This is a genomic window from Microcoleus pseudofavosus SVA1_A4 (assembly GCF_036700565.1).
Classification (GTDB): Bacteria; Cyanobacteriota; Cyanobacteriia; order Cyanobacteriales; family Microcoleaceae; genus Microcoleus.
Genome location: NZ_JAUBPE010000010.1, coordinates 6419 through 121761 on the forward strand (window position 1 = coordinate 6419; position 115343 = coordinate 121761).

Annotated in this window: 93 protein-coding genes and 1 pseudogene (1 of these 94 cut by a window edge); 45 read left to right on the forward strand and 49 right to left on the reverse strand. The window is 46.9% G+C overall.

The features are described 5' to 3' along the window. Positions 1 to 214: 214 nt before the first annotated feature. The gene (locus QUA02_RS06365; protein ID WP_333026120.1) at positions 215 to 1003 is read right to left on the reverse strand and encodes an SDR family oxidoreductase; all 789 of its coding nucleotides are present in this window, start codon (positions 1001 to 1003) and stop codon (positions 215 to 217) included. Between the two features lie 220 nt (positions 1004 to 1223). Next, on the reverse strand, positions 1224 to 2150 hold the full coding sequence (locus QUA02_RS06370; RefSeq protein ID WP_333026121.1) for a nuclear transport factor 2 family protein: 927 nt from the start codon (positions 2148 to 2150) through the stop codon (positions 1224 to 1226). A gap of 3 nt (positions 2151 to 2153) precedes the next feature. On the opposite strand from QUA02_RS06370, the gene QUA02_RS06375 reads away from it, so the two are divergent. Beyond that, positions 2154 to 2294, forward strand: coding sequence for a hypothetical protein (locus QUA02_RS06375; RefSeq protein ID WP_333026122.1), 141 nt, complete (start codon positions 2154 to 2156; stop codon positions 2292 to 2294). A 68-nt stretch (positions 2295 to 2362) separates the two neighbouring features. Then, positions 2363 to 3427, forward strand: coding sequence for an undecaprenyldiphospho-muramoylpentapeptide beta-N-acetylglucosaminyltransferase (gene murG, locus QUA02_RS06380; RefSeq protein ID WP_333026123.1), 1065 nt, complete (start codon positions 2363 to 2365; stop codon positions 3425 to 3427). A 38-nt stretch (positions 3428 to 3465) separates the two neighbouring features. On the opposite strand, the gene QUA02_RS06385 is transcribed toward murG, so the two are convergent. From QUA02_RS06385 to QUA02_RS06410, 6 genes are all read right to left on the reverse strand, one after another. After that, positions 3466 to 3879 (reverse strand): hypothetical protein, encoded by a 414-nt coding sequence (locus QUA02_RS06385; RefSeq protein ID WP_333026124.1) that lies wholly within the window; start codon positions 3877 to 3879, stop codon positions 3466 to 3468. Continuing rightward, positions 3863 to 4312, reverse strand: coding sequence for a Panacea domain-containing protein (locus QUA02_RS06390; protein ID WP_333026125.1), 450 nt, complete (start codon positions 4310 to 4312; stop codon positions 3863 to 3865). Before QUA02_RS06390 ends, QUA02_RS06385 begins: the two co-directional genes overlap by 17 nt. A 149-nt stretch (positions 4313 to 4461) precedes the next feature. Then, complete coding sequence (ureG, locus tag QUA02_RS06395; RefSeq protein WP_333026126.1) at positions 4462 to 5058, reverse strand: urease accessory protein UreG; 597 nt, start codon at positions 5056 to 5058, stop codon at positions 4462 to 4464. Between the two features lie 44 nt (positions 5059 to 5102). Beyond that, a complete protein-coding gene (locus QUA02_RS06400; RefSeq protein WP_333026127.1) occupies positions 5103 to 5837 on the reverse strand; it encodes an urease accessory protein UreF in 735 nt (244 codons plus the stop codon). Between the two features lie 152 nt (positions 5838 to 5989). Then, positions 5990 to 6427 (reverse strand): urease accessory protein UreE, encoded by a 438-nt coding sequence (gene ureE, locus QUA02_RS06405; protein WP_333026128.1) that lies wholly within the window; start codon positions 6425 to 6427, stop codon positions 5990 to 5992. Positions 6428 to 6687: 260 nt separating this feature from the next. Beyond that, positions 6688 to 7179, reverse strand: a complete 492-nt coding sequence (locus QUA02_RS06410) for a DUF4168 domain-containing protein (RefSeq protein ID WP_333026129.1) — start codon at positions 7177 to 7179, stop codon at positions 6688 to 6690. On the opposite strand from QUA02_RS06410, the gene QUA02_RS06415 reads away from it, so the two are divergent. Continuing rightward, entirely contained in the window at positions 7178 to 7354 is a 177-nt protein-coding gene (locus QUA02_RS06415; protein ID WP_333026131.1) for a hypothetical protein, read from the forward strand. The genes QUA02_RS06410 and QUA02_RS06415 overlap by 2 nt on opposite strands. A gap of 158 nt (positions 7355 to 7512) precedes the next feature. On the opposite strand, the gene QUA02_RS06420 is transcribed toward QUA02_RS06415, so the two are convergent. Beyond that, positions 7513 to 7662 (reverse strand): hypothetical protein, encoded by a 150-nt coding sequence (locus QUA02_RS06420; RefSeq protein ID WP_333026133.1) that lies wholly within the window; start codon positions 7660 to 7662, stop codon positions 7513 to 7515. A gap of 335 nt (positions 7663 to 7997) precedes the next feature. On the opposite strand from QUA02_RS06420, the gene QUA02_RS06425 reads away from it, so the two are divergent. Together QUA02_RS06425 and QUA02_RS06430 are read left to right on the forward strand one after the other, a co-directional pair. Further along, positions 7998 to 8423, forward strand: coding sequence for a DoxX family protein (locus tag QUA02_RS06425; RefSeq protein WP_333026134.1), 426 nt, complete (start codon positions 7998 to 8000; stop codon positions 8421 to 8423). Next, positions 8420 to 8935 carry a DUF4385 domain-containing protein gene (locus QUA02_RS06430; protein WP_333026136.1) on the forward strand — a complete coding sequence of 172 codons (516 nt, stop codon included), beginning with the start codon at positions 8420 to 8422 and terminating at the stop codon, positions 8933 to 8935. Before QUA02_RS06425 ends, QUA02_RS06430 begins: the two co-directional genes overlap by 4 nt. Positions 8936 to 9157: 222 nt before the next feature. On the opposite strand, the gene QUA02_RS06435 is transcribed toward QUA02_RS06430, so the two are convergent. The 3 genes from QUA02_RS06435 to QUA02_RS06445 form a co-directional block, all read right to left on the reverse strand. Further along, positions 9158 to 9625 (reverse strand): regulatory protein RecX, encoded by a 468-nt coding sequence (locus tag QUA02_RS06435; protein WP_333026138.1) that lies wholly within the window; start codon positions 9623 to 9625, stop codon positions 9158 to 9160. 90 nt (positions 9626 to 9715) lie between these two features. Next, a complete protein-coding gene (locus tag QUA02_RS06440; protein WP_333026139.1) occupies positions 9716 to 10129 on the reverse strand; it encodes an AbrB/MazE/SpoVT family DNA-binding domain-containing protein in 414 nt (137 codons plus the stop codon). Between the two features lie 91 nt (positions 10130 to 10220). Beyond that, positions 10221 to 10406: a hypothetical protein gene (locus QUA02_RS06445; RefSeq protein ID WP_333026141.1), complete on the reverse strand. Its 186-nt coding sequence runs from the start codon at positions 10404 to 10406 to the stop codon at positions 10221 to 10223. 679 nt (positions 10407 to 11085) lie between these two features. Between QUA02_RS06445 and QUA02_RS06450 the strand changes: the two genes are divergently transcribed. After that, the gene (locus QUA02_RS06450; protein ID WP_333026142.1) at positions 11086 to 11340 is read left to right on the forward strand and encodes a hypothetical protein; all 255 of its coding nucleotides are present in this window, start codon (positions 11086 to 11088) and stop codon (positions 11338 to 11340) included. 734 nt (positions 11341 to 12074) lie between these two features. Here QUA02_RS06450 and QUA02_RS06455 read toward each other — a convergent pair. Together QUA02_RS06455 and QUA02_RS06460 are read right to left on the reverse strand one after the other, a co-directional pair. Further along, entirely contained in the window at positions 12075 to 13772 is a 1698-nt protein-coding gene (locus QUA02_RS06455) for a CHAT domain-containing protein (protein WP_333026143.1), read from the reverse strand. A 4-nt stretch (positions 13773 to 13776) separates the two neighbouring features. After that, on the reverse strand, positions 13777 to 14031 hold the full coding sequence (locus QUA02_RS06460) for a hypothetical protein (protein WP_333026145.1): 255 nt from the start codon (positions 14029 to 14031) through the stop codon (positions 13777 to 13779). 1403 nt (positions 14032 to 15434) lie between these two features. On the opposite strand from QUA02_RS06460, the gene QUA02_RS06465 reads away from it, so the two are divergent. Then, positions 15435 to 21008, forward strand: coding sequence for a calcium-binding protein (locus QUA02_RS06465; RefSeq protein ID WP_333026146.1), 5574 nt, complete (start codon positions 15435 to 15437; stop codon positions 21006 to 21008). Between the two features lie 119 nt (positions 21009 to 21127). Here QUA02_RS06465 and phnE read toward each other — a convergent pair whose 3' ends face one another. The 3 genes from phnE to QUA02_RS06480 all read right to left on the reverse strand — a co-directional run bounded on the left by phnE (position 21128) and on the right by QUA02_RS06480 (position 23929). Then, positions 21128 to 21922, reverse strand: coding sequence for a phosphonate ABC transporter, permease protein PhnE (gene phnE, locus QUA02_RS06470; protein WP_333026147.1), 795 nt, complete (start codon positions 21920 to 21922; stop codon positions 21128 to 21130). A 90-nt stretch (positions 21923 to 22012) separates the two neighbouring features. Further along, on the reverse strand, positions 22013 to 22753 hold the full coding sequence (locus tag QUA02_RS06475; RefSeq protein WP_333026148.1) for a phosphonate ABC transporter ATP-binding protein: 741 nt from the start codon (positions 22751 to 22753) through the stop codon (positions 22013 to 22015). Positions 22754 to 22933: 180 nt separating this feature from the next. After that, positions 22934 to 23929, reverse strand: coding sequence for a phosphate/phosphite/phosphonate ABC transporter substrate-binding protein (locus tag QUA02_RS06480; protein ID WP_333026150.1), 996 nt, complete (start codon positions 23927 to 23929; stop codon positions 22934 to 22936). A 222-nt stretch (positions 23930 to 24151) separates the two neighbouring features. On the opposite strand from QUA02_RS06480, the gene QUA02_RS06485 reads away from it, so the two are divergent. After that, positions 24152 to 25138: a threo-3-hydroxy-L-aspartate ammonia-lyase gene (locus QUA02_RS06485; protein ID WP_333026152.1), complete on the forward strand. Its 987-nt coding sequence runs from the start codon at positions 24152 to 24154 to the stop codon at positions 25136 to 25138. A 439-nt stretch (positions 25139 to 25577) separates the two neighbouring features. After that, a complete protein-coding gene (locus QUA02_RS06490) occupies positions 25578 to 25883 on the forward strand; it encodes a small RNA NsiR4-regulated ssr1528 family protein (protein ID WP_333026153.1) in 306 nt (101 codons plus the stop codon). Between the two features lie 451 nt (positions 25884 to 26334). Here the strand turns inward: QUA02_RS06490 and QUA02_RS06495 are convergent, their stop codons facing one another. Together QUA02_RS06495 and QUA02_RS06500 are read right to left on the reverse strand one after the other, a co-directional pair. Beyond that, the gene (locus tag QUA02_RS06495) at positions 26335 to 27246 is read right to left on the reverse strand and encodes an NAD(P)H-dependent glycerol-3-phosphate dehydrogenase (protein WP_333026155.1); all 912 of its coding nucleotides are present in this window, start codon (positions 27244 to 27246) and stop codon (positions 26335 to 26337) included. 156 nt (positions 27247 to 27402) lie between these two features. Further along, the gene (locus QUA02_RS06500) at positions 27403 to 27831 is read right to left on the reverse strand and encodes an NUDIX domain-containing protein (protein WP_333026246.1); all 429 of its coding nucleotides are present in this window, start codon (positions 27829 to 27831) and stop codon (positions 27403 to 27405) included. Positions 27832 to 28023: 192 nt separating this feature from the next. Between QUA02_RS06500 and QUA02_RS06505 the strand changes: the two genes are divergently transcribed. Then, on the forward strand, positions 28024 to 28944 hold the full coding sequence (locus QUA02_RS06505; protein ID WP_333026156.1) for an alpha/beta hydrolase: 921 nt from the start codon (positions 28024 to 28026) through the stop codon (positions 28942 to 28944). Positions 28945 to 28955: 11 nt separating this feature from the next. Further along, positions 28956 to 30635: a phosphatidylglycerol lysyltransferase domain-containing protein gene (locus tag QUA02_RS06510; protein WP_333026157.1), complete on the forward strand. Its 1680-nt coding sequence runs from the start codon at positions 28956 to 28958 to the stop codon at positions 30633 to 30635. Positions 30636 to 30827: 192 nt separating this feature from the next. Here QUA02_RS06510 and QUA02_RS06515 read toward each other — a convergent pair whose 3' ends face one another. The 13 genes from QUA02_RS06515 to QUA02_RS06575 form a co-directional block, all read right to left on the reverse strand. Next, on the reverse strand, positions 30828 to 32054 hold the full coding sequence (locus QUA02_RS06515; RefSeq protein ID WP_333026159.1) for a glycosyltransferase family 4 protein: 1227 nt from the start codon (positions 32052 to 32054) through the stop codon (positions 30828 to 30830). A gap of 24 nt (positions 32055 to 32078) precedes the next feature. After that, positions 32079 to 33641 (reverse strand): MFS transporter, encoded by a 1563-nt coding sequence (locus tag QUA02_RS06520; protein WP_333026160.1) that lies wholly within the window; start codon positions 33639 to 33641, stop codon positions 32079 to 32081. Between the two features lie 231 nt (positions 33642 to 33872). Next, a complete protein-coding gene (gene recO, locus QUA02_RS06525; RefSeq protein ID WP_333026162.1) occupies positions 33873 to 34748 on the reverse strand; it encodes a DNA repair protein RecO in 876 nt (291 codons plus the stop codon). Between the two features lie 204 nt (positions 34749 to 34952). After that, positions 34953 to 35060 (reverse strand): four helix bundle protein, encoded by a 108-nt coding sequence (locus tag QUA02_RS06530; protein ID WP_333026164.1) that lies wholly within the window; start codon positions 35058 to 35060, stop codon positions 34953 to 34955. A gap of 227 nt (positions 35061 to 35287) precedes the next feature. Continuing rightward, on the reverse strand, positions 35288 to 35965 hold the full coding sequence (gene deoC / locus QUA02_RS06535; RefSeq protein ID WP_333026166.1) for a deoxyribose-phosphate aldolase: 678 nt from the start codon (positions 35963 to 35965) through the stop codon (positions 35288 to 35290). A 291-nt stretch (positions 35966 to 36256) separates the two neighbouring features. Continuing rightward, complete coding sequence (locus tag QUA02_RS06540; protein WP_333026168.1) at positions 36257 to 37303, reverse strand: chemotaxis response regulator protein-glutamate methylesterase; 1047 nt, start codon at positions 37301 to 37303, stop codon at positions 36257 to 36259. A 94-nt stretch (positions 37304 to 37397) separates the two neighbouring features. Beyond that, positions 37398 to 39641 (reverse strand): hybrid sensor histidine kinase/response regulator, encoded by a 2244-nt coding sequence (locus QUA02_RS06545; RefSeq protein WP_333026169.1) that lies wholly within the window; start codon positions 39639 to 39641, stop codon positions 37398 to 37400. Positions 39642 to 39643: 2 nt separating this feature from the next. Then, positions 39644 to 40042: a chemotaxis protein CheW gene (locus QUA02_RS33570; protein ID WP_445305148.1), complete on the reverse strand. Its 399-nt coding sequence runs from the start codon at positions 40040 to 40042 to the stop codon at positions 39644 to 39646. 370 nt (positions 40043 to 40412) lie between these two features. Continuing rightward, entirely contained in the window at positions 40413 to 42119 is a 1707-nt protein-coding gene (locus QUA02_RS06555) for a methyl-accepting chemotaxis protein (protein ID WP_333026171.1), read from the reverse strand. A 15-nt stretch (positions 42120 to 42134) separates the two neighbouring features. After that, the gene (locus QUA02_RS06560; protein ID WP_333026172.1) at positions 42135 to 43430 is read right to left on the reverse strand and encodes a CheR family methyltransferase; all 1296 of its coding nucleotides are present in this window, start codon (positions 43428 to 43430) and stop codon (positions 42135 to 42137) included. 8 nt (positions 43431 to 43438) lie between these two features. Then, positions 43439 to 45046: a methyl-accepting chemotaxis protein gene (locus QUA02_RS06565; RefSeq protein WP_333026173.1), complete on the reverse strand. Its 1608-nt coding sequence runs from the start codon at positions 45044 to 45046 to the stop codon at positions 43439 to 43441. A 113-nt stretch (positions 45047 to 45159) separates the two neighbouring features. Continuing rightward, positions 45160 to 45618, reverse strand: a complete 459-nt coding sequence (locus tag QUA02_RS06570; RefSeq protein WP_333026175.1) for a chemotaxis protein CheW — start codon at positions 45616 to 45618, stop codon at positions 45160 to 45162. 131 nt (positions 45619 to 45749) lie between these two features. Further along, positions 45750 to 46802, reverse strand: coding sequence for a ligand-gated ion channel (locus QUA02_RS06575; protein ID WP_333026176.1), 1053 nt, complete (start codon positions 46800 to 46802; stop codon positions 45750 to 45752). 532 nt (positions 46803 to 47334) lie between these two features. On the opposite strand from QUA02_RS06575, the gene QUA02_RS06580 reads away from it, so the two are divergent. Both QUA02_RS06580 and QUA02_RS06585 read left to right on the forward strand, forming a co-directional pair. After that, positions 47335 to 47697, forward strand: coding sequence for a hypothetical protein (locus QUA02_RS06580; RefSeq protein WP_333026177.1), 363 nt, complete (start codon positions 47335 to 47337; stop codon positions 47695 to 47697). A gap of 327 nt (positions 47698 to 48024) precedes the next feature. Further along, positions 48025 to 49047 (forward strand): tetratricopeptide repeat protein, encoded by a 1023-nt coding sequence (locus tag QUA02_RS06585; protein WP_333026179.1) that lies wholly within the window; start codon positions 48025 to 48027, stop codon positions 49045 to 49047. Between the two features lie 268 nt (positions 49048 to 49315). On the opposite strand, the gene QUA02_RS06590 is transcribed toward QUA02_RS06585, so the two are convergent. The 3 genes from QUA02_RS06590 to QUA02_RS06600 form a co-directional block, all read right to left on the reverse strand. After that, positions 49316 to 50065, reverse strand: coding sequence for a hypothetical protein (locus QUA02_RS06590; RefSeq protein ID WP_333026181.1), 750 nt, complete (start codon positions 50063 to 50065; stop codon positions 49316 to 49318). A gap of 553 nt (positions 50066 to 50618) precedes the next feature. After that, positions 50619 to 51341 carry a pyridoxine 5'-phosphate synthase gene (locus tag QUA02_RS06595; protein ID WP_333026182.1) on the reverse strand — a complete coding sequence of 241 codons (723 nt, stop codon included), beginning with the start codon at positions 51339 to 51341 and terminating at the stop codon, positions 50619 to 50621. Between the two features lie 379 nt (positions 51342 to 51720). Continuing rightward, entirely contained in the window at positions 51721 to 52509 is a 789-nt protein-coding gene (locus tag QUA02_RS06600) for a nucleotidyltransferase domain-containing protein (protein WP_333026183.1), read from the reverse strand. 273 nt (positions 52510 to 52782) lie between these two features. On the opposite strand from QUA02_RS06600, the gene QUA02_RS06605 reads away from it, so the two are divergent. The 7 genes from QUA02_RS06605 to QUA02_RS06635 all read left to right on the forward strand — a co-directional run bounded on the left by QUA02_RS06605 (position 52783) and on the right by QUA02_RS06635 (position 61393). After that, on the forward strand, positions 52783 to 53643 hold the full coding sequence (locus QUA02_RS06605; protein ID WP_333026185.1) for a Tab2/Atab2 family RNA-binding protein: 861 nt from the start codon (positions 52783 to 52785) through the stop codon (positions 53641 to 53643). 388 nt (positions 53644 to 54031) lie between these two features. Further along, on the forward strand, positions 54032 to 55327 hold the full coding sequence (locus QUA02_RS06610; RefSeq protein ID WP_333026187.1) for a TldD/PmbA family protein: 1296 nt from the start codon (positions 54032 to 54034) through the stop codon (positions 55325 to 55327). A 219-nt stretch (positions 55328 to 55546) separates the two neighbouring features. After that, positions 55547 to 56503: a GDSL-type esterase/lipase family protein gene (locus QUA02_RS06615; RefSeq protein ID WP_333026188.1), complete on the forward strand. Its 957-nt coding sequence runs from the start codon at positions 55547 to 55549 to the stop codon at positions 56501 to 56503. 142 nt (positions 56504 to 56645) lie between these two features. After that, on the forward strand, positions 56646 to 56849 hold the full coding sequence (locus tag QUA02_RS06620; RefSeq protein ID WP_333026189.1) for a hypothetical protein: 204 nt from the start codon (positions 56646 to 56648) through the stop codon (positions 56847 to 56849). 169 nt (positions 56850 to 57018) lie between these two features. Next, the gene (locus QUA02_RS06625) at positions 57019 to 59832 is read left to right on the forward strand and encodes a chloride channel protein (protein ID WP_333026190.1); all 2814 of its coding nucleotides are present in this window, start codon (positions 57019 to 57021) and stop codon (positions 59830 to 59832) included. 194 nt (positions 59833 to 60026) lie between these two features. Then, positions 60027 to 61148, forward strand: a complete 1122-nt coding sequence (locus QUA02_RS06630; protein ID WP_333026191.1) for a glycosyltransferase family 4 protein — start codon at positions 60027 to 60029, stop codon at positions 61146 to 61148. Between the two features lie 11 nt (positions 61149 to 61159). After that, the gene (locus QUA02_RS06635; protein ID WP_333026192.1) at positions 61160 to 61393 is read left to right on the forward strand and encodes a hypothetical protein; all 234 of its coding nucleotides are present in this window, start codon (positions 61160 to 61162) and stop codon (positions 61391 to 61393) included. A gap of 246 nt (positions 61394 to 61639) precedes the next feature. Here QUA02_RS06635 and QUA02_RS06640 read toward each other — a convergent pair whose 3' ends face one another. Then, positions 61640 to 62575: an exopolyphosphatase gene (locus QUA02_RS06640; protein ID WP_333026193.1), complete on the reverse strand. Its 936-nt coding sequence runs from the start codon at positions 62573 to 62575 to the stop codon at positions 61640 to 61642. Positions 62576 to 62641: 66 nt separating this feature from the next. Here QUA02_RS06640 and bioF point away from each other — a divergent pair, with 66 nt between their 5' ends. The 6 genes from bioF (at position 62642) to QUA02_RS06670 (ending at position 71943) form a co-directional block, all read left to right on the forward strand. Continuing rightward, positions 62642 to 63814, forward strand: coding sequence for an 8-amino-7-oxononanoate synthase (gene bioF / locus QUA02_RS06645; protein WP_333026195.1), 1173 nt, complete (start codon positions 62642 to 62644; stop codon positions 63812 to 63814). A 429-nt stretch (positions 63815 to 64243) separates the two neighbouring features. Next, positions 64244 to 64393, forward strand: coding sequence for an arginine synthesis PII-interacting regulator PirA (gene pirA, locus QUA02_RS06650; RefSeq protein ID WP_333026196.1), 150 nt, complete (start codon positions 64244 to 64246; stop codon positions 64391 to 64393). A 1273-nt stretch (positions 64394 to 65666) separates the two neighbouring features. Next, the gene (locus tag QUA02_RS06655; protein ID WP_333026197.1) at positions 65667 to 68579 is read left to right on the forward strand and encodes an ATP-binding protein; all 2913 of its coding nucleotides are present in this window, start codon (positions 65667 to 65669) and stop codon (positions 68577 to 68579) included. Between the two features lie 22 nt (positions 68580 to 68601). Continuing rightward, positions 68602 to 68973, forward strand: a complete 372-nt coding sequence (locus QUA02_RS06660; RefSeq protein ID WP_333026198.1) for a response regulator — start codon at positions 68602 to 68604, stop codon at positions 68971 to 68973. Between the two features lie 86 nt (positions 68974 to 69059). Beyond that, positions 69060 to 70397 carry a sensor histidine kinase gene (locus tag QUA02_RS06665; RefSeq protein ID WP_333026199.1) on the forward strand — a complete coding sequence of 446 codons (1338 nt, stop codon included), beginning with the start codon at positions 69060 to 69062 and terminating at the stop codon, positions 70395 to 70397. 181 nt (positions 70398 to 70578) lie between these two features. Continuing rightward, positions 70579 to 71943 carry a sensor histidine kinase gene (locus QUA02_RS06670; protein WP_333026200.1) on the forward strand — a complete coding sequence of 455 codons (1365 nt, stop codon included), beginning with the start codon at positions 70579 to 70581 and terminating at the stop codon, positions 71941 to 71943. A 250-nt stretch (positions 71944 to 72193) separates the two neighbouring features. On the opposite strand, the gene QUA02_RS06675 is transcribed toward QUA02_RS06670, so the two are convergent. Further along, on the reverse strand, positions 72194 to 73561 hold the full coding sequence (locus QUA02_RS06675; RefSeq protein WP_333026201.1) for a TldD/PmbA family protein: 1368 nt from the start codon (positions 73559 to 73561) through the stop codon (positions 72194 to 72196). 12 nt (positions 73562 to 73573) lie between these two features. Here QUA02_RS06675 and QUA02_RS06680 point away from each other — a divergent pair, with 12 nt between their 5' ends. The 5 genes from QUA02_RS06680 (at position 73574) to QUA02_RS06700 (ending at position 83521) form a co-directional block, all read left to right on the forward strand. Then, positions 73574 to 73726 (forward strand): hypothetical protein, encoded by a 153-nt coding sequence (locus QUA02_RS06680; protein WP_333026203.1) that lies wholly within the window; start codon positions 73574 to 73576, stop codon positions 73724 to 73726. Between the two features lie 191 nt (positions 73727 to 73917). Next, positions 73918 to 78195 carry a PAS domain S-box protein gene (locus tag QUA02_RS06685; protein ID WP_333026204.1) on the forward strand — a complete coding sequence of 1426 codons (4278 nt, stop codon included), beginning with the start codon at positions 73918 to 73920 and terminating at the stop codon, positions 78193 to 78195. Between the two features lie 220 nt (positions 78196 to 78415). Continuing rightward, entirely contained in the window at positions 78416 to 79273 is an 858-nt protein-coding gene (locus QUA02_RS06690; protein WP_333026206.1) for a DUF1361 domain-containing protein, read from the forward strand. 209 nt (positions 79274 to 79482) lie between these two features. Next, positions 79483 to 81456 (forward strand): ABC transporter ATP-binding protein/permease, encoded by a 1974-nt coding sequence (locus QUA02_RS06695; protein ID WP_333026208.1) that lies wholly within the window; start codon positions 79483 to 79485, stop codon positions 81454 to 81456. 442 nt (positions 81457 to 81898) lie between these two features. After that, positions 81899 to 83521 (forward strand): helix-turn-helix transcriptional regulator, encoded by a 1623-nt coding sequence (locus QUA02_RS06700; protein ID WP_333026209.1) that lies wholly within the window; start codon positions 81899 to 81901, stop codon positions 83519 to 83521. A 67-nt stretch (positions 83522 to 83588) separates the two neighbouring features. On the opposite strand, the gene QUA02_RS06705 is transcribed toward QUA02_RS06700, so the two are convergent. Both QUA02_RS06705 and QUA02_RS06710 read right to left on the reverse strand, forming a co-directional pair. Next, positions 83589 to 85319, reverse strand: coding sequence for an NAD(P)H-quinone oxidoreductase subunit 4 (locus QUA02_RS06705; RefSeq protein WP_333026211.1), 1731 nt, complete (start codon positions 85317 to 85319; stop codon positions 83589 to 83591). Between the two features lie 383 nt (positions 85320 to 85702). After that, positions 85703 to 86632: an ADP-ribosylglycohydrolase family protein gene (locus QUA02_RS06710; RefSeq protein WP_333026212.1), complete on the reverse strand. Its 930-nt coding sequence runs from the start codon at positions 86630 to 86632 to the stop codon at positions 85703 to 85705. 156 nt (positions 86633 to 86788) lie between these two features. Here QUA02_RS06710 and minC point away from each other — a divergent pair, with 156 nt between their 5' ends. The 3 genes from minC (at position 86789) to minE (ending at position 89204) form a co-directional block, all read left to right on the forward strand. Then, complete coding sequence (gene minC, locus QUA02_RS06715) at positions 86789 to 87598, forward strand: septum site-determining protein MinC (protein WP_333026213.1); 810 nt, start codon at positions 86789 to 86791, stop codon at positions 87596 to 87598. Positions 87599 to 87797: 199 nt separating this feature from the next. Next, a complete protein-coding gene (gene minD / locus QUA02_RS06720) occupies positions 87798 to 88604 on the forward strand; it encodes a septum site-determining protein MinD (RefSeq protein ID WP_333026215.1) in 807 nt (268 codons plus the stop codon). Positions 88605 to 88820: 216 nt separating this feature from the next. Continuing rightward, positions 88821 to 89204 carry a cell division topological specificity factor MinE gene (gene minE / locus QUA02_RS06725; RefSeq protein ID WP_445305147.1) on the forward strand — a complete coding sequence of 128 codons (384 nt, stop codon included), beginning with the start codon at positions 88821 to 88823 and terminating at the stop codon, positions 89202 to 89204. A gap of 218 nt (positions 89205 to 89422) precedes the next feature. On the opposite strand, the gene QUA02_RS06730 is transcribed toward minE, so the two are convergent. Further along, positions 89423 to 90592, reverse strand: coding sequence for a DUF58 domain-containing protein (locus QUA02_RS06730; RefSeq protein WP_333026216.1), 1170 nt, complete (start codon positions 90590 to 90592; stop codon positions 89423 to 89425). 275 nt (positions 90593 to 90867) lie between these two features. Between QUA02_RS06730 and QUA02_RS06735 the strand changes: the two genes are divergently transcribed. The 4 genes from QUA02_RS06735 (at position 90868) to QUA02_RS06750 (ending at position 97775) form a co-directional block, all read left to right on the forward strand. Continuing rightward, positions 90868 to 92148, forward strand: a complete 1281-nt coding sequence (locus tag QUA02_RS06735; protein WP_333026218.1) for a type IV pilus twitching motility protein PilT — start codon at positions 90868 to 90870, stop codon at positions 92146 to 92148. Between the two features lie 578 nt (positions 92149 to 92726). Next, positions 92727 to 94358 carry a polysaccharide biosynthesis protein gene (locus QUA02_RS06740; RefSeq protein ID WP_333026220.1) on the forward strand — a complete coding sequence of 544 codons (1632 nt, stop codon included), beginning with the start codon at positions 92727 to 92729 and terminating at the stop codon, positions 94356 to 94358. Positions 94359 to 94795: 437 nt separating this feature from the next. Further along, positions 94796 to 96001 carry a glycosyltransferase family 2 protein gene (locus QUA02_RS06745; RefSeq protein WP_333026222.1) on the forward strand — a complete coding sequence of 402 codons (1206 nt, stop codon included), beginning with the start codon at positions 94796 to 94798 and terminating at the stop codon, positions 95999 to 96001. 241 nt (positions 96002 to 96242) lie between these two features. Continuing rightward, positions 96243 to 97775 carry a PIN-like domain-containing protein gene (locus tag QUA02_RS06750; RefSeq protein WP_333026223.1) on the forward strand — a complete coding sequence of 511 codons (1533 nt, stop codon included), beginning with the start codon at positions 96243 to 96245 and terminating at the stop codon, positions 97773 to 97775. Positions 97776 to 97870: 95 nt separating this feature from the next. On the opposite strand, the pseudogene QUA02_RS06755 reads toward QUA02_RS06750, so the two are convergent. The 5 genes and pseudogenes from QUA02_RS06755 to QUA02_RS06775 form a co-directional block, all read right to left on the reverse strand. Then, positions 97871 to 98097: pseudogene (locus tag QUA02_RS06755) on the reverse strand (DUF433 domain-containing protein). A gap of 582 nt (positions 98098 to 98679) precedes the next feature. Next, positions 98680 to 99234 (reverse strand): NYN domain-containing protein, encoded by a 555-nt coding sequence (locus tag QUA02_RS06760; protein ID WP_333026225.1) that lies wholly within the window; start codon positions 99232 to 99234, stop codon positions 98680 to 98682. Positions 99235 to 99430: 196 nt separating this feature from the next. Then, complete coding sequence (murI, locus tag QUA02_RS06765; protein WP_333026227.1) at positions 99431 to 100270, reverse strand: glutamate racemase; 840 nt, start codon at positions 100268 to 100270, stop codon at positions 99431 to 99433. 167 nt (positions 100271 to 100437) lie between these two features. Further along, on the reverse strand, positions 100438 to 102228 hold the full coding sequence (locus QUA02_RS06770; protein WP_333026229.1) for an N-acetylmuramoyl-L-alanine amidase: 1791 nt from the start codon (positions 102226 to 102228) through the stop codon (positions 100438 to 100440). 1236 nt (positions 102229 to 103464) lie between these two features. Then, positions 103465 to 104487 carry an alpha/beta fold hydrolase gene (locus tag QUA02_RS06775; RefSeq protein ID WP_333026230.1) on the reverse strand — a complete coding sequence of 341 codons (1023 nt, stop codon included), beginning with the start codon at positions 104485 to 104487 and terminating at the stop codon, positions 103465 to 103467. Between the two features lie 417 nt (positions 104488 to 104904). Here QUA02_RS06775 and infC point away from each other — a divergent pair, with 417 nt between their 5' ends. The 3 genes from infC (at position 104905) to QUA02_RS06790 (ending at position 109223) form a co-directional block, all read left to right on the forward strand. Further along, positions 104905 to 105441 carry a translation initiation factor IF-3 gene (gene infC, locus QUA02_RS06780; protein WP_332984014.1) on the forward strand — a complete coding sequence of 179 codons (537 nt, stop codon included), beginning with the start codon at positions 104905 to 104907 and terminating at the stop codon, positions 105439 to 105441. A 104-nt stretch (positions 105442 to 105545) separates the two neighbouring features. Then, entirely contained in the window at positions 105546 to 108590 is a 3045-nt protein-coding gene (locus QUA02_RS06785; RefSeq protein ID WP_333026231.1) for a HEAT repeat domain-containing protein, read from the forward strand. A 156-nt stretch (positions 108591 to 108746) separates the two neighbouring features. Continuing rightward, entirely contained in the window at positions 108747 to 109223 is a 477-nt protein-coding gene (locus QUA02_RS06790; protein WP_333026232.1) for a Crp/Fnr family transcriptional regulator, read from the forward strand. Positions 109224 to 109682: 459 nt separating this feature from the next. On the opposite strand, the gene QUA02_RS06795 is transcribed toward QUA02_RS06790, so the two are convergent. Further along, a complete protein-coding gene (locus tag QUA02_RS06795) occupies positions 109683 to 110027 on the reverse strand; it encodes a DUF4870 domain-containing protein (RefSeq protein ID WP_265239581.1) in 345 nt (114 codons plus the stop codon). 102 nt (positions 110028 to 110129) lie between these two features. On the opposite strand from QUA02_RS06795, the gene prfC reads away from it, so the two are divergent. Beyond that, positions 110130 to 111758 (forward strand): peptide chain release factor 3, encoded by a 1629-nt coding sequence (prfC, locus tag QUA02_RS06800; protein ID WP_333026233.1) that lies wholly within the window; start codon positions 110130 to 110132, stop codon positions 111756 to 111758. Between the two features lie 88 nt (positions 111759 to 111846). Here the strand turns inward: prfC and QUA02_RS06805 are convergent, their stop codons facing one another. Beyond that, a complete protein-coding gene (locus tag QUA02_RS06805; protein WP_333026234.1) occupies positions 111847 to 112173 on the reverse strand; it encodes a type II toxin-antitoxin system RelE family toxin in 327 nt (108 codons plus the stop codon). Continuing rightward, a complete protein-coding gene (locus QUA02_RS06810; RefSeq protein WP_015177371.1) occupies positions 112170 to 112433 on the reverse strand; it encodes a type II toxin-antitoxin system Phd/YefM family antitoxin in 264 nt (87 codons plus the stop codon). Before QUA02_RS06810 ends, QUA02_RS06805 begins: the two co-directional genes overlap by 4 nt. 390 nt (positions 112434 to 112823) lie before the next feature. On the opposite strand from QUA02_RS06810, the gene QUA02_RS06815 reads away from it, so the two are divergent. The 3 genes from QUA02_RS06815 (at position 112824) to QUA02_RS06825 (ending at position 114142) form a co-directional block, all read left to right on the forward strand. Beyond that, positions 112824 to 113093, forward strand: coding sequence for a hypothetical protein (locus QUA02_RS06815; protein WP_333026235.1), 270 nt, complete (start codon positions 112824 to 112826; stop codon positions 113091 to 113093). 378 nt (positions 113094 to 113471) lie between these two features. Further along, on the forward strand, positions 113472 to 113696 hold the full coding sequence (locus QUA02_RS06820) for a hypothetical protein (protein ID WP_333026237.1): 225 nt from the start codon (positions 113472 to 113474) through the stop codon (positions 113694 to 113696). Next, positions 113696 to 114142 carry a hypothetical protein gene (locus tag QUA02_RS06825; protein WP_333026239.1) on the forward strand — a complete coding sequence of 149 codons (447 nt, stop codon included), beginning with the start codon at positions 113696 to 113698 and terminating at the stop codon, positions 114140 to 114142. The genes QUA02_RS06820 and QUA02_RS06825 overlap by 1 nt, the downstream gene beginning before the upstream one ends. Positions 114143 to 114487: 345 nt before the next feature. Here QUA02_RS06825 and QUA02_RS06830 read toward each other — a convergent pair whose 3' ends face one another. Beyond that, positions 114488 to 115343: the final stretch of a tetratricopeptide repeat protein gene (locus QUA02_RS06830; protein ID WP_333026240.1), read on the reverse strand. The gene runs 2099 nt beyond the window's last position; the window shows 856 of its 2955 coding nt (coding positions 2100-2955); its start codon lies off the right edge, out of view; its stop codon occupies positions 114488 to 114490.

Here is a 115343-nt window from a genome sequence, read left to right on the forward strand (position 1 = left end):
TGGTCGGGAGTTAATTAATCAGGGTGCATCTACCACTTAAGCTTCCTGAGAATTCGAGCGCAATCCGGACACTTACCTCAAACTTTTTCAACATCACCAAATCGCCCAATAAAAAACCCGGCCAAAATTGGTCGGGAGTTAATTAATCAGGGTGCATCTACCACTTAAGCTTCCTGAGAATTCGAGCGCAATCCGGACACTTACCACTAAAAACTCAAAACTCTTTTCGGTGAACCAGAGTTGCACTAGCTTGGTCCGTGGGAACCAGCAAGACTTCGCTAATATTGACGTGGGGCGATCGCGTCGCACAAAAATACACGACATCGGCTACATCGTCGGCAGTCAGCGGTGTCAATCCTTGATAGACATTTTTTGCTTTTTCTGAATCGCCGTGAAACCGGACATTGCTAAATTCAGTTTCCACCAAACCCGGCTCTATTTCCGTCACCCGCACTGGCGTTCCTAAAAGGTCTTGTTTCAACCCTTCGGAAATAGCTCTCACTGCTGCTTTGGAAGCGCAATAAACATTACCTTTCGGATAAGCTTGGCGGCCTGCTATTGAGCCGATATTCACTACGTGGCCGCGGCCTCGGCTTACCATTCCCGGCACTATGTAGCGAGTCATGTACAGCAAGCCTTTAACATTGGTATCAATCATTTCTTCCCAATCTTGAAAGTTGCCTTCGTGCAGTTTGTCTAAACCGCGGCTCAATCCCGCATTGTTAATGAGAATATCGATCGCTTTCCAGGCATCGGGAAGCGCAGTTATCGCCGATTCGACTTGCGGGCGATCGCGCACGTCCAATTCTAGCAAATAAATCTCGTTCGCCGAGGCGATCGATTTTGTTTCTACAAGTTCGTTTGCCAGTCGATCGAGCTTTTCAAGGCGGCGGGCTGCTAAAATTAGTTTTGCTCCACCTTTGGCGAATATCTTGGCGCAGGCTGCTCCGATACCGCTACTCGCACCTGTAATGAAAACAATTTGATTTTGGAGAGAAATCATTTTTAATAAGAAGAAAGATGTATTAACCGCAGAGGGCGCAGAGGGCGCAGAGAGGAAGGAAGAGGAAAAAACTTAGTTTTTAGTTGGTATAAAATCAAGTCTGGTCACTTAACAATAATTCTTGTAGGGGCAGGTTTACCGGGTTCTCTCATTTGTATTAGAGATTTTACTTAACCCGCCACTACAAAAATTACTCACATAACTAATAACACCTATTTTATTACTTGACCACCCGCAATCGCACACTAACCATTGCAATTCCGCCTTGTCGCATCAAAACTGCTGAAACCCACCGATTCTCAGGGGTAGCCGGAGCTTTACCTACTTTAAAAATTCCCCCAGAATTTAGCAACTCCAGCTCGACTTGTGACGGATTAAAAAATGTTTTTTCGGTAATGGGTTCCTCCAAAACAGTCCCTATTAAAATATCATCGCCGATCGGCTCTCGAACAATGGCATCAAAATGGTACTCTTCGCCCACCTTAACTTGCTCCGGCACATTCACTTGAATTGTGGGAGGATTTTCGCCAGAAGTAAGCTGAGTTTGTTCTGCTAAAATCTCTTGATTAACTATTTTTTCACCTTCAAAGCGCTGCTGAGAACGGATGGTAGCTTTGAGAGTTAATTCTCTGCCATCCTGTTTGTGAGTGCCGGCAATTGTAGTTACGGTTTCAGCGACAATGGCGCTACCTTCGGTGTTCCAAGATTTGATCTCGGTGCGGTAATTTAAACTCGGATATCGATCCCAGAGTTGGGTGAGGGCTTTTGCCATGCTTTGCCTGTTTAAGCCGTCAGAATGAGTGAAATTCGGGCTGTAAAATGCCATGACTGCTTTGACATCGCGCCGGTTGGCCGCTGCGTCAATTTCTGTTAGCACTTTTGTGAGTGGGGCAGGCGCATTTGCAGGGGTTTGGGCGCTCGTTTGGGGAGTCGCCCCGATCGCACCAATAGCTCTGACAGCAGTCGGATGCAGCACGCCAACACTTACCACTGTTAAACATAACAACATTTGAGCGATCGACTGCCCGCAGTTAAAGCCAAAAACGATCGCCCGTTGGCGCAGCCCTCGAAGAGGATCGGCTTTTTCGTCCCGACGGCTGCAAAAATACTGAGATACACTTGGCACTAAATTCAAAAAATTACGCATTAGATGATAATTTGGTTATTTGTCAGGAGTCGCGGCGCAGGCAACTGTTCGCCTGCAACGAAAACTGACAACGGAAGGAGGGACACGGCACAATCTAATTTTAGATGGCTGATTGAAAATTGGCTGAAACTGCCGGAACAATAAGCATAATAATCTAAAACCTCTAATCTAAAATCGATCGACCTGTGGAACTTGTAAAAGAGACAAATACCTTGACAAAAGCCCCTATCCGGTTGTTGATTGCAGCTAGCGGTACAGGAGGACATTTATTTCCCGCGATCGCCACCGCTGGGCAGTTGAACGACTGTCAGATCGAATGGCTGGGAGTCCCAGACCGCATGGAGACGCAATTAGTTCCAGCCCTTTACCCCCTCCACACGATCGCCGTTGAAGGCTTTCAGCAGCGATTTGGACTCGGTACAGTGCGAATTTTGGGCGGACTCGCCGGCTCGATCCTTCAGGTGCGGAAGCTGCTCAAAGCGGGAAATTTTCAGGGAGTTTTTACTACTGGCGGTTACATCGCAGCACCTGCAATTCTGGCGGCCCGCTCTTTGGGTTTGCCGGTGATTCTCCACGAATCTAATGCAATTCCGGGGAAGGTGACGCGCTGGTTTAGTCCTTTGTGCACTGCTGTGGCGATCGGATTTGCAGCAGCAGCCGAGCATTTACCCCGCGCGAAAACGGTGGTTGCGGGTACTCCGGTGCGATCGCAATTCCTGACTCGCCAACCTCTAAATTTGCCAATTCCTGACAGCGTACCTGTAATGGTAGTCATGGGCGGCTCTCAAGGTGCTGTCGCAGTCAATCAGTTAGTGCGCGAGTGTGCTCCGGCTTGGTTTGATGCGGGTGCTTGGGTGGTTCACCTCACCGGAAATAATGACCCGGATGCTGAGAGTTTGAAACACGAGCAATATTTGTCAATGCCATTTTACGACAATGTGGCGAGCTTGTTGCAGCGAGCAAATTTAGCCATTAGTCGATCGGGCGCGAGTGCTCTAACAGAATTAGCAGTGACTGGAGTACCTTCTATTTTAATTCCTTTTCCTCACGCCGCTGACGACCACCAAAGATTTAATGCGGAAGTATTTGCTAAAGCCGGCGCCGCTGTGGTATTCCGTCAAAGCGAACTAACAGCAGATGTCTTGCAAAGCAAAGTATTGTATTTGTTAAGAGATTCGGAATATTTGGAAAAAATGTCTAAAGCTGCTGCTCAATTAGCGGTGAGAGACAGTACAGAACGTTTGGCAAATTTGGTCAGGGAATTGCTGGTGCGGTAGCGAAAATTGGACACGGCCACTAATTTAACGAGTTCTTTTTAATGAGGGTAAAGCGTAAAACCCCTGTCCAACCAAATAACATAAAACACAGCCCCATCCCGATAACCAACCATCGGAGCCTTCCCGCAAAACCGAAAAGCAATAAAATTTACATCATCCTTAAGATGGCTGGGAATAGGTGTTCTAATGGAACTTCGGGCTATCTTCTCGTAGCCCAATCCGTGACGGGGACAAGCATTAATCTCACTCCAGGTAAGCTGATTTAATTTGTAGAGCGTATCTGCAAAAGCAGCCTTTTCATCTTTTGTGCATTGAGAAAGAGAGTAATCTTTATTCATGTATCGCAAAGAAAATAGAGGTGACTCCTGCTCTGGCGGTAAATCAACAATTTCTCTAGGTGAAATCCTTTTCCCTTTTTCTTGGCGTTGATTTGCCTTAAGATGCTTCTTCACAATTGAGTTGAGTCTTGAAGTATTTTTTCAGGGATTGATGAGTAATTTTTCCGCTATTTTGAGCAGCAAGTTTCCAGGGATATTCTTCGTGTGTCATGTTCCTTAACTTCCATGCAGCAAACTGCCCAAACACAGAGTAAACTTCATCAAGCAGGCTCTTATTTTTTTCGTCGTAAATCGAAAAGTTTATATATTCTGGACATGGAATTGCACCAGTACCATACTTTTTATAGTGACGGTACAAATCAGGAACAACGGGCCCGTGAGTCCATGCTTCTATGGCTTCAGGAAATAGCGGTTCATCGTACAAAGCTAAATGAAAGCCTTGAGCATAGTAAACCAATTTCTGAAGCTTGAGATTAGATATCAGATCGCCAGCATCTTCACTTGCCTGAGCCAAAAAGTATTCGGCTGCATCATAACAACTCAGCATAACTTACTTGGTAGTCATTAAACGGCAAAACTAGAACGAGATTTTTTTGACACTCCCGCGACTCAAGCAGACTATATTTGTCTGGAGACGTTTTCACGGGGAATTGCGAGCCGTGTCACTTTATTTACATTATACTATATTTTCTCAATCTATGCCATATTCAATTTAACAAAATTAACTACCGATTCTAATCCTTCTTTGGTCTTCAAGTTAGTAAAAACAAATGGTTTATCGTTTCGCATTTTTTTAGCGTCTCGTTCCATCACTCCTAAATCGGCTCCCACAAAAGGCGCGAGGTCTATTTTATTAATTACTAATAAATCAGATTTAGTAATTCCCGGCCCGCCTTTGCGCGGAATTTTATCGCCCGCAGCGACATCGATCACGTAAATTGTTAAATCTACTAACTCGGGGCTAAATGTTGCCGCCAAATTGTCGCCGCCGCTTTCGACAAATACTAAATCTAAATCCGTGAATTTGTGTTCTAACTCTTCTATAGCTACTAAGTTAATCGAAGCATCTTCGCGGATGGCTGTGTGGGGACAGCCTCCCGTTTCTACGCCCAAAATTCGATCGCTCTCTAAAGCTTGACTCCGAACCAAAAACTGGGCATCTTCCTGAGTATAGATATCATTAGTAACAACCGCAATCTGGTATTGCTGCCGCAGCGATTTGCACAAAGCATCAAGTAAAGCAGTTTTCCCCGAACCAACCGGCCCAGCAATTCCTACACGAAAAGCACCCATAGCAATTTTAGATTTTAGATTTTAGATTTTAGATTGTCTGATTTTCAACTGCGAAACAACCGAGTGTACTGAGTTTCGTGCGCCATGCTAGCTAGGCCTAATCCCCAACTGCAACTCCCAAGGTCATCATCTTCTAATTGTAAAACTTCTTGTGCCGTGCAGCTAATTTGCGATTGCAAATCTAACAGCAACTGCTGACCGACTGTTTGACCGAGGGGAATCAGTTTCACGCCCGCACTCGCCAAATTGGCAGCCCAACTGTACAAATATCCTAAAACGGCGGCTTCCTCTTCAATCTGCCAGTTGGCGGCGGCAATGCCAAAGCCGATCGCAAAATTGCACGGATTGCCGCCAAATTCCACCAAATCTTTTACACTTGTTGTTAACCCAGAAGCCACGGGCGATTCCCTGCGGGATAGCTTCGCTTCACGCAAATCCAGCAGCAACCTGACTAAAGTCCGCCCCATTTGCCAACTTTGCAAGCGCAACTCTTCTGTTTCCTTAGCAGCAGTCGCCCAAGCATTCCAGTAATTCAAAGCGGTCAAATCCCCAATCTGGGCTGCCCTCAAAGCCCGTACCACCACAGCGGCTTCTACTCGAACAGCCCCGAATTGCAGCGAATTTTCTAACCAATTCCTCAAAGCAATCTCGCTGTCGATCGCACCGGTTTCTACCAGGCTTTCGATTCCCTCAGAATAACTATAAGCTCCCACTGGTGCAAAAGCTAGCTGCAACAAACATAAAAGTTGATTGTTGACTGTTGACTGTTGACTGTTCACTGTTGACTGTTGACTGTTCACTGTTGACTGTTGACTGTTGACCGTTGACAGGAAAGCTGTTGACTGTTGACAGGAAAGCTGTTGTTACCAATTCCCTCTTTGACCCATGCCCAATGCCCAATGCCCAATGCCCAATGCCCAATGCCCAATTCCTAATGACTGTGACCGTAAGCACCCATGTCCGGCTGAAACGGTACAATTTCTGCTATTACTTCCAAACCCATTTTTTCCAGCATTCTCTGCAAAACAGAGTCGGGAGAAAGCCTTAAATAATTATCGGCAATTTCTAAAGCTACGTGGCGGTTTCCTAAATGATAAGCCGCCCGCATCAGCAGCAGCGGAGTCGATGCCCGCGCTGTCAGAACCGATTCGGGTTTTGCACTTACCAGTACCAAACAGCTACCGTCTTCCGACTGCAATAAATCTCGATCGCGCAGTACCGTACCTCTGGGCAAATTCAGGTGCAGCCTTTCCCCCGTCTCCGTCTCGAACTGGTGGCGGCTGCGAGTGCGATCGTCGGCTGTCATCGGTAAAATAAAGCTGACAACTGCATCGGGATTTGCAGGTAAATGTTTTGTGAATGTTAGCATTTTTATATTCTATTCCTCAGAGGAATTCACTTCACATCTAGTTTTTGAGGAATATCTTTTTTATCTCTAATTGGGATTTACAGCGAGTTGCAAAACATTCATCTCTCTGAACCGCTCCCGTTCTGGCTTTCTTACCAAATTTCTGTTATTTTGTCAAGCATTTTTTTACAGACGATCGCCATTTTTTCAAACATTTTTGCATACCGTCTAGTCACTCGAACAATCGAACGGGAGAGGAAGAAAGACTCAAACCCTCAAGCTTATTGATTGCCCGCTTGTTGCAGCCGCAGCAGCTCGGCTTGAATTCGCGCTTTTACAGCCGGATCGGCTTGCTGGAGCAAAGTGAGCTGGTTGAAGCGACTAACTGTCAAGCCATTAGTTTCGATAATTTTTTTAGCTTGTTGGCAGTAATTTACCACAATACCGCGAACATTTCCAGACAGCCGGTTGATTTGCTGAGTTTCGTTGCACACTACTCTGGGCACCGAGCCTCCTGCTAAGCCTTTAATTTCTTGAGAGGCTCCCAGCCGTTTGGGTTCTATTGCTAAGACGGAGCGAGCGTAGCTAGTAATTTCCTCGTTGCTAATCTCTTGAGCTTGGGCGGAGGCTCCGAAAACGAGGCCTGGGGATTGTCCGTACAAACCGGGCGCCCATCCGCTAGCCAAAGCTGCTGCGGAAATGATGCCTGCAAACAGCGATTGCCGCAGCATCCGGTTAAATCCAAATTTAGAGGTGTTGAGTGAGGTGTTCATGGTCGTCGGTGATTGCTTGCGTGTAGATAAAAATGACACAGTGCTTGGAGGCTCAATCTTTTTGAATAATGTGGTGGCTAAAAAGTTCCTGCCTAGGAGTGACAATCTTGAATTCCAGCAGGATGGTTTGGAAGTTGCTACGGCGATCGACTTTTTAGCATATTCGATCATTTGATCCATTGTAACATCTTTGCAAAGTTGACAAAACACAAAATTTAGACGGTAATTTTAATTACAGATCGTTCCCGAATTGCCTCTACAAATAATTCTCAAAGCGAAAATATTAAATAATTCTAAACGTTCTTGACAAATTACTCGCATTAATTAGTCGAATTAAGGTGCGATCGCCTGCAAGGCAAGGTCAAATTTAGCAGCAATCGCACTCATCAATTCCCTGGATGATTTAATGTTAAGCTGCGACGTATTTGTCGATCGAGAAAATCCCACTGGTTTGGCTGCTGACCGGGCCCGATCCGGAACCAAAAATCAGGTTTCACTACCCGAAGATAGAGGCAGCAGCAGGGAACTAGACCTTAAAATCTTGGTATCAAAACGCGCGCTATCTGTTTTCGGCAATCACCTGCTGCCTTCGATTCGAGACCTTGCTTCCTCAAGTTTGGGGCTGCGAAAACTTGTCGGGGACTTACCCCGAAAGCAGGTTTTTCTACGAATGAAAATCGTTACAGCCACCAGCAAGAGTAGACAAGCCCCGAAGGCTTGGATTTTTGTGTCTCAGTTTTCTTGTCATTTCGATCGCAGATAGCGAATTTTTGCAAGCATTTTCGCAGCAAGTTAACAATTATTAATTACCGATTGCCATGAAAAGTCAAAAAGAAATTTGGCGAGTTATCCTCGCAGTAGCTATCAGTATTGTAGGCGTGCTGCACTTTGCAGTACCCGTACCTTTTATCAGAATCGTGCCGCCCCAGCTTCCTTACCCGGAAGCCTTGGTTTATATCAGCGGTTTTTTCGAGATTTTGGGCGGAATTGGGCTGTTAGTACCTCCTGTCAGCAGGGCGGCGGCGTGGGGATTAATTGCCTTGTTTATTGCCGTGTTTCCAGCTAATATCAATCAAGCCGTCAACAACATTCCGATAGAAGGGATTCCCCACAACCAATTACTGTATTGGTTCAGGCTGCCTTTTCAAGCTGTCTTGATTGCTTGGGCCTGGGTTTATACCCAACCAGACGAAGGTAAACCGCGGGCTTCTATAGTTCCAGATAGAACAGAAAACGCCCGATGAAGCAGTTCGACTACCATGCGGATTTTAAGAACATCGACTTTCGAGAGCACCCGGAACTTTATCGGGTGGGGAAAGGAGAACAGGGAGTGCTGTTGGTGGAACCCTACAAAGGAGAAATTCTGCCTTTCTGGAGATTTAAGACTCCAGAAATTGCGAGGGAGTCCAGCAGCAAAATTTACTCTTTGTTTTTAGAGTATCTCGATCGCGAAGATTTTGTGGGAGCCGACATGGCTCGCAAGTTCTTGCAGATGGGGTATACTCGATCGCGTCGCTACGCCAACCACAAAAGCGGTCGAAAATACCAGCAGAACCCTCAAAAGCTGAAGTCTGTTGCAGAGCAAAGCGCTGCTCGAAAAGATATTTTGCCGCTACAAGCAGATCCGGTGAAAGCAGAATCCGCCGCCATTTTTCAAGAGAAATGGATGCTGGCCAAAATCAACGACAAATATCTCCAGCTTTTAGCCAGACACCGGCAGATGTACGAATCTTATTCAGTCAAGTCTGAGGATTGATATCGTTTCCGGTAGCATCGGAATTATTAGCCAAAATTAGGACACGGCAATGCCGTGTCCCTACAATATTATTGTCGGTAGGGACACTCCAAGAGCCGTGTCCTCTATATGATTCCGGTGCAACCGGAATTGATATGACATACTCACAATTTAGCCCCCAGACAGCAGTGCGGTTGTGCTTGACTATCTGGGGGCCGTATCGATCGCAGGTTGTCCTATAACTTACTCATCTTCTTCTTCCGTCTGCCACTGCCGCCAAATTTCAAAGGCATTAAAGCCCCTGTATTGCAGGTAATTCAAGACTTTGCCCTTGGTTTTCGGATCTGCTTTACCCCAAGTATCGATCTTGTATTTCCGCATGATTTTGGCTTTTAATTCTGCCAGTTTTTCTGCTTCGGAGTCCTGATTTTCGGCAATTTCTTCTTCCCAGACTTGCTCGAACAAATCGCTGGTAATTCCTTTTTGCAGGCACTTGCGCTTGATGGCGGACTTCCCGTATTTGCCTGCAGCAGAGGCGATCGAGTTTGCCACCAAGCGAGTGTCGGACTGATAGCCCCGGTCTTGAATTTGCGCGATCGCCTCCAATATTTCATCATTGCCAAAACCTTTCTCTTGCCCCTTTTTGCGAAGTTCAGAGGCACTGTAGTCTTTGCGGGACAAGAGAAAATAGAAATAGTCAAGACAGCTCATCAGTTAAATCGAAGGGTAGCGCGCAAATACTCGTGTAGCGAATGCCAAATCCAGTCGCCTTGCTATCGGCTGACTGCATCGCGATCGCCTCTATTCTTCTGTATCCTCCTCTTCATCATCCACTTCTTCTACATCCGGTCTGTCAACATCGATCTGAATCAAGCGAATGTGCTTGTATCCGAGTTTAATTTCAAACTCGTCTCCCGGCTTTAATCCCATTTCTTGGGTATAATTCGCCCCGATCACGATCGAGCCATTCTTGTGAACGCTAGCTCGATAACTCGCTTCTCGCCCGCGTCCGTCTGCTTTCGACTTCTCTAGCTCAATGCCCTTAGCAGCTAACACTGCATCGTAAAACTCAGCCAGATTAATCCGCGTTTCTCCACTTTTGCTGACCGTGAAGTAGCCGCAAAGCTTTGCAAGTTCTCTGCGCGGCAAATCGCTGCCTTTGATTTTTTGAAGCAGACCTTTTCCTGTTAAGGGTGCTGTAGCTGTTTCTGCCATTGACCGTACCTCGCTTATTGGACTTTACTTATATCAATTACAACACATTAGATTAACTTTGTTTCACTGTCAATACTAAGAATTCTGAATATTAAAATTCTGGATAAATTTCTGCGGCCTCAAGACCGGGGGTGCAAGTAAGGATGCTCGAAGGGCGATCTATTTGCCGCTCGATGCCCAAATGCTTGCCTAAGCCTTGCAAGCGATCGCGCGGGGAATTATTGTCGCAAATTAAATGCTTTACTTTTTTACAGTAAAGTCTGTTCCCTGCATTCACAAATCCCCGATCGTGTCTGCGGTCAAGGTAAAAATAAGACAGCCATGAATCGAAATACCTAGAGCGCGACCGCTGCAAATCTGCCGAAAGCAGTTACCGGCGCGGGGTTAACTTTTACCTCAACAAGGGGAGGCAGCACTTGTTCAAAGGTGCCGCTGCCAGCTACTTGCACGCACCAGTTTACAAAAAGAATCCAATTGCAGGCCCGTGCTCCAAACCCTTATGGAATAAGTCATTCCCAATTATTCAAGTCTTTAATCTAAAATCAAAAATCTAAAATGGTATAAACCCTGTTTTTCGGGCTGCCAATCCCCTCAAAACGCCAAATACCGAGGAGCAATCTTCTATTAAGGTGTTTGGCATATAACTTGCACAGAACGCAGTCCGGGGAAGGCAATCCGGTAAAAATTGAAGCAAATTTCACCTGTTCGTTGAACTGGTTTTAGCTTAAACCAGGCTCAATGGGCGCGGCGGCACAAACATCGCCCAGCCACATTGAGGGAAATAGTTTCAATGGGGCGAGATTGCTTCGCCACTCTTGACCAAGAATTTCAAAGGTGGTACCCGCCACGTGATTTATCCGTGGAATCAATCCAAAATCTAAAATCTCAAATCCTCAAGCTCCCGAATTTATCCGTGGGGCCAATCCAAAATCCTTGCATCTCAAATCTAAAATCGAATGACGCTTCGCCGCTTTCTCAGGTGCGACGGGGCGATCGGGAAAATCTTCCTCCTCATATCAAATCCGGTAGCATCGGAATTAATGTTACCCACAGTCAGGACACGGCGCCGTGTCCGACCTATCATGTCGAAGAGTGCAACCGGAATTGATATCATGCCCAAATCCAGAGAATTCGACGTTCTTTCCACAGGGGAATTGAAAAAGAGCGAGTTAAAAGCGCAACAGCTTAAATGTTGGATGCACTACAAATGAGCAGCGGTTCCCGGCATGGAGTTTCGGTGGAAATGACTGGTTTCCACTCGTTGCCGAACAACTGCCAGACTCTCAAAATTTATGCGCAAGCTGTAGGGGCAGGCCAAACTCACAGCCGCTTCCACAATTACTTATTGTGAAATATAGCAACCGCTCTGGCGGTCAAGACGTTCTTAATTGTTCAGGACTTACGCCTCATAAACCCGGTTTCTGCGAGAAATCTTGTTTTAATAGCGAAGTATCTAGGAAGAAACCGGGTTTGCGACCCGCGTGCGTCTAGGACTATTGTTGTCACTCTTGCTTTTATTGTCTGGTGCCGAATGACGAATGCTCCGGCTGTCGAATGACGAATGCTCGATCGAGCAGTCCCGGACTTATATCGTTTCCGGTTGCATTGGAATTATATATTTCGATCGACCAGAGTGCGAGCGACCACAGCGAAATTTTTCGGTAGTTCGCTGTGGACGCTCGCACTCTTATAATTCCGATGCTACGGGATTTGATATTACTCTCTCGACGATAAACCCGATTTCTTTCTAGACGCTGGGTTGCCCAGCTTCTGATTTTGGGTAGAAACCGGGTTGATGAGCGTAAGTCCGAAATGCGATCGAGCAGCATACTATTATTAATAACTTTTCCTGCAGCCGATCGCGAAAAAAGCCAGCGACAACCGCAGCTCGTTTGGAGCCAGGGCAAGCAGCCCCAAACTCAGCAGTGCGATCGGATCTCGCTTTTTAGTGCTGCTGTTGCAGGTAATTTTGCGACAGGGGAGTCCGTACCGTCGGCAGTAACTCTTCCGGTTTCGTGCCTCGCGGGTGCCAATGCCGCCACCCAAAAAAGCCCGCACTCAAAGCAAGGGGCAACAAGCAAAGCGTCAGGGCAAAACATTTTTTCAATCCCGGATTTTTTAACGGTTTCTCAGCCGGTTTAGTGGCGCGAGTTGCTTGGATAACCGAAGACTCAGAATTAGGAATAGAGGAGGGCTTCGCCGTCTCTGAGTTCGGTGAATGAGCAGCAAAGGGCCGATCGTTCTGGTGAACCCAATCCCTGCGATCTTTTAATTGGTCGGGAAAATATTCCCAGACTTCCGCGTCAGAACTGTCTGACTCATCCGGTCGATTGGCTGGCATTGGCGGGTATTGGGCGATCGCCGAAAGCGAAGACGGCGCCTTCCATTCTGTACCCGCGACCGCCGGCTGCGTTCCCGACGCGATTATTTGCACCAGAGACCCGGATGCAGCGCTTTGGGCCCCGGCTCCGGTCAGATAGCCGTCAAAGTCCGGGTGCTGGTAGAGAATGGGCAAAGCCCAGTATAACTGGTGAGAACCGTAGGCAGAAATTAGTCCGGCCCTGGCCCGGCTCAGGCTGAGATCGACTGGATAGCCTTGATTGAGGTTGCGGTAAAACAGCCGCGTGAGAGTTAAGGCTACATCGTCGGGGATGCTTTCTGCCATTGCCAGCACTGCCGGAATGCCCCGCTTGACTAGAGCTTCGGTTAAGTTGCGTTCCGGGCTGTCGTCCGCGAGATCGGAGGGGTCGCCGTAGGCTCCGCGGCAGGAGTTGAAAACGGCCATCTGAATGCCGTTGTTGACGAGCAATCCGGCTAAGTCGTCGCCGCTCAAGGTTTCGGTTAAGCCGGTGCGGCTGCTGACTAGGTAGAGTTCGCCGCCTCTGGAACCTAAGTTGCTGTGGCCTGCGTAGTGCAGGACTTGGTAGTGTCCTTGTTCTAGGGCTTGGGTAAGCTGTTCTCGATCGGGCTGTTCGAGAATAGTCAGTTGAATTTCCGAGTGGGGGCTGTTTTTGAGGGGGTTAACGGTGCGGTTTTGGAGTTCTTGTTGCAGGTGGAGCACTTCTCGCTTGAGCTGCAAGCTGTCCCGATCGCTCGGAGAGGCGATCGCCATTAAAATTTTTAGCGGCCCGCTACAGGGCAGTACCCGAGTTTGTTTGAACAAACTTGTACCTGGTTGGTAGCGGGAAAACACGACATCGGTGCCGGTGGCCAAAGGGCGATCGCCCGCGTGCAGAACTTCCCACGGCAGCCGCGGCAAGCGCCGGCCTTTGAGTCCTAGCCGTAGTTGCAGCACTTCTCGGCGGTGCTGGGCGATGCCTTGAGCGCAAGTCCAGCTATCGCGCAAGTTTCCTTCAAACAGCCCGCTGTATAGTTGCTGCCCGAGGGCTACTAAATTCGGCGCTGAGTTTTTTTCCGATCGCGAGAGTCCGCGACCGCCAGCACCGATTCCCTGTACTGCTTTTCCTTGGAGCAAGCCCACGAGCGGATCGTTCATCAGTTGAGCCGACAGTGCAAGCCATTCGTCGATCGGCCAGCGGACTTGTTGTTCTGCTAAGGGTACACCGGGTGCAACCCTTTCTGTCCGCACTAGATATTCGTCGTCCCCAACTGGGGTAACAGAGAGTTTAAATTCCTGGCTCACCGATTTAGCGCCCTCCCGCCTTAATTCTGAATTTGCCTGCGTTTTTGCCACTAGCAATAACGATCGACAAACTGATTTTTACTCTTTCAATCAAAGTTTCTGAATGCGCTTCCCCCGATCGGGCGAGTGCTGGACTCAAATATATTTGTTCAAACACTTTTAGGGTATAAAACTTGTACTTTAATAACAGTTTATTAGTTTTGATTGCCCTGTGGCTCGGTGAAAGCCAAATTTTCTCCAATTTTGCTATCTTTAACATTTTGCACCTCTACCGCAGACCCCTGTACATTTATCGCGAACTTGAGTTGAGCATTGCTGAGTAAAGTTAAATTGGAGGCACTTTACCAGGCGGATCTCTAGTTCTTATTAAAATTACTTCGGCTCTCGCCAACCGGTTTCAGGGCAATATGGGAGGCAAAGTTGAGTAAAATTTTTTGGGCGGCGATCGGTCGATCTGTCCTAACCGCTTATCCTCTACCACCAGCCCCCCATCAGAAATCTTGATTTTGTGTCAATTAATTAATTGGTCAGCCCTCCGCTCTCATCCGTAAGCCCTCCGCCCTCATCTATAAGCCCTCACCGGCGATCGGTAATCGATAGTTTACCGTTGATAATTGCTAATCGCTCATTGCTAATTTACCGCTTCCCTGTTATGGGATTTTTTTTTATTTAACTGCCTTAAGAGAGTTAAAATTCAACAGGAAAAAAAAGTTAATGAGCCAATAATTCTCTACAATACAACGGCAATAAAATAATTTTATTCCTCTCAAGAAACAAGCATTTTTATCATCGAGACGACTAAGCCTCATCAAGCCAGTTTCTCGGAGAAATATTGGGGAAAAGCAACCCGACACCTACAAAGCAACCGGGTTTCTCAGGCCGGCCCTGCGTCATTCCCCCTCCAAATGCCGATCGAGCTTGCAACTGCAACCAAAAACAACTCCTGCGTTTATTACTGTTTGTTTCGGAATTTTACAATCTGTCTTGAGATAGATAAAGTTTTGCATATTTGTTAGTAAAAAGCTGAAAAAAAAACTTTTTGCTCAGTTCGCTAGGATTGAGATCAAATTGTCCGAGAGAAAATTAAAACCAATATTTTCCCGGGCGAACTATCTAAATTTCTAATTAATCATCGGGAACTAAAATTAGGAAGGTGCAGTCGTTTATTAAATAAATTCAAATCCTAAGTCAGGGAAGGATTTGTCTGAACTGGGAGTATTAGAAAACTTCAATGCACCCAGGCTCGATCGCGGAAAAAGCAAGGGAAAAATTTAGGGGAGAAAGGTTTTGGGGAGTTGTCAGTGGCGAGTTTAAATTCTGATAGTTCACTGTAGAAATTACGTAAAAAAACTACACTTCGGCGCACTTCGGCGCAGCTTACTGTAGAAATTACGCAGAACATCAAAAGCGCTAGGCGCTTCGGCGCAGCACTTACGGTGTGGGTGGCGGTTCAATTATTTTTACTGCGCAATTGCAGAATAGAAAACTCGCAACTGCTAGAAATAACCGCCTTGCAGTTTAAAGAGCATCTATAACAGAAAGGTGGGGACACCAGCTCCTCTAACAGGAGAAAGTATGAAGTTGATTTTTTTTCTTCTGCTGCCTCCTGTTTGCTGATAAATTGATTCTAAGAAGCTTACCAGTTGTTGGGAAATATCAAAGATGGAAGAAGAAGAAATGTTGTTAGGAAATGTATCGGGAACACTTTTTCCCGATCGAGATGAAACGAAAATTCCTGACATGACAAAAACCAGCTCATCTACCGTGCCAAATATGCCGAATTCTAATGCAGATTTAACAAGTGCTTCGCCTCTTGCCCTCGATGACGGCGCACCAGAGTTCCCGCTTTCGGCCAGCGATCTCGATCGCCTCGCGGCTTTGAGCAACACCACCGCTAAAAATTTCGACAGCGGGTTAGCCAAGTTAATTGACGAAGCGATCGCAGAAAACACCGGCAGCAGCAGTAACGGCAAAGTGGCAAATCAGTTTAACGGCGCATCCGAAAAAGGTGCTGAGGATAGCAGCACAATTGCTGAATTTAACGGCGTACCCGAAGAAAGTGGGGGCGACAAAAAAGATGATGACAGCGGCAGTGCTCTCCAGACGATCGAAGGCAGCGATGACGATGACTTAATTATGGCCACCAGCGCTGACAACAAGTCGATATTCGGCAAAAAAGGCGATGACAAAATCAAAGTAAAGCGCGGCAAAAATAAAATCTACGGAGGTAAAGGTGATGACGATTGCCAGGGCGGCGATGACGAAGATGAAATAAAGGGCGATCGCGGCAAAGACAAGTGCGACGGCGGCAAAGGCGACGACAAGGTTGATGGCGGTAAAGACAACGATACTATCTTTGGCGGCAGTGGCAAAGATACCTGCAAAGGCGATGACGGCGATGACTGGGTGCACGGTAACGACGGAGATGATGACGTTGACGGCGGCACCGGCAGCGATACCGTCTACGGTGGCAAAGGCGACGACAAATGCGAGGGCGGTGAAGGCAACGATACCGTCACGGGCGATCGGGGCAACGACAACGTTAGCGGCAGCGACGGCGACGACAACGTTAGCGGTGGCAAAGATAACGATACCGTGATGGGCGGTTCTGGCAGCGACGTTTGCATGGGCGACGACGGCGACGACAGCGTTAGCGGCGGTGCTGGCAACGATACCCTGATCGGCGGTTCTGGCAACGACGTTTGCATGGGTGACGGCGGCGACGACAGCGTTAGCGGCGGCGACGGCAAAGATACCCTGATCGGCGGTTCTGGCAACGACGTTTGTATGGGCGACGGCGGCGACGACAGCGTGCTCGGCGGCGACGGCGACGACAGCGCGATCGGCGGTGACGGCAAAGATACCCTGATCGGCGGTTCTGGCAACGACGTTTGCATGGGTGACGGCGGCGACGACAGTGTTAGCGGCGGCGACGGCAAAGATACCCTGATCGGCGGTTCTGGCAACGACGTTTGTATGGGTGACGACGGCGACGACAGCGTGCTCGGCGGCGACGGCGACGATACCGCGATGGGCGGTGCGGGCAACGATACCCTCGTTACTGGCGACGGCAATGACATGGCAGACGGTGGCGACGGTGACGACAGCGTTGTCGGCGGCGGATCTGGCAACGATACGCTGATGGGCAATACTGGCAACGATACGATCGTTGGCGGTACTGGCAACCATACCTGTATCGGCGGTGCTGGAAATGACGTTTTTGTCATCAGTAACACTACCAGTCCCGGCAGTTCAGTCATCACTGACTACACAGACGGCAGCGACAAGTTTCTGCTGTTTGGCGAGTTGAATTTTAGCAGCTTGTCCTTTGTACAAGTCGGCCTCAATACCGAAATTCGGGGCAGCAGTAACTTTGTGCTGGCGCTATTGTTGAATGTCAACGCGAGTATTCTGAAAGCTGGCAGCTTTTTGGGAGTTACCCCTCCAACTCCAACTCCAACTCCAACTCCGACGGTGATTAACACCCCTTTGCGAGTGGAAGCTAATAATAGCCTGATTGCCGCTTCCGGTGGCAGCCAAACTACTATTACTTCTGAGTTGTTGCGGTTTGTCGGTGGCTCGCAAGGTGCTAGCGCCACAGTCTTCAAGCTAACCGAGCTGCCCGATGCTAAAACCGGGCAACTATTCTTTAAGGGAGTCGCCGTAACACAACTCGGTGTTACCTTCACTCAAGCAGACATTAACCTCGGTTTGTTAACTTTCCAAGCGGCAACAGGTTTTATCGGTGCGGCTACTTTTGGTTTTGAAGTTAGCAACGGCACAACCGTTGTCACCGGCCAACGTTTTAGCTTGAAAATCGAGCAAAATGTCTTTAAGTTTGCTGGCAATACAAATCCTCAAGTTATTGTCGGTTCGGCGACGCTCGATAACGACATCGAAGGCGGCGATGGTGACGATGACATTACAGGCGGTAAGGGCAAAAACAAAATTAAAGGAGACAAAGGCAAGGACAAGATTAAAGGCGGTGATGGCGATAGCGATATCGACGGCGGCGATGACGATGACGATATCGAAGGTGGCATCGGCAAAGATACAATAATCGGAGGCAAAGGCAAGGACAAAATTAAAGGCGGCGATGGCGATAATGATATCGACGGCGGCGATGACGATGACGATATCGAAGGCGGTAAGGACAAAGACAAAATCATCGGCGGTATTGGCAATGACAAGTTAACCGGAAATGACGGTGATGACACGATCGAAGGTGGCGCAGGAACCAATACTCTCATTGGGGGTGCTGGAAAGGATCGCTTTATTTACCGCACTTCCCGTCAAGAGATTACAACAGTTGCAGAAGCTGACTTAATTACTGACTTTAATGTCGATGACGATGTTTTAGAGTTTTCTACCGCAGCTTTTAATCTCAGCGTTACTAGCTTGACCCGAGTGTCGATTACTGCTACTTCTGTTGTTGGAAGCATCGGCAGCGCTAATTTGCTCGACTTCAGCGCCGATATCAGCGTTACTAGCATCGCCACTTTGCAAGCGCGGTTTGCAGCTTTGGGCGGCAACCCAGACGCACCTACTTTCTGTCAGTTTACAGATGCCTCTACCGGCCGTTCTGTGCTGGTATTTGCTGTTGGGGCGCGCTTTGAAATTGTGACCAGTTTCTCGGTGAAATTTAGCCTGCAAGTCAGTAACTTTGTCTTCACCGGTTCATCGCTAACTGTTCCTGTCGGTACTTCCGGCCCTGATATTTTCAATTTCGGTACTTTTCCAGCGGCAATTAAAATCGATGGTTTAGCAGGCGATGACAACATCATCGGCAGCAATTTCAACGATACGATTAACGGCGGTGACGGCAACGATACCATCACCGGCAGCCTCGGATTAGATGTCCTCAGCGGCGGCACTGGTGCCGATGTCTTTGTCTACAGGACAACGAAAGAAGGCGGCGATAAAATTTCTGACTTTAAGTCGGGAACTGACAAATTGCAGTTTGCAGCGAGCGAATTCGGGAATTTGACTGCGACTAACTTTGACGGTGTTAGCGGGGTTTCTCCTGACATTACTGGCAAAGAGTTAGTGATTTTCACCGGCGGCAGTTATGCCTCTTTGGAAGCTGCACAAGCTAAAGCTTTGGGCAGTTCTACAACTGCTGGTTTCTTCGCATTTACTAATGCCTCGAACGAAACGGTGTTGTATTTTGACTCGAACGGTACCGTAGCCGGCGGTTCTACCTCGATCGCGAATCTGGGTACTGCTGCTAGCAATCTGGGAACGGCGGACTTTGTATTTACAGGTACGATCGCATCTTCTGGCACTGGCACTACTAATTCTGGTAGCGTTGTCGATTTAACTGCTGCTGGGAATACTTACCCGATCGCCTTTAACAATTTCGGTTCTGGTGCTGGCGGTTACAACTTTACCACGCCTGTCTTGTTTACGGGCAATGACAGTGCTAACAGCGTGACTGCTACTCAGTTTGCTGACATCCTCACTGGCGGTAGCGGTGCAGATATTCTGACTGGTGGTTCTGGTGCGGATCTCTTTGTTTACAAGGCGGCAGGTGAAGGCGGCGATACAATTACCGACTTTGCTTTCGGGGTTGACAAATTCCAGTTTGCAGCGAGCGAATTCGGCAATTTGACTACGACTAACTTTGACGGTGTTAGCGGTTCAACTCCTGACATTACTGGCAAAGAGTTGGTGATTTTCACCGGCGGCAGTTATGCCTCTTTGGAAGCTGCACAAGCTAAAGCTTTGGGCAGTTCTACAACTGCTGGTTTCTTCGCATTTACTAATGCGTCGAACGAGACTGTGTTGTATTTTGACTCGAACGGTACCGTAGCCGGCGGTTCTACCTCGATCGCGAATCTGGGTACTGCTGCTAGCAATCTGGGAACGGCGGACTTTGTATTTACAGGTACGATCGCATCTTCTGGCACTAGCACTACTAATTCTGGTAGCGTTGTCGATTTAACTGCTGCTGGGAATACTTACCCGATCGCCTTTAACAATTTCGGTTCTGGTGCTGGCGGTTACAACTTTACCACGCCTGTGTTGTTTACGGGCAATGACAGTGCTAACAGCGTGACTGCTACTCAGTTTGCTGACATCCTCACTGGCGGTAGCGGTGCAGATATTCTGACTGGTGGTTCTGGTGCGGATCTCTTTGTTTACAAGGCGGCAGGTGAAGGCGGCGATACAATTACCGACTTTGCTTTCGGGGTTGACAAATTGCAGTTTACCGCGAACGCTTTCGGGAATTTGACTACGACTAACTTTGACGGTGTTAGCGGTTCAACTCCTGACATTACTGGCAAAGAGTTGGTGATTTTCACCGGCGGAACCTATGCCTCTTTGGAAGCTGCACAAGCTAAAGCTTTGGGCAGTTCTACAACTGCTGGTTTCTTCGCATTTACTAATGCGTCGAACGAAACGGTGTTGTATTTTGACTCGAACGGTACGGTGACGGGCGGTTCTACCTCGATCGCGAATCTGGGTACTGCTGCTAGCAATCTGGGAACGGCGGACTTTGTATTTACAGGTACGATCGCATCTTCTGGCACTGGCACTACGAATTCTGGTAGCGTTGTCGATTTAACTGCTAATCCGGGTACTTTCCCGACAAACGGAGTTAACAACTTCGGTTCTGGTGCTGGCGGTTACAACTTTACCACGCCTGTCTTATTCACAGGAAACGCGAGCGCTAATAACGTCACCGGCACTGAGTTCTCCGATATTTTGAACGGCGGATCGAGTGCTGATATTTTCGACGGTGGCGCTGGTAACGACAGCATATCGGGCGGCGCTGGTAACGACAGTCTCTTCGGTGGCGCTGGTGACGACAGTCTCTTCGGCGGCGACGGGAATGACACTTTAATCGGCGGTTTAGGAACAAATGTTCTCAACGGCGGGGCTGGTGCGGATGTGTTTGTGTTCAGCGGAACTACTGCTGGCGGCGGGGATTTAATTACCAATTACAGCATTGCTGATGATGTAATTAACCTCGACAAAACTGGTTTTGCAGCGTTTACAACCGGATCTGGACCTTTGGGTTCGAGTTTCTACGCTTACAGCAGTACAGTCGGTGTAACTGCACTCGAAGCAACTTTAACCGGGCCGTCGATCATGGCTATCTACGACAGTTTGTCTGCATCTACTAAACTGTATTACGATAGCAACGGTTCTACTGTTGGCGGTAACAGTTTGTTTGCAACTGTCGATGTCAATTTGGGAGTTTCCGGTAATTCTGAATTGTTCTTGTTCTAAACGGCAAGAAGTCTAATCGGGATATCGGCGGTACGGGGGGACACGGCAATGCTGTGTCCCTACAATACAAAACAAGGACACGGTAATGCCGTGTCCTTGTTTTGTTTCTAAACCTGTCTTTATTTGGTTTCTAGTTGCTGCCGCCATTTGCTGCTAATTACATCTATAACCGTCACTACAACTAACAGCACTAACATCATTGTTGTTGCCTTATTGTATTCAAAAGACCTGATATAATTCACCAATTCAAAGCCAATTCCGCCAGCGCCGACCACTCCCAAAACCGAAGCCGCCCGAATGTTATACTCAAACATCCACAGCGTGTAACCCAAGGCTAGTGGCAATACTTGCGGGAAAATGCCGTATTGTGCAACTTGCAGCCAAGATGCACCCGCGACTTGCAACGATTCGACCGATCGCGCTTCCACTGATTCGATCGCCTCCTGATAAAATTTAGCAAGATAGCCGATCGTATAAATTGCCAGCGCCAAAGTACCCGCCGGCGCGCCCAAACCAGTCGCCGATACAAACAGCAACCCCAGCACAATTGAAGGAACAGAACGCACTGCATTTTGCACCAAATTTGCCAGCCATTGCAACCAGTTTGGTGCTATGTTGCGAGCGCTGCAAATAGCAACGGGTACGGAAAGAATTGCCCCGATTGTCGTTCCCCAAAGCGACATTTGAATTGTCTCGATCAAAGCTTTAATCGCTACATCGATTATTTCGAGATTCGGCGGCCACAAGCGCGAGATAAAATCGGTCATGTAAGGCAAACTGCCGGCCAAGGTTGCTGCATCAATTTCTAGTCCCCTGAGCGCCCAACCGTAAAGTAAAATTAAACCTGCTACGATACCGAGGTTCTTGATCCAGCCCGAATTTTTCGATAAGTTACCCAATTTTTTTTCGGTCATCTGCTTTTATTTTTTGATTTTTAAAGGGGATGTTTTTAAACGAACCGCGAAGACGCAAAGGAAGCGAAGGAAGAGGAAAAAGAGAGGGGTTCACGCTTCTACTTTGGGATGTGTTAATTTGCTAAATTTGTCGGAGAGGTTGTGGCATTTGCCATCATAGACTATCTGACCGGCATCGAGGACGATCGCTCTTTCTGGATAAGTGCTGGCCATTCCCAAGTCGTGCAATACTACAACTATTGTCATTCCTTGTTCTTTGTGCAGTTGAGCGAGGATTTCCATTACTTGTTGGGCTGCGATTACGTCTAATCCGCTGGTGGGTTCGTCAGCTAGTAAAATCTGTGGAGATTGAATTAAGGCGCGGGCGATGGCGACTTTTTGCTGTTGTCCGCCGCTGAGTTGTCCGGTTTTTTGATATGCTAGGTCTTTGAGTCCGAAGTTTGCCAGCAATTCAAAAGCTCGATCGCGCTGTTTCTTCGGAAAACCCCACAGCGTCTCCCAAGTATTTAAGCTTCCCAAGCAACCGCACAGCACATTGTCGATCGCCGATGACTGTTTGACCAACCCGCCACCTTGAAAAATTAAGCCGATATCGCGTCGAATTCGCCTCAGCGTGCGCGGAGTTATCACTGTATTGTTAATCCGAATTTCTCCGGTTTTGACGGGAACTAAGCCGACAAAAGAACGCAATAGCGTGGATTTTCCCGCGCCGTTCAAACCCAGCAGCGCTACAAATTCGCCTTGTTTGATTTGGCAATCAATCCCGTTGAGAATCGGGCGATTTAGCGATGGTGAATAAGCTGTTTCTAATTTGCTGCATTCGATAGTCATGGGGGATATTTATTGAGAATTTTGGTAATTAATTTAATGCACCAGATGGCTGGTTGGAAATTTATATTGCGGTAGGGACACAGCAGTGCTGTGTCCCTACGAATTTCAGCCAGCGGTAGGGACACGGCACTGCCGTGTCCCTACGAATTTCAGGTGCTACTTTTCAGAATTAGTATTAGATTACGGCTCTAATTTGGCGCGCACCAAAGCTTGGCGCAAGGTTGCTAAATGGCGCGCATGATCGACTTTCACCAATTTCTGGGAATTGTACAAACTGCGGAACAATTGATTGTTTGCAGGTTCGTTCATTTTCATGAAAGCATTAACCAGCTTTTCCCGCATGGGTGCAGGAACGCGATCGTCAATCACAATTCCGTGGGCGGGAACTCCGGGAACTTTTTGCAGCACTCGCAACTGCTTGCCTTCTGCTGCGGTAATCCAAGGCGGTAGCAAGGCGTATTCCGAGACGGTTGCGACTTCTGCTTGACCTCTTAAAACAGCTTGCAAAGCGCTGCTGTAACCGTCGCCGTAGGTGACATTTCCGAAGAAAGTTTCCAGTCTATCGGGCCCGGAAACTAATCCTTGACCTACCAATTCTCCGACTGGGAAAATAAATCCCGAACCGGAAGTTCGAGAGGTGAAAGCCATTTTTTTGCCTTTCAATTGTTCGAGAGTTTGCTTTGCCGAAGCTTTCGGGCGCAGCGGGCTGTCTTGACGCACTACAAATATAGAATCGTAGGTATTTCCGCCGGAATAATCGCTGCGAACTTCCGCTAAATACATCCGCGCTTTGGCCAATTGTTCTGCTTTTAATGCCGCGCGGCCTGCTACAAATGCAACATCTGCTCTGTCGGCCCTCAAAGCTTCTACAGCGGCGGTTTCGTCGCCGATTACTGCTTCTACGGGCATTCCGATTTCTTTGGAAAGTATTTGCGCTACTTGATTGGCTTTATTTTGTAAATCTGTAGCATCCCTGCGGTTGGCAAATACGATTCTAATGCGATTTATGGGAGCTTGTGCTCTTAAATCTCGTTGGCGAAGCCCTCGAAGAGGATCGCCCTTCGGGGTTGTTTGGGCGATCGCCCGCTGTCCGATTCCAACTGCATTAGCCGTCAAACCCGCTAGCAGCAACAATCCCGCGCTAGCACCAGCCAGCACTTTTAACTTTGTATTCATTAATCGCTCTCCTATGGCAGTACAAACGCAACTTTACTTTTTGATAGTAAGTTGCAATAAGTGTGATTTTAGTCTAAAGCTTTTTGAACAATTGAGCGCAACAGTTAATAATAAGAATTTTTAATAAGTTTATAAATTAAAAACTTATAATTTAATGGTAGGAGTGAAGCGGGTACTGCCCACCCTACAAATAGAATCCTCGATCGTCCAAATCTAAAATCTATGAGTGTCCACTTCTCTACTGAAAATCCCTTGTCAGTCAGTTTCGCCGATGTGGTGGCGGCAGCAAATCGCTTGCAGGACAGAGCTTTCAAGACGCCGGTGCTTACTTCGGAAACTTTCAACAAACAGACAAATTCTCAGGTATTTTTCAAGTGCGAAAACTTTCAGCGGACGGGTTCGTTTAAATTTCGAGGTGCTTGCAATGCTTTGATGCAGCTATCTGAAGCCGAAAAACAGCGGGGAGTGCTGACTTTTTCTTCGGGAAATCACGCGCAGGCGATCGCCCTTGCCGCACGGTTGCTACAAATTCCTGCTACTGTGGTGATGCCGGCAGACGCGCCAAAAGTCAAGCAGGAAGGGACTCGCGGCTACGGTGCGGAAATTATTTTGTACGATCGAACTCAAGTTGCGCGGGAAGAGCTCACCGCCCAAATTGCCGAGGAGCGACACTTGACAATTATTCCTCCTTATGATGACGCGCGGGTGATTGCGGGACAAGGTACGGCGGCGCTGGAATTAATCGCAGAAGTTGGGGAGTTGGATTTGCTTTTGGTTTGCTGCGGCGGCGGGGGTTTGCTGTCGGGATGCGCGATCGCAGCAAAAACTTTGTCTCCGCAGTGTAAAATAATCGGAGTAGAACCGGAACAAGCAGACGATGCCGCGCGATCGTTCCGCACAAAAACGCTGCAAACTGTTAGCAACCCGGATACGATTGCTGACGGCGCGCGCACGCCGTATTTGGGAAAATTAACTTTTCCTTTGGTGCTGCATTATGTTGATGATATGGCAACAGTTTCGGAAGCCGCAATTCGCCAGACAATGTTTTTTATGTGGGAGCGGATGAAGATAGTTGTAGAGCCGACTGGAGTGTTAGCGGCGGCGGCTTTGTTGTCAGGTGTTGTGCAGGCTGAAAATGCGAGGATTGGCGTAATTGTGAGCGGGGGAAATGTGGATTTGAGGGAAGCTGGTCAGTTGTTTTCGCTGTAGTTAAGTCCGCCCAAGCCAAATAGTCAAAGCGATGCAAAATACAGCACTTTTCAGGTAAGACACGGCAATGCCGTGTCCCTACTTGTAGCAATGCCGTGTCCCTACTTGTAGCAATGCCGTGTCCCTAGGGAGCATCCCATTTTTGCTTTCACATCATGGACGGTTGCATCAGAACAATATATTTGGATGATATAGCGTGCGAGCGTCTCGCTCGCGGCTAGATCGCGAGCGAGACGCTCGCACTCCTAAAAAACGCTTTTTACCAAATTGGGATGCTCCCTGTCCCTACTTGTAGCAATGCCGTGTCCCTACGGGGATCTATATATCTAAGGTGTATTTCGTAAACCTGCAATCTGCTGTATTAATATTGACAAATTTGACCAAAGTAAAGAGTTCTCTGATAAAATGCTTCCACAACAAACTTTGATAGCACAACACAATGTCTTCAGAAACAAACTCAGCGACTCAATCTACAACTGGTGCAGATGCGATCGATGTTGCGATCTCAAAGGGAATCGACTTTGACGGCACTCCAATTCCCCAAGGCAAACTAGAACTGTACAGCAAAGTGATGGGCTTGGAAGCGGGGAGACAGCGCAGCGGAGTGTCGAATACAATGCGATCGCGCATTGTCCGCATTGGAGCAAAACACATTCCTCAAAACGAGCTCGATAAAATGCTCGTTGATGCAGACTTCGCACCGCTGAAAGAAAAAGAAATCGCTTTTTATTACGGCGGTAAGTAAATAGGATTCATCTCACATCTTGCATCATTGTCAGCAACAGGCAAGATGCCTGTTCCACAAAGAGTGAATTTATTGTGGATAGTTTTTCTGAAAACTTCTTGTGGGGTGGGCATCTTGCCCGCCCAAAGAGTTAAGTTTTAATGCTAAAAAACTTACTTACTCCGGTTTCAAATCGCGTCAGCAACAGGCAAGATGCCTGTTCCACAAAGAGTGAATTTATTGTGGATGGTTTTTCTGAAAACTTCTTGTGGGGTGGGCATCTTGCCCGCCCAAAGAGTTAAGTTTTAATGCTAAAAAAACTTACTTACTCCGGTTTCAAATCGCGTCAGCAACAGGCAAGATGCCTGTTCCACAAAGAGTAAATTTATTGTGGATGGTTTTTCTGAAAACTTCTTCTGGGGTGGGCATCTTGCCCGCCCAAAAACTTAAATTTTAATGCTAAAAAACTTACTCACTCCGGTTTCAAAGCTCGTTCCATCAGCGATAAAACGGCTTGTTCGGCAGTAATTTCACCGTTCAGCAAGCGGTAAACTTGACCGGAAACGGGGACTTCAATTTCGCGGCGCTCCGCTAAATCAATCAACACATTAGTAGTATTGACTCCCTCAGCAGTGCTCCGCAATTCGTGCAATATTTGCTCCAAAGATTTACCTTCAGCCAATCCGAAACCAACCCGATAATTGCGCGACAAAGAACTGTTGCAAGTAGCGAGTAAATCTCCCAAACCAGACAAACCATAAAAAGTTTCTGCGCGAGCTCCCAAACGAACTCCCACCCGAATCATTTCCGGTAAAGCGCGAGTCAGCAAAGCAGATTTAGCGTTAGTTCCTAATTGTAAACCGTCGCAAACACCGGCGGCGATCGCAAATACATTTTTCAAAGTTCCACCTAACTCAGTCCCCAGCGGGTCTTCATTCACATAAACCCGAAAAATATCAGAACTGTAAATATTTTGCACTTGCTTCGCTGCAGCTAAATCCAAACTCGCCGCTACCGTTGCAGCCGGCAATCCCTGCTGAATTTCTTCGGAAAGATTGGGGCCCGAAAGTACCACAATTGAATTGTTGGGAAAGGCATTTTGCCAAATTTGAGACGGAGTGCGCGTACTCGCGGGGTCTAAACCTTTGGTGACGGTAACTATAATTGTACAGGGACTTAACTGTAAGGAAAGCAGCCGATCGACTGTTGCGGCCACCCCTTTCATCGAAACTGCCGAAACCACAACATCCGTACCTATAATAACTGATTCTAGATTAACAGAACTGCGGCGCGACCACAAATTAACTTGATTACCTTTTTTAGTTGCGAGATTTGCCAAGGCCGAACCCCATGCACCTCCGCCTAATATTGTCAAGATTGGCATAAAATTTAGTTGGATGAACTCAGATGCTGCAACATTCTCAAGACCGGGCTAGAAGCCCGTTCCACAATAACATTGATTTTTTTTTGTGGAACAGGTATCTTGCCTGTTCCTGACATTGATGAAAGATGTGAAATGAACTACACAAAAACTCCCCTCCTACAAACGCGGACGCAATCCATAATGACGGTAACGCCAATAATCTCGTAAAATGCGATCGTGATCGAAACACAATTGATGGGGAATCTGCCAAGATTCAAAAAATTGTAAATTTTTAGCATCGTCGGCGGCTTGAGGTTCGCCCGTTGCAGAAGCCAAAAATACAATACTGATAGTGTGTTGGCGGAGGTCGCGATTTGGGTCAGAATAAACGTAAAATTGCTCGATTAATTCTACATTCAAGCTCGTTTCTTCTAAAGCTTCGCGTTTGGCCGCCGTTTCAACCGATTCCCCGTAATCGACAAAGCCGCCGGGAATTGCCCAGCCGTAGGGAATATTGCGGCGTTCGATGAGTACGATCGGGCGGTGCGGGCGATCGGCTAATTCGATGATAATATCAACTGTAGGAGCGGGATTTCGGTAAGTCATTTTGTTGGGAATGGGGCATTGGGCATTGGGAATGGGGAATTGGTCATTGGGCATTGGGCATCGGGCATTGGGAATGGCGAATTGGGAATGGGGAATTGGTCATTGGGCATTGGGTATTAATGATTTTATATGTAACAAATAACAAATAACCAACAACCGTCAACCGTCAACCGTCAACCGTCAACTAACATTATGCCTAAATGGATCGGAAAAGTTTTGGGTATAGGTGCAGGTGCTATCCTGCTCTTAGGCGGAGCTGGATACTGGTACGTCTTTATTGCCGGAGCACCTCAGTTAGACCCTCCGAAAATCATAGCCGATGCCGACTTAAGATTTGAACTAAAAACATATAAAAGTGCAGCTATGAATTCAGAGCGCACTTACGGCTTAATTTTGCCGCCTGGGTACGCAAAAAATCCCAAACAGCGCTATCCAGTGATTTTTTTGCTGCACGGCGGGCACGGAGACGCGCGCGCTTATCAGGACAAAGCTGCTGTTACTTCTGTGCTTCACGATTTATATAAAAGCAAAAGATTGCCGCCGTCAATTGTCATTACTCCAGACGGAAACGACAAGCGGGGTACGAGCCCTTTGTGGGACCCGCAGTATTTTGACGGGCCGAACGGTAAGGTAGGAAGTGCGATCGGCTCCGAGTTAGCGACAATCGTAAAATCGCGCTACAGAACGCTGGAAGACCCCAAATTCTGGGCAATGGGAGGACAATCTTCGGGGGGTTGGGGAGCTTTTAATATCGGTTTGCGCTACTTGAATAATTTTAATATTCTGTTCAGTCACAGCGGTTATTTTACAGATCAAAGCGGCCAGGCTAACAGTCCTAAATATTTAGTGGAAAAACTTAGTGTTAAAGATAAACAGCAGTTGCGCGCTTATTTGGATGCGGGGGAAGGAGACGAAAATTTTCTGATTTCAACTCAACAGTTTCACGAGCAATTAAACAGTTTGGGTATTGCCAACGAGTTTCACAAATTTCCCGGAGGACACGGGATTGTCGGCCCCGATGTCGGTTGGAATTATTGGCACAAGCATTTAGCCGATTCTTTGAGTTATGTTGGAAAACAGTTTAAAATATCACTGGCCGCACAGAAAAATTAGAAAGGTGAACTGTGTTATCCCAAAAAACTAGGATTGGACTCTGGACTGCATCATTTTTAACCGGATTGGTAGGAGTTATTAACCTGCTGTCTGCTGTAACTCCCAGTTTACCCGATCGCCGAAATTGGCTAGAACCGTTTTTCCCTTTTCCCGTGCGTGCGGGCGGTCATTTTTTTGCAGCAGTTATCGGATTTATGCTGCTAACTCTGGCAACTAATTTGTTGCGGCGCAAGCGGGTTGCTTGGTTGCTGACGGTGGGATTGTTAATCGTTTCTATTGTAATTCATTTAGTCAAGGGATTGGATGTTGAAGAAAGCTTGCTTTCTGGGGTGCTGTTGTTTCAGTTGTTGGTAATGCGAAAGAGTTTTACAGCTAAATCCGATCGCCCTTCAATTGCTCAAGGAATCCGGGTTTTGCTGGGGGCTTTGCTGTTTACGCTGGCTTACGGGACGGCGGGTTTTTACATTCTGGACGGGCGTTTTGAAGTTAACGGACAACCGGTTAATTTTGGTTTAGACACAGCTTTGTTCCAGACTTTCGCCATGTTTTTTACGGCGGACAATGCGGGGTTGGCGACGAAAACTCGGTTTGCTAACTTTTTTGCGGATTCGATTTATGCTGTGGGTACGGTAACGCTTGGTTACGCACTTTTGATGCTGCTGCGGCCGGTGCTGCTGCGAGATTCGGCAAGTATTTCGGAACGGAATAAAGCTAAAGAAGTTGTCGCAGAATACGGGCGGACAACGCTAGCTAGACTGGCGTTGCTTGAGGATAAATCTTATTATTTTAGTCCTTCTGGCAAAAGTACGATCGCCTACGTGCCGAAAGGTAGAGGTGCGATCGCTTTGGGAGACCCCATCGGGCCCGCTGAAGACCGCAAAGAGGCAATTCTGGGGTTTCAAGAATTTTGCGATCGCAACGATTGGTATCCAGCCTTTTATCAAACTTTGCCCGACGATAGAGAAATGTATTCTACTCTCGGTTTTCGAGTGGTGCAAATTGGCGAAGAAGCTATTGTCAATCTCAAAACTTTTACTCTCAAAGGCAAGACCAATCAAAACTTGAGAACTGCTATCAACAGGCTTACAAAAGCCGGCCATCAAATCGAATTTTACGAACCTCCTTTAAGTTCCGAATTGATGCGGCAAATGAAACTCGTCAGCGACGAGTGGCTGCAAATGGTTCAGGGTGCGGAAAAAAAGTTTTCGGTGGGTTGGTTTGACGAGGCATATTTGCGGGAAACTCGCGCCGCAGCCATCCACACTCCAGACGGTAGAATTAGTGCTTTTGCTAATATGATATCGGCGGGAGATGGGGTAGTTGGAGTTGATTTAATGCGCCGTCGCACTGAGGTGGAAAATGGCACGATGGAGTGTTTGTTTGCTTCGATGTTGCAGCACTGTCAAGAATTGGGATATGAAGAATTTGATTTGGGTTTGTCGGCCTTGGCGGGAGTTGGAGAAGCTGAGAAATCCGGGCGGTTGGAAAAGGTTTTGATTTATCTTTCGGATCACTTGAGCAAGTTTTATAATTTTAAGGGATTGCACAGTTTTAAAGATAAGTTTGGGCCGCGGTGGGAACCGCGTTATTTTGTTTATCCGAGTTTGGGAAGTTTGCCGGATGTTGTGGTTGCTTTGATTCGGGCCGATTCGGGCGATCGGCTTTTGGATTATTTGCGCCCGGGAAGTTAGGCAATGTCGTTTCCCTACCCCAAAATAATCCATTGCGATCGCCAGAGATGTAACCATTACCCGATTAATTGTAGGGAAACGGCACTGCCGTGTCCTAATTATGGGTAATTCTACATCCCCAGAGAGAGCGTGGGAGCGAGCAAAGAGGACACGGCAATGCCGTTTCCCTACTCCAAAATAATCCATAATCTTTTATGCCAACCCCCGAAGTGGCACGCGCTGCTTTTGCAAAACCTCTGAGTACAGCTTTTCCAACTCCGTAATATTCTGACTGAGAGTGTACCGCTCGATCGCCCTTTGTCGAGCTTTTTGGCCCAGCAGCGTTCCCAATTCAGGATGATCGCAAAACAGCGGCAGCAAGGTTTGCAACTGACTCCGCACCCGCTGAGTGTTCAAAACTACCCCCGCGCCTTCCTCCAAGGCCTCGCCGTCAGCACCGGCATCCGTTGCCAAACAAGCTAAACCGCAGGCCATCGCTTCCAGCAGCGACAGCGACAGTCCCTCCACCAAAGAAGGCAAAATAAATACGTCTGCACCCCGCAGAATTTCGATCCGGCGTTCCTCCTCGGCGACAAATCCGAGCCACACAATGCCATCCTCTTCGCCGTAAGACAGTTGGAGCGACGCGGCTAGGGGCCCGTCGCCTACGATCGCCAACACGTTGCCAGGGCCAAAATTGCACAGTTTCCAGGCTTTCAGCAAAGCCTCGACATTTTTCTCCGGGGCAATGCGGCCTTGGTACACAAAAATTCGATCGGCTTTTAATTGGGACTTCAACCCCGAAGGCCCGGGCGAATACTTCACCGCATCCACTCCGTTGGGAATCACCGCCACCCGTTCTTCCGGCACTCCCAACTTCACCAATATATCCCGCTGAATCTGAGAAAACACGATCGTTGAGTCGTAGTGAGCCAAAAACGGAGCGTACAGTTGATACATCAGGTGTTGGGTTCCCGATGTCAAATTCCGCAATTTGCGATCGAACGGCGGGTGAAAAGTCGCCACCAGAGGCAAATTCAATTCTTGACAAATTTCCGGCAGCAGAAAGTCTAGAGGCGAAAGCGTCAGGGAAGCGTGAACCACATCGGGTTTCAGCCGCCGCAGAGATTTCATCAGCACTGTGCGGGATTTGAGAGTGGGAATCGTATAAATTTGCGATTTGTAGTGACAGGGTAAAGAGACTTCGTTGCAACTCGCGGGCGAGAGCGAACTGGTATATGAGGTTTGAGCAATTCCCTTTCCCCACGAACCATTTGCCATGCTCCACGCCGTATTGTTCCTGTCGAGCGGGCCCGCTTCTTGGGCAAAGTGCAGGAAACTGACCTGGTATCCCCGGTCTAACAGTGCGTTGGTGACTTCCCTGGAGTAAGTGACGTTACCGCAAAAAGGTGATTTTTTTCCTAACCAAGCGATGTGCATTCCAGTAAATCAGAGTTTGTTATTTTATGGGAGTCGATCGACTTTGCTCTTACTGCTACGGAAAATATACCAGGTTAAGACACCCCCAGCCATCGCTAATCCTGCTAAACCCAAAAATACTGTCGGCAAGCCCAGAAATGTTTCTGCTACCCCGGCCAAAGCCAACGGTAAACTCAAAGCGATATTAGTGGCATTGTTTTGCAGCCCGAAGACTTTTCCCCGCATTTCTTCTGGGGTTTCTGCTTGAATTGTAGTCTGCATCGGCACTCCCACCAAAGAGGCAAATAAACCCAACAGGGTAATGAACAGCACCGAGAGCCACAAATGGTGTGTAAATGCAGAAAGGCCCATCAGAGCAAGTGCCATGCCGATCGATCCGATTAAACTCAGTTGGGAGTGAGAAAATTTGTGGCCGAGATAGCCGACTGTCGCCGCCCCACCAGCCATGCCGACGCCCACCGCAGCCAGCAAAAAGCCAAATTGCGAGGCTTTCATACCGGGGAGGATTTCTGCCAGCCGCACCGCTAGAACTGCCAATGCTGCAAAAATGGAAAAGAGAATAATTAGTTGAATTAAAGCATTGCGGACTTTCGGTTGATCGTTGATGTAACGCAAGCCGTCTTGCAAATCTGCTAGGGGGTGCGGCGGTTCGTGTTCGGCATCGTTTTTTTCGCCTGTTTTCATCGACAGCAACAGCACTCCGGCGAAGGCGTAACTTCCGCCTACTACTAATTCTTTGCCGATTCCGAGTCCGCCGCCGAGGTTGGTAAATAGGGTGTCGGCTAAAGCTAGTAAGGGTTCTCCGACTGCAAAGCCAATAATCACCGAACCCATCATGGTTGTGGTGTAGAGGGAGTTTGCCGAGAGCAGGTGGCGGCGTTCCACAATTAAAGGAATCACTGACTGTTCTGCTGGGGCGAAAAATTGAGTTAGAGTCGAAACGAGGAATGTCACTAGCAGCAGCAAGCAGAATCCGAGCGGCAGTTGACCGAGTTCCCACCCGTCAGAGAGCCACAGCAGCACGGGTAATGTTAAAACGAAGGCTCCCCGCAGCAGGTTTGTGGCTACGAGCACTGCTTTTTTCGACCAGCGATCGACATACACGCCTGCGGCGGCCCCGAACAGCACTGCGGGAATGGTAAAGGCGATCATGATTGCCGATACCCACCTGCTGATGGTTTGATCGGGCGCTTGGAAGCGGCTGGCTACGAGGGCGATCGTCAGTACGAGATAAACTTTATCTGCTAGTTGGGAGAAAATTTGCCCGCTCCACAATGCTAGAAAATTTCGGTTTTTCAGAACTGGCAGAAATCCTGTTTCTTTTTCGGGAGTTTCGGCAACTGCTTCTGAGAGCTCTGCTGTTGGCAGCAGGGGGATTGCTGCTGGTTGTTGGCTTTTGCCGTTGCTGGACTCTGTTTCTTTCTTTGTGGGATATTTATCCATTTCTGGGTCTTGGGCGTTGCTCCATTGTCGATCGGCCAAGGCGGGTTCCGAGCGAAAATCGGGAAAATTTTCTCGTTCTTCCATTTTGTGGTGGGTCACAGCTAAAACAGATATTGTCAAATCAGAATCGGACAGTCGTATCATAGAATTTGGGGTGGATGGCCTGGGATGGTGGAGGTTGGGGGGATGGGGATTTCAAATTGAGGTGTTAACCCCTAAGTTTATTAATAATCTCGTAACTTTATCTCTATCTATTATCTGATGTCGCAACAACCTTGAGAATTTACCTGAAAAGGCCGGCAGGTTCGGGTATCCCGCAGGCTGGGGGTGCGATGTACGATCGTTCGTTCACCTATTTAACTAAACACTCAAAATTTAAAACTCAAAACTCTCTAAGTAGGTATCGATCGAGCTTCCCGATCGAATCGTGCAACCTAAATGATACTGGGCATATTGCCGCAAAATATTTTCGACAGATACCCAAGTTGTTCGATCGGCAATCCCCTCTCCTAGTTCTGGACTTGCCAACTGTTGCAGCGCTGCTAATTCCTTAGCATTAATCAAGAAGTTTGTCAAGTGTTTGCTGCCATTCGTTTGCCGGGAACGGGAAGCGGATTTGTACAAGCTACCGATTTCTGAAGAGAGTTCTGCCTCTAGGTTAGCGAGTTCGGACAAGCTGAAGGTTCCCCCAGAGGGTATACTAAACCCGGTTTGCCAGTTCGGATCGCTGAAATTTGGGATGAGCGGGTGTCTGGTGGCGCAGCAGACTTGGACTTGGGGCGCGAGGCCTGCTAAGGCTAGCAGGTGAAAAATGCCGTGGGTGAGGTGGGCGACAAGCACGGCGGCGGATTGGATTTCTGTGCGATCGGACAAACGCTCCAAACGGCTCAAATGTTCGCCCAGCAACCAAAAGAGTTCTTCTTGGGGCTCGTCGGAAAGGGCGCTGGCGATCGCCAATTCGGCCAGATATTGCGCGGCTGAGAGTTTCCCGAGGTTGCGGCTCAAACCCGGATGGGATTCTACGGTGCTAGCTTGGGTAATTTTGTCGAGCGATCGGCCTTTGGCAATTAGCAATTCGTTGACAACAAATAATTCGCTTCTACCGCCGATGGTCGATCGGTGTTTGCGAACACCCGGTGCTACGGCTCGAATTAAGCCGAATTCCCGCGTCAAAACTGTCAGCACTCGATCGGATTCGCCGATCGGCGCACTCTTGAGATTGATTCCAGTTGCTTTGTAAGTTCTAATCATTTGTTAGTTGACTGTTGACTGTTGACTGTTGACTGTTGACTGTTGACTGTTGACTGTTGACTGTTAACCTTTAGCTTTTTGTTTTAGTGAGTTAAGATAGGCATTAAGTTTTGGTGAAAGTTCCTTCAATAACGGATGCAATCCCTCCCTCTATTATTGAGTTAAAAGATTAGGAGCATAGGCAATTATTAACCAGTGTCTTGTTTAGTTTAATGAACCTCTGGCAATTTTTACAGAACGCTGATTATCTTGATAACTATGGCGTCCATGTCCTTCGCCAATATTAGCACCAACACTATCAGTCGATCTCACGATTTGTTAGTCCATCGTATCCTTCGTAAAGTAGTCCCATCTTTTAACAATAAACCATATTTCGTTTAAAAATTTTTCGGGTAATTGATAAACTTGTAGCTGTGGGAAGTTCTCCATATTAACTCCTTTAAACAATTGATGATAAACAATTGATTAATGACCAATGAATACAAGTCAACAGTCAACGAACAGTTAACTGTCAACTGTCAACTGTCAACTGTCAACTGTCAACGATTATCTAGATTATCTCGCTGGCGGATTAATTCAGGGCCGCGAGAAGTCCCCAAACGAGTTGCCCCAGCTACTACCAAATCTAGAGCTTGTTCGTGAGTGCGAATTCCGCCGGCGGCTTTAATCCCGATCCTGCCCTTAGTAACTTCCTTCAGCAGTCGCACATCGTCAACTTTCGCCGGACCAAAAAAGCCTGTGTTGGTTTTGATGTAAGCCACACCAGCTTCCATGCAAATCTCAGCCGCTAATTGTTTTTCGGCATCCGAAAGCAGCGAACTTTCGATAATTGCTTTGATGGTGAGATTAGTTTCTTCGCAAATTTGGGCTAATTCCCGGTGGAATTGGTCGATTCTTCCAGCTTTCAACAATCCTAAGTTAACGGAGACATCTAACTCTACGGCTCCATTATCTGCTGCTTCTAGAGCTTCGTAAAGTTTCACCGTTGAAGTCGAAGCACCGGTGGGAAAACCTATAACTGTACAGACTTTGGGACGTTTGCCGTGCAGCAGCTCAACTGCTTGTCTGACGTAGGCGGGATACACGCAAACTGTGACAAAGCCAAATCTCTCTGCTTGTTGGCAACAGTTTTCTACTTGCTCTGGCGTAGCGGTGGGGTCGATCAGGCCGTAGTCTATCAATGGGGCAATATCGATGTCTGCCTGGTTTGCAGCCATTGTTTTTTTCTCTCTGAGATAACTACTTTATTATACAAAATAAACGGGATACGGAAAACTTACGTCCCTTTCCGGCTGGAATTTAAGCGACTCGGGGGACTTCAGTAAGCGAGTGTTCTTTGATATTCTATTTAAGCAATGCTCTCATAAAACTATTGAGAAAAAACCTACGATCGTGTTTGGTAAAAAGGAAGTGGTGACTTTACAGTTGATTGTCTAGTTTACCAAATTTGTATCGCTCATCTACTTCTTTCTCTTGGCTTCATCATGGTTCACATTGAGAATACCGAGTTATTTGAACATGACTCGCTGAAGTAACCGATCGGCGATCGCTTCAGGAGGCAAAACTTCAACCGCTGCATTTAGCTGAACAGCCGCTTTGGGCATTCCATATACGACAGAACTTTTCTCATCCTGAGCAATTGTGTGCCATCCCCGCGATCGCAAAAGGCTCATTCCCTCAGCACCGTCTTGTCCCATCCCAGTCAGTAACACGGCGGTTTCCTTGTGGTTCCAGTATTGGGCAAGACTCTTAAAAAACACATTTACTGATGGGCGGTAGGGATAGTCGATCGGTTCTTTTGTGTAATGCAGAGTGAAATCAGAACGAAGACTGAGGTGATCGTTAGTACCTGCAACTAAGACAATACCTTTCTCCAGCCGATCGCCAATTTTGGCTACTTTCACTGTCAAGGGTGTTTGTTGATTCAGCCAATCCACCAGCCCCGCCGAAAACTGCATATCGACATGTTGAATAATCGCAATGGCCGCACCGAAGTTTGCTGGTAGGCGGGAGAGAATGGCGGCTAGAGCTTTGGGACCACCTGTTGAGGAGCCGATCGCCACTAGCGGAGGGAGTAGGCTCGAAGGTGTGGAGAATGAAGTAAGTTTTGAAGTTTGGGGTTTTGGAGTTGAGCTTTGAGATGATTTGCCAATTAGCTTGCTAATAGTCGCAATTTTTGTCAGTAGCGGTTGGGCAGACTCTGGACTTCCTGAGATTCCTAAGACGGGAGTGTTCACTGCATCACGGGCACCATGCCCCATTGCCTCAAACACCTTCCCGGCATTTTTTCCGACGCTTGCAGTCACAATCAGAATCATACAGGGAGACTGTTTCATGATCTGGCTGGTAGCTTCCACACCGTCCATGACTGGCATGAATAGATCCATCAAAATTAAGTCGGGTGTGTCTCTGACGCAGCGGGCAACCGCATCTGCCCCATCCCGTGCAATCCATGCCACTTCATAACCTGGAACGGTTAGCAGCACCCGCTTGAGGGCTTCCACTGCCATAGCCGTATCATTGACAATCGCAATTCTCATTATAACTACAGGCATTATTTGATCGTGGATATATCCACTGTAAATCTTTCCGTAGGAAAATCATAATTTTTAACCTACCCTTCATCCTTAGCTAACTCTGCTGAAAGGGCTATTGTCCAATCAGATCGACGATCGCGTTAACTAATGTGTCGTCATGGAAGCTGCTTTTGGTGATGTAATAGTCTGCCCCAGCTTCCATACCCTGAATACGATCTTCTTCGGCATCGCGGTACGACACGATAATGACCGGAAGCAAATGGAATGTGGGATGATTTTTAATTTGCTTGACAAGTTCAATGCCATTCATGCGAGGCATATCGATGTCGCTCAATACAAGGTCGTAAGGATTGCTCCGAATCGCTATCCAAGCATCCATTCCGTTTACGGCAACATCCACATCGTAGCCTCGATTTTGCAGCAGCTTTCGGGTCATTTCGCGCACAGTAATGGAATCATCCACAACTAAAATGCGTTGGCGATCGTTGCCTTTTTCTTTTTTGGCTTTGTTGACATCAACAGGTTTAATTTGACCGCTGTTGAGGAGGTTGTCAATAGATTGCACCAAATCAGAAACATCCATAATTAAAACAGGCAAGCCATTATCCATTAGAGCAGACGCACTAATATCCCGAACTTTACCCAAACGCGGATCGAGTGGACGCACCACTAAATCCCGTTCACCTAAGAACTGGTCTATAACCAAGCCATAAGCGTTGGATTGATCGCTGATCGCAACTACACAGATCGCATCATGGGAGGAGAAAGCCTCCGGTAAATCCAGAACGTGGTGAGCGGCAATCAACCCGATATTGTGACCATCTTTAGTGAAATATTGGCGACCTTCCACAACATAAATATCCGATTTGTCGAGTTTGACAATTTGATCGATTCGTGCTAGGGGAAAGGCATAAGGTTCACCCGAAATCTCGACAATTAGCGTCCTGACAACTGAGAGCGTGAGGGGAAGTTGAAAGTGAAAATTAGTACCCTTTCGGAATTGAGATGTGACGCGAATCGTTCCACCAACCTCTTGCACCATACTTTTGACAATATCTAATCCCACACCGCGTCCTGAAATTTCAGTCACTTGTTCGGCTGTTGAAAATCCAGGTAGAAACAGAAACTCGATGATTTCAGCTTCGCTAAGTTGAGCAGCCGTTTTGGGTGAACCTAAATTCCGATCGATAATCTTTTGGCGCATCCGCTCGATATCAATTCCTCTTCCGTCATCGGAAATGGTAATTGCCAGCATACCGCCACGATGAAATGATTCTAGACGAACTGTTCCCTCCATCGGTTTGCCTGCTGCCTCTCGCTCTTGGGGGGGTTCAATTCCGTGATCGATCGCATTGCGAATCATGTGAGTCAGGGGTGCTTCCAGTTTCTTGAGGATGTCACGATCGACTGGGGTTGACTGACCGACAATCTCTAGCTTGACCTGCTTATTCAATCCTCGTGCTAGGTCGCGAACCATGCGAGGAAAGCTTTGTACTCCATCAATAAATGGACGCATGTGAGAGGCAATCACTTCCCGGTAAAGCCGATCGCTCAAGTTGGTTGTGCGACGAGCATATAGTTCCAGTTCACCCAAGCGATCCGTGAGCATTTCCCGACATTCTTGTGCTTTACGTCGAGCTGTATCTAGAACTTGCTGGCTTTCTGAATTAATTGGAGTGTTCGCTAATGTGGTATGAACCGTTTCTAGAAGTCTGGCAAGCTCTAATTGACGAGATTTGAGGGCGGTAAAGGAATCGGCAAAGGGTTGCAGCCAATTTGCCTCAACCAGCGATTCACCCGCCAACCCCATAATCCGGTTCAAATTTTCTGCAGAGACTCGCACCACCCTATCCGTTGGGATTGCGCTCGTCTCAACCGTGGCAATTTCCTGACGACCGCTTTGGCTCAGCACTGAGGTTCGATCGGCTGGAACCAGGGATGTTGAGCGACGATCGCGAAAATCTGGAGGTAGCAGAGCCGCGATCGCCTCATAACACCTCTCAAACTCTCCAGTTGTTTGGGCCAACCATTCAACTAAATCGACTTCCATTACCTGACTGAGCCCTTGAAGCAAATCAACGCTTTGCAGCAAAACATCAATTTGGTCTGAACCTAACGTGACGATCTGGCTCTGGGCTGCCACAAAGCAATCTTCCATCCAGTGCGCCAGATTAGTGACGGCATCTAGAGAAACAATTCGAGCCGCACCTTTCATCGAGTGAGCTGCCCGCATAAGCGCTTCCAGTGCATCCTCAGATTGAGGGTTGGCTTCCAAGATCAGTAGTTCCTGAGTCAAGATCGCAATCTGCGTCTCAGCTTCTTGTCTAAATAGCTCCAGCATAGAATCATCGCTCATGGTCAAAAAACCTTGTGACTTAGGGTGTAAAAGAATAGTTCAGAGTCCAAAAAGTTGATCTTCTTGCCTTGCCAAGTAACGACCCCTTTGGTGTAAGCTTCCGATGCTTTGGAAATGACAACAGGAGCATCTTTGAACTCATTGAGATGAAAGCGGTAAGTTCCATGAACCTCATCCACTGGAAACACCCACTTGTTGTCATTCTTTCCAGCCACAATCATCCGTTGCGGATTAATCGTATTGGAGAAATCTGCTGATTCGGCGACAGGCCCTAAACCGAGTAAGTCTCTGAGCGAAATACAGAGAAGTGTTTCACCGCGAATGTTGACCAACCCCAAAAATACAGAGTTAGTGCGGTGAGGGACGGCATGAATGATGTAAGGGGGAGTTACTTCTTGCAAAATGTTGACTGGCAATGCTAACCGTTCACTACCGAGACGAAAAATGATTACAGAAAGGGTATCTGTGGCTCGAACTAGCATTCCTTCTCCCACTCCGACCTGCTGTGTGGAAGCTTCTGACAAGATGTCTGTCCATTCTTGGAGATATTCTGGTGGAGCATTGCGCTCTAGCAAGCTGCGTCCAGCCGCCGAGTAAACCTTGCAGTTGCGGCAGTGAATAACCGTCTTCAGTTCGCCACAGGTGCGATCGCCCATCACCCCAATCTGATTCCAGCAATCGTTCAGTGTGGGATGGTCAAATTCAGAATCGTTTGGTATGGGTACCGTATTCAAATAATTTTCCATTGTTGAATTTCTCAATTTTCAAGTTCTATGCCATCACTTTGAATCGCGCAATCTCTGTCTTTAAGCTATGAGTAGCTTCGTCAAGTTCTTCTAAGGCGTGATTGGTTTCTCGCAACGAGCCTGCTGTCTGCTGAGATGCTTGGCTCAGATGCTCCATCGCTTCGCTAATTTGTTGCGCTCCCTGAGATTGTTCATCGACGCTCTGACTCACCTGCTCAAAGCGTGGGGTCAATCCCTGCACCTGATGAATGACTTCGGCAACTTGTTCGCTAATTCTGCCTACTTCTTCGACGCTGTGAACTACAGACTTGGTAAACTTATCCATCTCTGTAACGCCGGTAGAAACTGCCGATTGCATCTCCTTAATCATCTGCTCAATTTCTAGAGTCGCAACAGCAGTCTGATCGGCTAACCGTCGAATTTCCCGCGCCACAACCGAAAAGCCCGCGCCGTATTCTCCGGCTCTCTCGGCTTCGAGTGCTGCATTGAGCGAAAGCAAGTTGGTTTGATCTGCCACAACCGTGATGGTTGTCACCACTCTGCTGATATTATTGGCTCGTTTGTCCATGATTTCCAGCTTGGAGGAAATTACCTGAGTAGCTTCTAGCAACTGGCGCATCACAGAATCGATGTGGTTCAGATTGTCTTGACTGTTGCCTGCTGCCACTGTTGTCTGTTCAGCCATTGCCGCCACCTGCTCCATTGTTTTCACCAATTCCCTTGATGTCGCGGCAATTTCATGAGCCGTTGCACTCACTTCATTCGTTGAAGCAACTTGTTCTGTAACCGTTGCTTCCAGGTTTCTTCCAGATGCCGTAATTTGGTCGGCCGAACTGGTGATTTGATTGCCTGACTTTTGAATGCGGTTAACTAGCGCATTCAGGTCTTTATTCATGGTGTAAAAGGCATTCTGCAATTGACCCACTTCATCTTGCTGGTCAGCGAGGGAAATTTGGCTGGTTAAGTCTCCGGCTGAAATCTTTTGAGCAATGTCAACTACCCCTGCAATTTTGGCTCCTAGAGGTTTGGCGATCGTGTTGCTAAAGAAAATTCCAAATAAGATGGCGGTTCCCGGACCGATCAGGATTGCCACAAATGCCCAAAATCCGACTTGAGAAACATCTTTCGCCGATACACGTTCTGTTTCCGCTGTCGAATCCTGATTCATTTTCAACACCTCCAAAAGTTTATTGGTGGCGTCTGTGAAGGGTTGACGGTTTACCTGAACTTGCTTCTCAAGCTCTTTGTAGCCAGCGATCGCCGAACCAGGATTCCCCGCTGAATTTTCAAATAGATTGAAAACTCCCAGTCTCTCGAACTCGATATTACGCCTCAAAAATTCCTCATGGGCTTTCTTCCACGCTTCCCACGTATTCAACAAGTCTTTATATGCCTTCTGTTCAGCGTCAGACTTAGGAGCCGCTTCGTACTGCTGAAACCCTTCCTGAATTTGCTTCCAGGCGTTATCCATGCGATCGATCTCTGCCTGCCGCGCATCTTTGTTTAGATTGATATTCAGCAAGCCACGTTCTGATGATTCGATCTGGGTTTTTCCTTCGTTAATTTTCCACAAGCCGGAGATGCTGGGCACACTATTGCTGGCTAGCGAGTCGATATGCTTGCTCAAGCGAGAACTGCCGCTCAGACCTACCAGTGCTACAATCAGCACCAAAAGCCCCATGAACATGAACGCGAATATGAGGCGTGCCTGCATGGATAGATTTTTGAACATATCAGGTTTCCCCTTCTAAGCTTTTGTCCTGAGACTGTGCTGCAAGCGCTGAATTCGCTGCCGAATGATTTTTGCCCCTACTGTATCGCCTTGATTTTCCTTCAATAAGGCGAGGTGAATTAACGCTTCATAAGAGGTTGGCTCCAAGTATATAGCACGTTGAAAACATCGCTCTGCTTGGGCACTCTGCTGGTGGGCCTGATACAGTTCTCCCAAGAGAGTGTAGGCAGCCGCACTCGTTGGATGACGGGCGAGATACGAGTTACAAAGCGCGATCGCTTCTGCAGATCGCCCGTCATCCGCTAACTTTTTCACTGTTTGTAAATCAAGAGACGATGTTGGTTCAGGGCTTAAATCCTTTGAACTCGCAGATGGATCGGATTCTTTGATTTGCTGAGTGTCTGGCGCCGAGTAAATTTTCCCTCCTAAAGATTGTTTGGCAATCGTTTGAGGAGTTATTAGTTGAGATGTCACCTGTCTGAGTTGAGTAATATTGAGGGGTGCCAGTTTTGGAAGCGATGCTTTCGACTTTCGATAAGCAAATGTGAAAGGCTGACGGACAGAGGCGTACTTGTCTGCGACAATTTTTCCAGTGTCAGACGCTCCAACAAAAAGTAACCCTCCTGGTATGAGTAGGCGATCGAGCGCTGCTAATACCTGTGAGCAAACTTCGGATTTTAGGTAGATCAACAAGTTGCGGCAGAAGATGATGTCGTATTTCTTTTGAATCAGCGTCAGAGAGGTCATTACATTCCCCTGCTGGAAATTGACGAGCCCTCTAACGGGCTGGCATAGTTCGTAACCCTCCGCCGTTTGCTGAAAGTAGCGCTCTCGGCCTGTCCAAACATCGCCGCGAAAGGAGTTTTTGGTGTAGACTCCGCGCTTTGCCTTGGCCAGGGATCGCTGACTAATGTCAATCGCATCGATCGCGAACTGTTTCGGATGCAGACCCGCTTCTAGTAGGGCGATCGCCAGTGAATAAGGTTCTTCGCCAGTAGAGGATGGAACACTCAGCAGTTGGAGCGGATTGCGGTTTGGGGACTGCAGCCATTCCGAGGTGACGTAGGTTTTCAGGTAATCAAACGGTTTGCCATCTCGGAAAAACCAAGTCTCTGGCACGACGAGCAGTTCGATCAGCTCGTCTAATTCTAAAGCGGAGGTTTGTAACCGTGCCCAATAGCTCTTCAGGTCAGGCAATTTACAGCAGACTCGACGATTCTCGGCTGCTCTGGCAATCCGGTTGGAGCCAATTGTATCGGGGTCTAAGCCTATAGTTTTGCTCAGTAATGTCGCGATCGCAGATAGTACCATCTGTAAGCCTAAGCGGTTTTGAATCGAGAAATTTCTAATCGTAATCCATTTGCTGCCTCATCAAGCTGCCCTACAGCACTGTTCGTCTCCCGTAAAGCGTCCACCGTCTGCTGAGATGCTTGACTCAGGTGCCCCATCGCTTCACTAATCTGTTGTGCTCCCATCGATTGCTCCTCAATGCTCTGGCTCACCTGCTCAAAACGCGGGGTCAATCCTTGCACCTGCTGAATTACCTGAGCAACCTGATCGCTAATCTTGGTGACATCGGCAACGCTATCAACAACAGATTTATTAAACTTATCCATTTCCATTACGCCAGTAGAAACTGCCGACTGCATCTCCTTGATCATCTGAGCAATTTCCAGAGTGGCGACGGCGGTTTGGTCAGCCAATCGGCGGATCTCCCGTGCTACAACTGCGAAGCCGGCCCCGTATTCTCCAGCTTTTTCTGCCTCGATCGCGGCATTTAGCGACAGTAGGTTGGTCTGATCGGCAACCTTGTTAATGGTAGTCACAACACTGTTAATATTGTTTGCCTTTTCATTCATGACGCCAAGTTTAGTGGCAATGGAAGTAGTCGCATTTGAAAGTTGGCGCATTACCGTTTCCATCCGGTTTAAGTCATTTTGACTGGCACCAGCAGCAATTGCTGTAGATTGTGCCATCAGCTCAACCTGGTCCATCACCTTGACTAGCTCTCTAGAAGTGGCGGCAATCTCCTGCGAGGTCGCACTCACTTCATTGGTTGAAGCGAGCTGTTCTGTAACGGTGGCTTCTAACTCTTTACCGGCTGCTGCAATCTCAGTTGCGGAAGTGCTGATCAGCACTCCAGATTTTTGCATCTGGAGAATCAGCGAATTCAGCTTTTTAGACATATAGTGAAATGCTGTCATCAACTTGCCAACTTCGCTACCATCGTTGTTTAGCTCAATTATTTGCTGTAAATCTCCATCAGCAATCTTTTCTGCTGCTTGCACCACCCTTGGAAGCTCTCGTCGGATTGGCACAGCCAGCGCCGCCACCCATAAGGCGCTCGCTACCGTTGCCGCCATCGTCAGCAGCGTTCCCCACAGGATCGCCATAGTCTCAAACTGCTTGGCTTTCTCGGCTTCCTGTAAATTCGCACTCAGTCGGGCTGCCAAAATTTTATGTAACCGAATGCTGGCTTCATTAAGTCTGGCAACACGGGGAATTAAAATTTGTTGTTTCGCCTCATTTAGCTTATCGGCATCGACTAGGGGATAAACAGTTGCTGCAACGCGATCGTATTCATCGCCAATCTGGAGGATTGCGCTGACTGCTTCTCGCGCCTCTGAATCGACCACCTTTGCCAATTCCTGCTTGTTCAGAAGCATACTTTCTTGCGCGTTAGTATAAGTCCCACGATAGTACTGATCCTTAGGATAAAGAGCATATCCTCGGATACTGGCGATAATCCTAGTGACATCATAAGTATACGCATCTGTAGAACTGATGTTCTCAGCGACTTGTTTTGAATTTGACTGCAATTTGACTAATTGGTCAATCCCCGACAACAGTATGGAGCCGAGCACAATCATGAACAGGAGCGGCACTGAGAAGCCCAGTATGATGCGGGTAGTGATATTGTTCAACATGTAGTTTGGGGGGTGAGAAATTAATACTGGTAAGGTGAACGAATGGGAGCGGATTCGATTAAGGGTTTAATCTTTCTGATTTTTCAGCACATTTTTATCAGCACTTTTTTTGATTAAGTTTCTTCACCCATCAGCAAGTAAGTATGTCGCTCATCGCTGAAAAGTCGCTCAAGCTGGACACATTGAATAATCCGTTTTTCATCGACAATCGTGCCGCTTAAGTAGGGTGCTTCCTCAACCCGAATGCTGGAATCCCTAATATCTAGGTTTGATATACTGAGTGTCTCTGTCACTCGCTCTGCCATCAGCCCTAAGTATTGTACCGATTCGTTCGGGCGGGGATATTTGACGATCATGATGCGGGTACTGAGGTGCGATCTGCTCGGTGTACCTTGGATCAAATGGCACAGGTCGATCACTGGCAAGACTACTCCCCGGTAGTTAAACAAACCGGCCACGTATTCTGGTACGTGCTGTAGCTTTCTGAGATTGACTCGTGGAATTACCTCAACAATGTACGAACTGTCGATCGCGTAGAGGTCATTCCCAGCGTAGAAAAGTAGAATTAGCACTTGTAACGATCGGTTTTTATTAGGGATGAATGAATATTTTTAGACTATAAACTGCTTCAAGGTTAGCACACTATCGCCAAATAATCGACGATTAAATTATTTCGTAATTTTTTCAGCACTGGCGTTTCGATCTAACCCACGATCGCCGCATGAGAAATGACAACAATATTAACAACAACGAACGATCCAGCCAGGGTCGGAACAGCAAGGCGGCGTCTTAAATACCGTGACCAATCCGACTGGTCTGCTTCACTTAAAAATCGAGTGTAGACCAGCACAATTGCTGTTATGAAGATGTAAATGATGGCGATGATGTGGATGAAATCAATCAGGGTGACAGAATTGCTACTACCCAAATCTGAGGTCGCTGCTTGCAGATTTACTATAACTGCAAACAAATTACCCACAAGGATGCCCATTATATCTTCATCCAGCAACAATGCCATTATTGAGAGTGCAACAGCAGCATAAACTCCCATCACAAGTTTAAAAAAGCTAACTTTACTCTCGCGGTTGATTGTAATTGAAATAACTAAGCGCGATCGGGAATTTAGTTCTCTTTTTATTCCCGGACTACCAAAGCTTGTTCTATAAGGAAAATTTTCTTGAGAAATTCTAAAATCTCTAATTTCCCAACCTTCCAAATCTAAGTCTTTCGGATAACCTGTGTTCGCAAAATCTGGGGCGTGAACGAAGCTGGAAGCATCTAACAGTGTTTCCTCAAGGGGAATTTGCAATACATGGCGATCGAATGGATAATTTTTTGTGTCCCAGTTGTGATATAAAGTTGCGCTAATCTCCTCTTCAGACCAGAATACGTTTTTACTTGCCTTAAATGTATCCGACAGATTTTCGCTTCGGGAAAAACTTGTGTAATTCTTGCTAACTTCCTTGCTATTGACAACCTTCAGGCTTTCCAAAGGTTTTGGAGTCTCAAAAGGACAAACGCTCCAAACCCAGAAGTTTGCAGTAAACGACTTCTCTGCTGGATGAAAATCTCGCAAGGATGTCAAGTAAACTCCAATTTGACAAGTTTTTGGAGATGTAACAGCCTCCGCCTGAACTGGCAAAGTTTGAGACAGCCAGCAACTAAAAACCGCGATCAGCAAGCAACCAATTAGGGGTAGTCCCTTGACAACTCCTCTAACGGCAGGATGATTCAGTTTAGAAATATATCCCCTCACTCATCAACTCCCTTGCTAAGCAACCCCCGATTTTACCACCTAACGATGCTTGCAAAAAGTTGATTAATTGTTTAAAAATTTACGATCGCCGCATAGGAGAGTGCTGAGAGTGCCAAGTAAGCTGTTCGGCATTTAAAAGAGGATAGTAGGGTGCGTCAGTAAATAAGCGTTTCCCAAGTATAGTAAGTGTTCTAGCTGACGCACCTTACCTGGATCGTTAATGGTTTAAATGTGTAACAGCTTACCACATTCAGAAATCCTTTACTATATCAACGTTTCTCTGTGCCTCGGCGGGCAAAAATTCGCTGATTCGCTGCTGCCAGTAACTCTTCTAGGGCTTGGCATATCGAATTATTTTAAAAAAATATATTTTGGTATCTGCCTTTAGATACATTTTTAATCTTTCTTTAGGTATACTTTCTTAAAAGGAGTTGCGGTAGAACCTGCGTCAGCTACGCTAGGGCAGAGCCTGGTAGCGGCTACTGTTTTTACTCTTAATAATGCTTTAAAAATATAAAAGCCAGTGCCAAGCATGAATAATTTAGAACTCGAACAAGAAATTGGGAAGATGGCTAGAGCGATGATGACTCGCAATAGCTTAATTGGTAAAGATTTGATTGCCGATCTCAGAGGGCGGCTGTCTGTTGACAGTGTAGCTGCTTTGATGATTGTCAGTATTGAGCGTTTGATTTGGTCTGACTGCGAGTCGGTGATCTGGAGTTTGAGTTATTTGATTCCTGCTGACGTGATGGAAGAAATTCGCCGGATTACTGCGCTGGTTGTTTGCCAGCGGTTGATGGGCAAGGGTTTTGTGCTGGGGAAGGATTTTAGTATTGATGCTGCTGGCAAGTTGCTGTTGAGCAAGAATGCTCATAAAGCGGTTGTGGTTGCTTGAAGAAAGCAAGCAGAAGTTGGAGCCGATCTCACTATGGGATTTGCACTCTTTGTATAACTGCAAACCTGATTCGGGATGCGGTAATAGTTGCGTGACTCAGGCTGATTTGAGATTCGCAGCAGATCCAACAAGCGATGAGTGCGGTTAGCTGAAAGAGCATTTTGCCAGAGGAAAATAGTTATTTTCGATCGCCAATTATTGAGGTTGTGACTGGCAGTTTGTACGGGCGATCGCCCTGTATCAAAATTTTCAGATTTTTAGTGGAATTACAGTTTAACTCCGGGCATTGTTCCTGTACAATCATCCCTAAGATAGATGCGAAGTATTATGAACTTAATTCAAAACTTGGAAGCAGCTTGGTATTACCATCTGGGTTCGCGCCACCTCGAAGCTAACGATCATGATGGTGCTCTGGCAAACTTTAACAGAGCTCTGAAGTTGCAATCGGATCATTATAAGGCTTGGTTCGGACGAGGTATGGCTTTGGGGAACTTAGAACGGCACTTAGATGCCCTGAAAAGTTTTGATGAGGCCTTGGCGGTGGAGCCGAATGCGAGCTTTGGCTGGCACAACCGGGCTATTGCTTTAGGAAAGTTGGGGCGCCCAATGGATGCTCTCAACAGTTTTGACAGGGCTCTGGAGTTCAACCCGTGCTCGGCGAGTATTTGGCACAACCGGGGACTTTTGCTAATCGATATGGGGCTTTACGATAAGGCGGTTCTGAGTTTCGATCGCTCTTTACATTTGCAGCCGGAGGCTGCTTGGGCTTGGTACAACCGAGGTAATGCTCTGTTGGAACTCAAGCTTTACTATCAGGCGCTCAACAGTTTTGAGAGGGCGATCGAGTTTAATCCAGACGATGCGAAGGCTTGGTACAATCGGGGTCTAGCTGCCAACTCAATGGGACTTTACAAACAAGCAGTGGCTAGTTTTAGCCGATCGCTCGCTCTGAAACCGGGCAGAGCCGAAGCTGTGGGCGAACGGAGAGTTGCTTTGGTAAAATTAGTAGGTTTAAATCAGAAAAATGGCAAGTTCACTCCCACATCTGAGTGTTCCTTTGAGGATTATTTGATTTGGTACAACCGGGGTGTGGAATTGGCGCGAAAAGGTTGCTACTCGGAGGCGATTGTTTGCTACGAAACTACCTTAGAAATAAATCCTGATTTTGCTAATGCTTTTTACAATCAAGCTTGCTGTTATGCGCTGCTGGGCTTTGCGGATTTGGCCCTTGACAATTTGCAGCGGGCTGTGGAGTTTATGCCTATCTTATATCGAGAGCTAGCTTTAGCTGACTCGGATTTAAGCTGCATTTGGAAACAAGAACGTTTTGAAGCGCTGATCCAAGGTTGATTTTAGATATATTCCGGTTGCACGAGCACTGGGAGGACACGGCAATGCCGTGTCCCTACCGCAAAACAATTGATAGCGCTCGCGAGATATGTAACTATAGCCCGATTAATTGTAGGGACACGGCACTGCCGTGTCCTGATTGCGGGTAATATTAATTCCGATACTACGGGATTTGATTTTACGCAAAAAAAAGCTCGCGTTTCGGGCGAGCTTTTGTACTTGGGCGACGGAAATTCGATCGCCCTCAAGAGTATTTTTGCCATATTTGCTATTGCACAGAAACTCTGATGGAGGGCTTGACGGGCCTGTTGGCAACTATCAGCACCCGGTAGGTGCCGGACTCGGGGAGTTGAGCAAAAGTTTGACCTTCACCTTGATCCAGGAGTTGTCCCGACGGAGATTCGATCGCCACATCTAGATTTTTTTTGCTCGCAGTCACCCTGATTGTCTGTCCCTGTTTCCCCTGAACTGTGAGGGGCTGGATTTGGTAGCCGGACATTTTGAGTTTGACTGTAGCTTCTTTTTCCCCGAATGCTATGGGAATTGCGCGATCGGGCCTATAAGTCCACTTGGCGTTAAAGTCGCGTCCGAGTACGAAGCTGCTAGTCTCACCTTTCGGGGTAACTCGCACGCGGTAGATGCCGGATTCTGGCAACTGGCCGATCCACTGATTGTCGGTTTTTTCAATAACTCCCATATTCTGACCGTTGGGACTGTACAGTTCGGCTGTCAGTTGTCCCGCCCACAGGGAGAGAGTGAGTTCTCGCCCTTTGACGCCTTCAAAAATATAGGTGGTGGGTTGATGGATGGTTTCTCTAATTTCGGAGGTTGACATTCGCTCGATGGGTTCGAGATTTGGAACTGTGGCAGAAGAGGTAGCGGGTTTGTTAAAGGTTTCTGTAATTTCCGAGGCAGCCATCCGATCGCCCGGTTCAATTTTTGGGGCTACAGGGCTGGCAAATACTGATTTTGCCATCATCATCAGTAGCATTCCAGTCAGTAAAATTAGTTTTTTCATGTCGCAGTTGGGAGGGGGGTAAGGAGTTGTATATGGTTACTTGTGTTGGCCTGTTGTCACCGGATTAAATCTGGCGGATCGCGATCGGCTACAGCAGCATGGAGGATAAGTAAATTTCCCGTACTTGCACAAAACCTACTGGTAGCAGATTTACAATGCGGGAGCTTTCGCAGTCGCTTCAGTTTGTCGTGACATTTTAATGATACTCCTGACAGGATAATATCATCGAAAATATTAGTAATTTGGTCAAGGAAAATTAAATCTTTTGTCGAGGAGTTGGCTAAAAAAAATGCCAACACCCAAAAAACGCGGTGTGTTGGCTCCGGGATTTGCCTTGTTAGCTAAAAACCGCTATCACCCGTAGGGGGTGACGGTCTCTACTGTTAGCTGTTGCGGGCGATCGGCTAATTATCAGTTCGCGATCGCACGCACTCGCTTCTGTAGGGTGTGCGCACTGCGCACCTTACCACTTAGAAGCTAGTAGGGTTTCTAAGGGCGGGTTTAGTTACGATTTTTGTGCAAAATCGGGCTTCCCCCGCGAGGTTTATTTGTACTAGGAACCTGAGAGAATCTTTAGGTAAGCTTCTACCGTGTTGGACAAGCCCATTTCTAGCGCTTCGGCAATTAAAGCATGACCGATCGATACTTCTAGAATATCAGGAATCGAGCAAAATTGGGCTAAGTTTTGTAAATTTAAATCATGTCCGGCATTCACTCCTAAACCGGCATCTTGAGCCGCTTTAGCTGCTAAAACATATTGTTGAAAAACAGATTCTACTTTGCCTTCGCGAAAAGCAGTTGCATAGGGTTCGGTGTACAGCTCTACTCTGTCTGCTCCAACTTCTTTTGCTAGCGGCATGAGAGCAGCATCTGCGTCCATAAACAGACTAACTCTAATGCCGTTATTTTTTAATTTTTGAATAATTGGTAAGAGCAGATCGCGATTTTCGGGAATATTCCAACCGCTATCCGATGTTAGCACGTCGGGAGCATCCGGCACCAAGGTACACTGAGCAGGTTTTACGTCGCAAACTATATCCATAAATGGGGGCTGAAACGGATTTCCTTCGATGTTGAACTCTACGGTTAGCATTTTGGCTAATTCGTAAACATCGGCAGCTTTGATGTGCCTTTCGTCGGGGCGGGGATGGACTGTAACGCCGTGGGCTCCGGCGGCAATTACTGTTTTTGCGGCTTCGGTAACGCTGGGGATGCCGATGTTTCGAGAGTTTCTGAGGAGGGCGATTCTGTTGATGTTGACGCTGAGTTTTGTCATGGGATGTTAATCTTTAAGGTTGATGCTACTATATTAATCGCTTTCACGAAACCTTTAGCGCCTTACGATACTGTTAGGGGCTTCTTATATTAATTCAACAAAGTCTTGCTACAGTCCTCTATTTTTTACTAATTAATTATTAAAAATCGCATATCCCCGTAGGGAAACGGCAGGGAGTATCCCATTTTTGCTTTCATATCATGGACGGTTGCATCAGAATATATTTGGATGATAGCGCGCGAGCGTCTCGCTCGCGGCTAGATCGTTCGCTATGGACGACGTGAGCGCTCCTAAAAAACGCTTTTTACCCAATTGGGATGCTCCCAAACGGCACTGCCGGGTCCATGATTCCCGCGCCGGAAACGGCACTGCCCTGTCCCTACAGATATCGTTTTTCATAATTGGTATTAGAGGAAAATTTAGCTTCGGCAAGCGGTAAGGTTTCTGCAAAAAAAGCCTCGGCTATTTGCTGTTTTGCTGCCAAATCTTCAAGATTTGCAATGCAGAAAAGGGGTGCGACGCGATCGACTATTTTTGGCGGAAAATCTCTGCTGAAATATTTTAGTTCAAAGTCGTATCTGTGGGGACGGTAAATCATGCCCAACAGTTCGACTAAGGGTAAGAGTGTCCACTCATGATAATTGCCGATCGCATCTACTAAATGTCCGCGATAAATCTCTTTTTTTACCAGAGGTTGCAGCAAATCAAAACGGATTTTAATTTCGTTGAATCTGGCTAGCATTTGGGAAAAATGCTTGTTTGTATCCAAATGAGGGGGTACAATTAGATTGGCTTTGTCAAAGGCGACCGGGACTTTTCCGTGTTTCTCTATTTCCAGGAAATCGTTGCGGCTGCTGCGCCTGAAAACGGCAAAATCAATTAGCAAAAACGGCGGGGTTTCTTTGAGCCGCCAGAAGCACTGCGACTGACCGTGCCAAACGGGTTCTGGAACTCGATATTTGAGTTCGATTTCGCCAATTTCGGCGAGGGCTTTTTCAACAAGATCAAAGGTTTGTTGCACGCAGTTATCTTCAACCACAACGGCAATATCGAGGTCTGACCACTCGTCGGTGTATCCGTGGGCTGCTGAACCTCCTTGCCACAAAGCTAGAACAAAATCTAAAGGTTGTAAGGTTGAAACAATTTTTTCGAGAATGATTTGTCTCATGGAATCAAGCTATACTGTTTGTTTTCCTTTGCTTGCACAAGTTTAACAAACGATCGCAGGTTGAGATTGCTCCGCGACAGTTCTCCGAAGAGTTGCTAATGCGTCCGGTTGTGGACTGCTGCCAAAAATTACACGGGAAGCTGCAAGGGAAAGTGGCAATCTTTGGGAAAGTGCGATCGCCCTTGAAAGTGAAAATCAGCCTTAAATCATCATTATGAGAAACTTGCCCGCCGTCCGGTAACATGAGAAAGGATTAATTTTTAACAGCGCGGCATGGCAACTATTTGGGAACTCGACTTTTACAGCCGTCCGATCCTAGACGAGCGAGAGAAAAAAAAATGGGAAGTGCTGATCTGCGAAAGCCCGCTGAATGTAAGCGACAAGGCCGAATCTCTGTTTCGCTACTCCCAATTCTGCCCCAGTACAACCGTGAATTCCCTGTGGCTGGCGGGCGCAATTAAAGAGGCGATCGCAATCTCACCGAAGCGACCCGAAAAAATCCGCTTTTTCCGCCGCCAAATGGCGAACATGATTACCAAAGCCTGCGAGGAGTTGGATATTCCCGCCGCCTCCAGCCGCCGCACCCTCGCCCTCAGCCTGTGGCTGGAAGAACGGATGCAAGACGTTTATCCCACCGAACCGGGCTATAAAGCCGCTCCGAACCCGAGCGTTCAATTTGTACCCGAAACGCCTGTGGCGCTGCCGGATGCTTTAATCGGCGAAAAATGGGCGTTTGTGAGTTTGCCGATCGCAGCTTTTGACGAAATGTCCGAGTGGGATATCGGATTTGGCGAAGCTTTCGGGCTGCCGATGACAGGCCTGGGCCCGGAAACGCAAATTCCGGGGCTGATGATCTACTCGTCGAGAGCAACCGCTTTGGCCGGTTGGATGTCGGGTTTGGAGTTGGCTTTTCTGAAATTTGAAAGCGGCCCGCCCGCTAAGCTTGTATTAGATACCGGAGCTAACGATCGCTGGATTTTAGCTAATCTTAGAGACGCAGCAACTGAGAAAGAAGGCAAAGCATTTGAAGCGGCGAAAAAACAAGCAAAACAAGTACATTTCTTAGCAATTCAGTCGAATCCCGAATCGGAATCTTTCGCCGGATTTTGGCTGCTGCACGAACTAAAGATTTAGTCATTAGTCATTAGTCATCAGTCATTAGTCAGCAGTCATCAGTCATTAGTCAGCAGTCAGTTGTTAGTTGTCAGTTGTTAGTAGTCAGTTGTTAGTTGTTAGTAGCAGTTAATAATCTACCGTTATTTAGTCTAGAGTTAACAGCTAGATTGACTAATAACTAATAACTCATATAGCGGTTCTCAAATAATTGAGGTATGCTCTTCAGTCCAAGGCCCGCGAGGCCTATGCTCTACGAGCATCTCATGTTACTGAGAAAGGCTATAACTAATAACTACTAACAACTGACAACTGCCAACTAACAACTGACAACTGCCAACTGACAACTGACAACTGACAACTGCCAACTGCCAACTGCCAACTGACTAATTACCAACCACCGACAACAATGACCAATGACCAATCAGCAGAACAACTGCTAGAACTAGCCACCAAAGCAGGTGCAGAAGCTGCTGAGGTATTGGAATCGCAATCGCTCTCGCGGCCGGTCTTTTTTGAAGCAAACCGCCTCAAACAGCTAGAAACCGCTCAAGCAGAAGGCATTGCCCTGCGGCTGTGGCGGGACGGGCGGCCGGGTTTGGCGGTGGCTTACGGGCCCGTGGAACCGCAAATTTTGGTGGACAGGGCGATCGCGCTTTCGCAACTCAACGAACCGGAAACCATCGAACTCGGCACTGGTGAGAAAGTTGTTTATCCCGATCTCGGAGTGTCGGTGCCGGCCGAACAGCTAGTAAACTGGGGAAAAGAGGCGATCGCGATCGTCCGCGAAGCCTATCCCGAAAGCCTCTGCACCGCCGAACTCGACTGCGAAATCGAAAGCACCCGCTTGCTGAATACCAGAGGCTTGGATTCGAGTCACACCGATACCACCCTCAGCGGTTACTTGTCAGCAGAATTAGTGCGGGGAGAAGATTTCCTCAACATTTGGGAAGGCGAAACCGAACGCGGTACCCTCGACTTAAACACCAGTGCCAAGCGGGTTTTGCAGCGTTTAGAATGGGCGAAAGATAATGTTGCTCCCGCCACGGGCCGCGTGCCGGTGCTATTTACAGCCAAAGCTGCCGACTTGCTGTGGGGGACTGTCTGTGCGGCGTTGAACGGCAAACAGGTACTCGAAGGCGCTTCGCCTTGGAGCGATCGATTGGGTTCCCAAGTGACATCGCCGCTTGTCACCCTCTCGCAGCAGCCGGATACCGGGCCCTATAGCTGTCCTTTTGATGACGAAGGTACTCCCACTCGGGCGATCGTCTTTATCAACAGCGGAGTGTTGCAGCTATTTTATACCGATCGCACCACCGGTCGAGCCTTGGGCAGCGGCACCACCGGCAACGGATTTCGCCCGGGTTTGGGCAGCTATCCCACGCCGAGTTTGTTCAATGTTTTGATTAAACCAGGAGAGCGATCGCTAATCGATTTAATCGCTCAATTAGACGACGGAATTGTAGTCGATCAAATGCTTGGTGGCAGTGCCGGAATTTCCGGCGATTTTTCGATTAACGTCGATCTCGGCTACCGAGTCAAAAAAGGTCAAATAGTCGGCAGAATCAAAGACACAATGGTAGCAGGCAACGTCTACAGCGTCCTCAAACAATTGGTTGAATTGGGAGGAGACTCCGAATGGAACGGTTCTTGCCACACACCGTCTGTAATTGTAGAGGGATTGTCCGTCATCGGCAAGAATTAAAGTCAGTTGGCAGTTGTTAGTAGTCAGTTGTCAGTTGTTAGTTGTCAGTTGTTAGTTGTCAGTTGTTAGTTGTCATCAATCATCAATCATCAGTTAACAGTCAACAGTCAACAGTCAACAATCATCAATCATCAGTTAACAGTTAACAGTTAACAGTCAACAGTCAACAGTTAACAGTCAACAGTCAACAGTCACCAATTCCCAATCCCCACACATACTATGCGTATTTGTTTTATCGGCGATTCTTTTGTAAACGGTACTGGCGATCCAAAATGTCTCGGTTGGACAGGACGGATTTGCGCGGCCGCTTGCGGACAAGGACACGATATTACCTACTACAATTTAGGAATCAGGGGAGAAACCAGTGCCGATATAAAAACTCGCTGGTTCAGCGAAGTTTCTTGCCGCTTACCTCACTACTGCGACGGCAGAATAGTATTTTCCTTTGGCGTCAACGACTCTTACCTAGAAAATGAAAAAATTCGCATAAAAGTTGAGAAATCAATTGAAAATGCCCGAGATATTCTCACATCAGCCAAAGAAATATTTCCAGTTTTAATGATAGGCCCGCCGCCAGTTATTGAGGCCGATCGCACAATCAGAATAGCCAATTTATCCGAACAGTTTTCCCAAGTTTGCAGGGAATTAGAAGTGCCTTATCTAGAGGTTTGCACTCCCCTGCGAAAATCGGAAATTTGGCAAAAAGAACTTACCGAAAATGACTGTTCCCATCCCCGCGCCGCCGGTTACGCTGAATTAGCTAAAATAGTTCACAATTGGGACGGTTGGAAAGCTTGGTTTAAAAATATCAATATATCAGATGGAGAGACAGTAACGCTGTTCCGAGCTGTCGGCAAAAAAGAAATGGAATTAATTCGAGAAAGCGATTTCATGGCATTTCCGCCGCGACTGTCTTTTCAGCCTATTTTTTATCCCGTACTCGACAAAGCCTATGCCATACAAATTGCACGAGATTGGAATACAAGAGATGCAGCATCGGGATATTTCGGCTATGTAACTCAGTTTCGAGTTTTGACTGAATTCTTAAAAAAATATCCTGTCCAAACTGTCGGCAGTTCGATTCATCAAGAATATTGGATTCCGGCAGAAGAATTGCTAGAATTTAATCGCAATATTGTCGGAAAAATTGAAATTTTTGCTGAATATCAACCGTAGAATAGGAGCGATGACAGAGGTTATACCAATTTTTTATGAGGCTGCATAGAATCAGATCCCCCCTAGCCCCCCTTAATAAGGGGGGGACAAGATTCCGCTCAAATTCCCCCTTCTTAAGGGGGATTTAGGGGGATCGAGATATGTGCAACTTCACATTAAATTGGTATTAGATTTTAATCAATTTGAAGTTGTGAGTTTTGACTGCTACGGCCCTCTCATAGATTGGGAAAGCGGAATACTGCCAGCCTTGAGACAATTGCTGTCAAGTCGCGAGATAGATTTGGCTAAATCGCAGACACGAGAAAACAGGATTTGGGGCGATACTGCCGGCCTGCGGCTAGCCTGATTTAGAAGTGCCGGATTTGAAAACACTGGTGGAGGCTATAGGGTAAAAAAATCGCAGATTGATATCAAATCCGGTAGCATCGGAATTACAGCAGATTTCAGGTAAGTATCGAAGGATTTTTTGCTAAAGTGCGATCGATCAGACAATTCTCAGGTCATCTACGCTATTTATGCCGTACATTACTATCCCTAAACAATTTAGGGAACCTTCCAGGGTCATCGCATCTCAACTGTTTTTACGACCGAAACGCCTAGCCATTTTTGAAGCTTGTCTGATCGGCTTGGTTGCCGGACTGGCTGGCGTTTTGCTAAAGTCAGGAGTCGGATGGCTCGGCAGTTGGCGAGTTGCTACCTCGACAGTAATTCCAGCTTGGATATTACTGCCCAGCGTCGGTTTATGCGGCGGGTTGCTAACAGGTTTCTTGGTTGAGCGTTTTGCTCCCGAAACTGCCGGTAGCGGCATTCCTCATGTCAAAGCTGCTCTCGGCGGAGTCAATCTTTCCTTAGATTTGCGAGTAGCTGTCGCCAAACTTCTGACCACAATTTTAGCAGTTGGTTCCGGTTTAACTTTAGGAAGGCAAGGCCCGACTGTGCAAATAGGAGCATCTTTGGCAGGTTGGATAGGTCACTTGATGCCTACTTCCCCAGACTACCGCCGACAATTGATTGCTTGCGGTGCTGCGGCGGGATTGGCTGCTGGTTTTAATGCTCCCATTGCAGGAGTTTTGTTTGTAGTTGAAGAACTGCTGCACGACGTTTCGGGATTGACTTTAGGGACTGCAATTATCGCTTCATTTATCGGTGCAGTTGTCTCGCAGCTTTTGGGCGGCGATAGTTTAAATTTGAACCTTCGCGAGTACCAAACCAGTTTTGAGGCTCAGGAAATCCCGTTTTACATACTGCTAGGAGTTTTAGCGGGATTGCTGGGAGCTTTGTTCACCAAAGGGATTATGGCTAGCTTGCAATTTAACAGGCGATCGCTCAAATTAGCTTTGCCCGCGCGAATGGCTCTAGCTGGCATAATCTGCGGTTCAGTAATAGCTTTTCTCCCAGAAACTTTCCGCAACAATACGGGTTTGCGCGAGTTTCTGCTGACTGGCGAAGCAAGCGGGATAACGAGTTTAATTGCTTTTGTAGCTCACTTTTTTCTGACAATTATTTCCGCTGCTTCTGGAGCTCCGGGAGGATTGTTTTCCCCTGCGCTAGTTCTCGGTTCTGCACTCGGTCACATGGTGGGCATTGTGCAGGCAGATTCCCTGGGCGTCGGTTTGCCGGTAACTTACGCTTTGGCGGGAATGGGAGCGTTTTTTTGCGCGGTTTCTAGAGCGCCGATTACTGCGGTAGTTATTGTGTTTGAAATTACGGCGGATTTCAAATTAGTGCTGCCTTTGATGATCTGTTCTGTAGTTGCTTATTTAGTCGCGGAAAAGGTGGACAGCGGCTCTTTGTACGATCGCCTTTTGGAATTTAACGGCATTCAACTGACGCAGGCAAAATCTGCCAGCAATACTTTGAGCGACTTGCACGCAGATGATGTGATGCAGCGCCGAGTTGAAACTCTTTCGAGTCTGCTGACTTTCGATGAAGTGATGCAGGCATTTTCGCGATCGCACCACCGAGGATTTCCAGTAGTAGACGGTGGCAAATTAGTCGGAATTGTCAGTCAAACCGATTTGGCAAATGCCAGCGATCGCAATTTGTCCGGCAACTCCCTGCTCAAAGAATTTATGACTCCACAGCCGATCGCAGTCAAAGCAAGCGATACTTTAAGCGAGGTTTTGTACAGGCTCAACAACTACAAGATCAGCCGCTTGCCGGTCGTAGAAGGCCGCCGTTTGGTGGGAATTATTACCCGCAGCGACATTATCCGAGTTGAATCCGATCGCCTCAGCGGAGAAACAACCCAGGGCCCGCATCCAGAACCTTCTTATGTTGTCTATCAAACCAAAGCTCCGCAAGTCGGAAACGGCCGCTTATTAGTGCCGCTTTCCAACCCCCAAACAGCACCCGCTTTGCTGCGGCTGGCGGCGGCGATCGCGCGCGATCGCCATTACGAATTAGAATGCCTGCAAATCATCATAGTACCGCGCAACAGTTCCCCCTCAGAAAGCGCAGTGCGAACAACAAAAAGCCGCCGCCTGCTGCAACAAGCCGAGCGAATTGTTCGCAATTGGAACTTGCCAGTACACACCCAAATACGGGTAGCTCACGACGTGCCTAACGCGATTTTGGAGACAATTAAGGAGCGACATATCGATTTAATTTTGATGGGATGGCAAGGCGAAACATCCACAACTGGACGCATTTTTGGCGATGTTGTCGATACCGTAATTCGGCAAGCCGGCTGCGAGGTGGTTTTGGTGAAGTGGAGCGAAAAACTATTAGCAACACGTAAGAAAAATGAGTTTTCCGCAACTTTCAGCGGGCGTAAATATGCGTCTATAGAATGGGAGTTAAATCCCGAAGGAGTTGACGGCGCAGATAATCCCGCATTGGCGAGATCCTCAGATTCATCAGCGACTCCAGAGACTGAACTTTCCCCGCCGAATGCAGACATTCTGGCGCCAGAATTGGGACTGCACACGCTGATGGGTTTGCACCGCTGGTTGGTGCCTATTCGCGGCAGTTACAAGCAAGCTGCGGCTTTGCGGCTGCTACCTGCTTTGGTGGCTGCGAGTGCTGTACCGGAGATTAAATTGTGTCAGGTTCACCAGCCTTCTGTTGCAGAACCCGATCGCCGCGAATTAAAGCAAGCGGCGGATTTTATCAAGCGCAGGGTTAGCTGTTCGGTAATAGCGACTTCGGTTTGCGCTAAATCGGTTTCTGATGCTTTAATTGATTTGGCTCAGAACGATCGGTGCGATGCGATCGTCCTGGGAGCGAGCCGCGAAGGGTTATTAAAACAGGTGATTCAGGGAAATATCCCGGAAGCTGTGGTTCGCGGGTGCGACTGTACGGTCATTTTAGTGCGATCGGCTTCTTAGTCATTGCTAATGGGGCATGGGGAATTGGGAATTGGTAATTGGTGACTGTTGACTGTTAACTGATGATTGATGACTGATGACTGATGATTGATGACTGATGACTGATGACTGATGATTGATGACTGATGACTGATGACTGATGACTGATGACTACTGACTACTGACTACTGACTACTGACTACTGACTAATAAATATGGTTCACTTTAACGTTGGCTTTCAACACTTTAACTCCTTCGCCGACATTACGCTATCCCTGGCGAAAACCTTAGACCAAATGGGAATTCCTATTTCGGTCGAACCTTCGGAAATTGCCTCTCACGTGACCCGCAATTCCACAGCAGAAGAAAACGACCTGCTAGCGAAGTGGATGAACACCGCACCATCAGATTTATTTCAGATAAAATGGTCTCATTACTGGAAACCTTATTTTTTGAAAGAACTCAAAGGACATCTCAACTTAGAACTTTTTGCGATCAATTACGAATTCGCCAAAAACCATGATGAGTATGATTACTGGATTTACGATGCTGTCAACAATTCATCCCACAAGCTAGCCGTCAGCCAATATTCTAAAAAAGTCTTAATAAAAGCTGGATGTCCGGCGAAAAACGTATCAGTCATGCCTCTCGGCTTCAATCCTTTAATCTCGCAACTCTATTTTCCCAGACCGCAAAAAACGCAAAAAGATGTAAAATATATTCTGCACATGACCAATTCTTATGATTTTTATAGATTTGGAACGGATCTAGCCATTCAAGCTTTTTATGAAGAATTTAAAGATGATGCCAACGTAGAGTTAATTATCAAAGATGGCGGCAAAAATCCTGATGTCATAGTCGAACATCTCCTAAATATCGAAAAAAAATTCGGCAAGTTAAAGTCAAAAATTCAAGTAAGACCTAAATTTTGTACTAAAGCAGAACTAGCTGATTTATACTTGTCAGCAGATGCTTTTTTAGCTCCGTTTCGCGGCGAGGGTTTTGCGATTAAAATTTTGGATGCCTTTGCTGCGGGTTTACCCGTCGCTATGACTATGTACGGCGGCCCGACAGAGTACGCCAATACCGCTAACTGCTATCCCATTGCTTACGATCTAATTCCCGTAGGAGAGTGTTACGATACTCAGTATCTAAAAATCAGAAATGCTCCTCATTGGGCAGAACCAAATGTTCAGTCTGTTCGCCAGCAGTTGCGAAAAATTGTTGAAGACCCGATGCGTTTTCAGGTAGCTCAAAAAGCTAGAGAGACGGCGGATTTATTTAATTGGGAAGCTGCGGCTCAAAAATTGCTAAGATTAATGCGAGAGTTGTTTTAGGAGCGCAAATTATGGGACTCGAACGCAAAATGTTTAGGGGAATGTTTTCACCTAGCGAAGTGGTACAATTGAAACAGCCTTGTTTTACTCCCGGGCGATTGTTTGAACCAGGAAAATATAACGCTGCTGACTTGCCTGATGTCGCTTTTGATATGGGTTTGGTAGACCATTTGCCGCCAGTCAAAGGCAATAGTTCAGAAAATCTCAACCCCCAGAACCCAGAAGCTCAAAACATTGAGGAGTAAACTCCCGTTTCTAGTAAGGACTTCAGTCCTGAAAATCCCCGTTTCTAGTAAGGACTTCAGTCCTGAAAATCCCCGTTTCTAGTAAGGACTTCAGTCCTGAAAATTCAAATAATCAAAGACTCAAGTCCTGACTGAAAAAAAATCAAGCCAATTTAACTATTTTGCTTAAGGGGTAAGGTGCGCAGTGCTAGCGCTACAGATAGAGAGTTTGTGTGTCCGGGAATGTGCAACAAAGATCGAGCCAATTTAACCATTTTGCTCGATCTGGGCAATTAACTCTTTCAAAACTTTACTAGCTTTATCATTCTCAATCTGACAAGTTCCGGCATTCTGGTGCCCGCCGCCGCCATATCTTAACATTAACTCCCCAATATTGGTTTTAGAAGTTTTGTTAAAGATTGACTTCCCAACTGCGAAAACAGTATTTTGTTGTTTCAGTCCCCAAAGTACGTGAATCGATATATTGCACTCGGGGAACAAAGCGTAAATTACAAAACGATTCCCCGCATAAATCACATCTTCGTTGCGCAAATCCAAAACGACTAAATTATTATAAACTTGGGCGCAGCGCTGTATTTGAGCTTTAAATTTTTCTTCTTGATCGAAGTAGAGGTCTACTCTTTCTTTCACATCGGGAAGCTGCAAGATTTGATCGATGGTATGATTTTTGCAGTAATCGATTAACTGCATCATTAACTGATAATTGGAAACCGTAAATTCTTTAAACCTTCCCAAGCCTGTTCGGGCGTCCATTATGAAGTTTAACAGCACCCATTCTTCTGGATGCAAAACCTCTTCTTTGGCAAATTGAGCGGAATCTGATTTGTCAACTGCCGCCATCATCGCCTCAGAAATATCAGGAAACTTGGCTCGGCCTCCATAATATTTGTACAGAACCCTAGCTGCGGAAGCTGCATAGGGGTCGATGATATGGTTGATTTTGATTTTTTCGTGTCTGAGAGTTTCGCTGAAATGGTGATCGAAAGCTAGATGAACTCCCTCAATATAGGGTAAATTGGTGCTAATATCGTTATTTGTTATTTCGATTTTTCCATCCTGCATATCTTTAGGATGTACGAATTTAATCTCGTCGATCATATCGAGTTCTTTGAGCAAAACGGCACAGACAAGACCGTCAAAATCGCTGCGGGTGACTAATCTATATTTTTTAGTGAGTGGCATATGCTTCGGTGGTGGCGAGGGACTGATCACCAGATAATATAACGTATTACCCGATCGCTGGACAATATGAACGCAGACCCTTACGCTTGGATAGATAAGTCCCTAGACACTATTCGCCGTGCCCATTGGTATAGATCGCCACAATCGATCGAAAGTTGCCCCGGGCCTGTGGTAAAGTTAGCAGGTCGGAGGCTGATTAACTTTGCCAGCAACGATTATCTGGGACTAGCTGGCGATGACAGGTTAATTCAAGCTGCTATGGCTGCAACTAAGGAATTTGGTACGGGTGCGACGGGTTCGAGGTTAGTGGGCGGACACCGCGATTTGCACCGACAGCTAGAGCAGGCTATTGCTAATTTAAAACAAACTGAAGATGCTTTAATATTCAGTTCGGGATATTTGGCGAATTTAGGGGCGATCGCATCCGTTGTCGGCAAGCGCGATTTGATATTATCTGACAAGTACAACCATTCGAGCCTGAAAAACGGAGCCGCACTCAGCGGTGCAACTGCGCTAGAGTACAATCACTGCAATGTTGAGGATTTAACGGCCAAGCTAGAGCAAAATCGCGCGAGATACCGCAAGTGTTTAATTATTACCGATAGCGTCTTTAGCATGGATGGGGACTTGTGTCCGCTGCCGCAGTTGTTGGAGAAGGCCGGACAATTTAACTGTATGGTATTAGTAGATGAAGCTCACGCTACAGGAGTTTTCGGTGCTAGCGGTGCTGGTTGTGCAGAACATTTCCGGTGTACGGGAACACCGCTGATTCAAGTGGGGACACTCAGCAAAGCTTTGGGAAGTTTGGGCGGCTACGTTGCGGGTTCTGCTGCTTTAATTGACTTTCTCCGCAATCGAGCTGCGAGTTGGATTTATACTACAGCATTGACGCCTGCTGACACGGCGGCGGCTTTGGAAGCTGTGAGAATTGTCCAGCAAGAACCACAACGCCGAGTGCGGTTGCAACAAAATATCGAAACTTTCAAATATTGCGCGATTACCGATCGGCAATTACCCATTAGCAATTCCCTGTCCCCCATTTTCAGTCTTCCGTTAAAAGATGCAGCCACAGCTTTAACAGTTGGCAGCAAACTCAAGGAGATGGGTATTTTTGCTCCCGCTATTCGGCCTCCGACTGTAAGTGTGAGCCGAATTCGGATTTCTCTGATGGCAACTCACGAGCTCGCACACCTTCAGCAGTTGGTAGAGGCGCTGGGGCAAGTTTTGAGTTGTCAGTAAATGTTGGGTGCTCCACGCACACCTTATATCATGGAGGGTTGCATCGGAATAATATATTTGGACGCTCGCACTACATAAATCCGATGCTGCCGGATTTGATATTACGCTTAAAAGTCACATATCTGGGTAGGACACGGCAATGCCGTTTCCCTACTGGGGAATTATATTGTTTCCGGGCAGGCAAGATGCCTGACCCACATTAATTTTGAAGCTCTTGTGGAGGACGTGGCAAGGCCTAAGTCCCTACAGATGGCACTATTTACTGGGAATTGTCAAGATATCACTATTGACTTATGGCCATGATTATACACTATTGTGGTCGATAGGTCAATAACTGTAAATTTTTTGTAAATTTAGATACTTTTTGAAATTTAGCGCTATATTAGAGAAGTAGCAGGTACACCAAATTAAATATAAGGAACGTCCACCATGAACACAAATCGCCAAAACGTAAAAAAAATAGCTGAAACCCACCGCGCTAACATTCACAAGCAACTGATGCACCGCATCGAAGTAGCTAGGGCAAGCGGCAACCAAGATTTGGTTCGGGTGCTTGAAGACGAAATGAGACAGTTGTAAGAAGCTGCAACTAAAATTTGCCCGTAGTTTGGTTGAGACGGTTGTGCGAAAAATGCAGAATTCCGGCAACCGCTACCTGTTCAGTTTTGACTCCTCTCTTAGTTGGTAGAAAAAACCCCGGTTTCTTCAAGAAACCGGGGTTTTTTATTTAGAAGGAAGAAGAAAAAAGATTGACAAGCTTGGCAAAATATATAGCCTTTCTCCGAAAGATGAGGTACTGTCGGGCATAGGGCATAGGGCATAGGGCATAGGGCATAGGGCATAGGGCATAGGGCATAGGGCATACCTCACTTTTTCGAGAACCGCTATATTGTCCGTTCACGAATAACCGATTGGTTGACGACAGCTTATGTGAAGAAGATGATAAATCCGTTGAATTTCAAGTAGGACACCAGCGGAACGATAGTCAGGGAAAATTAGGATAATTAAAAGTTTTCCCAAATTCAAGAAAGTGAAATTATTTCTCCTTAATTGTTTCAACCAACAATCGGAAATATCTCCCGATTAACGACAAAACTCAATAAGCGCACGAATAATATCAAATCCGGTAGCATCGGAATTATGAGCGCGCTCACGTCGTCCATAGCGAACGGCTACAGATCGCGAGCGAGACGACGTGAGCGCTATCATCGAAATATATTATTCCGATGCAACCGGAAATAATATGACGTACACTCATGCGTGTGCTATTCGTTGGAAAATTGAGCAATTTCCTAGGGAACTCAAGCAACTAACCGACAGAGAATATTGCCAGTGCCGTCAAGCTTGAATTCAAATAGCTCGTATTGCTTGCCATGAACTTTTATGGGTTGGCGCTCAAAAATTTAGCCGATAAAACGGGTCAAACAATATAAAATTAAACACGGGCGGCTATCAAATTATGTAAGTGAGCAACTAAAACTTCCCGTTCGATGTTTATGGTCTAATTTTTTGGTGCTGGTACACGGAGCTGTAACAGTTGCGTAATTTCTGAGTAATTTCTGAGTAATTTCTGAGTAATTTCTCTGTAATGCCTGAAGTCCCTAAACACCCAACGACTTAGCCGAAGGCCTCAACGGCATGGCTAAAAGAACGCGAAATTAGCAAAAGTCAGAAGTCAGAAATAAAATGTAATATTAAAGATGGATTGAGATCGATTTTCATGGTTGACTGGGAAAGGCAGCTTTGCCAAAATTTAAGACTAGCAAAAATACTTAACAGAAAAAAGTTGAACTCTATAAAGCGGAACATCGGGGTGGCGACTGCAAAATCCAAAAAATAATAGGTAAAACTGATGGCGACAGACATCCGACACCAGCCGGAAAACGGCTACCACTCAGAACCAACTCAGCCTTCCCCAAGAGAAAATCTGAATAGGCGATCGCCTATGCGTTTGGAGCGAACCCTCAGTTCCCTAGAAACTTGGGGCTTTGGCCTGGTTCCTCATCTCGGTTGGCTGAGCCTTGCGCCGGCGATCCAAGGTGCTCTCGGAACTGGGGCGATTTTAGTCTGCTTGCCTGGAATGCTCGTCGGTATGATGCTGAACTTGCAAATGAAACGCTTAGGCGAGCATTGGCCAAACGTAGCCGGAGGAACGCCGAACTATACCACTCGACTGCTAAAAAACTACCCGGCTATAGGACTTTATGCAGCCCTGGGATATTACATAAGCTGGGCTTGTGGTGCGGCGTTTAACGCCATCCTACTCACAGACACGATCGCCACCAACCTGGAGCCATTGGGGATTACTTTTCCGAAGCGGCTCTTGCAAATTGGATTTACAGTGCTACCCCTGATTGTGGCTTGGAGCGGCACTAGGGGGTTGAGCATCCTGCATTTATTTTTCATCATCCCGGCGATTGGATTCTTATTTACTTTTTCCGTTCAAGGGTTGGGCTGGTTAGCCTTCTCTCCAAGCAGTCCGGGCTTTTTTCCCACCACCGTGCCGAGCGTCAGCTTTTTGGACTGGGTAAAATGGTACTTCTTTGCAACGATTATGGTTTATGCCTGTGAAGCGGCTGCTTCATTTGTCGCCGACAGCCGCCGTCCTGGGGAAACGCTGCGGTTTTTGAGAATCTCGACGGGTTTTATGCCTCTGGCCTTTCTGGGTGTTTCCTGGATCGTGATGCGATCGCCCATTACTCCAGAGATCGCCGCCAATCCATTCGAGAGTCTGATAGTAGCAGCCCGACCTTTCTGGGGCGATTCAGCTCCCCTGCTAGTAACATTCCTAGTAATCTCCGGCTGGCTGCTTTCTACGACAACTTGCTTTTCCATCAGTCCCCGCATTTTGTATCAACTTGCCGTAGACGGAAAGATTTCCCCCGTCTTCGCTGTGGTGTCTCGACGGGGAGTTTTTGGCCCGGCCCTGATGGCTACGCTGTTTGTCAGCCTGTTCTTTCTAATTTGGGGGGACTTAGCTCATATAGTAGTCGTGGCAGGTGTTAGTTACCTGGTCTCGATTATGGCAGTCCATCTAGCACTGTGGCTGCAAAGAAAGCGGCCAGAGGTTCTGTGGCCGTGGTGGTCTCTAGGCTTCTTTATGATAGAGACGGTTGTTTTGGTTTGTGGCGGATTGGCTTGGGGGTGGCAAGATTTCATCCTGGGTCTACTGTGTCCGATCGTCTTGTGGGCAGCGGATGGGGCGATGCGACGCATAAACTTTCCCCCCTTCCATGCGGAGTGGTGGATTAAACTTTACAGGACGCAGAGCAATCGTCAAGTTGTAGATTTTGTAACGTTTCAGGTGGTAATCCTGATTTTACTGGTCTGTAGCGCTGTGGCGATCGGTTGGGGTTCTGGGATCAGATTAAACGCTAACTCTAGTGTTGGTTCTAATCTTTTGCTGGTGCTGCTTTTGTTAGTTGCTTTTGTGGCGGTGGCGATCGCCTGCTGGACGAGTTTACCCCAAGTCGTATCAATGGATGAAGCACGAGAGGGAGCAGAACAGCTATTTACCATTGCCCTAGATGCGATCGTAGTGCTGGATGAAAATGGTGTAATTCGTCAGACTAATCCCGCTGCTGAAAGCGTCTTCGGAATAGATTCTACTAGGCTAATTGGGTCTCACCTCAACAAATTTCTACCCGGATTAGGGGCTCAGCCAGAAGAGTGGCTCAGTCGCAGCGAACAAACTCTCAAGTTGTCCAATGGAGACTCGCGCATCCTGGAAGTTGCCATCTCAGACCGATTCTCTCAAGATGCTTCACTTTCCAATCAGGATCTGCAAGAATATGTGGCGATCGTCCGCGATATCACCGATCGCAAGCAAGCCCAGTCAGCTCTACAAAAGGCTAATGAGGAACTAGAAATCAAAGTCGAAGAGCGTACATCTGAACTCACCCATACTGTAGAGCAATTGCAGAATGAAATTCAAGAGCGCCAGCGGATCGAAGAAAATCTCAGAGCTATGCAAAATCAGATTATCGTCCAAGAAAAACTCGCTTCCCTCGGCAGTTTAACAGCAGGAATTGCCCACGAAATTAGGAACCCTTTAAACTTTGTTAACAATTTCTCAGAAGTTTCTGCTGAATTAACCGAAGAACTATTTGAAGAACTGCAAAATCAAGGAGAACGCTTAGAAGCCGAAACGAATGAATACATTGCCGAGCTATTAACCGATCTCAAAGCCAATCTTAAAAAAATCAATCAACACGGTCAAAGAGCAGACAAAATCGTTGGCAATATGCTTTTGCATTCCCGGGGACAAAGCGGCTATTGGGAAGCCACAAATATCAATAGTTTATTGGCCGAATATATCAATCTAGCCTATCACGGGATGCGAGCTAAAGAAACAGCTTTTAACATTACCATAGAAACCGACTATGACAATGACATTGGCGAAGTAGAGGTCGTGCCACAAGACATAGGTAGGGTGTTTCTTAACATTATTAGCAATGCTTGCTATGCAGCCCATAAAAAGCAACAAGAAATGGGGTCAGAATTTTCACCTATACTTGACGTGAAAACTCGAAATCTGGACGGTCGGATTGAAATCCGCATTCGCGATAATGGCGCAGGGATAACGCCAGAGGTACTCGATAAAATTTTCAATCCATTTTTTACTACAAAGCCACCGGCAGAAGGTACGGGTCTAGGTCTTTCTATCAGTCACGATGTTGTCGTCCAGCAACATCGCGGAGAACTAAAAGTCGAAACAGAAGTAGGAAAATACACAGAGTTTATAATCACATTGCCGAAAAAATAGCCTAAGTTAAGGAGTTAAGAAAATGAAAGTAATGGTTGTAGACGACGAGGAAGATATTCAGTCTTTGTTTACTCAAAAATTTAGAAAAGAAATCAAAGCAGGGCAAATTCAATTTTATTTTGCCCTGTCAGCAGAGGCAGCATTAGACTACTTAGAAAATCATAAAGAAGCGTCAATTGTTTTGATTTTGTCCGATATTAATATGCCAGGGATGAATGGGATAGAACTGCTCAGAATTATCAAAGAAAAGTTTCCCGATCTCAAAGTTTTTATGATTACTGCTTATGGAGATGAGAGAAATTACCAAACTGCAATAGCTTATGGAGCTGATGACTATATTACTAAACCTGTTAATTTTGAGAGCCTGAAAAATAAAATAATCAATTTGGAGTAAATTCACAATGAAACATAATTGGTAATTTGTACTTTCCCATCCTCTCCTTCTGCCTTCAGGGTTCTACTAGCAACAGAGAGACTAATATGTCAGCAAAAATACTGTTTGTAGATGACGAAGAAACTTTAGAATATGTAATTTCCCAGGTATTTAGAAAAAATATCCGCACGGAAGGATGGCAGATTTTTTTTGCTCGTAATGGTGTAGAAGCGCTGGAAAAATTGAAAGAACACCCGGATCTCGATATAGTATTGACCGACATTAATATGCCTGAAATGGATGGCCTGACTTTACTATCTAGACTTAATCAAATAGACCTACCCCTGAAAACAATAGTTATATCAGCCTATAGCGACATGGAAAATATCAGAAATGCCATGAACTTAGGTGCCTTTGACTTTCTAACCAAGCCGATAGATTTGGAGGATTTAAAGATTACTATCAACAAAACGCTGCGTGACGTGCAACAATTAAAAGAAAACCAGCGCTTGCGGGAATCAGAAGCTCGCGCTAGAGAACAAGCTCAGGATTTACAACAAGGTCTGCAAGAGCTAAAAAAGACCCAAGCTCAACTAATTCAGACCGCAAAAATGTCTTCTTTGGGTCAACTGGTTGCGGGAATTGCTCATGAAATTAACAACCCTGCTAGCTTTATCTATGGCAATATCAGCCACGTCAGTGATTATATCAACAACCTAACCCACCTGCTAAATCTCTATCAGCAGCAGTACCACCCACCCACTACTGAGATTGAAGCTGAAATCAAAGCCATAGATTTAGAATTTATGATAGCAGATTTATTCCAAATTCTGGCTTCGATGAAATGTGGCGTTAACCGCATTCACAAGATTGTTTTGTCTTTGCGTAACTTCTCAAGGCTGGATGAAGCTAACATAAAGTCTGTTGATATTCACGAAGGGATCAAAAGTAGCCTGCTGATTTTGGATAATCGACTTCAAACAACGATAGCGCGTCCACAGATTCAAGTGATCGAGGAGTACACCCATCTGCCTTTAGTGGAATGCTATGCTGGAGAACTAAATCAGGTGTTTATTAACATTATTTTTAATGCGATTGATGCTTTGAATGAGTACAATAAACAACGGTCACTAGATGACATCTCGGATCTCCAGAACACCATTACTATTCGCACTGTTCTGCTAGAGGAAAATTCCCGTGTCGTCATTCAAATTCGGGACAATGGGCTGGGAATGACCGCAGACGTGAAAGACCGTATTTATGAACCTTTTTTTACTACTAAGCCTGTAGGTCAGGGTACTGGTTTGGGTCTCTATATCAGCTACCAAATTATAGTGGAAAAGCATGGGGGCACATTGAAGTGTGTTTCAGAGGTGGGGGAAGGAGCGGAGTTCTGGATTGAAATTCCAATCACACAAACTAAGGCTGAACTCGACTTGAGCTAATCAATCGCCCTCTAGCAAAATCAGAGCCTATTACAGCCGTTAGGTTGGCCATTGTAGAAATCAGCCTTTTCATGACTCTTGCAATAATATATAATAAACTTAAAGTATATAAATATTACTGAAATAAGTTAATCAATGCAAGGGGCAAAAAATGTTGCATCAGACCGAAAAATATCGCAATATGTCAGCAAAAATACTGTTTGTGGATGACGAGCCAGATTTAGAATCTCTAATTTCCCAGAAATTTAGAAAAAAGATCCGTGCGGAAGAATACCAGGTTTTTTTTGCATATAATGGCGTAGAAGCGCTCGCTAAGTTACAAGAACAACCGGATATAGACATTGTGCTGACTGACATTAATATGCCAGTTATGGATGGGATCGTTTTGTTAGAGAAACTTAACGAGATAGCTTCCCTAGTCAAAACAGTAGTTATATCGGCTTATGGCGACTTGGGAAATATTAGAAAGGCGATGAACGCCGGAGCCTTTGACTTTTTAACTAAGCCTATAAATTTTCAGGATTTAGAAATTACAATTAACAAAACCTTGTGCCACGTGCAACAGCTCAAGGAAAACGAGCGCGCTCGCCAAGAAAAAGAGGAGAAATTGCGGCAATCGGAAGCGCGAGAGCGAGAAAAAGCCATCGAACTAGAGCTGGCCCTGCAAAATTTACAGCGCACTCAAGCTCAGCTTATTCAGACTGAGAAAATGTCTAGCTTAGGACAACTCATTGCAGGTATTGCCCACGAAATTAATAATCCCGTTAATTTTATCTATGGCAATTTAACTTATGTCAATGAGTATACTCAGCAGCTATTGGGTTTAATAAACCTTTACGAGCAGCACGGTGCCCACAATCACCCTGAAATCGAAGTTTTAATTAAAAACATAGAGCTAGAATTTATCCGAGAAGATCTGCCTAAAATGCTATCTTCGATGAAAGTAGGGGCTGAACGTATCCGTCAGATTGTGCTGACGTTGCGGAACTTCTCGCGGCTTGACGAAGCGGAGATGAAACCCGTTAATATTCACGATGGCATCGACAGCACTATAGTCATTTTGCAGAGTCGGCTCAAGCCTAAGCCGGATTGTCCACCTATTCAAATTATTCAAGAATACGGAGATTTGCCAAAAATAGAATGTTATGCCTCTCAGTTGAATCAGGTATTTATGAATTTGCTGAGCAATGCCATTGATGGCTTGAATTACTATGACAAAAAACGCAGCCTGGAGGAAATAAAAAACGATCCTAGTACGATTACAATTCGTACTTCTATGCTGAATGACGATTGGGTAAGAATCAGTGTTAAAGACAATGGGCTGGGGATAACAAGTGAGGTAAGAACGCATCTGTTTAGTCCTTTCTTCACAACTAAACCTGTGGGTCAAGGCACTGGTTTGGGATTATCTATTAGCTATCAGATTGTGGTGGATAAGCACGGCGGAGATTTGAGATGTTTATCGCAGCCAGCAGATCGGGGTGCAGAATTTGTGATTGAGATTCCCATTAGGCAACGCGCTCAGGTAAAGAGGGAGGCAACTTAAGGAGAATTCAACAAAAAATCAGGGTAAAGCCTGGTAGAATCTAGCTCGCGATCGCACTTCCCCAATTTCTCTGTAATGTCTGGAGTCTCCAAAACACCGAAGGACCTAGCTGAAGCCCTCGATAGTAGATTTTGAGTCGTCGGTCAACTTGTCAGTATCTCGGACTGGTGAAGGCGAGGCGTGAGGGCGCGATCGCGCCCTCACCTTAACCAGTTGCGTAAGTTTGGAACTAATAACTAATGACTAATGATTACCTTCCTCCGACGACGACATTTTTAATCCGCAAATGGGGGCCGCCGACGCTTACGGGTAAACCGCTCTGGCCGCCTTTACCGCAGCCGCCGTAGGCATAAACCGAGTCGTTTCCTATCGACTCAATATCCTTTAACGTCTGAAATACATTGCCGCTTAAAGTGACATCGCTCACCGGTTCGGCCAATTTGCCGTCGCGAATCATGAACCCTTGAGCCGCCGCAAAGGTAAACATTTCGCCGTTGGTTTGTCCTCCCAACATCCGCACTGCATACACTCCTTCCTCAATGTCAGCAACCATTTCATCAAAAGAATGTTCGCCAGACTCGATCGCAGTATTAGTCATCCGCACCAAAGGCATAAAAGTAGCACTCAAAGCCCGGGCATTTCCCGTCGGACTTTCGCCCATTTTGCCCGCAGTCTCGCGATTGTGCATCCGAGCCGCTAAAACTCCATTTTTAATTAAATGCTTGCACTGAGCCGGCACACCTTCGTCGTCGTATTTCAAAGTTCCCGGCAATCCCGGCACAGTTGCGTCGTCTATTACATTCAATTGTTCGATCGCCACAGGCTTGCCCAAAGTCAGCAATTCCTGCATTTTCGGGTTTTCGTAAATGCCGTCTGCTTCCGACAAATGCCCGAAAGCTTCGTGAATAAAAACCCCAGACAAATAAGGGTCTAAAATCACCGGATACTGACCGCCTTTCACCGATTTTGCTTCTAGTTGACTGACAGCTCGAACGGCAGCACTTTTAACACGATCTTCAATATTTGTCAAGACATCGTAATCCGATCGCGAGTGAATCGACTCAAACCCTTGGCGGACGACACCGCCCTCGCCGCGAGCGATCGCCCCGAAACGCCCCGTCACGTCCAAGCGCTCTTGAGCGATGCAAGTGCCTTGAGAATTCACAAAATAAGTAATCCCGAATCTGTCGCTGTAACCGGCCATTGTCGTCTGAATTCGCGGGTCGTAATCTAACAGCAACTGGTTGTAAGATTCGAGCAATTTCCGCTTTTGTGCTAAAGTAATAGAGCGGGGATCGCGACCCAATTCCACCGCTACATAATCTTGAATCGGGGTGACATCTGCGAGTAGAGTTTTTTCGCTGCCAACCAAACGAGACTGAACAACAGCTTCTTCAATGCGATCTTTTAACTCAGCTAAACCGTTAAAAGTTACAAAACTCCAGCCGCCTTTGTGACAGGCGCGGATGCCGCCGGCGAGACTGAAACTGCGGTTGACAGCATCTAACTGAGGGCCGCGAAAACTAATCGCAGTTGACTCGCTTTGTTCGAGGCGAACTTCTAGATAATCTACGCGATCGCGGTAAGGTGCGATCGCTTCCATCAACTGTTCTTGCATCAAATTGCCCCTATGAATGATTCGCGCCCAGCGCTGAAAAAAATTATTGCTAACCCTATTTTAGCCAATAACTCCCGTCTTTCGGGTGCGCGCTCCCGTACCGCTGTGGTGATTGCGGGGCGCACCCTACCGGATAAATGGCGAATCAGTCGATTTGAGATTTAAAACTTTGTCCATAAAATTGATGATTAGAGGCTTACAGATCGCCGGCGTTCGGCGACGGCCGTTTGAGAAAACAAAAACCTCGCGCCAGCTTGCGAAAAGCCCGATATGGCGGAAATCTTGCATCTGCTTAGAAAAATCAAACTAAACTAAATCTATCTAAAGACTTAAATATCTACTTTAACCGCCGGCAGATGGAATACTTTAAGATTAAAAAATTTCAAATTTCACCCTATTTAGCAGCAATTTCGGCATCAATAGCAATTTTGGTCGGAGTTTGCATTTTAGACCGATCGGAACAACAGCGGTTTTTTCAGTACAACCGCACTACCACGCTCGATCGGCTCAGCACAGTCCGTTCTAAGCTGGAAGGCTCTTTGAATTCCCGGCTGTTTTTGATGCGGGGTTTGGTGGCTTACATTTCCAACAACCCAAACATCACCGAAGCCGAGTTTGCAGCGACGGCGAGAATTCTGGTGGCACAGCAACCGGGCATTCGCGCCATAACTTTAGTTAAAGGCACCACGGTCGCTTACATTTATCCGCGGGACGGAAATGAATCGGCGATCGGCGTTGACTTGACGGCGCTACCCGAACAGCGGGAAATGGTCGAAGATGTCATCAACACCAGAAAAACTTTGCTGGCCGGGCCCGTGAAATTATTGGAGGGGGACGAGACGTTTATCAGCCGATCGCCCATTTTTCTCACACCCTCCGGCGCCGATCCCGAAACAGGAGTTTACTGGGGCTTGACAGGCCTGATCCTCGACAAAAACTCCCTAATTGAGGAAGCGGGACTCAACGACTCCTCAGCGAAGCTGCAATACGCTCTGCGGGGCAAAGACGGGAGGGGAGCATCCGGCGCAGTGTTTTTCGGTGACGGGTCAATTTTTCAGGACAATCCCGTGCTGCTGGAAGTGACTTTGCCCAACGGTTCCTGGCAGTTGGCAGCAATTCCGGCGGGAGGATGGCCTGCGAATTCGCCGTTTCGGGGGTGGCTGCTCTTTGGAGGCGACTTGCTGGCACTTTTGAGCGGGGTGGGGGTTTTTAGCTGGGTGTACGGCCGTGCGAAACTGCGTTCAAGCGAAGCTAAGTACCGACAATTGGTTGAGAATGCTAACAGCATGATTGTGCAGTTAGACAGTGAAGGCAAGATTACTTTTTTTAACGAGTTTGCTGAAACTTTTTTCGGGTATTCAGAAGCCGAAATAATTGGCAAAAGTGCGATCGGCACAATTATACCGAAAACTGATTTCTCCGAAAGTGACCTCGCGGCAATGATTCGAGACTGTTTGGCACAGCCGGAAAAATACTTCCAAAACGAAAATGAAAACATCCGTCGCAATGGCGAAAAAGTCTGGGTAGCGTGGACAAATAAACCTTTACTAGATGCGAAGGGAAATTTGGCAGGGCTGCTTGGTATCGGGACGGATATTAGCGATCGCAAACAAGCTGAAATCGCCCTGCAAGCTTCAGAAGCAGAACTGCGGACATTGTTCGCTGCCATGAACGACGTAATTTTTGTCATTGATATTGAGGGACGTTATCTGAAAATTGTGCCCACAAATCCCGAACTTTTATACAAACCGCCGGCGGAACTTATAGGCAAAACTCTGCACGATATCCTGCCACCAGAAACAGCAGATTTTTTCCTCAGTCAAATTCAACTTACCGTCGAGACAAAACAGACCCATTCCATAGAATACAGCCTGCAAATTGACAACCAAGAAGTTTGGTTTGTCGCTAACATTTCGCCAATGCAGGACAACACTGTTATTTGGATAGCCCGCGACATTACGGAGCGCAAGCAGGCTGAAAATTGGTTGACCGGTCAAAAACAAATTTTAGAAATGATTGCTAAGAGCGCTCCTCTGGGCGATACTTTAAATACTTTAGTTGAAATAATCGAACAGCAATCTAGAGATGTCATAGGTTCGATTTTGCTTCTAGCTCCAGACGGCGAACATTTGCTGCACGGAGCCGGGCCCAGTTTGCCCGACAGTTACAATGCTGCTGTTAATGGCACAGCTATCGGCCCGGATGTCGGTTCCTGCGGCACTGCTGTCTACCGCCGCGAACAAGTAATCGTTACAGATATTGCCAGCGATCCTTTGTGGGAAAATTATCGAGATTTTGCCTTGAGTCTTGGACTGAGAGCTTGCTTTTCAACTCCGATTTTATCATCTGAGGGTCAAGTTTTGGGAACTTTTGCCATGTATTACGGCCAACCGCGCACTCCCCAAGATTGTGAGCTGCAATCGATCGAAGCTGTCAGGAATTTAGCAGGAATTGCGATCGAACGCAAACAGGCAGAAGAAAGTCTCAAACAGCTCAATCAAGAACTAGAAAATAGAGTAGAACAGAGAACGGCTCAATTGATGCAAACTGAAGAACGCTGGCAGTTAGCACTCAAAGGCAACAATGACGGCATTTGGGACTGGGACTTACAAACAAAAGAACTTTTTGTGTCCGATCGCTTTAAGGAAATCACTGGTTATGAAGAGAGTGACATTAGCGATTACAATAACAAATGGCAGAAGAGTTTACATCCAGATGATTTAGTTATTTCTCAACAAGTCCTTCAAGATCACTTGGAGAGAAAAACGCCGCATTACATCACCGAATACCGTTTGTGGTGCTACAACAGCGCCTACAAATGGATATTGAGTCGGGGACAAGCTTTGTGGGACGCATCTGGAAAAGCAGTCCGCATGGTTGGTTCAATTACTGACATTACTGAGCGCAAACAAGCAGAGGAAGCACTGCGGGAAAGCGAAGCAAGATTCCAAAAGCTGTCGGCAAATTTGCCGGGAATAATTTATCAATGTTTGCTGCGTGCAGATGGATCTTTCAGTTTCCCTTACATGAGTTCTGCTTCCCGAGAACTTTTTGAGTTAGAACCAGAAGCTGTTCTGCAAAATTCGGCTTTGCTAATAGATTTGGTTCATCCCGAAGACCGCCAAAATTATGACGAATCTGTCGTTATTTCAGCGCAAACTTTGCAACCTTGGCAGTGGGAAGGACGGCTGGTACTGCCTTCAGGAAAGATTAGCTGGTTTCAAACAAATTCGCGTCCTGAAGCTAAAGAAAACGGCGATATTCTTTGGGACGGCATCACCGTTGATGTTACAGATCGCAAGCAAGCTGAGTTAGCTTTGCAAGAAAGCCAGCAGTTCATTCAAAAAGTAGCCAATGCTACTCCCGGTATTTTGTATCTCTACGACTTGGAAGAACAGCGAAATATCTACACTAATAATTCACTACTCGCGCTTTTGGGCTATACCAACGACGAAATTACAGCGATGGATTCGTCAATGATGCCTCAGTTAATACACCCCGAAGATTTGTTGACAATCGTTAAATATCACGCGAGCCTTGTAGAAGTTAAAGATGGCGAAATTAGGGAAATTGAGTACCGGATGCGGGCAGCAGACGGTCAATTTTTGTGGCTGCAAAGTCGGGATACTATTTTTGGTAGGAATGCTGACGGTCAGGCTAAGGTAATAATTGGAGTTTCCCAGGATATTACGACTCGCAAGCAAGCAGAGGAAGCACTGCGACAAAGCGAGGCGCGAGAAAGAGAAAGAGCTAGAGAGTTAGAGTCAGCGCTGCTGGAATTGCAATCTACTCAAACTCAGCTCATTCAAACTGAAAAAATGTCTTCTTTGGGGCAATTAGTTGCCGGCATCGCTCACGAAATTAATAATCCCGTTAATTTCATTTACGCTAACATTGATTATCTCAACCTGTATACAACACAGTTGCTCGATCTGGTGAATCTTTACGAACAGGAGTATCCAGAACCTAATTCAAAAATTGTCGATCGCATTCAAGAGATTGATTTAGGTTTCATGGCTGAGGATTTAAGAAAACTTGTGGGTTCGATGCAGGTAGGAACCGACCGCATCCGCCAAATTGTGTTGTCGCTCAGGAATTTCTCGCGGCTGGACGAATCGGCAATGAAGCCGGTCGATATTCACGCGGGAATTGAAAGCACTTTGTTAATTTTGCAGCACCGCTTGAAGAGTCGGGACAACCGCCCGGAAATTGAAGTAATTAAGGAGTTCGGGAAACTGCCGCTGGTGGAGTGCTATGCGAGCCAACTGAATCAGGTGTTTATGAATATTATTGCTAATGGAATTGATGCTATTGAAGAACGATATCAAAAGTTATCGGTTCCCGAATCAGAGACAAAGAGCGGTCGGATTGCTATTGGCACTGTTGTAACGGCCCACAACACTGTAATGGTGGAAATTTCGGACAACGGTACGGGCATTCCAGAGGGGATAGTCGATCGCATTTTTAACCCGTTTTTTACTACAAAAGCTGTGGGTAAAGGTACGGGGTTGGGAATGTCTATCGCGCACTCGATTGTGGTGGAAAAGCACAATGGTAAGATTGAGTGTATTTCGTCAATAGGATGCGGAACGACTTTTAGGATTCAGATTCCGATCGACAAAGTGTATAAGTAGTAGCGTGCGTGCGTCAGTCGATTTGAGATTTGAGATTTGAGATTTGAGATTTGAGATTTGAGATTGACTCCACAGTGCTAGGGTTCGTCAGCAGTTCTTGATTTTGAGGCGCACAGCCAAGAGCCATAAGCTGACGCACCCTACAAATTAACGACTAAGATAGATTGAAGCTGCTAAGGAAGCGGTGCTGCATCAAACCTTTAACTGTATAAAAATTGACATGATGGGATTAATCCTGGAAGCGCTGGAAGCAATGGGACACAATGTCCGCTGGATGTCTTGGAATTTGTTTTTGGCTTTAGTACCGCTGGGCCTGAGTTTTTTGCTGTTCCGCAAACCCCGATCGCGCTGGCTGCTGTGGGGTACGGCCTTTCTCCTGGGCGCTACTTTTTTGCCCAGCACGCGCCACGTTTTGGCTTATCTGAAGCACATTGTGCAAGATGTGGGCAAAACTTACGTTTTGGGGGCGATCGCGATTACGCTGGCACTGATGGCTTTAGACATTTGGGTACTGCGGCAGCGCGGAGTTCGCTCTCTCCGCTGGTGGGGCGGTTTTTTGGCGTTTATCGCATTTTTGCCCAATGCGCCCTACGTTTTAACTGATATCATTCACCTGATCGAGCAGATTAAAGAGGGGTACTCGGTGTGGACTGTGGCTCTAGCTTTGATCCCGCAGTATCTGGTGTTTATGCTGGTCGGGTTTGGGGCTTACGTGCTGTCGGTGATGAATTTGGGTTACTATTTGAAGCAACAGGGTTGGAGTAGATTTATCCTGCCAACGGAGATAACTATACACGCACTTTCGGCGATCGGGATTTATTTAGGGCGATTTATCCGCTTCAACAGTTGGGACATTCTGACTAACCCCGATGCGCTGGTTAACACCGTAATGAACGATTTGATTGGCAAGCGTCCGGTTTTAGTAATGGCTGTAACCTTTTTAGTAATTGCTGCTTTGTATTCGGTAATGAAACAAGTAATTTTAGGGATGAGCCAGCGGTTTTACAGCAGCCAATCGCAGTCGGAGTTGTCCGGCGAAAGCGCGACTTCTTCCGATCCCATCGATTTTAGATTTTAGATTTTAGATTAAAGAATTGACTCCACAGATGAATCTAAGAGCTTGAACTAACATCCAAACTTTTTTCCCCCACCAATTAACTCTGAAAACAAGTATCCGTCTGTGGGTGAGACCACTTTTTTCGCGAAACTCCCAAATAAATTACTGCGGCCGTTTGTCACAAGACTTGATATGTTAGAACAGTCGAAGTAGTTTTGTAAAAAGCAAAGATGAATCGATTTGACCGTCAGTTGTGGGAGAGATTTATTGCGATCGCTCAGCCTTACTTTTATCCTTTAGAGCCTGGGGGCGGCAGAATTTTTTTAGGATTAGTGGCGCTGTTGTTGATATTTCTCTTCGCGGCTATGTTTGTACTCCTCAGCGCTGTATGTTTGGGTACTCAAGTCTTATTTCCAGAGTTTGTCAATAATATTGCTGCCGGCTTAGTTACTTTGTTGAAAGGAATTATTAATTCGCCAGCAATTGCGATCGTGGCTTTAATGTTAATTCTTCCTTTCAGCGCTTTTGTCTTTTTCAAAGGCAGATTGCTCCCGCAGTGGCAATCGTGGGCCTTATTGGCTTTATTGCTGTTATTGTCCCTCTCCGTCAGCGGTCTGAATGTCATAATTAGCTACGTCAGTAACTTTTTTGATACAGCACTGGCAAAGAAAGACCAGCTCAATTATTGGAAGTATCTTTTTGTCTATGCGAGCGTCTTTGTCGTCGGCACTCCCATTGTGGTAATTTACCGCTATACCCAAGATAAATTGGGTCTCTACTGGCGGGAGTGGATGACTAATAAGTTCCTCGATAAGTATTTTCAGAATCGCGCTTATTATGAAATAAATTCACACAAGGAAATCGACAATCCCGACCAGCGAATTTCTGAAGATGTCCGATCGTTTACCCGGACAAGTTTGGCATTTATGCTGATTATTTTGGGTTCAATAGTTGATATTATATCTTTCACTGGTATCCTGTGGTCTATCTCAAAAGCACTTTCGATTTTTCTGATTGTCTATGCTATTTTGGGCACGATCGCCACTCTAGTTTTTGGTCAAAGATTAGTACCTCTGAATTTCGAGCAACTTAAAAAAGAAGCAAATTTCCGCTACGGACTGGTTCATATTCGCGACAACGCTGAATCTATTGCTTTTTATGGAGGTGAGGAGCAGGAATCATTTCAAATAAAGCAGCGATTTGTAGAAGTATTCCGCAATTTTAATTTGCTAATTGGTTGGCAGCGGAACTTGGATTATTTCACAACTGGATACGGATATGCTGTTGTGATTATTCCGGCTTTGTTTCTGGCTCCAGCTTACTTTGCCGATAAAAATGGTACAATCGAGTTTGGAGATATCAGTCAAGCTGGTTTTGCTTTCAGTCAGGTTTTGCGCGCTTTTTCTGTAATTGTAACTGAGATTGAGCCGCTGAGTTCTTTTGCCGCTAGTATCAATCGTTTGACTGTATTTACAGATACTCTGGAAGCAGAAAAAGCGGTATCTCGTGCCGGAGGAACTGCTATAGATGTAGTAGTGGCTTCTCAGTTGACACTGGAACACGTTACTTTAGATACTCCGAAACATCAAAAGACTTTAATTAGGGATTTGTCGGTAGCAGTGCTGCCCGGTGAAGGATTGTTAATTGTCGGTCAAAGCGGTGCTGGGAAGAGTTCTTTGCTGCGGGCAATTGCGGGTTTGTGGGAATCGGGAACAGGCCGTTTGGCGCGGCCGGAACTCGGAGAAATGCTGTTTTTGCCACAGCGTCCTTATATGATTTTGGGCAGTTTGCGATCGCAACTTTTGTATCCCAACACCAGCATCAAGGTGGATGAGGAAAAATTGCGCCGCGTTTTGGCATCAGTAAATTTAGCAGATTTGCCGGACAGATTGGGCGGTTTTGATGCGGATTTAGATTGGGCGGAGATTTTGTCGCTGGGAGAACAGCAGCGTTTAGCTTTTGCTAGATTGTTGTTGACGGAACCGCGATATGCTATTTTGGATGAGGCGACAAGTGCTTTGGATTTGAAGAACGAGCAACATTTATACGAGCAGTTGCAAGCAACTAAAACTACGTTTGTGAGTGTCGGCCACCGATTGAGTTTAGTGAAATATCACCAGCAGGTTTTGGAACTTTTGGGCGATGGAAGTTGGCGGCTGGTTTCTACGGAAGAATACCGCGCTAGTGCGAAGGTTTTTGGCTGATACAGCGCTGCTTTCAGTAATTGTGAATTTACCCGGTTGTTGGGAGGCGGTGGGTGGTGGCGCGGTAGGAGATTTATGGTTTGTTTCTACAGATTAATCGCCGCGCCTCCACCCACCCTACAATAGGTTCTACTACAGTTGCATTCTTTGTTTCAACTCACATCTTGCACCATTGTCAAGAACAGGCTTTCCGGCCTGTTCCACAATAAAATTTATCTCTTGTGGAACAGGCCGGACAGCCTGTTCCTAAGCAAGTAATTGAGAATGGTGCAAGATATCAGTTTAAACTGGTATCACAATCGATAATTGAGTATAAATATCTAAAACTGCCCAAACAGCAAAAAGCAAGCTGAACGTTTGGAAATTCGATTGAATTGCTTGCCCGCGAGAACTCACACAATATAATAGAAGATAGATTTTTAGTACAGGCGAGATTCCTACCTTGACTACTCCGATTCCTCAAAACTTTGTGCAAACGATCGCCAAACAGCGCGGTGTCACAGATGCCGAGTTAGAAACTGTGTTTATGGCTCTCGACGGTCAATCTACGGCTACCATCGCAACCAAGCTTGGCATTAGCGACATCGCCGTTCGCAAAAGACTCGGCGAAGTTTACAAAAAGTTTCAGATTGGGGGGAACGGTCCTGGAAAGCTGTCGGAATTGAGGCATCAGTTGCTGTTTTCATACCACACCAAGCAGGAAGCGATCGATTTTAGTCGAGGTAAAGGATCTCTATTAAACCTGGCGATATCGCGCCGACAGGAAGATTGGGGCCAAGCACCGGATGTTTCGGTGTTTTACGGACGGACTGAAGAATTAACTACTTTAAAGCAGTGGATTGTATCAGATAATTGTCGCCTGGTAGCACTGCTGGGTTTGGCCGGCAGCGGCAAAACAATTCTGTCGGTGCAGTTGGCAAAACAGGTACAGAATGAGTTTGATTTTGTGATTTGGCGATCGCTGCGATCGACACCAGCACCATCCGACTTCCTAACTAACTTAATTGAACTTTTTTCTAACCAACAAAAACCCGATGTGCCCATCGACCTCAACGGGAAAATTTCGCGCTTGGTCGAGGAGCTGCGGAAGCAGCGCTGTCTGCTAATTTTAGACGATTTTGAAGCGGTTCTCAGACCCGAAGAATTAGCGGGACACTACCGCGAAGGCTGCGAAGGATATCGAGATTTAATTGTGCGGCTCTGTGAAGTCAATCACAATAGCTGTGTAGTGCTAGTTAGTTCGGAAGAACCTACGGAACTGGCTTTGCTGGCCGGAGAAAAAGTGCGGTCTTTAAAACCTGCAAGTTCCGAGGAAATTGCGCGGGAGATTTTCCAAGAAAAAGGTTTATCTGCTCGAGATCGAGAGTGGGAAATTTTGTTGTGCCGGTACGGAGGCAATCTGTTAGCGTTAAAGATTGTGGCGACAACGATTCACGAGTTTTTCGAGGGTAATGTTTTAAAGTTTTTGGAAGCGACGGCGTTATTTATTGAAGAACATATCAGCAATTTGCTGGCCCAACAGTTCGATCGGATGTCGAGTTCTGAACAAGAGATTGCCTACTGGATGGCTATTGCTCAAAGTCCGATTTCCCTGGCGACTTTGCGAGAGCATATCTTGGTCAATTCGTCGATTTCGGATTTGCTGAAAAATCTCGATTCTCTGGGTCGTCGCTCGCTGATTGAAAAAATCAGTGAGGATACAGAAACTGTTTTTATGCTTCAGCCTTTGATCGTGCAATATGTGAGCGACAGATTAGTCGATCGGATTCGAGCGGAGGTTTTGGAGACGGTTAAGACGCAAGGAATAGAAAGAATGCGGCTGTTGAAAACTCACAGCTTGAGCATCAGTCTTGCTAAAGAAAAAGGGGGTAAAGGCGAGCGAAGTCGCTCTATTTTAGAATTAGTGAAAAATCGGCTGCAAGTTTTGTTTGCGAAAACTACAGGCTTTGAAGAACCGCTAAATATCCTGACCAAACTTGCCTCGGATCTGGAGGATAAATCGATTCGGGATGTGGGATATGCTAGGGAAAATCTGACGCAGATTATTGCAGAAATTCAGTGCTAACAAAAAAGCGATCGCCCTTTCAAAAAAGCGATCGCCCAATTTTCAACAAAAACAGAAGTCGATAAAATTATTTGACAATGCCCAAAACTGATGCAGATTCAGACCCTGTAATTTTGCCCAAAGCAGGCGCTCTTTGAGCCTGTGCAATTTTGGGAAGCAAAAGTCCTTCTGCATAAATCCGAGGATTTTCTTGAGCGATTTGGATGTAAGATTGGCGGACTTCTGCGTTCACCGCCACAGTCTTCGCGTCATAAACTTGCATCGCCATGTTGGGATAAAAACCAATGCCGACAATCGGTATCAAAAAGCAAAATGCGATCGCCACTTCGCGAGGTTGAGCATCAATAAACGGTGCATCACCAGGCAAAGCGCAACTATTACCGAAACAAACCGCTGCATCCAGATTGTCTCTCTGATTCTGCAAATTTAGATCCTCAAGATCGCAAGCCGCTAGTGTGCCACAGTTATAAAATAGCTGGCGCAGCATCGAGAGCAAATAAATCGGTGTCAAAATAACTCCTACCGCCGCCAAGAACACGATCGCTGCGCGGAAAGAATCGCTGTAGATATCGCTAGTTGCCACACCGACAAATACTGAAAGTTCGCTAGCAAAACCGCTCATACCGGGAAGTGCTAAGGAAGCCAAAGCGCCTGCGGTAAACAAGGCAAAAACTTTGGGCATGACTTTGCCAATCTCGCCCATTTCATCCATAACCATGGTATGGGTGCGATCGTAAGTTACGCCGGCCAGAAAGAACAATACTGAGGCGATTAAACCGTGGGAAATCATTTGCAACAGCGCACCGTTGATTCCCAAATCCGTGAAAGAAGCAATACCAAGGAGCACGAATCCCATGTGAGAAATCGACGAATTCGCTAAGCGGCGCTTCATGTTCGATTGACCGAAGGAGTTGAGCGCGCCGTAGATAATATTGACTACGCCGAGCACCGCCATAATCGGTGCAAAGTAAACGTGTGCTTTCGGCAGAAGTTCCAAATTCAGACGAATCAGGCCATATCCGCCCATCTTCAGCAATACGCCGGCCAGAATCATCGACACGGGAGAAGATGCTTCACCGTGGGCGTCAGGCAGCCATGTGTGAAAGGGGAAAATCGCCAGTTTAACGCCGAAAGCAACCAGCAATCCCGCATAAAGCAGTAATTCTAAACCCAGTGGGTAGTCCTTCAAGCCTAGTTCTACCATGTCGAAGGTGGGGGTGCCTCCGCCGTAGAATGCCATTGCTAAAGCTGCGATTAAAATGAAAATTGAAGCGCCTGCGGTATAAATCAAGAATTTGGTAGCTGCGTAGCGACGGTTCTGCCCGCCCCAAATCGAGATTAGCAGGTACACGGGAATTAGTTCTAGTTCCCAGACAATGAACAGTAGCATGATGTCTTGGGCGACGAAAACTCCTATTTGTGCGGAGTACATCACCAGCATGAGGAAGTAGAAAAGTCGCGGTTTGCGATCGACTTCCCATGCAGCAAAAATAGATAGAGTCGTCACCAATCCCGCCAACAGTACCAGCGGAACTGACAGTCCGTCAACGGAAACAGACCAGTTGAGGCCTAAAGAAGGTATCCAGGAATATTGTTCTACGATTTGGAAACTAGAGATACTCGGATCGTAATGAGTCCAAAACACCCAGCACATTAATACAAAATCTGCAATACCTACGCCTAGCGCATACCAGCGGACGGTTTTGCCGTCTGTATCGGGCAGAAAAGGGATGGCGAGGGAAGCTAGGAGGGGTAGGATGACTATTGCGGTCAGCCAAGGAAATTGATCCGCTATCATGATAGTGAGAATAAATACTTAGTTGGAAGTTACCAAGATTATAATACTAAATTTAATTAAAATTAAGATTTGTAAATAAATATTTTTTTTAGAAATATGCGGAGTAAATCAGCTAAACACAACTTGCTGCAAAAGTCAAGAAGTTTTGCAGTTATGAGTCAGGAGTCATATCGTTTCCGGTTGCATCGGAATAATACCCAGGACACGGCAGTGCCGTTTCCCTACCCAGATTAATTGTAGGGACACGGCACTGCCGTGTCCTGATTTCGGTAATATGAATTCCGATGCTACCGGATTTGATATAATTAGTCGCACTTTAGCGGTTGACAATTACCGATGACCGATTACTCTGTTGTCATGCAGTGGAAAACTGTGGTAAATATTTAGATCGATCGCGATAAAGTCAAGAGTCGATCGCCAAAAGATGCAATTAAAGTGCGCTCGACTAATTGCGAGATCCATTTTTCCGGTATACCAGATTCTCCGTAAAAAGCCCCCGCCAACTGTCCGTAAACCGCACCAGTTGTATCCGCGTCGTCGCCCAAATTCACAGCCAACAAACAGCCTTCGGCAAAAGAAGAACTGTTGTAAAACGCCCAAAGTGCGGCCTCTAAAGACTTGACAACATAACCCGTACCTTTAATTTCAGGAGGTTGTCGCCGTTTAAAAGAAGCCGCCGCAATCTCATCAATCTCTGCTACCAGCGGATTTGCTGCCCAATATCCAGAAATCGGACAATATCTTTCCGAAAGCAACACATCTTTAGCAACTCCATTCACAGCCCCCGAAATTAAAGTACCCAAATAACGGCAAGCATCCACACAAGTAGCAGCACCGTGAGTAGTTCTCGAACTTTCTCCAGATTTTTCTATGACTTCCAAAGGATTTGTAGCATAAAACAAAGGCACAGGAGCTAAACGCATAATCGAACCATTGCCAGCAGTCTGAGCATCGGTAAAACCGCAGTAAGGTTTTCCTGTATTTTTAAACTTCCAAAGTGCTTGTTGAACCGTATTGCCAATATCAAAACAGGCACCAGTGCTGCTCAAATGTCCCTCTCGCCACCACCGCACATAAGTTTCTAACTGATGGACAGGATCGAAACCTTGTTTCTCAATCAAACTTTCAGCCAAACAAAGTGCCATCGAAGTATCGTCCGTCCACTCGCCCGGTTCCAGTCGAAACGGGCCGCCGCCAATCATATCGTTAATAGGTGTAAATCTTCCGGGGCGACAGAACTCTAAAGTTGTTCCCAAAGCATCGCCAACTGCTAAACCGAGAAGACTGCCGCGATAACGTTCTATTTGCTGCATATGACAAGAGGGAATTGGTAATTGGTAATTGGTAATTGGTAATTGGTTGGCGTTACTGTTCTAATAACAACTGTCAACTGTCAACTGTCAACTGTCAACTGTCAACTGACGCTAATATTGATGTTAACCTGTCCATACCCGAACTCAGACCTGTCCATGACACCCGATGTTTTCCCCGGAGCCGCTGCGGAACCGGCCCCTCAAGCGACACCCGAAGTCAGCCTTGATATGCAAGTCCGCCTTAAAACAGAAGATGGACAGCTACTGCTGCTACTCCCCTCAGAAACTAACACCACTGAATTACCAACAGTCGCAGCCTCGACTTGGACTGAACTTTGGCAGCAGCTAAAAGTCAGGCTGAATGCAGGAGAACGCTTTTGGCAGGCAAATGCCGAAGTACAATTGATGGCGAGCGATCGACTTTTAGATATCCGCCAACTGCAATCCATCGCCGACGCCCTCTCCGAAGTGGAACTGCAACTCAAACGAGTCCACACCAACCGCCGCCAAACCGCTGTTGCCGCAGCTACGGCAGGCTATTGTGTAGAACAGCAGCCTCCGGTTTCTTCTCTGAATAAAGCCGCCGCCGAAAAACCGCAATCGCTGGCGGAACCTTTATATTTGCAGATGACAGTGCGATCGGGCGTAGAAATTCGCCATCCGGGCACCGTCGTACTTTTGGGAGACGTAAATCCCGGCGGCTCAGTCATCGCCGGAGGCGATATCCTAGTTTGGGGCCGTTTGCGGGGCGTGGTTCACGCCGGTGCCGGGGGCAATACTAAAAGCGTGATTATGACCTTGCAGATGGAACCGATGGTGATTAGGATTGCTAAGTATGTTGCCAGAGGCCCAGAAACCTCACCCCCTCAGTTTTTCCCGGAAGTCGCCTATGTGACACCTCAAGGAATTCGGATCGGCAGAGCCTCTGATTTTGACAAATCGCAGTTAATCGGGGGTAATGGTTAGTTGACAGTTGACAGTTGGCAGTTGGCAGTTGGCAGTTGGCAGTTGACGGTTGACAGTTGACGGTTGACAGTTGACAGTTGTTACCAATTACCAATTACCAATTACCAATTACCAATAAGTAATTACCCATTACCCATTACCAATTACCAATAACTAATTACCCATTACCAATTACCAATAACTAATCTAAAAATCGCTTATGGCTCGCATTATTGTTGTTACATCAGGGAAAGGCGGGGTAGGAAAAACCACCTCCACAGCCAATCTCGGCATGGCTTTAGCTAAGCGGGGACGCAACGTTGCCGTAATTGATGCCGATTTCGGTCTCAGAAATTTGGACTTGCTGCTGGGCTTAGAAAACCGCATTGTTTACACGGCATTAGAAGTTCTCGCAGGAGAGTGCCGGTTAGAGCAAGCTTTGGTGAAAGATAAGCGGCAGCCGCGTTTGGTGCTGTTGCCGGCTGCCCAAACTCGGATGAAAGATGCCATCAGTGCCGAGCAAATGAAGCAGCTTGTGGGGATGTTGGCAGCAAAATACGACTATATTTTGATTGACTCTCCTGCTGGAATTGAACAAGGTTTTCAAAATGCGATCGCCCCGGCCCAAGAAGGCATCATTGTCACCACTCCCGAAATCGCTGCTGTCCGCGATGCCGATCGAGTCATCGGCCTGCTGGAAGCCAACAACGTCAAGAAAATCAACCTGATCGTCAACCGGATCAGACCCGCAATGGTGCTGGCCAATGATATGATGTCGGTGCAAGACGTGCGGGAAATCCTCGCGATTCCGCTGTTAGGCGTCGTTCCCGACGACGAGCGCGTCATCGTTTCCACCAACCGAGGCGAACCATTAGTATTGTCGGAAACGGCCTCTTTAGCTGGAACTGCCTTCGACAATATTGCCCGCCGCTTAGAAGGCGAAAAAGTTGAATTTCTAGATATAAATCCCCGTCGGGAAAACTTCTTTACTCGCCTCCGCAAGTTCTTAAACACTAAAATTATGTGATGTGCTGATTGGCGATCGATCTTTAAAAGCAGCGACCGCATCACAAAAACTAGCCGAAATTTTCCCCCAGTGACACCAGTTCCCAAAAAGAATGAAACTGTAGACCACCTCCAAACCTGACGGGAATCACTGATTCCCCAATCGAAAATCGAAAATCGAAAATCGAAAATGGTATGACCTTTTCTATGCCTAACCCTTGACAAACCCGCCAGACCCATGCTATACACACTTCTCGAACGACTTTTCCCGCGCACCCCTGACAACAGCCGCGACGAGGTAAAACGGCGCCTCAAACTGGTTCTAGCCCACGATCGCTCAGAGCTCAGCCCAGAAATGGTTGAGTCGATGCGCCGAGAAATTCTAGAGGTGGTGTCTCGCTACGTGGAAATCGATACCACGGGGTCTGAGTTCTCGCTCGCTAGCGACCAGCGCGCCACAGCACTGATTGCAAATCTCCCAATCCGGCGAGTCAGGCACGAACATCCACCGGAGAATTTGCCGGAGAATTTGCCGGAGAATTTGCCGGAGAATCGGCCCGAGAATCAGTCCGAATATGTACCGGAGTATGTAGTTGAAACTCTCCCCGACACGAGAGATTAACAGGAAGTGAGATTTTATTGTCAGGTAACAAGTTCGATCGGCTCGATCGCCATTTAAATTAAACTCTCTCTCTACAATTAAAATGTTGTGGGGTGGACACTCTTAGCCCGCCCCAAATATGCGAGCAAAAGGGAAAAAGCTTGTGATACCTGAAAACTCATGAAGTTAATCTTCATAACTAATCGCTCTTTCGAGAAAAGCTTGCGTCCCGGACTATCTTAATAACTAATCGCTCTTTCCAGAGTATCTTGTAACTGAAGTTCTAACGGTCGGTTCGAGCGAATTTCTAAACCGGGTAAATCGTGTTTGACTAACATTTTTTCGCCTGTTTCAGCAGTTGCCAACGGCCAGAGTACCCAGCGGCTGCCTAGGGAAAGACTGCTTAAAGTTGCAGAGTTTTGAGTCAGCCAAATTATCGGCAGTTTAGGCCGATTATCAACCGCATCTTCCCCAGCATTAACCGCCGCTAAAGTTTCCAAAACTACCCGGTTCCCCGATACGAGTCCAGTCCCGGCAGTCCAAAGTTTGACGTTTAACAGGCGCTTGCTAGCATAGAAGTACAGGGATGCAGCTACAGTTACGGCTCGTTCAAATTCTTCTGGCTGCCACACCGCAGCGCTGTCGAGAGCAATAATAATTTCTTGACCGCCGGCTGCAACTTCTAATTCTCTCACCCGCAGTTCTCCGTAGCGGGCGCTGGTGCGCCAGTGAATCAGGCGGGTGGGGTCTCCGTGGCGGTAAGGTCTCAGGTTGCGGGTGAGGCCTTCGGTTGCAGTTTGCGATCGACTGCGATTGTAAAATTGCGGACTGTCTTCTTGACCGATGCGATCGATCAAAGGGCAAGAGCTCAACGGCAAAACCTGCGGGTAAACAACCGCCACCGCTTTCACCGGGCGGCTGCGCCGGCACCAAAACAACCCTAAAGGCGCCGCCGTCCTCAAGTGCACCTCTTGCCAGCGATAGACGCCGCGCTGCCGGACTTCCAGGTAGTATGTATCCCTGTATATACTTAGAGGCTGTATCACCTCGATCGGGCGGACGATCGGTTCTCCCAATACAAACGGCAAGATGTCTGCAACTTGCAACAAAGTTTTAGGTTCGCGGGCGCGATTTTCAATTTCTAGTTCGACGGTGATTCGATCGCCCGCACTCACCGGTTCGATGGGGCGGCGGCGGACTTCCAAAGAACGGAGCGATTTTGCAGGCAAAACCGCCGCTACTCCCAACAGCGCCAAACTCCCACCGCTGAGCGCGTACAGCCACCCAGACATTGTATTAGTCGCAGACCCAAAAAAGAAAATCGTCATCCCGGAGAGCAGCCAACCCGCGTAGGCGGGGGTGACAGCGCGATTTTCGAGCCAGTCGGCAATTTTGTGACCGATGTTCATAGGAGTTTAAATTGTTAATTGCTCGATCGCCCCATCAAGCCTAATTGTAAAATATTCTCAGCATTTAACACCGAATTAGCGGCGAGCGATTAGATTAGAAATCCGGCATTTTTTCGCAATTAATCTACATTGACCCCGCCCAAAAACGGATACAAGCCCCCGACACTGAGTCAGGGTCGATCCCCAAATTTTAGACTCTAGTTCCTGCTCCCAGATTAATCTGTGGAGTAAATCTCAAATCTCAAATCTAAAATAGACTGACTGGAGACCCAAAAATGAACCCATTAAACAATCCTACACCCGTTCGCCCAGAGGCTCAAGCCCGCCGAACACCGCCGCCGCCGCCGCCCTTGGCTCAAACTCCCGCGCCGAGTACGCCCCCCCCTGCCCAGCAGCAGCAGCGGCAGCAGCGGCCTGTCGAGACACCCCTGAGCACGATCGAACAAATGGTCAGAGATGCCCATAGCGCAGGAGCTTCAGACATTCACATTCGAGTCGGCCAAGTACCTAGATTTCGGATTCGGGGCGTGATGCAAGTAGCAACTACCCACCCCAAAGTAACGCCAGAAATTTTTGAACATTACCTAGCCGAAATTCTCACCCCCGAACAGCGAAAACAGTTTGCAACTACCAAGGAATTAGATTCAGCAATTTTTTACCCGGGCTTCGTGCGGTGTCGGCTAAACTGTTTTGATTCCCTCAGCGGCGGTGCCCTAGTATTGCGGTTGATCAGTTTGGAAATACCTACTATCGATTCCTTGAGGTTGCCAGAAGTTTTCAAAAATATCATTTTGCGATCGCAGGGATTAATATTGGTTACGGGGCCTACCGGTTCGGGGAAATCGACAACCGTAGCTGCGATGATCGACCACCTCAATCAGATGGAGCAAAAGCACGTAGTTACAATTGAAGACCCGATTGAATTCATTCACCCTTCTAAAAAATGCTTGGTCAGCCAGCGGGAAGTCGGCTTGCATACCCACGAGTTTCAGCAGGCTTTGCGGGCAGTTTTGCGGGAAGATCCGGATGTAATTCTGATCGGGGAAATGCGCGACCGCGTTACTATCAATACAGCATTGCAAGCAGCTCAAACTGGTCACTTAGTATTGGGAACTCTCCACACTCGCAGCGCCATTAACGCTCTTAATCGGTTGTTGAACCTCTACCCGCCCGAGGAACAACAGGCGATGCGGATTCAAATTTGCGATTCTTTAGTAGCGGTAATTGCCCAACTTTTGCTGCCAACAGTGGACAACCGCCGCGTCGCAGTTCACGATATTTTGGTGAATACACCTGCCATGCACGATTACTTGATGAAAGGTGCTGATGACGAAGCTTTCCGTTTGATGGAACATGATACTTACGAAGGAATGCAGATTATCAACCAGGGTCTTTATAAATTAGTGCTTGAAGGCAGAGTGACGATCGAAGAAGCGACAAAAACTTCTCCCGAAGCCAGCGATTTAGACCGTCGCTTGCGGACAGGAGGCTACGATGCTGCGGACGCTCGCGGCTTTGAAGGCAGCAAAAAAGAACGCAGCGTTCGCGCCCGCTAGCAGCACACATACAGGGGTAGGCACAGCAGCACTACCCCACCCATGGGGTAGCAATCTTTTGGGCCGACAGAAATATTGGGCGCTGTTGTAAGTATCTTTACTTAAATTTTCACTATATTTAGTAGCCAGCAATACATTTTACTTAAGTAGTAAAATGCTAGGGAATCAATGTCAAGTATATTGTTAAGTTTTTTAAACGCCGACCCTACTTTACATTAACTTTAAAATTGCGTGAAAACTCGCAGGTAATTGCAAAGAAACAGTAAAGATACGTGCTGAGTATTGCCAACACCCAGCAACTTAAGTTTATAGTTGTAGTGACCAATTTTTGAGAGAAAAAGTTCAGACTTTGCCGATCGCCAAAGTAAGCAGTTCAAAAAAGCGCTTAAGAAAACTACAAGTAGGCTTAATACAAGCAAATTAGTAGCAGAGCCGATCGCGTGTTTTTCCAATTAAGTAGCTGTCAGTCTAAAAAATCCTAAAACTAAGCAGACTTTTAAAGATTCTGTTCCTCGAAAATCTGTTTAACAACTCGCCGATCAGCAACCGCATTTCTAGAAATTAAAGGAGCCAAGAAAGTGAAGAGTGCATTTACCCCCTCAGAAATGTTTGAAAGTGCCAGCAAAGCCGAAATAATCGATCGCATCCAGCAGCTAGTTCCTCCGGGTTCCCCCGAACCGCAAGAGCCTGAAATCCTAGCAGCCTTACAAACTCTCACCGCACAGCTAATCAGGGCCTATCAAGCCGACGGACAATTAGAAACCGAACCTTTTAGCGACGTGCGCGATCGCACCATTCACCTGTACGCCGCCAAAGTCAGCAGCAAAATTAAAAGAAAAACCATCCTCATCACCGGCGGAGAAGGATGCGTCGGCAGTTTCTTGATCGACAAACTCCTCGAACTAGGCGCAACTAAAATCATTTCCGCAGACAACGCCCGATGTCAAAACCCCGAAGAAAATCTCCCGCTTTTTACCAGAGAAGGTGCAGTAACTTTCTATGCCGCCGACATTCGCAACTTCGAGGCGCTGAAACATATATTTGAGGTAGAAAAACCCGACATCGTTTTTCACCTAGCAGCCCAACGCCAACCCGGACTCGCTGAAATCAAAATCAGAGAAACAGTTACAACCAGCCTGTTAGGATGTAAACACATCATCCAACTCTGCGAAGAATACGGCGTAGAACACTGCATCTTCTCTTCCACAGGCAAAACATCTCGATATTTTACAACCGAAGTTTACGCCGCCTCGAAGAAGTTTGCTGAATGGCAATTTGCCAAAGCAGCTCAAGAAGGAGATGTCACTTACGGGATGGTTCGCTTTACTCATATGTTGGAAAATAGCTTGTTCTGCGAGCAAATGTCCAAAAAAGTACAGCAAGGTAAAACTGTCAACGTTCATGCTCCCCACCGCTACGTAACCGCTCAAAATCTTGTCGAAGCCGTACATTTATTGCTGAATTCACTGGTTGTGTCCGTCCCCGGAAAACTGAAATTTGTCGCCGTGCGCAATCTGGGTTGGCCGACAGAAACCTTGGAAGTCGCACTTTATAAAATTCAAGAATCAGGCAAAAATCTGCCGATTTATTTTCAAGGACTTTTGCCGGGATATGAAGAACCGTTTTTCCTCGGACAGTTTGACTGGAGCCAACCTACAGACATTCACCTCCTAATTAATGTTCTGGAAGATCCTTTTAGAATTGTTGACGATTCTGGCGACATGGTGAGTGTAGAATTAGCTCCTTTTTCTTTGCGCGTGTTAGATAAACAAGTGTCGAAGCTGGAAAGCTTAATCGTCGATCCAGATTTCCCGGAAGTGCAAATCAAGCACGCTCTTGTGGCAGCGGAAAAAGAAGTGATTGCTTCCTCTTTTGCGTGGAGTTTCCCCCAAGACTTGTTGAAGATTTTGCTGTGGGGAATCCATCCGAAGAAATTGCAAGGTTACGGAACTGAAATCGCTGACTACAGGCAGATTATCGAACTCCTCCTGCAAGGAATTTACGGCAGACTTGATAAAGAAGTGTTGCACAGTGCTGGAGTTACTGCTGATGAATTTGATGACTTAGTTGAGAGTCTTTCTACGCTGGATTCTATTCAAGCAGAAGTGGGATATTTGCGATCGGTGTCGAGATATCTCAGAGAATTTGCACCCCCCGCACAGTTCACCGCCAAAAAATCTCAACCTGTTGCTGTCCGCGATGCAGCGTAGCTTGAAAATAGTTTTGAGTTTGGAGATTGCTTCCTGACTGGCAGCCCGCAGGGGATGAATGAGTTAAACATCGACTAAGTGTTTAGTTGATGAAAAACATAACACCCAGAGACCCGGTTTCTAAAAAAACCGGGTTTCTCAATTTTCGGTCTGTTTGAGGTTTAATTAAATTGATTTACTTAACATTGTCAGAATCGACAGGATATGATATTATTTGCTATTGCACAACCGCAATCAAATTAATTTGTAGTCAGGACGGCAGTCCTAGTAGTTTTATGAGGACTTAAGTCATCACTACAAACGTTATAACGGTTATTTTACCGGACATGATATGATAGTTTAGATAGCGTGGCGCACTGAGTTAACAAAGGTGCAATAAGAAGATTAAATGAACTCAATGACCGCAGTAAATAAAATTAAATTAAGGTACTAGAATTGTGCAAATTAATCAGCTACCGTTCCTATTTGTTGATGTTGTGCTATTGGCGATCGCACTGATCCTTCTAATTCCCGTTGCAGTTTTATTTCTAGAATGCAGTGCAGCTTTCTTGTCCGGCCAGAACCCCACAGCGGAAACTAAAGCGCCCCGCCCCAAAGTAGCAGTTTTAATTCCCGCCTACAACGAAGCAGCAGGAATTGCCGCCACAATCTCCACCATATTGCCGCAGCTAACACCTCAAGACCGCCTGTTAGTGATTGCTGACAACTGCACGGACGCCACGCCAGAAATCGCCCGCAACTGCGGTGCAAGTGCGATCGAGCGCCAAGACACAGAACGCAAGGGCAAAGGATACGCACTGGATTTCGGCTTGCGGTCGATCGAATCTGACCCCCCAGAAGTAGTCATCATGGTTGACGCAGACTGCATCTGCGGACCAGACGCAATAGAGAAATTAGCCCGGGTGGCAATTGCCGAACAAAGACCGGTGCAAGCAACTTATTTAATGGAACAGCCGCCCAATCCTACCCCGAAAGATTCGATTTCTGCTTTAGCATTTTTAGTTAAAAATTTAGTCCGGCCCAGCGGATTAAGAAATTTGGGACTCCCATCATTGCTAACAGGTACCGGCATGGCTTTTCCCTGGTTAATCATTCGAGAAGTTTCTTTAGCTAGCAGCAATATCGTTGAAGATATGCAAATGAGTTTGGATTTGGCGATCGCCGGACACCCAACCGTATTCTGCCCCGATGCCAAAGTCACCGGGTGTTTGCCGCAGCAGCAGCAAGCAGCTAAAAGTCAAAGAACCAGATGGGAACACGGTCACTTGCAGACATTGTTAACTCAAACTCCCCGGCTGGCAACAGCTTCTGTCGAGCAACAACGTTTTGACTTATTGGCGATCGCCCTTGACTTATCCGTCCCTCCCCTATCGCTTTTAGTTGCTATTTGGCTAGCCGCTTTTGCAGCATCCATACTAGCAACAATTATCGGAACATCCCCGATTCCTGCGATATTGTTAGCTGTACAAGGACTGCTAATTTTAGTTTCAATTGTCAGCGCTTGGGCAAAATTCGGGCGTGACGACATTTCCGGTGCAACTCTTTTATCCGTACCTTTTTACATCCTGTGGAAAATTCCTTTGTATCTGGGTTTTCTCCTGAAGCGGCAAACCAAATGGGTACGCACAGAACGCGATGTTTAGTATTCCGTAGGGTGCGTCAGCCAAATAGTTGACGAACTAGAAAATCTCGTTTCTGATGCACCTTACGATGAATAAACGGGTGCGGACAAAACGCTAGTTATTTTGAGGTTAAACAAGATATTTTACCGCATCTGAGATACAATTATAACTTAGCCTGCTTAAGACAAAAATTAGGCATTAATCCCATTTTCTGAAATAATTCGATCTACTTCATAAGAGTTGATACATAAATTAAAATCACATGAGAAACTTGTTCTTTTGGAGGCTTCCCCCATCTGAGGCTGATTTTTCAAGGCTGTGGGAGGATGCTACTTTTGTCTTTGATACAAATTTCCTCCTCGACCTATATCGAGTATCGCATTCTACGGCAGAGAATTTTCTAAACATACTACAACAAATTAAGAACAGAATTTGGTTGCCTTACCAAGTAGCAGATGAATTTTTGAGGCGCCGAGAAGAGATAATTGCTTCTGAAGTAGAATCTTTTCAAAAAGCTCTATCGGTAATTGAAAAATGGAAATCAGAACAACAGAACTTTAATAGTCTTCGGGGTTCTCTTAGGCAAACAGGAAGGATAGTATCTGCTGAGGTAGATTTTTTGTTTGGCGATCAAAAACACTATCTTGATGCAGTTGATGCTGTGGAGAAAGCTTTTCGAGAAAAAATAGAACAAATTACTAGCGATCATTCTTCACTGCATTCAGAGAAAGACAGCATTCTAGAGAACCTTCTTTTATTGTTTGATTCAAAAGTAGGAGAACCCTTTAATGAACAAATGTTGCCAATTTTGTACAAGGAAGCTGATGATAGGTATAAACGAGAGAAGCCTCCTGGTTTTATGGATGCTAAAGAAAAGGAGGATGAACGGAAGTATGGAGACTTTATCTTGTGGAAGCAAATATTAGAATTTGCCAAAAAAGAATCTCAACCAATTATTTTCGTAACTGGAGAAAAGAAAGAAGATTGGTGGCTCAAGAAAAATAACAAAATAATTTCTCCGCACATTGAGCTAAGGCGCGAATTTAATGAGTATGTACACCAGCCTTTTTGGATGTATCAAACTCAAGATTTTCTTCAAATAGCTAAGGATAAATTAATGGTTGAGATTGACCCAAAATCTATCGAAGAAACAAATGCGATTGCTGATATTGAGTTAGTTGATGAGCAGGATAACGACACTTTAAGACAAGCTGTCGATCAAATTGTCAAACCCAACTCTGTACAACAATATATCGAACAGATTAAGGCAGTCGATCAAATTGTCAAACTTAACTATGTACAACAATTGAGCGAGCAGATTAAGGCAGTCGATCAAATTGTCAAACCCAACTCTGTACAACAATATATCGAGCAGATTAAGGCAGTCGATTATATTGTCAAGCCCAGCGCTCTACAACAATATATCGAGCAGATTAAGGCAGTTGATTATATTGTCAAACCCAACTCTGTACAACAATTGATCGAGCAGATTAAGGTGCCTAGCTCTGCCCTACATCAAGCTCAAGAGCGGATGAAGGTGCTTCAAGACAATAGCACATTTCAGCTAAATCCACACATACAAAAACTAATTTCAGAAACTATAACAACAAGCTCTCCAGAAAATGGAAAATTACAAGAAATTGATACACCAGCAAGCAATAATGAGCAAACCACTTCGCCAATACTCGATCGACCTCAAGAGGAAGCCGAAGAGAGCAAATCTCAATCTAAATCCAAAAGACGCTCACCCTCAAAGAAACGTAACGAAAGCAATCTCAAAAATTCAAACAAGTAGAACTACTCACTTTAATTACCACAGTTGAGGATGCGGGAAGTGGGTTCAATGGCAAAATAGAAGTCCAACTCTTGGGATTTGATAGAATAGGAGTTTCAAGGCGCACTCACCGAAGCAACTAAACGACGATCGCGATCGGCCACAAACTCTAGACAGGCTCTAATGTCTGTTTCTGTCAGTTCTGGGAAGTCGTCAATAATCTCAGCCATAGACATTCCAGAAGCCAGCCAAGAACGTCGTAAACCGTAATCCGCATCCGACGAATACAGGGCTTGCCACCACGCTTATCCAGCTCTATGGTGATGATGTCGGGATAGCTCATGATACAGCTAAAGTGTTTGCATCTACATTATAGAAAAATATATCTGAAAATAAAAACCAAAAATCTGAAGCTGGAAAATTCCAACTTCAGACTTTTACTAACTCCCCGGGTAGGATTTGAACCTACGACCAATCGGTTACACTTATCCCAACGTTTCCGAAGGGCGCGGACTATTTCATCATCCCTACAAATCATGTTTGTGATCTGTCGTCGGATGTCGGGCGCTATGAGATTTATTGGTTAGGCTCCTCATCTCTAGTCTCTGCACCTTCCTGGCTACTTGCGATCGCAACCGCTGCCTTTCGCCAGACTTGGCTCAAGATTGCCGCCACCCGAAGTGCTGCGGTTTCCTTGAATTCACCCGATTTTTCAGTATCCGTTACCGGATAGAGCTGCTATGTCACTAGGGCTTTTGGTTGATGCCAAAGGCTTGCATTCATTACAGCCGACCGCTCTGCCACTGAGCTACCGAGGATTGGGGGTTTTTGTTACCCACATTTACTAACAATAGCTGAACTTACAGGATTTGGCAAGGCCTTTGATAAACTTTTTTTTTGTCGTACAGCAACCGGGTTTCAGCAGCTAATGCAGTCCCATTCTCAACTTGGCGAGGCGCTGCTGGGATTCTGGATCGAGGGAACTGGCGAGAAAGCGACTGGAATTGTGTTTGCGAGATTTGTGCCGGCGCTCGCTGCGGCGGGCGGTGGATTCTACATCAGCCGCTAGTTGTTCGGCGGACATCCATTCGGCACCGTAGCCGACTACGGTCAATTGCTGCGCTCGGTCTGAGGTAGCTACAATCATGCGGCCTTTGCCCGATCGCGATCGCAACTCGTACCGCAAACTAGCACAAGATTTTTCAATATAAGTATCTGCAGTCTGACCGAAGTCAGTGTAGTGCACCGATAAATTTTTAGTAATAATTTCTTTAACGCTGGGAGTATCCCGATAGTGCGCGTCAAACACGAGTCTGGCCTCAAAATCTTGAACGGCGCTGTAGTTAACTAAAATCTCTATTAACTCGCGGCGAGCTGTTTCGAGTTCGTCGCGATCGCGCTTCTCTCGGAGTCGAGGCCAAAGTCCAATCATGTTATAGCCGTCTACAAGTAAAACTGCTTGCGATACATAGGGTGACATGGTTCAAGGCTGAAGAGATCCAGCAGATACAGGACATTATTTGCATTGTTAATCAAAGCTTTTGTTGCATTTTATTACAAATTGATGTCTAATTGCTAGGTTCGATCGCAATAATTAAACCCCCCAGATCCCGAAGAGCCTGGGATGTGGGGGGTAAGATTTGTTCGTCGCTCGAACAACCGATAAATTTTCCGGCTTATTCGACAGATTCCAGGGATACGGGCGATCGTACAACCGCCGGCAGAGATATTTTCTCAACCGCAGGAGTGCAGCCGAGCCACTGCACCGACAAGTCCGCAAACTGCTGCGGCGGGCCGCTGACGCAAAAACGAGTCGGCAGCGCAGCACCAGCATTCCGCAGCCCCAAAATCTCCAATTCTCTAGCAGCAGCAGCCACCACCCGCACCGCAGGATCGATCGATATCACCCCAGCAGGCAAAAGCGAGCGCAGTACCGGAGCCAACAGCGGATAATGAGTGCAGCCATAAATCAGCGTATCGATGCGCTGCTGAATCAAAGGAGCCAAATATTCCCGCGCCACCTCAGAAGTATAAGGATCGTGAATCCGGTTTTGCTCCACCAGCGGCACAAAAGCCGGACAGCTAACCTGCCAAACCCGACAAGAATCGTCCATTTCCAAAATCGCATTTCGATAAGCATTGCTAGCAGCCGTAGCAGGAGTTGCGATGACCCCGATCCGCTTGCCTTGCTGCACCGCAGCCTGCGCCCCCGGCAGAATTACTCCCAGCACCGGAATATCAAACTCAGCCTGCACCATCTCCATCGCCAAAGCAGAACTGGTGTTGCAGGCCATAATGACCATTTTCACATCCTGTTCCATCAGCCAGGCCATAATTTCGCGGACAAAATGCACAATTTCCGACGCCGCGCGAGTGCCGTAAGGCAGCCTCGCCGTATCTCCAAAATAAAGTATCGATTCGTTGGGCAATTGTCGATACAACTGGGTCAAAACAGTCAAACCGCCCACGCCGCTGTCAAAAATACCGATTCTTTGTTGTCTAGAGTCTGTTGTCATTTGTTAATAGTTAGTTGTCTGTTGACTGTTAACTGTTGACTGTTAACTGTTGACTGTTAACTGTTGACTGTTCACTGTTCACTGTTAGCTGTTGGCTGTTGTCATTAGTTACCGATGCCCAATGCCCCATGCCCGATGCCCAATGCCCAATGCCCAATGCCCGAATATTATCTTTGTTGAAGATAAAGCAAAATGCCGCGAGCGATCGAAGCCGCCATTTGACTGCGGTAAGCTGGGTCAGAAAGCCTAGCAGCATCCTCGGCACCCGTGACAAAACCCACCTCCACCAAAACAGAAGGCATAGAAGTCTTCCTCAAAACGTAAAATCTCGCCTGACGCACCCGGCGGTCATCCGCCCCCGTCCCCTGCAAAACACTGCCGTGAATCACTCGGGCCAAATCTTCCCCGCTACCGAAATAATAAGTCTCAATCCCGCTCACATCCGGCCGACTCATATTAATCGAATTAGCGTGAATGCTGACAAACAAAGTAGCATTCACCCGTTCCGCCAAAGAAACTCTCGGTTCCAGGTCGATTTCGCTGTCGTCAGTCCGAGTCATCACCGCCTGCACCCCCTGCTGTTCCAGCAGCCTCGCCACCTGAAACGAGATATCCAAAACAATCTCCTTCTCCTGAATGCCCTGAATCCCCACTGCCCCCGGATCGCGGCCGCCGTGGCCGGGATCGATCGCTACCACAACGCGGCGGTTAGAAACTTGGGGCAAATCGCCCGCCCCGACAGTCCTTGTCGGCAAAGGCTGCAAATTGGGAGTGCGAGTCAAAGGCTGCTGCGCGCTAGCATTCGATCGCAACTGCAAAGACAGCAACTGCTGGCTCGGTCTCGTCACCCTGCCTACCTCTACCCCCGATCGCGGCTGCACCCAAATCACCACAGTCTCCGCGTCTTCTTGGCTGGCCGTAAACGATACAGGACTGTTGGCATCGAGCTGAGGAATTTGCCCCGCCAGGGAACTAGAGGCGATTCTGATCCAGTAAGCTCTCGAAGCCTGATCCCACCCGCTGGTATAAGAGACTTGGCGGTCAGTTCTCACCACCAGTTGCGTGCCGTTACTGCTTAAATCAATTGACTGAACTCTCGCTAAATTTCCTTGAGCTTGTCTCTCAGGAACAGCTACAGGTAGGGGGCGGCTCGGGGCTGGCTGCCTCGCGCCCCCTGGCAATAGCACAACCCCGCCCAAATTGCTCGCAGAGGCCCGCCACTGAGTATTAGAATTCTTCATCCGCAAAGTCACGCGGGTAACGGGCGGGTCTGTTGGCAGTTGCCGGACTTCAATCTTGTCAACCCCGTGCTTGCCGTTCGTTTGAGGCTGTTGGCTGCTGAGGCCAGGAGCTAAAGTAGCTCCTTCTATATCGAGAGTGGCGATGTCCCCGGCCCGACTTTGTTGAAAATTAATTTGGGGGCTGCCGCCCGCAGTGCGGACTAACAAACCGTCCGCCGTCACCTGAACGCTCTGAACTACCGTCGCCTCGGCCAACTGGGCTTGGGGTGCCGAAGGTTCAACCGATAACCTTTCTCCCCCAGGCTCTGAAATCGGATTTTGAGTTTCTCCCCGCACCGGCGCCGGCAAATCCACTGTCCACTCGCTCGGAGAAATCCCCCGGAATTTTACTTGCTGGGGGTCTAGAGTAAACCCGTCTCTGATCTCGACCACAATTCTGGTCGTATCGTCGTCAAACTGCCCTACCCGCACCGATTCGATCGCCCCTGAGAGCGGTTTGCTGACCGAGGGACGACCCAGACTTGTCCCCGGCAAGTCGATTACCAACCGCGTGGGGTTGAAAATCAGTTGAGCCTTGGGTTGCACTCCCCCGTCTGTTTTAATGTAGAGCCGGTTCTCTGAAGCATCAAACCGCCAAGATTGCAGTCTCGCTGCTTCGGCGGCTCCGGCGAGCAAAAATACACTTAAGAAACTCGGTAGTAGCCAGTGGAATTTCACGACAGTTTTTTCCTCGTTTGCGTTACTGCCAAAAGCTGGAAGGGCGCTGCTTGCTCGATCGGCTTTCAGCAGTTAGCCGCCAGCCGACCGGGGGCTTCCGACCGTCAGTTGTTGGCTAAATTGACTTTTTTATGCGCTAACAGGCTCCAAAATGCCAGATTCTGGCATTTTTGAACTTGCCCGTATACTTGGGGGCGATCGGTTATAAGCTGACTGAAAGATTGTTGGTACAAGGGAAGGTATTTATTTTTATGAGCAAGAAACAAGGTGTTTCAATAAGCTAGAAGGTACGAGTTAGAAGGTAGAATTTTACGGAGCTTCAAGGGAGAGGTTTGAGCGCTCTTTAATATTGGCGAAGCTCGTTACGGCAAGGGTAATAATCCGCTTGACAGTTAGGTTTTGTTCTAACTTTTCATATACCACCTCGATTACTTAACAACCTATCTCGGAAACAATCCGGATTTCCAAGATTGACGTGACTTTTGAGGGCTGCCAAATATTAGTCCCAGACAAACTGGCATATTCTTTTGGACAAGCGTTTTTGCTGACAGCTTGAGAGTTAAATACAAGTACATAGCGCCCCTGCTCTCTTTTTTTCTGGATTTTTTATAGTCAGGGATTTTCTGGGCTGCTTGAAACTTAGTTGAGCGATCGCGCCCGCCAATGTGACACTATGGTAGCTAGTCCATGCTGTCTGCAGTAACCGGAGAGTGTTTTGTGTTTCCGAGAGCGGGCAATGCTTTGTCATTAAAACTCTTTTTGAGTGTACGATCGACAGCCAGAGCATTGGTTGGTTGACCTGGGAAAAAGTTTTGACCGTAGATTTTTGACCCTAGGTAGATATAGTTATCGCAGTTGTAAAGTTTTTACAGACAGCAAAGACAATCGATCGGCTTCTGGATAAAACCTGTGATTTGGTTTGATGACTTGCCTTTCGACTAACTGCATAACTTGTATGTGTACTACCAGTTAGAGAAGATACACTACCTTGGTGATTGTGTCAATCTCTGACTTTTTGAAAAAAGCGACCCTAAATAAAAGTAGATACATGACATCACAGAAAGACGGAGACTTACTTTCTCGCAAAAGTCGCACAGAGTACAAAAGTTGTTTAGGTTAGTTCAAGAGTTTTGTAATACCATACCACCGGTGCGATCGAATTCTAACAACTTTATTTTTGAGCGGGATCGATACCCGCAAGTTATTTTTGTCAGCAACGCACCGCCCCGTGTCTAATCAACAGCGCTGCAATTCGCTCTCGCCCACAGGTGCAAAATTCCGGCCCAACCAGTTCAAAATTGCTTCATTTACTTGTTCCGGGCATTCATCCTGGGGACAGTGGCCCGCATTGTCTAACTCAACTAGCTCTACACAATTGGGATTGCATTCGACAAATTGGTGGGGGCGGGCGAACCGAGGGGGAATCATCCGGTCTTGTTTGCCCCAAATTAACAGCATCGGGATTGTTAAATTTCGCATCACACTCTTGACACCGGAACCGACTTGTGCGCTGCCGACAGCTTTAAATAAAGCGCAGAAGGCGCGGCCGGCTCCCCGATCGGTCGCAGGCCCTGCTAGAATTTCCACTAATTCGTCGGTAACAGCTTCGGGGTTGGCGTAGGCAAAGGCAACCCAGCGGCGGACAAAGGAAGGCTTGCGGGCAAAATAAAACAGAGGCCTGAGTACGATCGGGGAAACAAACAAATTTTCAACCGCGAGAACCGCCGGGAGCAGCCATCCGGGCACGGCTTCGGCTCGCACAGAGGGGTCTGGGAGGCTAATCATCACCGTGCCGGCCACCATGTCCGGGTGAGCAGCCGCGGCGGCCAGACAAATCAGCGAACCGATCGAGTTTCCTGCCAATACCACGGGCTTTCTGATAAAAGTCAACCAAAAATCATAAACTTGATCGACCCACAAAGACACAGAATAGTTGACCGGAGCTTTTTGGGAAGCGCCAAACCCCAACAAATCCAAAGCGTAAACCGTGTGGTTTTCGGCGAGTGGGGCGAGATTTTGCCGCCAGTGGCCGATCGAAGCTCCAAACCCGTGCAGTAAAATAATTGGCGTTCCCGATGCGCGCGGGGCAATAGGTTCGGCCGCAGAATCTTGAAATTCGATCGCGCCGCCCTTTCGTACCCTATTCGGCCGCAAATAAGTGTAGCGAGTTTGCCAACCCCGCCACATCCAGTCTCGTTGGCTTCCCACCCGTTGGTGCCATTGCAGAGAATTTGTCAATTTTGCCTCAGTTCGCAACATAAATTTACACTTGCTTATACTAATTCTACAAGGCAAATCAGGCGACTTGGGGGACTTGCCAGACGGGGCTTTCTGGGGTAGCAAAAGCCGTTTTACCTCATCCTTAACCATTGAGCATGAATTTTGGACCGTTTTGTCGTCGGGCGGGCTTTCTTGGCGGGCGATCGTGTGTGAAGTTAAAATAAAACTACGCAGAAACTCAGCCAGACTGAGTAGAATAGCAAGTATTGTAAGAATTCATTTACGATCGTCCAAATATTCCCCAACGATGAAGCTGAAGGGAGACAAGGCGCGGTAGTACGTCCGGTAAGGGTAACACCTTACAAAACAGTTCGATCGGACAAGTGAAATATTGGTCGGTCAAACCTGTAACTATCAAGAAGCTTCACCATTAAACTACTGCTTGTAAAACCATTCATGCCTGTGATTGAAAGAAGACAAAATCGCAACCTACCCCAGATCAACGAAAACATTCGATACCCCAAAATCCGGGTGATCGATACCGACGGCGCGCAACTTGGGATATTGACGCCTGCTGAAGCGCTGCGCGTTGCAGAAGAAAAAGAACTCGACCTCGTACTTGTCAGCGACAAAGCTGACCCGCCCGTATGCCGGGTAATGGACTACGGGAAGTACAAATTCGAGCAGGAAAAGAAAGCGCGAGAAGCTAAGCGGAAGCAGCACACTGCTGACGTCAAGGAAGTGAAGATGCGCTACAAAATTGAAGAACACGACTACCAAGTGCGCCTCAAACTAGCAGACCGCTTTATCAAATCCGGGGACAAAGTAAAAGCCACGATCATGTTCAGAGGTCGGGAAATCCAACACAGCAACCTAGCAGAGGACTTGCTCAAGCGCATGGCCACAGATTTGCAGGAAATCGCAGAAGTGCAGCAAGCCCCGAAAAAAGAAGGACGCAGTATGATGATGCTGCTGTCGCCGAAGAAAGTATAAATAGTCATCAGCTATCAGTCATCAGTCATAAACTGGTGACTGATAGCTGATGACTTCCTCTCGTTCGTCAGGAATAAGCTACCACACAGGGAAATCAACGCTGCATGGACAATTTTCAAATCAGCGGTTCGGCGGGAGTAAGACAAGGAGTGCTGCGATCGCTCAACCTGCGATCGGAAGAAGTAGAGCGAACCGTACTGATGTTCCTCGTCTACACTCTAACCTCCGTCGGGCTGATCTGGCTGGAACTCAGCACGGTAGGTCTGTTTTTAGACGAGTACGGTGCCGACAAAATGCCCTTTATCTACATAGCCAGCGCGTTTATCGGTTCTGGCTTGGGATTTGTCTACTCGTGGCTGCAAAAAATTCTGCCGCTGAGGCGCACCGTCGTAGTTGTTCTGGGAATGATGTCGGTACCGCTATTTTTGTTTCGATTCGGCATCGGCTACGAAAATACTAAGATAGCTGGCATCAGCATCGCTTTTATTACTATTTTTTTGATGTGGCTGTGGGTGGAAGCTTGCTATGTCTTGAACGATCTCAACACTTCCATCACTTCCAACCAACTGTTTAATATTAGAGAAATCAAGCGCACCTATCCGCTAGTCAGCAGCGGCTATCTAGTAGCTGGAGTAGTCAGCGGATTTTCTCTCCCTGTTTTGCTGCACGTAGTCGGACTCAAAAACGTTACCCTGATATCGGGGTTGATGGTGGCGACAGGCTCGGTGTTGCTGTACTACCTCACGGAAAAATACCGCCAAGCATTCCCGGAAACAGCTCACTGGACGGATGACGACGAAGACGAGGACCAACAAGAATTTACCGCCCGCAAAGTTACAGGCCCGCTGCAAAAATACGCCGTACCTCTAGTCAGTTTCTTCGTCCTCGCAGAAGTCCTCTATGTCCTGGTAGATTTCCAATTCTACAGCCAGCTAGAATACCAAAACCCGGGGGACGGTGCGAGCTGGATAGCTAGCTTCCTGGGCATTTACGAAGGCATACAAGGCCTGTTTCAAGTGGCGACTCAGTGGTTCGCTTCGAGCCGGTTGGTAGAAAGAATCGGTGTATTCGTGACGGCGGTGATTTTGCCGGCCGGTATCGCGATACTCGGGGTGCTGACCATAGGAGCATCCCTCGGCCAGCTAGTATCTGTGTTCATCGGACTGATATTGCTGAGATTTTTAGACGAACTGCTGCACTACACGCTGTTGGAAACCGTTAGCCCGGTTTTATTCCAACCGATTCCCGACAATATTCGATCGGGCATTCAAACTCTGGTCAACGGTGTGGGCGAACCTTTGTCCTGCGGAGCTACAGGAGTCGGCATCCTGATTATGCTGTGGGTGACAGACAAGATACTCCCCCACCAAAACGAAAAGGCATTTCACGACCAGCAAAGCTTGGTATTTATTGGGGCGATCGTAATATTGGCGCTGGTGTGGGTGTTTGTGGTGTGGCTGATCCGCTCTCAATACGTGGGTTTGTTGGTCAAAAGTGCGGAACGCGGACGCTTGGGCGTCACCGACGTTGACCTCAAAGCTCTCAAGCGCGCAGTGGTGGAAACTCTACAAAAGCCGGGGGGCGAAGATGAAAAGCGCGCTTGCATCGAACTCCTGACTCAAATTGACCCCAAAAATGTCGGAGAAGTTCTGGCTCCCATCCTGGATTCGCTGCCGGCAGTTTTGCAGCGCCAGAGCTTGGAAACTATGCTGCAACACCCGAATCCCGCATATTTAGAAGCTGTCCGCGCACTCTCGGAGCAATCCTTGCCGCCGGAGGTGCTGGCCTTGGCTTTGCGCTACATCTGGCTGACGGAAGCTGAACCGAATATCGATAGCTTGCGGCCTTACTTGCAGCCGATCGTCGATCCGGTGGTACGGGGTACGGCTGCTGCTTTAATTATGAGAAGGGGCGATCGCCAGCAAAAGGCAGAGGCTACTAACACGCTGCGGCAAATGCTGACGCACAAGCAAGAGCGGGAACGCGTTATGGGGACGCGGGCTCTGGGAGAAGCTGATTATTTGCAAGGGCTGCGGCTGTACATCCCCAATCTGTTGCAAGATGAATCTCTGCGAGTGCGCTGCGCTCTGTTAGACGTGATTTCGTCTACTCATTCGGAAGAATATTATCCTTCGCTGCTGCGCGGACTCGGTTACAAATCGACTAGGGAAGCGGCTTTGCAGGCTATAGTCAAACTTCACAACGACGCCATTCCTTTGCTCGTGTATTTGGCTGAGGACATCCACAAGCCGGATTTGGTCAGGTTGCAAGCTTGGACGGCTCTGGGTCAAATTGGGACTGTGGAGGCGATCGACATTTTGGTCAGCAATCTGATGACGGCTTGGGGAACTACGAGGCGCAATATCCTCCGCATCCTGTTGAAAATGCCTTCGGAAGCGGGGATAGAAGGAATTCTAGACCGCATCGGCCGCAGCGGCTTGGAAACTCTCATCGAACAGGAGTTAATGTTTATCGGTCAAATTTATGCAGGTCTGGTAGATTTGTCTGGGGTGACAACCTACGGCAATTTCTCCGATCGAGATGCCACCAGCACCGGAGCACCTGGAAACGATACGGCTCAATTGTTGCAGCGGGCTCTGATGGGGTTGGAAGCTGATGCTACGGAGCGGTGTTTTTTGCTGATGAAGTTTCTTTATCCGCTGGACACTGTACAAGCCGCTGCTTTTAACATCGCTTCGGGTCAACCTTCTTTGGTGGCTAGGGGATTGGAGATTCTCGACAATACTGTGGATATAGCTAAGAAGCGATCGCTCCTCAATTTGTTCGATCAGCACTCGGAAAGAGAAAAATTGAGCAACCTCTCCGAATTGATGGTTTACAAACCTCTAGCCCCTAGCGATCGTTTGCGCCGCTTGCTAGAATTGCGCCACTTCCTTTCGGATTGGGCTTTGGCCTGCTGCTTTCACTTTGCTAGGGAAGCGCGCTGGAGCCTTACCGCTCAACAAACTCTCGTCTGCCTGCAACACCCGACGGGGTTTGTCCGCGAAGCAGTGTTAGCCTATTTGAAAATAGCCTCGCCTCGGGCTTTGCTTGAATTGTTGCCGAGGCTGCAAGATGACCCCGATAATTTGGTATCAGCTCAAGTTGAAGAGATGATGGCAGAGTTGGGTGCTGGGGGAAAAAGGTAACATTAGTAAGTTGTCAGTTGTCAGTTGTCAGTTGTCAGTTGTCAGTCAACAGTTAACAGTCAACAGTTAACAGTTAACAGTCAACAGTTAACAGTTAACAGTTTTTCTTCCCCTTCCCCTTCCCCTTCCCCTTTAAATTAATCACTGCATCGCATTATGTTAACTAGCGTCGAACGCCTATTGTTTGTCAGGGAAGTTCCGATTTTTAAGGAACTGCGGGATGATTTTCTCGTGCGTCTAGCATCGGTAATGGATGAACTTTCGTTTCCTTCCAAGCACAGGATTTTTACGGAAGGACAAGAAGGTCGATCGCTCTATATTTTGGTATCGGGAACGGTGCGGGTTCATATAGGCGATCGGGATTTGGCACAGTTGAAAGCGGGGGCTTGTTTCGGGGAAATGTCGCTGTTTGATGCGGAACCTCGATCGGCTTCTATTTCCACTGTCGAACAATCTGAGTGTTTGATGCTGACTCAAATGCAGCTCTATGATGCTATTGATGAAACGCCGGGAATTGCTGTTAATATTATTCGCTTGCTGTCGCGCCGGATTCGCGAGTTGAATCAAAAGTTGAATGCTAAAGAGGTGGTTATGCCGCCGACAGAGACTGCGAGAGTTGCTGAAATGCGATGAAAGTTAGGAATGGGAATTGGGAATTGGGCATTGGGCATTGGGCATTGGGCATTGGGCATTGGGCATTGCGTTTCAAAAACTCGGGATTTATATCGTTTCCGGTTGCATCGGAATGATACCGAGGACACGGCAGTGCCGTGTCCCTACCCATTAATTGTAGGGACACGGCACTGCCGTGTCCTCCGTTTATATCATTCCGAAGCTAACGGATTTGATATTACGCACAACTTTTAAATGTAGGGTACTATTCGGCGCACCTTACGATGATTTTTTCGCAAGTTTATATAGCAACCGCGCCCGACGGTTAGGACATTTTCGAGCGCTGAAACCATTGCTATTATTACCTGTTCCTTTTTCCGACTTCCATTTCTCTTCTTCCTTCTGCTATAAAACAATTAAAAACCCGCTTTCATCAAGAAATCGGGTTGTTGAAATCGATGCTAAAGCGCGATTTACTGTCTAAACTATTCGGAAAATAAAAGGGTAGCGGTAAGGTTGGTTAGGATCTTGCAAAACGTGGAGGATAGCCATTATTGTCAGTCCCCAATGCAGCAGATAACCTAGGGGAACCAGGATAAAGCCGGCCAGACCGAAAGTGACGACAGTTAACACCACAATCACGGTGCTGTACAGCCATACATTAAGGTGAAAATTGATCGCTTCTGTGGCGTTTTCTTTGACCACTGGGTCATCTGATACTAACAATACAGCGATCGGCGCTCCGATCGAGAACACTAACGTACTGAAAAAAATTGCCCCGTGACACACCAGTGATAGCAGCTTCCGCTTGTCGGAGTCGTACATATTACTTTTCTTCCTTGACTTTACTGATAATTTTACCTTTAATAGCCACTCTAGCACAGGCTATAATGGCGATCGGGTGATGATTCCCCTACCTAATTTGTAATGACAACTGAACTCGAAACTGAACTGCTAACTGCTGTTGAGCGCCGGCGCAACTTTGCTATTATCTCGCACCCCGACGCGGGGAAAACTACTTTGACAGAAAAGCTGCTGCTGTACGGAGGTGCAATTCACGAAGCAGGTTCTGTCAAAGCGCGGCGGGCTCAGCGACACGCTACTTCTGACTGGATGGCGATGGAACAGCAGCGGGGAATTTCTATTACTTCTACTGTTTTGCAGTTTGAGTATCAAAATTATCACATTAATCTGCTCGATACTCCGGGACACCAAGATTTTAGCGAAGATACTTATCGCACTCTGGCGGCGGCTGACAATGCGGTGATGCTTGAGGATGCTGCTAAGGGTTTGGAACCGCAAACTCGCAAGTTATTTGAAGTTTGTAAGCTGCGAAGTTTGCCTATTTTTACTTTCTTTAATAAGCTCGATCGCCCTAGCAGAGAACCTTTGGATTTGTTGGACGAAATTGAGAAGGAATTGGGGTTGCAGACTTATCCGGTAAATTGGCCCATAGGTACGGGCGATCGCTTTAAAGGTGTTTTCGATCGCAGAGGGCGCAAAATTCACTTATTCGAGCGGACTAAACACGGTTCTCGCGCTGCTGTTGATACCGTCATCGAATTGGGCGATCCGCGCATTGAAGATTTGTTGGAACAAGACCTTTACTATCAGCTCAAAGAAGAGTTAGAACTGCTGGATGAGTTGGGAACTGAACTCGATTTAGATTTAGTTCGGGCTGGCAAAATGACGCCTGTTTTCTTTGGCAGCGCGATGAGCAATTTTGGGGTCGAATTGTTTTTAGATGCGTTTTTAGATTACGCTATGAAGCCGATCGCCCGCAAGAGCAGCGCCGGAGATTTGCCACCAACTTATGAAGATTTTACGGGGTTTGTGTTTAAATTGCAAGCGAATATGGACCCGAGACACCGCGATCGGGTGGCGTTTATTCGGGTTTGTACGGGCAAGTTTGAAAAGGACATGAACGTGACTCACGCTCGGACTGGTAAAACGGTGCGTTTGTCAAGGCCTCAAAAGTTATTTGCTCAGGATCGGGAGTCGATCGAGGTTGCGTATCCGGGCGACGTGATCGGTTTGAACAATCCGGGGGTATTTGCGATCGGGGATACTATTTACACCGGGCAAAAACTGGAATATGAAGGGATTCCCTGTTTTTCTCCCGAACTTTTTGCTTTTTTGAGAAATCCCAATCCTTCTAAGTTTAAGCAGTTCCGCAAGGGCGTTTCGGAGTTGCAGGAAGAAGGCGCAGTGCAAATTATGTACTCGGTTGATGAGTCGAAACGCGAGCCAATTTTGGCGGCAGTCGGACAGTTGCAATTTGAGGTGGTGCAGTTCAGAATGCAGTCGGAATATAATGTGGAAACGACGATCGATATGTTGCCTTACAGTGTAGCTCGTTGGGTTGACGGCGGTTGGGAGGCGCTGGAAAAAGTTGGGCGGCTGTTTAATACGGTGACGGTGAAAGATACTTGGGGAAGGCCAGTTTTGCTGTTTAGAAATGAGTGGAATTGCCGACAGGTGGAAGGGGATCACCCTGTTTTGAAGTTAAATGCGATCGCCCCTGTGGTTTCTGGTTTGGCTGTTAGCGAAGATTGAGATTACCCTAGGCAAAGGACACAACACTGTTGTGTCCATACAAATGATATTTATTCGGCTTAAATATGCCGGATAGAAGAAGTTACAATCACGGCTCTAACAGTTTTTCTAAGATGGTGTAAATGTCTTTTTTGTCACCATCTTTACGTCTCCCTAGTCCCACGACAACAACTAGAACTCGATCTTGTTCGACTTGATAAACTATACGATAGCGCTGTCCAACAGCTCGGATGCTGCGAAATCCTGATAGGTTATCTACAAGGGCTTTGCCTTGCTTTTGTGGTTCAAATTTTAGTTGATCGATGCGATCGCGCAATTTTTCCTGTTCTCGTCGATCTTTGACTGCCTCCAACATTTCCAGTGCCAGTGGCGTAAGCTGGATCTCATATTCGATCGCATTTTCTTCGTGATTCATAGTCCCAATTTTGCTTTGGCATTTTCCCAGGAAATAGTTTCGCCTTGGCGTGCTTGGGTGATGCTTTGCCGCAATTTGGCAACGAATTCTGTATCGGTGAGAATATCTAAGGTTTCTAACAGTTCAGTCAAATGCGTGTAGCTCATTGCAGCCATAACGGGAACCCCATCTTGAGTGATGATGATAGGCTCATTGATAAGTTCTTGGGGTAGGTTTGGAAGCTGCTGCTGTGCTTGGGCAATGGTGAGTCGTTTGGACATGGTTGTACTAAAGCAACATTACTTTTAATTTAGCATTTCGGCCCAACTAACTGGTTTCCAGCCGCTGACGCTGGTAACGAATAAATCCAAAATCTAAGATCCAAAATCTAAAATCTAAAATCGGTTGACGGCTGGCCCCCTATGCGGCTACGCTGTGAATTGAGAGGTTGCTTTGCTTGCACAGGAGGCAGCCCGCGTCGCCCAAAAATCTAGTTGCACTGCCCAAAGCTGCGCTAACAGCAATGGACAGCATAACCGCCAAACTGATCACAGCAGTCTGGAGGCTCCGAGAATCTTAACATTCTCTGTAGCCGCCCTGCTATGCGTTGAAATGCGGGGCGGCTGGGTTTTTGGGTTTCCCTAGAAAACCCAAAACCAGGAGAACATAATATGTCACAGGAATTCTTGCCTGACGACAACTTGGACGATCGGCCAAATGACGACTCAGCAGCAGTATGCGAACAGGAAGTGGTGCTGTTAACGGTTGTCGGTTCGCAATCGGGTGTCAGGGAAACCATACTCACTTTGTACCGGCTGGGATTTGCAGAAGTGGGCGATTGGAGTCCCGTACAGCGTGCGGCTAATCCGAAGCAGGTGATGAGCGTGCTGATCCGTCGGAAGCGGGCTGACAGTGCATCGCCGAGAAAATCTGGGCGGTAAGCTGCAAGGTTAAGTTTTTTTAGGGCTTACGCATGGGGCCGAGAAACCGGGTTTTTCCCTTGAATACTGCGTTGTGAGGCACAGATTCGACCAAAAACCCGGTTTCTTTGAGGAATGACGCATGGGTGGCTAGAAGCCGGGTTTTTACGAGAATACTTGGTTGTGATTCGCAGATTCGGCCAAAAACCCGGTTTCTTTGGTCGGAGTCCGTCAATCCTACAACAGTGAAAGCCTTGGAATAAAGAGGGTATTAAAGCATGATTTGGCATTATCATAAAATAAATCAACTCTAAAGATGCGCCTTGACACAGTGCTGCAAACACCGAGCCAAGACGACTTTTCCTATGTTGTAGAGCCAACACAGGAGCTATATCAATAATGACAAATAACGATCCAAATAGGTGGCTGCGCTACGATTCAGATAGGGATATTTCTCGACATAGCGCCACCAACCCGCAGAAATGCCGGGATATGCAAAAGAAGTATGGCTGGAAACTGATCGACATTGAGGAAATCGAAAATAAGTACATTTTTGAAGTTGATTGCGTGTTCAAAGGGAAAACAGAATTTCCCAACTATCTCGAAGAAAAGGAGGAAGAGTAATGCAAAAATACATTGTTTTTCAAGCTGAGTCAGGTGAAGATGAAGGCTGGAGACAGAGAAAACTCCAACACAGCCAAGCTCTAACTTTTATCATTGCAGAAAACTGGGATTCTTCTGAGGAACCGATTCCTGAACCGGGATATCGCCCTGTAGAATTTGTGCGGGTGGAGTCAGAACACGATCCAAACGAGCACGCGCACAATACTCATTATCGCGTCAGCGATTGGGAAGTTGTACGGGTGCAAACATATACGCCTGATATTCCAACTCCGATGAGCGATTATGATGTAATTGTGATGTGTTACTGTCGGTATAGCCCGATCGACGCTCCTCTGAAATCGATGCCGAAACGACAGGTATCGATCGATTCTTTTGGTGGCGATGAAGTGGCTTACAAGCAATACTTAGAATCGGAAAAGAGCAAGAATTATGCGCCGTCAACTTAAGCGTCAAGTCTTAGGACTGACGTATGGGGCCCAGAAACCGGGTTTTTTAGATAATATTCGTTGTGATTCGTAGATTCGGCTAAAAACCCGGTTTCTTTGAGGACGCGCGGGTAGCCAGAAACCGGGTTTTTTCCAGAATACTTGGTTGTGATGCGTAGATTCGGCCAAAAACCCGGTTTCTTTGAAGGCTGACGAGCGAATGGCCAGAAACCGGGTTTTTTCCAGAATACTTGGTTGTGATTCGTAGATTCGGCCAAAAACCCGGTTTCTTTGTCGGAGTGCGTAAATCCTGTGAACTTTCGGTGTAAGTTAACTCGACAGGTTTTTCTCCTTAATGCCGCGTCTTTACTCCTTGCGATCGAGGTAACTGGTGACAGTATCGTCACCCAAATTAGCGAGAAATTTTTGCAGTGCATCGCGCCTATTGCGAATTGAATCACCATTAGGAGCAATGGCTAAAGATCGATTAAACATTTCCAGTGCTTCTTGCCAATTTTTGAGTGCTTCCTGTCGATCAGATAATTTTGCTTGCAAACTACCCAGTCTTATCAGCGCATTCCCTTTGTTGTTGAGAGCATAGTTATCATCCGGTGCAATAAGTAAAGCAGAATTAAAGGCAGCGATCGCATCTGAGCAAGACTGTTTTGCCGCCTCAAATTCACTTAGCCTTGCTTGCAAACCACCCAGACTTTGCAGCGCAATCCCTTTGTTGTTGAGAACACCAATATCATCCGGTGCAATAAGTAAAACAGAATTCAAGGCAGCGATTGCCTCAAAGTAAGACTGTTTTGCCCCCTCAAATTCACTTAGCTTTGCTTGCAAATCACCCAGACTTAACAGCGCCTTCCCTTTGTTGTTGGGAGCACAGATATCATCCGGTGCAATAAGTAAAGAAGAATTACAGGCAGCGATCGCCTCAAAGTAAGACTGTTTTGCAGCCTCAAATTCACTTAGCTGTGCTTGTAATTCACCGAGACCTCGCAGCGCATTCCCTTTGTTGTTGAGAACACAGATAGCATCCGGTGCAATAAGTAAAGCAGAATTCAAGGCAGCGATCGCATCAAAGTAAGACTGTTTTGCAGCCTCAAATTCACTTAGCCGTGCTTGCAAATCACCGAGACCTCGCAGCGCATTCCCTTTGTTGTTGAGAGCATTGATATAATCTGGTGCAATAAGTAAAGCAGCATTATAGGCTGCGATT

Bases quoted from the DNA above. Each gene is read 5' to 3' on its own strand.
- QUA02_RS06365 (WP_333026120.1), bottom strand. From the start codon at position 1,003: ATGATTTCTCTCCAAAATCAAATTGTTTTCATTACAGGTGCGAGTAGC.
- QUA02_RS06370 (WP_333026121.1), bottom strand. From the start codon at position 2,150: ATGCGTAATTTTTTGAATTTAGTGCCAAGTGTATCTCAGTATTTTTGC.
- QUA02_RS06375 (WP_333026122.1), top strand. From the start codon at position 2,154: ATGATAATTTGGTTATTTGTCAGGAGTCGCGGCGCAGGCAACTGTTCG.
- QUA02_RS06390 (WP_333026125.1), bottom strand. From the start codon at position 4,312: ATGCTGAGTTGTTATGATGCAGCCGAATACTTTTTGGCTCAGGCAAGT.
- ureG (WP_333026126.1), bottom strand. From the start codon at position 5,058: ATGGGTGCTTTTCGTGTAGGAATTGCTGGGCCGGTTGGTTCGGGGAAA.
- ureE (WP_333026128.1), bottom strand. From the start codon at position 6,427: ATGCTAACATTCACAAAACATTTACCTGCAAATCCCGATGCAGTTGTC.
- QUA02_RS06415 (WP_333026131.1), top strand. From the start codon at position 7,178: ATGGTCGTCGGTGATTGCTTGCGTGTAGATAAAAATGACACAGTGCTT.
- QUA02_RS06410 (WP_333026129.1), bottom strand. From the start codon at position 7,179: ATGAACACCTCACTCAACACCTCTAAATTTGGATTTAACCGGATGCTG.
- QUA02_RS06425 (WP_333026134.1), top strand. From the start codon at position 7,998: ATGAAAAGTCAAAAAGAAATTTGGCGAGTTATCCTCGCAGTAGCTATC.
- QUA02_RS06430 (WP_333026136.1), top strand. From the start codon at position 8,420: ATGAAGCAGTTCGACTACCATGCGGATTTTAAGAACATCGACTTTCGA.
- QUA02_RS06435 (WP_333026138.1), bottom strand. From the start codon at position 9,625: ATGAGCTGTCTTGACTATTTCTATTTTCTCTTGTCCCGCAAAGACTAC.
- QUA02_RS06440 (WP_333026139.1), bottom strand. From the start codon at position 10,129: ATGGCAGAAACAGCTACAGCACCCTTAACAGGAAAAGGTCTGCTTCAA.
- QUA02_RS06450 (WP_333026142.1), top strand. From the start codon at position 11,086: ATGACGCTTCGCCGCTTTCTCAGGTGCGACGGGGCGATCGGGAAAATC.
- QUA02_RS06460 (WP_333026145.1), bottom strand. From the start codon at position 14,031: ATGTTAAAGATAGCAAAATTGGAGAAAATTTGGCTTTCACCGAGCCAC.
- QUA02_RS06465 (WP_333026146.1), top strand. From the start codon at position 15,435: ATGGAAGAAGAAGAAATGTTGTTAGGAAATGTATCGGGAACACTTTTT.
- phnE (WP_333026147.1), bottom strand. From the start codon at position 21,922: ATGACCGAAAAAAAATTGGGTAACTTATCGAAAAATTCGGGCTGGATC.
- QUA02_RS06475 (WP_333026148.1), bottom strand. From the start codon at position 22,753: ATGACTATCGAATGCAGCAAATTAGAAACAGCTTATTCACCATCGCTA.
- QUA02_RS06480 (WP_333026150.1), bottom strand. From the start codon at position 23,929: ATGAATACAAAGTTAAAAGTGCTGGCTGGTGCTAGCGCGGGATTGTTG.
- QUA02_RS06485 (WP_333026152.1), top strand. From the start codon at position 24,152: ATGAGTGTCCACTTCTCTACTGAAAATCCCTTGTCAGTCAGTTTCGCC.
- QUA02_RS06490 (WP_333026153.1), top strand. From the start codon at position 25,578: ATGTCTTCAGAAACAAACTCAGCGACTCAATCTACAACTGGTGCAGAT.
- QUA02_RS06495 (WP_333026155.1), bottom strand. From the start codon at position 27,246: ATGCCAATCTTGACAATATTAGGCGGAGGTGCATGGGGTTCGGCCTTG.
- QUA02_RS06500 (WP_333026246.1), bottom strand. From the start codon at position 27,831: ATGACTTACCGAAATCCCGCTCCTACAGTTGATATTATCATCGAATTA.
- QUA02_RS06505 (WP_333026156.1), top strand. From the start codon at position 28,024: ATGCCTAAATGGATCGGAAAAGTTTTGGGTATAGGTGCAGGTGCTATC.
- QUA02_RS06515 (WP_333026159.1), bottom strand. From the start codon at position 32,054: ATGCACATCGCTTGGTTAGGAAAAAAATCACCTTTTTGCGGTAACGTC.
- QUA02_RS06520 (WP_333026160.1), bottom strand. From the start codon at position 33,641: ATGATACGACTGTCCGATTCTGATTTGACAATATCTGTTTTAGCTGTG.
- recO (WP_333026162.1), bottom strand. From the start codon at position 34,748: ATGATTAGAACTTACAAAGCAACTGGAATCAATCTCAAGAGTGCGCCG.
- deoC (WP_333026166.1), bottom strand. From the start codon at position 35,965: ATGGCTGCAAACCAGGCAGACATCGATATTGCCCCATTGATAGACTAC.
- QUA02_RS06540 (WP_333026168.1), bottom strand. From the start codon at position 37,303: ATGCCTGTAGTTATAATGAGAATTGCGATTGTCAATGATACGGCTATG.
- QUA02_RS06545 (WP_333026169.1), bottom strand. From the start codon at position 39,641: ATGAGCGATGATTCTATGCTGGAGCTATTTAGACAAGAAGCTGAGACG.
- QUA02_RS06555 (WP_333026171.1), bottom strand. From the start codon at position 42,119: ATGTTCAAAAATCTATCCATGCAGGCACGCCTCATATTCGCGTTCATG.
- QUA02_RS06560 (WP_333026172.1), bottom strand. From the start codon at position 43,430: ATGGTACTATCTGCGATCGCGACATTACTGAGCAAAACTATAGGCTTA.
- QUA02_RS06565 (WP_333026173.1), bottom strand. From the start codon at position 45,046: ATGTTGAACAATATCACTACCCGCATCATACTGGGCTTCTCAGTGCCG.
- QUA02_RS06580 (WP_333026177.1), top strand. From the start codon at position 47,335: ATGAATAATTTAGAACTCGAACAAGAAATTGGGAAGATGGCTAGAGCG.
- QUA02_RS06585 (WP_333026179.1), top strand. From the start codon at position 48,025: ATGAACTTAATTCAAAACTTGGAAGCAGCTTGGTATTACCATCTGGGT.
- QUA02_RS06590 (WP_333026181.1), bottom strand. From the start codon at position 50,065: ATGAAAAAACTAATTTTACTGACTGGAATGCTACTGATGATGATGGCA.
- QUA02_RS06595 (WP_333026182.1), bottom strand. From the start codon at position 51,341: ATGACAAAACTCAGCGTCAACATCAACAGAATCGCCCTCCTCAGAAAC.
- QUA02_RS06600 (WP_333026183.1), bottom strand. From the start codon at position 52,509: ATGAGACAAATCATTCTCGAAAAAATTGTTTCAACCTTACAACCTTTA.
- QUA02_RS06605 (WP_333026185.1), top strand. From the start codon at position 52,783: ATGGCAACTATTTGGGAACTCGACTTTTACAGCCGTCCGATCCTAGAC.
- QUA02_RS06610 (WP_333026187.1), top strand. From the start codon at position 54,032: ATGACCAATGACCAATCAGCAGAACAACTGCTAGAACTAGCCACCAAA.
- QUA02_RS06615 (WP_333026188.1), top strand. From the start codon at position 55,547: ATGCGTATTTGTTTTATCGGCGATTCTTTTGTAAACGGTACTGGCGAT.
- QUA02_RS06625 (WP_333026190.1), top strand. From the start codon at position 57,019: ATGCCGTACATTACTATCCCTAAACAATTTAGGGAACCTTCCAGGGTC.
- QUA02_RS06630 (WP_333026191.1), top strand. From the start codon at position 60,027: ATGGTTCACTTTAACGTTGGCTTTCAACACTTTAACTCCTTCGCCGAC.
- QUA02_RS06635 (WP_333026192.1), top strand. From the start codon at position 61,160: ATGGGACTCGAACGCAAAATGTTTAGGGGAATGTTTTCACCTAGCGAA.
- QUA02_RS06640 (WP_333026193.1), bottom strand. From the start codon at position 62,575: ATGCCACTCACTAAAAAATATAGATTAGTCACCCGCAGCGATTTTGAC.
- bioF (WP_333026195.1), top strand. From the start codon at position 62,642: ATGAACGCAGACCCTTACGCTTGGATAGATAAGTCCCTAGACACTATT.
- pirA (WP_333026196.1), top strand. From the start codon at position 64,244: ATGAACACAAATCGCCAAAACGTAAAAAAAATAGCTGAAACCCACCGC.
- QUA02_RS06655 (WP_333026197.1), top strand. From the start codon at position 65,667: ATGGCGACAGACATCCGACACCAGCCGGAAAACGGCTACCACTCAGAA.
- QUA02_RS06660 (WP_333026198.1), top strand. From the start codon at position 68,602: ATGAAAGTAATGGTTGTAGACGACGAGGAAGATATTCAGTCTTTGTTT.
- QUA02_RS06665 (WP_333026199.1), top strand. From the start codon at position 69,060: ATGTCAGCAAAAATACTGTTTGTAGATGACGAAGAAACTTTAGAATAT.
- QUA02_RS06670 (WP_333026200.1), top strand. From the start codon at position 70,579: ATGTCAGCAAAAATACTGTTTGTGGATGACGAGCCAGATTTAGAATCT.
- QUA02_RS06675 (WP_333026201.1), bottom strand. From the start codon at position 73,561: ATGCAAGAACAGTTGATGGAAGCGATCGCACCTTACCGCGATCGCGTA.
- QUA02_RS06680 (WP_333026203.1), top strand. From the start codon at position 73,574: ATGAATGATTCGCGCCCAGCGCTGAAAAAAATTATTGCTAACCCTATT.
- QUA02_RS06685 (WP_333026204.1), top strand. From the start codon at position 73,918: ATGGAATACTTTAAGATTAAAAAATTTCAAATTTCACCCTATTTAGCA.
- QUA02_RS06690 (WP_333026206.1), top strand. From the start codon at position 78,416: ATGATGGGATTAATCCTGGAAGCGCTGGAAGCAATGGGACACAATGTC.
- QUA02_RS06695 (WP_333026208.1), top strand. From the start codon at position 79,483: ATGAATCGATTTGACCGTCAGTTGTGGGAGAGATTTATTGCGATCGCT.
- QUA02_RS06705 (WP_333026211.1), bottom strand. From the start codon at position 85,319: ATGATAGCGGATCAATTTCCTTGGCTGACCGCAATAGTCATCCTACCC.
- QUA02_RS06710 (WP_333026212.1), bottom strand. From the start codon at position 86,632: ATGCAGCAAATAGAACGTTATCGCGGCAGTCTTCTCGGTTTAGCAGTT.
- minC (WP_333026213.1), top strand. From the start codon at position 86,789: ATGACACCCGATGTTTTCCCCGGAGCCGCTGCGGAACCGGCCCCTCAA.
- minD (WP_333026215.1), top strand. From the start codon at position 87,798: ATGGCTCGCATTATTGTTGTTACATCAGGGAAAGGCGGGGTAGGAAAA.
- minE (WP_445305147.1), top strand. From the start codon at position 88,821: ATGCTATACACACTTCTCGAACGACTTTTCCCGCGCACCCCTGACAAC.
- QUA02_RS06730 (WP_333026216.1), bottom strand. From the start codon at position 90,592: ATGAACATCGGTCACAAAATTGCCGACTGGCTCGAAAATCGCGCTGTC.
- QUA02_RS06735 (WP_333026218.1), top strand. From the start codon at position 90,868: ATGAACCCATTAAACAATCCTACACCCGTTCGCCCAGAGGCTCAAGCC.
- QUA02_RS06750 (WP_333026223.1), top strand. From the start codon at position 96,243: ATGAGAAACTTGTTCTTTTGGAGGCTTCCCCCATCTGAGGCTGATTTT.
- QUA02_RS06760 (WP_333026225.1), bottom strand. From the start codon at position 99,234: ATGTCACCCTATGTATCGCAAGCAGTTTTACTTGTAGACGGCTATAAC.
- murI (WP_333026227.1), bottom strand. From the start codon at position 100,270: ATGACAACAGACTCTAGACAACAAAGAATCGGTATTTTTGACAGCGGC.
- QUA02_RS06775 (WP_333026230.1), bottom strand. From the start codon at position 104,487: ATGTTGCGAACTGAGGCAAAATTGACAAATTCTCTGCAATGGCACCAA.
- infC (WP_332984014.1), top strand. From the start codon at position 104,905: ATGCCTGTGATTGAAAGAAGACAAAATCGCAACCTACCCCAGATCAAC.
- QUA02_RS06785 (WP_333026231.1), top strand. From the start codon at position 105,546: ATGGACAATTTTCAAATCAGCGGTTCGGCGGGAGTAAGACAAGGAGTG.
- QUA02_RS06790 (WP_333026232.1), top strand. From the start codon at position 108,747: ATGTTAACTAGCGTCGAACGCCTATTGTTTGTCAGGGAAGTTCCGATT.
- QUA02_RS06795 (WP_265239581.1), bottom strand. From the start codon at position 110,027: ATGTACGACTCCGACAAGCGGAAGCTGCTATCACTGGTGTGTCACGGG.
- prfC (WP_333026233.1), top strand. From the start codon at position 110,130: ATGACAACTGAACTCGAAACTGAACTGCTAACTGCTGTTGAGCGCCGG.
- QUA02_RS06805 (WP_333026234.1), bottom strand. From the start codon at position 112,173: ATGAATCACGAAGAAAATGCGATCGAATATGAGATCCAGCTTACGCCA.
- QUA02_RS06810 (WP_015177371.1), bottom strand. From the start codon at position 112,433: ATGTCCAAACGACTCACCATTGCCCAAGCACAGCAGCAGCTTCCAAAC.
- QUA02_RS06815 (WP_333026235.1), top strand. From the start codon at position 112,824: ATGTCACAGGAATTCTTGCCTGACGACAACTTGGACGATCGGCCAAAT.
- QUA02_RS06820 (WP_333026237.1), top strand. From the start codon at position 113,472: ATGACAAATAACGATCCAAATAGGTGGCTGCGCTACGATTCAGATAGG.
- QUA02_RS06825 (WP_333026239.1), top strand. From the start codon at position 113,696: ATGCAAAAATACATTGTTTTTCAAGCTGAGTCAGGTGAAGATGAAGGC.